Here is a 115,343-nt window from a genome sequence, read left to right as displayed (position 1 = left end):
GCCATGTGGGCTCCTGTGGACGTGGCTGAAGATGCGGATGACGGTCACCCCCGGGTGTGGGGGTGACCGTCATCGTGTGGGTGTTGTCCGGCGGTGTCCTACTCTCCCACGCGGTCTCCCGCGCAGTACCATCGGCGCTGTCGGGCTTAGCTTCCGGGTTCGGAATGGGACCGGGCGTTTCCCCGACGCTATGGCCGCCGGAACTCTATGGAGATGTCGTTCGGTGGTGGGCCGACCGTATCTCGGGAACCGCACAGTGGACGCAGAGCACTCGGTGAGTGTGTGGGCAAGTTGTCGGCTTATTAGTACCGGTCAGCTTCACGTGTTGCCACGCTTCCACGTCCGGCCTATCAACCCAGTAGTCTAGCTGGGAGCCTCTCGGGGTCGAGCCCCGTGGAGACCTCATCTTGAAGCAGGCTTCCCGCTTAGATGCTTTCAGCGGTTATCCTTTCCGAACGTAGCTAACCAGCGGTGCTCCTGGCGGAACAACTGGCACACCAGAGGTTCGTCCGTCCCGGTCCTCTCGTACTAGGGACAGCCCTTCTCAAGTCTCCTGCGCGCGCAGCGGATAGGGACCGAACTGTCTCACGACGTTCTAAACCCAGCTCGCGTACCGCTTTAATGGGCGAACAGCCCAACCCTTGGGACCTACTCCAGCCCCAGGATGCGACGAGCCGACATCGAGGTGCCAAACCATGCCGTCGATATGGACTCTTGGGCAAGATCAGCCTGTTATCCCCGGGGTACCTTTTATCCGTTGAGCGACCGCGTTTCCACGAACCACGGCCGGATCACTAGTTCCGACTTTCGTCCCTGCTCGAGATGTCTCTCTCGCAGTCAAGCTCCCTTGTGCACTTGCACTCGACACCTGATTGCCAACCAGGCTGAGGGAACCTTTGAGCGCCTCCGTTACCTTTTGGGAGGCAACCGCCCCAGTTAAACTACCCACCAGGCACTGTCCCTGATCCGGATCACGGACCGAGGTTAGATGTCCAGAACGACCAGAGTGGTATTTCAACGGTGACTCCACCGACACTGGCGTGCCGGCTTCACAGTCTCCCACCTATCCTACACAAGCCGTACCGAACACCAATACCAAGCTGTAGTAAAGGTCCCGGGGTCTTTCCGTCCTGCTGCGCGTAACGAGCATCTTTACTCGTAGTGCAATTTCGCCGAGTTCATGGTTGAGACAGCGGAGAAGTCGTTACGCCATTCGTGCAGGTCGGAACTTACCCGACAAGGAATTTCGCTACCTTAGGATGGTTATAGTTACCACCGCCGTTTACTGGCGCTTAAGTTCTGAGCTTCGCCGTGAGGCTAACCCGTCCCCTTAACGTTCCAGCACCGGGCAGGCGTCAGTCCGTATACATCGTCTTGCGACTTCGCACGGACCTGTGTTTTTAGTAAACAGTCGCTTCTCCCTGGTCTCTGCGGCCTTCCGGACTAGGCAGCACGTGCCGTCATCCGTCCGGCCCCCCTTCTCCCGAAGTTACGGGGGCATTTTGCCGAGTTCCTTAACCATGATTCTCTCGATCGCCTTGGTATTCTCTACCTGACCACCTGAGTCGGTTTGGGGTACGGGCGGCTAGAACCTCGCGCCGAGGCTTTTCTCGGCAGCATGGGATCACCCTGCTTCCCGCATTCGCGGTCACCATCAGGTCTCAGGCTGCGTGAGGTGCGGATTTGCCTACACCTCGCCCTACACCCTTGGACGTGGACTACCATCGCCACGCGGAGGCTACCCTTCTGCGTCACCCCTGTTACTGCGCTTACCTACTACCGGTTCGGGTCGCGCGCTCCCCCGCACCGGCCCCGAAGGGCCGACACGGCTTCGCACGCTCAGCATCACCGGCCTCGGTATGGGCGGTTCTTCGCCGGTACGGGAATATCAACCCGTTGTCCATCGACTACGCCTGTCGGCCTCGCCTTAGGTCCCGACTTACCCAGGGCGGATTAGCCTGGCCCTGGAACCCTTGGTCATTCGGCGGACGGGTTTCTCACCCGTCTTTCGCTACTCATGCCTGCATTCTCACTCGTGTGGCGTCCACGACTGGGTCACCCCGCCGCTTCACTCGCCACACGACGCTCCCCTACCCATCCACGCGCCTGGACCGGACCCGAAGGACCGGCCGGGCACACGCGTGAATGCCACAGCTTCGGCGGTGTGCTTGAGCCCCGCTACATTGTCGGCGCGGAATCACTTGACCAGTGAGCTATTACGCACTCTTTCAAGGGTGGCTGCTTCTAAGCCAACCTCCTGGTTGTCTGTGCAACTCCACATCCTTTCCCACTTAGCACACGCTTAGGGGCCTTAGCTGGTGGTCTGGGCTGTTTCCCTCTCGACTACGGAGCTTATCCCCCGCAGTCTCACTGCCACGCTCTCACTTACCGGCATTCGGAGTTTGGCTGACGTCAGTAACCTGGTAGGGCCCATCAGCCATCCAGTAGCTCTACCTCCGGCAAGAAACACGTGACGCTGCACCTAAATGCATTTCGGGGAGAACCAGCTATCACGAAGTTTGATTGGCCTTTCACCCCTACCCACAGGTCATCCCCCAGGTTTTCAACCCTGGTGGGTTCGGTCCTCCACGCGGTCTTACCCGCGCTTCAACCTGCCCATGGGTAGATCACTTCGCTTCGGGTCTAGGGCACGCGACTCAGTCGCCCTGTTCGGACTCGCTTTCGCTACGGCTTCCCCACACGGGTTAACCTCGCCACGTACCACTAACTCGCAGGCTCATTCTTCAAAAGGCACGCCGTCACCCCGCACGGAGGCTCCGACGGCTTGTAGGCACACGGTTTCAGGTACTATTTCATCCCGGGTACCCCCTTTCCTTTTCACCTTTCCCTCACGGTACTTGTCCGCTATCGGTCACCAGGGAGTATTTAGGCTTAGCAGGTGGTCCTGCCAGATTCGCACGGGATTTCTCGGGCCCCGTGCTACTTGGGATCCCCATCGGGAGGCCACGCCATTTCGCCTACGGGGGTTGCACCCTCTGTGCCGGGCCTTTCAATGCCCTTCGACTATGACGCGACTTTCTCACTCCCCGCCTCATCGGTAGCTGAGACAGACAGGTCCCACAACCCCGACCACGCAACGCCTACCAGCTGTCACACGTGACCGGTTTAGCCTCTTCCGCGTTCGCTCGCCACTACTGACGGAATCACTGTTGTTTTCTCTTCCTGTGGGTACTGAGATGTTTCACTTCCCCACGTTCCCTCCACACGCCCTATGTGTTCAGGCGCGGGTGACTGGACATGACTCCAGCCGGGTTTCCCCATTCGGACATCCTCGGATCACAGTTCGGTTGCCAACTCCCCGAGGCTTATCGCAGGCTCCTACGTCCTTCATCGGCTCCTGGTGCCAAGGCATCCACCGTGTGCCCTTAAAAACTTGGCCACAAAGTATTCAAAGATGCTCGCGTCCACTGTGCAGTTCTCAAGCTACGGGCGGCACCACCCCACACCCGGCGCCGGCCCCCACGAAGAAGACCAGTACACCGACAGGATGACCCGCAACCACCAGCACCCCCACCGGGAGCACCAGCAGCCCAGAAGGAACAGACACCAACGCCCGCACCCTCAGGACCCAACAGCGTGCCCAGACCGCCACCCGACACACCAGACGCGTTCCCCACCACAACCCCGAAGAGCCGTGACCGTACTAACGCCCGACGCACCCACGCGACGACCAACTAGCCGATGTTCCACCCACGAGCACCACCCCGAGAACACTCGCCCCGGGCATGGCCCTGGACGCGACCAGCACAAACCGGCCACGCCAGACGCTCCTTAGAAAGGAGGTGATCCAGCCGCACCTTCCGGTACGGCTACCTTGTTACGACTTCGTCCCAATCGCCAGTCCCACCTTCGACAGCTCCCTCCCACAAGGGGTTAGGCCACCGGCTTCGGGTGTTACCGACTTTCGTGACGTGACGGGCGGTGTGTACAAGCCCCGGGAACGTATTCACCGCAGCGTTGCTGATCTGCGATTACTAGCGACTCCGACTTCATGGGGTCGAGTTGCAGACCCCAATCCGAACTGAGACCAGCTTTTTGGGATTCGCTCCACCTCACGGTCTCGCAGCCCTTTGTACTGGCCATTGTAGCATGCGTGAAGCCCAAGACATAAGGGGCATGATGATTTGACGTCATCCCCACCTTCCTCCGAGTTGACCCCGGCAGTCTCCTATGAGTCCCCGGCACGACCCGCTGGCAACATAGGACGAGGGTTGCGCTCGTTGCGGGACTTAACCCAACATCTCACGACACGAGCTGACGACAACCATGCACCACCTGTACAGGACCCTTGCGGACCTCACATCTCTGCGAGATTTCCCTGTATGTCAAGCCTTGGTAAGGTTCTTCGCGTTGCATCGAATTAATCCGCATGCTCCGCCGCTTGTGCGGGGCCCCGTCAATTCCTTTGAGTTTTAGCCTTGCGGCCGTACTCCCCAGGCGGGGCGCTTAATGCGTTTGCTGCGGCACGGAACTCGTGGAATGAGCCCCACACCTAGCGCCCAACGTTTACGGCGTGGACTACCAGGGTATCTAATCCTGTTCGCTCCCCACGCTTTCGCTCCTCAGCGTCAGTTACGGCCCAGAGACCCGCCTTCGCCACCGGTGTTCCTCCTGATATCTGCGCATTTCACCGCTACACCAGGAATTCCAGTCTCCCCTACCGCACTCTAGTCTGCCCGTACCCACTGCAGGCCCGGAGTTAAGCCCCAGGTTTTCACAGCAGACGCGACAAACCGCCTACGAGCTCTTTACGCCCAATAAATCCGGACAACGCTTGCGCCCTACGTATTACCGCGGCTGCTGGCACGTAGTTAGCCGGCGCTTCTTCTGCAGGTACCGTCACTTGCGCTTCTTCCCTGCTGAAAGAGGTTTACAACCCGAAGGCCTTCATCCCTCACGCGGCGTCGCTGCATCAGGCTTTCGCCCATTGTGCAATATTCCCCACTGCTGCCTCCCGTAGGAGTCTGGGCCGTGTCTCAGTCCCAGTGTGGCCGGTCGCCCTCTCAGGCCGGCTACCCGTCGTCGCCTTGGTAGGCCATCACCCCACCAACAAGCTGATAGGCCGCGAGCCCATCCCCAACCGAAAAACTTTCCACACCACCAGATGCCCGGCAGTGTCATATCCGGTATTAGCACCGGTTTCCCGGAGTTATCCCAGAGTCGGGGGCAGGTTGCTCACGTGTTACTCACCCGTTCGCCACTGATCCACCAGTGCAAGCACCAGCTTCACCGTTCGACTTGCATGTGTTAAGCACGCCGCCAGCGTTCGTCCTGAGCCAGGATCAAACTCTCCATTGATGACAAACCGGCACCCACCCCACACAGGGACAGGACACCGCTCAATAGAGACCCCAACCCCCCGGCAAGGAGGTCAGGAATCAAACCTGGCAAAACAGCACCCACCCGACGAGACAGGCAGGCACCGCATCACCAAACACGCCCCATCCACCACCAGCACCACCACACAACGCAGCAGCACCACCAGCACGACGAGGCCATTCGGCATCGACTTTTAAGCACGCTGTTGAGTTCTCAAGGAACGGACGCGCACCACCCACCACAACCACACAGGCCGCAACAGACGGGGCTACCGCATGAACCTTCTTGCTCGAGCGAGCACCGAAGCACAGTCGGGCTTTTGGTAGCTCTGGCGCTCGAGCGGTGACCGAGCCTAGCACCTTGCGAGCATCGCTCCAAATCCAAGGCGCCCCTCGGTACTCACCGCGGACCGGCCTCCCTGGGGAGTCCGTGCCTCCAGCGGTGTCCCTAGAGTAGCACGGTCCAGGGTGGTCCTTGTCCGCCCGGCGCTCGGCGCGCACGGCGCCGCGTGCCGAGGCCAGGAGAGCAGGCCTGGCAGCGCCAGGAGCAGGGCCGGACAGCGCCAGGAGCACGGCCGGAGCGCGAGGGAGCCTGTGGTGAGCCCCTCCGTCCGGCCCCCTGGTGGTGATCATGCAAGCCCGCCACCCCGGACCCCGCTGCGTGTCTCGCATCGTGCCGAGCTCGTGCCGCGTCACGCCGGCACAGGGACGCTCTGGAGCACCACGCGGGCGGCCGCGACCAACGTCGCGGCCGCGTACTTCACCCCGCGCCATCACATCGGCGCCCCACTCATGCCGGCCCTCGAGCTAACCGCCCCCGGGGACGCTGTGGCCGATGAACAGTCCTCCCGGGCGTCCCAGGACCACCTGCGCGGTCCGGCCGATATGCACCGCCGTCAGCCATGCAGCCCAGAACCGACCGGGCTCACCGCAGTCCCCAGCGACAGCCGAGCCCCGAAGAGCACCACCTCCAGCACTGAGCCCTGATCCACCGACCGGGTTCGGCGGTGTGAGCGTGGCGTAGGGCGAGAATGCCCTCTTGAGCTGGGAGGATGTGGATTGCGACGTCTACGTCCAACCGCTCAAGAGGAGCACCTCGCAAGTGAAACCTTCTCACACGATCCGGCCGGTCTTCGATGACCCGAACCTGGTGTCGTCGGCGGGCCTGGTCCCTGCGTTGCGGCTGGCCGAGACCGCCGGCCTGTACGACCTCCTGGAGGAGGTGACGGTGCCTTCGCCGAACGCTGCGGTGAAGGCGGCGTGCGTGGTGGCCGGGATGCTGGCCGGCGCGGACTGCATCGATGACATGGACCTGCTGCGGCACGGCGGGATGACGAAGGTGTTCGGTGGGGTCCGCGCGCCCTCCACGCTGGGCACGTTCCTGCGGTCGTTCACCCACGGGCACGTCCAGCAGCTCGACAAGGTCAACGCCAGGCTGGTGGCGGGCCTGGCGGTGCGGGTCCCGGGCCTGCTGGCCGGCGCGGACACCGGCGGGATCGCCACGGTCGATGTCGATGACACCGTGCGGGAGGTCCACGGCTACGCCAAGCAGGGCGCCGCGTTCGGGTACACCAAGCAGCGTGGCCTGAACATCCAGCTCGCCACGGTCTCGACCCCGCTGGCCGCGCCGGTGATCGCCGGCGCGAGGCTCCGGTCGGGGAACACCGCCTCGGCCACGGGCGCGGGCCGGCTGCTGGCCCAGGGGATCACCACCGCCCGCGCCGCTGGCGTGAGGGGCCGGATCCTGGCCCGGGCGGACTCGGCCTACTACGGGTGGGCGTTCGTCGGCACCGCGATCAGGCACCAGGCGTGGTTCTCGGTCACCGCCCGGATGACCAAGACCGTCACCGCAGCGATCGCCAGCATCCCCGCCGACGCGTGGCAGCCGATCGAGTACCCGGACGCGATCTACGACGAGGCCGAGCAGCGGTGGGTCTCCCACGCCGAGGTCGCCGAGATCCCGTTCACCGCGTTCACCTCCCGCCGCAGGGGCGAGCACGTCACCTGCCGGCTCATCGTCCGCCGCGTGAAACGCCTCCAGCCGTTCGCCTGCGATGGGACCGAGCAGGGCGAGCTGTTCGCCACCTACCGCCACCACGCCTTCATCACCAACAGCACGTTCTCGACCATCGAGGCCGACGAACGTCACCGCGACCACGCGATCGTCGAGCAGGTCATCGCCGAGCTCAAAGACAACGCCCTGGCCCACCTGCCCAGCGGACGATACGCGGCGAACGCCGCCTGGGTCGCCCTGGCAGTGATCGCGTTCAACCTGGCCCGCGCCACCGCCGTCGCAGCAGACATGGCCAAGGCCAGATGGGCCAGCCTGCGCACCAAGATCATCGCCGTCCCCGCCAGGATCGCCACCACCGCCCGCAGGCTCGACCTCCACCTGCCCCGCGACTGGCCCTGGGCACCCGGATGGGAGTCGCTGTGGACGGCCGCGACCGGCCCACCCACCCTGGCAACGACCTGACCATCCAGCCCCAGCAGGGCGCGACTCGAGGAACCCGACGTGGAAGAGCCGGCACAGGCCGGCGGACCAGCCACGCCCACGACACCGACCGACCTCATCAGGCCACCGAAACCACCCAAGCCGAATCAGCGCGGTGGATCAGGGCTGAGCGCTGCATGGGCACAACTTGTCTGGCGTGTCGTGCCACACACACCAAACGTCTGGGAGCGGGCACCGGAGAGCAACCGGGGTGGCGGGATTGCATGATCACGGACAGGGGTCGGGGACTGATCACGCGTGGGTCGCGCAGGGTGGCGGGATTGCATGATCACGGACAGGGGAAAGGGTGAGGGAATGCGGATGACGGTCACCCCCGGGTGTGGGGGTGACCGTCATCGTGTGGGTGTTGTCCGGCGGTGTCCTACTCTCCCACGCGGTCTCCCGCGCAGTACCATCGGCGCTGTCGGGCTTAGCTTCCGGGTTCGGAATGGGACCGGGCGTTTCCCCGACGCTATGGCCGCCGGAACTCTATGGAGATGTCGTTCGGTGGTGGGCCGACCGTATCTCGGGAACCGCACAGTGGACGCAGAGCACTCGGTGAGTGTGTGGGCAAGTTGTCGGCTTATTAGTACCGGTCAGCTTCACGTGTTGCCACGCTTCCACGTCCGGCCTATCAACCCAGTAGTCTAGCTGGGAGCCTCTCGGGGTCGAGCCCCGTGGAGACCTCATCTTGAAGCAGGCTTCCCGCTTAGATGCTTTCAGCGGTTATCCTTTCCGAACGTAGCTAACCAGCGGTGCTCCTGGCGGAACAACTGGCACACCAGAGGTTCGTCCGTCCCGGTCCTCTCGTACTAGGGACAGCCCTTCTCAAGTCTCCTGCGCGCGCAGCGGATAGGGACCGAACTGTCTCACGACGTTCTAAACCCAGCTCGCGTACCGCTTTAATGGGCGAACAGCCCAACCCTTGGGACCTACTCCAGCCCCAGGATGCGACGAGCCGACATCGAGGTGCCAAACCATGCCGTCGATATGGACTCTTGGGCAAGATCAGCCTGTTATCCCCGGGGTACCTTTTATCCGTTGAGCGACCGCGTTTCCACGAACCACGGCCGGATCACTAGTTCCGACTTTCGTCCCTGCTCGAGATGTCTCTCTCGCAGTCAAGCTCCCTTGTGCACTTGCACTCGACACCTGATTGCCAACCAGGCTGAGGGAACCTTTGAGCGCCTCCGTTACCTTTTGGGAGGCAACCGCCCCAGTTAAACTACCCACCAGGCACTGTCCCTGATCCGGATCACGGACCGAGGTTAGATGTCCAGAACGACCAGAGTGGTATTTCAACGGTGACTCCACCGACACTGGCGTGCCGGCTTCACAGTCTCCCACCTATCCTACACAAGCCGTACCGAACACCAATACCAAGCTGTAGTAAAGGTCCCGGGGTCTTTCCGTCCTGCTGCGCGTAACGAGCATCTTTACTCGTAGTGCAATTTCGCCGAGTTCATGGTTGAGACAGCGGAGAAGTCGTTACGCCATTCGTGCAGGTCGGAACTTACCCGACAAGGAATTTCGCTACCTTAGGATGGTTATAGTTACCACCGCCGTTTACTGGCGCTTAAGTTCTGAGCTTCGCCGTGAGGCTAACCCGTCCCCTTAACGTTCCAGCACCGGGCAGGCGTCAGTCCGTATACATCGTCTTGCGACTTCGCACGGACCTGTGTTTTTAGTAAACAGTCGCTTCTCCCTGGTCTCTGCGGCCTTCCGGACTAGGCAGCACGTGCCGTCATCCGTCCGGCCCCCCTTCTCCCGAAGTTACGGGGGCATTTTGCCGAGTTCCTTAACCATGATTCTCTCGATCGCCTTGGTATTCTCTACCTGACCACCTGAGTCGGTTTGGGGTACGGGCGGCTAGAACCTCGCGCCGAGGCTTTTCTCGGCAGCATGGGATCACCCTGCTTCCCGCATTCGCGGTCACCATCAGGTCTCAGGCTGCGTGAGGTGCGGATTTGCCTACACCTCGCCCTACACCCTTGGACGTGGACTACCATCGCCACGCGGAGGCTACCCTTCTGCGTCACCCCTGTTACTGCGCTTACCTACTACCGGTTCGGGTCGCGCGCTCCCCCGCACCGGCCCCGAAGGGCCGACACGGCTTCGCACGCTCAGCATCACCGGCCTCGGTATGGGCGGTTCTTCGCCGGTACGGGAATATCAACCCGTTGTCCATCGACTACGCCTGTCGGCCTCGCCTTAGGTCCCGACTTACCCAGGGCGGATTAGCCTGGCCCTGGAACCCTTGGTCATTCGGCGGACGGGTTTCTCACCCGTCTTTCGCTACTCATGCCTGCATTCTCACTCGTGTGGCGTCCACGACTGGGTCACCCCGCCGCTTCACTCGCCACACGACGCTCCCCTACCCATCCACGCGCCTGGACCGGACCCGAAGGACCGGCCGGGCACACGCGTGAATGCCACAGCTTCGGCGGTGTGCTTGAGCCCCGCTACATTGTCGGCGCGGAATCACTTGACCAGTGAGCTATTACGCACTCTTTCAAGGGTGGCTGCTTCTAAGCCAACCTCCTGGTTGTCTGTGCAACTCCACATCCTTTCCCACTTAGCACACGCTTAGGGGCCTTAGCTGGTGGTCTGGGCTGTTTCCCTCTCGACTACGGAGCTTATCCCCCGCAGTCTCACTGCCACGCTCTCACTTACCGGCATTCGGAGTTTGGCTGACGTCAGTAACCTGGTAGGGCCCATCAGCCATCCAGTAGCTCTACCTCCGGCAAGAAACACGTGACGCTGCACCTAAATGCATTTCGGGGAGAACCAGCTATCACGAAGTTTGATTGGCCTTTCACCCCTACCCACAGGTCATCCCCCAGGTTTTCAACCCTGGTGGGTTCGGTCCTCCACGCGGTCTTACCCGCGCTTCAACCTGCCCATGGGTAGATCACTTCGCTTCGGGTCTAGGGCACGCGACTCAGTCGCCCTGTTCGGACTCGCTTTCGCTACGGCTTCCCCACACGGGTTAACCTCGCCACGTACCACTAACTCGCAGGCTCATTCTTCAAAAGGCACGCCGTCACCCCGCACGGAGGCTCCGACGGCTTGTAGGCACACGGTTTCAGGTACTATTTCACTCCCCTCCCGGGGTACTTTTCACCTTTCCCTCACGGTACTTGTCCGCTATCGGTCACCAGGGAGTATTTAGGCTTAGCAGGTGGTCCTGCCAGATTCGCACGGGATTTCTCGGGCCCCGTGCTACTTGGGATCCCCATCGGGAGGCCACGCCATTTCGCCTACGGGGGTTGCACCCTCTGTGCCGGGCCTTTCAATGCCCTTCGACTATGACGCGACTTTCTCACTCCCCGCCTCATCGGTAGCTGAGACAGACAGGTCCCACAACCCCGACCACGCAACGCCTACCAGCTGTCACACGTGACCGGTTTAGCCTCTTCCGCGTTCGCTCGCCACTACTGACGGAATCACTGTTGTTTTCTCTTCCTGTGGGTACTGAGATGTTTCACTTCCCCACGTTCCCTCCACACGCCCTATGTGTTCAGGCGCGGGTGACTGGACATGACTCCAGCCGGGTTTCCCCATTCGGACATCCTCGGATCACAGTTCGGTTGCCAACTCCCCGAGGCTTATCGCAGGCTCCTACGTCCTTCATCGGCTCCTGGTGCCAAGGCATCCACCGTGTGCCCTTAAAAACTTGGCCACAAAGTATTCAAAGATGCTCGCGTCCACTGTGCAGTTCTCAAGCTACGGGCGGCACCACCCCACACCCGGCGCCGGCCCCCACGAAGAAGACCAGTACACCGACAGGATGACCCGCAACCACCAGCACCCCCACCGGGAGCACCAGCAGCCCAGAAGGAACAGACACCAACGCCCGCACCCTCAGGACCCAACAGCGTGCCCAGACCGCCACCCGACACACCAGACGCGTTCCCCACCACAACCCCGAAGAGCCGTGACCGTACTAACGCCCGACGCACCCACGCGACGACCAACTAGCCGATGTTCCACCCACGAGCACCACCCCGAGAACACTCGCCCCGGGCATGGCCCTGGACGCGACCAGCACAAACCGGCCACGCCAGACGCTCCTTAGAAAGGAGGTGATCCAGCCGCACCTTCCGGTACGGCTACCTTGTTACGACTTCGTCCCAATCGCCAGTCCCACCTTCGACAGCTCCCTCCCACAAGGGGTTAGGCCACCGGCTTCGGGTGTTACCGACTTTCGTGACGTGACGGGCGGTGTGTACAAGCCCCGGGAACGTATTCACCGCAGCGTTGCTGATCTGCGATTACTAGCGACTCCGACTTCATGGGGTCGAGTTGCAGACCCCAATCCGAACTGAGACCAGCTTTTTGGGATTCGCTCCACCTCACGGTCTCGCAGCCCTTTGTACTGGCCATTGTAGCATGCGTGAAGCCCAAGACATAAGGGGCATGATGATTTGACGTCATCCCCACCTTCCTCCGAGTTGACCCCGGCAGTCTCCTATGAGTCCCCGGCACGACCCGCTGGCAACATAGGACGAGGGTTGCGCTCGTTGCGGGACTTAACCCAACATCTCACGACACGAGCTGACGACAACCATGCACCACCTGTACAGGACCCTTGCGGACCTCACATCTCTGCGAGATTTCCCTGTATGTCAAGCCTTGGTAAGGTTCTTCGCGTTGCATCGAATTAATCCGCATGCTCCGCCGCTTGTGCGGGGCCCCGTCAATTCCTTTGAGTTTTAGCCTTGCGGCCGTACTCCCCAGGCGGGGCGCTTAATGCGTTTGCTGCGGCACGGAACTCGTGGAATGAGCCCCACACCTAGCGCCCAACGTTTACGGCGTGGACTACCAGGGTATCTAATCCTGTTCGCTCCCCACGCTTTCGCTCCTCAGCGTCAGTTACGGCCCAGAGACCCGCCTTCGCCACCGGTGTTCCTCCTGATATCTGCGCATTTCACCGCTACACCAGGAATTCCAGTCTCCCCTACCGCACTCTAGTCTGCCCGTACCCACTGCAGGCCCGGAGTTAAGCCCCAGGTTTTCACAGCAGACGCGACAAACCGCCTACGAGCTCTTTACGCCCAATAAATCCGGACAACGCTTGCGCCCTACGTATTACCGCGGCTGCTGGCACGTAGTTAGCCGGCGCTTCTTCTGCAGGTACCGTCACTTGCGCTTCTTCCCTGCTGAAAGAGGTTTACAACCCGAAGGCCTTCATCCCTCACGCGGCGTCGCTGCATCAGGCTTTCGCCCATTGTGCAATATTCCCCACTGCTGCCTCCCGTAGGAGTCTGGGCCGTGTCTCAGTCCCAGTGTGGCCGGTCGCCCTCTCAGGCCGGCTACCCGTCGTCGCCTTGGTAGGCCATCACCCCACCAACAAGCTGATAGGCCGCGAGCCCATCCCCAACCGAAAAACTTTCCACACCACCAGATGCCCGGCAGTGTCATATCCGGTATTAGCACCGGTTTCCCGGAGTTATCCCAGAGTCGGGGGCAGGTTGCTCACGTGTTACTCACCCGTTCGCCACTGATCCACCAGTGCAAGCACCAGCTTCACCGTTCGACTTGCATGTGTTAAGCACGCCGCCAGCGTTCGTCCTGAGCCAGGATCAAACTCTCCATTGATGACAAACCGGCACCCACCCCACACAGGGACAGGACACCGCTCAATAGAGACCCCAACCCCCCGGCAAGGAGGTCAGGAATCAAACCTGGCAAAACAGCACCCACCCGACGAGACAGGCAGGCACCGCATCACCAAACACGCCCCATCCACCACCAGCACCACCACACAACGCAGCAGCACCACCAGCACGACGAGGCCATTCGGCATCGACTTTTAAGCACGCTGTTGAGTTCTCAAGGAACGGACGCGCACCACCCACCACAACCACACAGGCCGCAACAGACGGGGCGTGACCTACCTCTGTGCCGTCCGGTACCCCTCGGGAGACTTCCCGACGGTGTCCGGCGCGGCGGCCCAGCCTAGCACTCCGGCGACCCTGGTCGTGACCACGGCTCCGGCGTCCGGTTCTGGGTGGCTCACCCGGGGACCGGCCACCGTGCGGTGTCCGTGCCTCCTGCCGGGCGAACGACGGGAACAGTACGCAGCGCCCGCACCCGCCGTCAAATCACCTAGGGCGGTTGCGCCGGGGCAGTCGCGAACCGGCTCACGACGGCCGGACCTCGACCGCCCCGAGGGTGCGCCGGCCACGCCGCAGCACCAGCCAGCGACCGTGCAGCAGCTGCTCGGCTCCCACGGCCGCGTCGGGGTCGGTGACCTTGGAGTTGTTCACGTAGGCCCCGCCCTCGGCGACCACCCGTCGTCCGGCGGAGATGCTCGGCACCACACCGGCTGCGACCAGCAGCCGGGGCACGTCGACGAGGTCCTCCGCCGTCACCGCTCCTGTCGGCACCTCGGCCAGGGCCTCGGCCAGGGTGCGTTCGTCCAGGTCCCCCAGGTCTCCCCGGCCGAACAGGGCGTGGCCGGCCGCCTCGGCGCGACGGGCGGCGTCCTGCCCGTGGACGAGGGCCGTGACGTCCCGGGCCAGCACCCGCTGCGCCTCCCGGGCGGCCGGCCGCTCCCGGGTGGCGACCTCCAGGGCGGCGATCTCGTCCGCGTCGCGGAAGGTGAAGACCCGTAGGTAGTCGGCCACGGAGGCGTCCTCGGCAGCCAGCCAGAACTGGAAGAAGGCGTACGGGCTGGTGAGCGCCGGGTCGAGCCAGACGGCCTGCCCCTCGGTCTTGCCGAACTTCGTGCCGTCGGCCTTGGTGAGCAGCGGGGTCGCCAGGGCGTGGGCCCGGTGGCCCTCGACGCGCCGGATCAGGTCGACCCCGGCGGTGAGGTTGCCCCACTGGTCGCTGCCGCCGAGCTGCAGCGAGCACCCGAACCGGCGGTGCAGCTCGAGGAAGTCGTTGCTCTGCAGCAGCACGTAGCTGAACTCGGTGTAGCTGATGCCGGTCGAGGCGAGGCGGGTGGCGACGGCCTCCCGGTCGAGCATCCGGTTGACGCTGAAGTGCTTCCCGACGTCGCGCAGCAGCTCGATGGCCGACATCTCGGCTGTCCAGTCGAGGTTGTTGACCACCGTGGCCGCGTTCGGACCGTCGAAGGACAGGAACGGCTCGATCTGGCCGCGGATCCGGTCGACCCAGGAGGCGACGACCTCAGGGTCGTTCAGGGTCCGCTCTCCAGTGGCCTTCGGGTCCCCGATGAGCCCGGTGGCTCCGCCGACCAGGGCGATCGGCCGGTGCCCGTGCTGCTGCAGCCGCCGGGCGGTGAGCACCTGCACGAGGTGGCCCACGTGCAGGCTCGGCGCCGTCGGGTCGAAGCCGACGTAGTACGTCACCGGTCCGTCGTCGAGCGCCTGCCGCAACGCGGTCTCGTCGGTGCACTCGGCCACCAGGCCGCGCCACCTCAGCTCGTCGAGGACGTGGGTCACGGTCGGTCCCTCCGGGTCGTCGGCGCCGTCCGGCTGCGTCTCGCCGTCCGGCTCGGTCACCGGACCGGCCGGCGACCGGGGTCAAGCCTGCCCGATCGCCGGCTACTGGTCTGAGCCGCCCTGCGCCGCGTGGCCGGGCGGTAGGCGGACACCGTCGCCTCGCCGTCCAGCCAGTAGCGCCACGGGTGCAGGCCGCCGTCCCCGCCCGGCCCGCTGACCCCGACCCGGGGACCGGTGCGGACCGCGGCCGGGTCGACGGACCGACCGGGCAGCACCTGCAGCGCAGCGCCGGGAGCGCACGCGTCCAGCCCGGACTCGCCGCCGTGCAGCCCCAAGGCCGCAGCGAGCCGGGCCGGCCCCCGAGCGAGGTCGGCGTCCCGGCGGGCGGTTGGACGGCGGCTGCGGGCCAGGTCGAGACCGTCGACGACCTGCCCGGCGCGCAGCAGCACCGCCGACGCGCTGCCCTGCTGCCCGCAGACGAGGTTGGCGCACCAGTGCATGCCGTAGCTCAGGTAGACGTAGACGTGCCCGGCAGGGCCGAACATCACGGCGGTGCGCGGGGTCGGACCCCGGTAGGCGTGCGAACCCGGGTCGTCCTGACCGGCGTAGGCCTCGACCTCGGTCAACCGGACGGCGACCGTCCCCTGCGCGTCCCGGCGGACGACGACGCAGCCGAGCAGGTCCGGGGCCACCTCGAGGACAGGGCGGGCGAAGAACCCGCGGTCCAGCCGGTCAGCGTCCACCGGGTCGGGCCCGGACGGCGCGGCGGTGCTCACGGGGCCAGTGCCGCCAGCGCCGCACGCAGCTCGTCGAGCTGCTCGACGACCCGCACCGGGGCGGTGCCGCCACGGGCGTCCCGGGAGGCGAGGGACCCCTGCACGGTGAGGACCTCCCGCACGTCGGCAGTGAGGTGCTCGCTGATCCGGCGCAGGTCCTCCTCCCCCAGGTCGACGAGGTCGATCCCCCGCTGCTCGCACACCCGGACGCAGGTGCCGGCCACCTCGTGGGCGGTTCGGAACGGCACGCCCCGGCGGACCAGCCACTCCGCCACGTCGGTGGCCAGCGAGAAGCCCTGCGGCGCGAGCTCCTCCAGCCGCTCGGTCCGGAAGCGCAGCGTCGCCACCATGCCGGTGAAGGCGGGCAGCAGCACGGCGAGGGTGTCGACGGCGTCGAACAGCGGCTCCTTGTCCTCCTGGAGGTCACGGTTGTACGCCAGCGGCAGCGCCTTGAGCGTGGTGAGCAGGCCGGTGAGGTCACCGACGAGGCGGCCGGCCTTGCCGCGGGCGAGCTCGGCGACGTCGGGGTTCTTCTTCTGCGGCATGATGCTCGACCCCGTCGAGTAGGCGTCGTCGAGCTCGACGAACCCGAACTCGCGGGTCGCCCACAGGACGACCTCCTCGGCCAGCCGGGAGACGTCGACCGCGACCATGGCGGCCACGAAGGCGAACTCGGCCGCGACGTCCCGGGACGCGGTGGCGTCGATGGAGTTCGGCGAGCTGTCGTCGAACCCGAGGTCGGCGGCGACGAGCCGGGGGTCGAGTCCGAGCGAGGAGCCCGCCAGCGCACCGGACCCGTACGGGGACACCGCGGCCCGACGGTCCCAGTCGCGCCAGCGCTCGAGGTCACGCACCAGCGGCCAGGCGTGCGCCAGCAGGTGGTGGGACAGCAGGACCGGCTGCGCGTGCTGCAGGTGGGTGCGCCCCGGCATGGCGACCCCCAGGTGCCGCTCGGCCTGCTCGGTGAGGGCGGCGACGAGGTCGCGGACCAGGCCCGACAGGCGACGGGCGGCGTCCCGCAGGTACATGCGCAGCAGGGTGGCGATCTGGTCGTTCCGGGACCGGCCCGCCCGCAGGCGCCCGCCCAGGTCCGCGCCGACGCGCTCGATCAGCGCCCGCTCCAGGGCGGAGTGCACGTCCTCGTCGTCCGGGTGCGGGGTGAGGTCACCGGAGGTGACGTCGTCGAGGAGCTGTTGCAGGCCGGACAGCATGGCGGCGAGCTGGTTGTCGTCGAGCAGCCCGGCGCGGTGCAGCACGCGGGCGTGCGCCATCGACCCGGCCAGGTCGTACGGGGCGAGCCGCCAGTCGAAGTGCGTTGACCGGGACAGCTCGGCCAGCGCGTCGGAGGGGCCGCCGGCGAACCGGCCGCCCCACAGGCTGCCTGCTCTCGTGCCGCTCTCGTCGTCCATCAGTCCGTCCCTGCCTCCATGGCGGCGTTGTCGAGCGCCGCGTCCTGCTCGCCGCGCACCGCGGGGTTCTCCGCGATCTGCTCGGCGCCGCCGGCCTCGAGCGCCGCGAACAGCGGTCCGGCCGGGAGCTGCTCCTGCCTGGCGTACTGCTCCAGCCGCATCCGGGAGTCGGCGATGTCGAGGTTGCGCATCGTCAGCTGGCCGATCCGGTCGGTCGGCCCGAAGGCGGGCGACTCGGTGCGCTCCATCGACAGCCGGTCCGGGTGGTAGGAGAACGCCGCACCACGCGTGTCGAGGATGGTGTAGTCCTCCCCGCGGCGCAGCCGGACGGTGACCTCACCGGTGACGAGCGAGGCGACCCAGCGCTGCAGGGACTCGCGCAGCATCAACGCCTGCGGGTCGGCCCAGCGCCCCTCGTACAGCAGCCGGCCCAGGCGGCGGCCGTCGGCGTGGTAGGCGGCGATGGTGTCCTCGTTGTGGACGGCGTTGAGCAGCCGTTCGTAGCCGATCCACAGCAGCGCCATGCCCGGGGCCTCGTAGACGCCACGCGACTTCGCCTCGATGATCCGGTTCTCGATCTGGTCGGACATCCCGAGTCCGTGGCGGCCGCCGATCGCGTTGACGACGTGGACGAGCTCGACCGGGTCGTCGTACCGGGTGCCGTTCACCGCGACCGGCCGGCCCTGCTCGAAACGTACGGTGACGTCCTCCGGGGCGATCTCGACGTCCGGGTCCCAGAACCGCACCCCCATGATCGGCTGGACGGTCTCCAGCGAGACGTCGAGGTGCTCGAGGGTCTTCGCCTCGTGCGTCGCCCCCCAGATGTTGGCGTCGGTCGAGTACGCCTTCTCCTCGCTGTCCCGGTAGGGCAGGTCGTGCTCGCGCAGCCACCGGCTCATCTCGGCACGGCCGCCGAGCTCGGCCACGAACTCGGCGTCCAGCCACGGCTTGTAGATGCGCAGGGCCGGGTTGGCGAGCAGCCCGTACCGGTAGAACCGCTCGATGTCGTTGCCCTTGAACGTCGAGCCGTCGCCCCAGATGTCGACGCCGTCGGCGTGCATGGCCCGCACCAGGAGCGTCCCGGTGACGGCCCGCCCCAGCGGGGTGGTGTTGAAGTAGACCCGGCCGGCGGAGCGGATGTGGAAGGCGCCGCAGGCGATGGCGACCAGGCCCTCCTCGACGAGCTCGCGGCGGCAGTCGACGACCCGGGCCAGCTCGGCGCCGTACTGCAGGGCACGGCCGGGGACGCCGGAGACGTCCGGCTCGTCGTACTGGCCGAGGTCGGCGGTGTAGGCGCACGGCACGGCGCCCTTGTCGCGCATCCACGCGACGGCGACGGAGGTGTCGAGCCCGCCGGAGAAGGCGATGCCGACGCGCTCGCCGCGCGGGAGGGTGGTGAGGACCTTGCTCACGGTGTGTCGTCTCTCCGGTCGGTCGGGTGCGGGGTGTGGTGGTCGGGCACCGGGTCGGGCACCGGGCCGGGCGGCTCGGGGCGCCCGGCCAGCGCGAGGAAGGTGCGGGCCACGTCCGGGCCGCCGTGCGGGTCCCGGCAGATCAGCAGCACGGTGTCGTCGCCGGCGATCGAGCCGAGGACCTCCGGCAGGGCGGCGTGGTCGACGGCGGAGGCCAGGAACTGGGCCGCCCCGGGAGGGGTGCGCAGGACGACGAGGTTGGCCGAGGCCTCGGCGGTCACCAGGAGGTCCTCGCACAGCCGCGCCAGTCGGCCGGTCAGCACCTCCTGGGTCACCCCGGCGCGAGGGGTCCGGTCGCCGCCCTCGCCGGGCACGGCGTAGACGAGGCCGCCGTCCACGCCGCGGACCCGGACGGCGCCCATCTCCACCAGGTCGCGGGACAGGGTGGCCTGGGTGACGGTGAGGCCGTCGGCGGCCAGCAGCTCGGCGAGCTCGCCCTGGGAGCGGACCTCGCGGCGGGCCAGCAGGTCGGCGATCCGGGCGTGCCGAGCGGCCTTGGTCGCCGGGATCACGGTGCGCCCGCAGAGCCGTCCAGCAGCCAGGTGAGCAGCGCCTTCTGCGCGTGCAGCCGGTTCTCCGCCTCGTCCCAGACGGCGGAGGACGGCCCGTCGATGACGGACGCCGCGATCTCCTTGCCGCGGTAGGCCGGCAGGCAGTGCAGGACGACGACGTCGTCAGCGGCGCGGGCCAGCGCGCCCTCGTCCACCGCGAACGGCACGAACGGCGCCTCCCGGGCGGCGGCCTCGTCCTCCTGCCCCATCGAGACCCAGGTGTCGGTCGCCAGGACGTCGGCGCCGTCCGCGGCGGCCGCAGGGTCGGTGAGCACGGTGACGGACCCGCCGGTGCCGGCGGCGATCCGCTGGGCGGCCGCGACGACGTCCGGGTCGGGCAGGTAGCCCTGCGGGCCGGCCAGCCGCACGTGCATCCCGGCGGTGGCCCCGCCGAGGGCGTAGGAGTGGGCCATGTTGTTCCCGGCGTCGCCCAGGTAGGCCAGGGTGAGCCCGGCGAGCCGGCCGCGCCGCTCGGTGACCGTCAGCAGGTCCGCGAGCACCTGGCAGGGGTGGAAGGTGTCGGTGAGGGCGTTGACGACGGGGACCCGGGAGACCGCGGCCATCGCCTCCAGGCGGGCCTGCTCGAACGTCCGCCAGACGATGGCGACGGCCTGCCGGTCCAGGACCCGGGTGGTGTCCTCGACCGGCTCGCCGCGGCCCATCTGGCTGGTGCCGGTGTCCAGGACGAGCGGGTAGCCGCCGAGCTCGGCGATGCCGACGCTGAACGAGACCCGGGTGCGGGTGGAGGGCTTGTCGAACAGGACGGCGACGGTCAGCGGGCCCTGCAGCGGACGGCGGGAGAACCGGTCGGCCTTGAGCCGGGCCGCCAGGGCCAGCACCTCGGCCTGCTCGTCCGGGGTGAGGTCGTCGTCGCGCAGGAAGTGGCGAGGGGCGGGGGTCATCGGCTCTCCCGGTCGGGGTCGGCGGCGGTGAGGACGCCGGGCAGGGCGTCGAGCAGGCGGGTGACCTGCTCGTCGGTGAGGACGAGCGGTGGGGCGATCCGGACGGCGTCCGGGGCCACGGCGTTGAGGATGAGGCCGGCGTCCAGCCCGGCGGCCACGACGTCGGCGGCGACCGGGCGGCGCAGCACGATCGCCTGCAGCAGGCCGGCCCCGCGGGTGCCGGCCACCAGCGGGTGCTGCAGCGCGGTGACGCCGGCGGTGATCCGGCGGCCGAGCACGGCGGCCCGCTCCACCAGCCCCTCCTGCCGGACCGTGCGGATCACCGCGAGCCCCGCGGCCGCGGCGACCGGGTTGCCGCCGAACGTCGTCCCGTGCTGACCGGGGCCCAGCAGCGCCCCCGGCCCCTCGCCCAGGGCGACGGCCGCGCCCACCGGGATGCCACCGCCGAGTCCCTTGGCCAGGGTCACGACGTCCGGGAGCACGCCGTCCGGCAGGCCCAGACCCGGCAGCCGGTGGGCGAACCAGGCCCCGGTCCGGCCGATCCCGGTCTGCACCTCGTCGAGGACGAGCAGCGCCCCGGCCGCGGCGGTGATCTCGCGGGCCGCGGTCAGGTAGCCGTCCGGGGCGGGCCGCACTCCGCCCTCGCCGAGGATCGGCTCGAGGACGACGGCGGCGACCTGCTCGTCGACGGCGGCCGCCAGCGCGTCGACGTCACCGAACGGGACGTGCCGCACACCGGGCACGAGCGGGGCGAACGGGTCCCGGTAGGCGGCCCGGGAGGTGAGGCTGAGGGCGCCCATCGTGCGACCGTGGAAGCCGTCGACGGCGGCGACGACGTGCGGGCGCCCGGTGCGGCGGGCGAGCTTGAACGCCGCCTCGTTCGCCTCGGCGCCGGAGTTGCAGAAGAACACCCGCGACCCCGGCGGCGCGAGGAGCAGGGCGAGCAGCTCCTCGGCGAGCTCGATCTGCGGGCGGGTGGCGAAGAAGTTCGAGACGTGCCCGAGGGTGGCGAGCTGGTCGGTCACCGCGGCCACCAGCGCCGGGTGGGCGTGGCCGAGGACGTTCGTGGCGATCCCGCCGAGCAGGTCGAGGTAGCGGCGCCCGTCGGCGTCCTCGACCTCGGCGCCCCGGCCCCGGACCAGGACCCGCTGCGGGGTGCCGTAGGTGTTCATCACGGCCGCGCCGTACCGGCGCAGCAGGTCGTCGGTGCCGTTCACGGCGTCACCATCGTCCCGGTCCCCTCGCTGGTGAGCATCTCCAGGGCCAGCGCGTGCGGCAGCCGGCCGTCCACCACGGTCGCCCGCCGGACGCCGCCGCGCACCGCCCGCAGGCAGGCCTGCATCTTCGGTCGCATCCCCGAGTCGATCTCGGGCAGCACCCGCTCGAGCTCGTCGGCGGTGATCGCCTCGACGAGGGAGGAGCGGTCCGGCCAGTCGGCGTACAGGCCCTCGACGTCGGTGAGGATGACGAGCTTGACCGCGCCGAGGGCGACGGCGAGCGCGGCGGCCGCGGTGTCGGCGTTGACGTTGAGCACCTTGCCGTCCGGCCCCGGCGCCACCGAGGACACCACGGGGATCCGGCCGGCCTCGACGAGGTCGAGGACCGCGGCCGGCCGGACGTCGGTGACGTCCCCCACCCGGCCGAGGTCCACCTCCTCGCCGTCGACGACGGCCCGGGTGGGGCGGGCGGTGAACAGCCCGGCGTCCTCGCCGGACAGGCCGACGGCGTGCGGTCCGTGCCCGTTGACGAGTCCGACGAGCTCGCGGCCGACCTGCCCGACGAGCACCATCCGCACGACGTCGGCGGCCTCGTCGGTGGTGACCCGCAGCCCGCCGCGGAACTCGGTCGCGATGCCGAGGCGGTCGAGCATCCGGGTGACCTGGGGACCGCCGCCGTGGACGACGACGGGCCGGATACCGGCGTAGCGCAGCAGCACCATGTCCTCGGCGAAGGCGGCCTTGAGGGTGTCGTCGACCATGGCGTTGCCGCCGTACTTGACCACGACGACCTGGCCGTGGAACTCCTTGAGCCACGGCAGGGCGTCGAGCAGCACGCCGGCGCGCCGGGCGTCCGCCTCGGGGTCGAACGGGCGCATCGGCCGGCTGGTGCCCCAGCGGCGGGTGCCGGTGTCGTCGCTCATCTGGTGTCGTCGCTCATGTGGAGTACGCGCTGTTCTCGTGGACGTAGTCGTGGGTGAGGTCGTTGGTCCACACGGTCGCGGCCTGCTCACCGGCGTGCAGCTCGACGAGGACGTGCACCTCGCGGCCGGACAGGTCGACGAGGTCCCGCGGGTCCCCGATGCCACCACCGCGGCAGACCCGCACCCCGTTGAAGGAGACGTCGACACGGTCGGGGTCGAAGGTTGCGGCGGTGGTCCCGACGGCGGCCAGCACCCGGCCCCAGTTGGGGTCCTCGCCGAAGACGGCGGTCTTGACCAGGTTGCTGCGGGCCACCGCGCGGGCGACCTCGACGGCGTCGTCCTCGGTGGCGGCGCCGCGGACCTCGACCGCGACGTCGTGCCGGGCCCCCTCGGCGTCGGCGACGAGCATCCGCGCCAGCTCCGCGCACACGTCGGTGACCACGTCCTGCAGGACGCCGGCGTCGACGCGGACGCCGGAGGCGCCGGAGGCGAGCAGCAGCACCGTGTCGTTCGTCGACATGCAGCCGTCGGAGTCGACCCGCTCGAACGTCACCCGGGTGGCCGCCCGGAGTGCGGCGTCCAGGTCTGCCGCGTCCACGACGGCGTCGGTGGTCAGGACGACGAGCATCGTCGCCAGTGCCGGGGCGAGCATCCCCGCGCCCTTGGCCATCCCGCCGACGGTCCACCCGTCGGCGAGCTCGCGGACGGTCTCCTTGCGGACGGTGTCGGTGGTGAGGATCGCCTCGGCCGCGGCGGTGCCTCCGTCCGCGGACAGCGCGCCGGCGGCGGCGTCGACGCCGGGCAGCAGCCGGTCCATCGCCAGCCGCTCCCCGATCAGGCCGGTGGAGCACACGGCCACGTCGCCGGCGGACACGCCGAGCACCGCGGCGACCCGCTCGGCGGTGGCGTGGGTGTCCGCGAACCCCTCGGGGCCGGTGCACGCGTTGGCCCCGCCGGAGTTCAGCACGACGGCGTCGCACCGGCCGTCGGCGAGCGCCTGACGCGTCCACAGCACGGGGGCGGCCTGCACCCGGTTGGTGGTCAGCACCACGGCGGCGTCGTGCCGCGGCCCGTCGTTGACGACGAGAGCGAGGTCGGGCCGTCCGCTCGCCTTGAGCCCCGCGGTGACCCCCGCGGCGCGGAAGCCGCGGGCGGCGGTGACGCTCACGGCGCGAGGCCCGTCGTGGTCAGCCCGGCGGCCTCGGGCAGACCGACCGCCAGGTTGAGGCACTGGACCGCGGCCCCCGCGGTGCCCTTGGCGAGGTTGTCCACGGCAGCCACGACGACGACGCGGCCGAGCCGCTCGTCCACCGTCACCTGCAGGTGGACCGTGTTCGCCCCGAGGGTGTCGGCCGTGCGCGGCCAGCGCCCCTCGGGCAGCAGGACGACGAACGGCTCGTCGGCGTAGGCGTCCTGCCAGGCCCGGCGCACCGAGTCGGGGTCGACGCCGGGGCGCAGCCGGGCCGTGCAGGTGGCCAGGATGCCCCGGGGCATCGGGGCGAGCGTGGGGGTGAAGGAGACGCGGACCGGCTCCCCCGCGGCCCGGCCGAGGTTCTGCTCGATCTCCGGCACGTGCCGGTGCACCCCGCCGACCCCGTAGGGCGACATCGAGCCGCCGGCCTCGCTGGCCAGCAGGTGCACCTTGGCGGACCGCCCGGCGCCGGAGGTGCCGGAGGCCGCGACGACGACGACGTCGTCCGGGTCGAGCAGGCCGGCGGCCAGGCCGGGGGCCAGTGCCAGGGACGTCGCGGTCGGGTAGCAGCCGGGGACGGCGACCCGGCGGGCGCCGCGGAGAAGGTCGCGCTGGCGACCGCCGCCGGCCAGCGGGAGCTCGGGCAGCCCGTAGGGCCAGCTGCCGGCGTGGTCGCCCCCGTAGAACTGTGCCCACGCGGCGGCGTCGACCAGCCGGAAGTCGGCGCCGCAGTCGATGACCACGACGTCCTCACCCAGCTCGACGGCCAGCGGTGCGGAGGCGCCGTGCGGCAGGGCGAGGACGACGACGTCGTGCCCGGCCAGGACGTCGGAGGTCGTCGCGTCGAGCGGGCGGTCGGCGAGCGGGACGAGGTGGGGGTGGACCTCCCCGAGCAGCTGGCCGGCCTGGGTGTGCGCGGTGACCGCACCGACCCGCACCTGCGGGTGGCCCAGCAGCAGCCGCAGCACCTCGCCGCCGGCGTAGCCGCTGGCTCCGGCGACTGCGACGCTCACCATGACGCATAACTATACACGACAGAGCATGAGTACTCGGCCTGGCGGGTCACTCGGCCTCCCACGGCAGCAGACCGAGGGTCCGTCCGTGCCCGGGCACGCCGTCCCGGGAACGCCGGCGCAGGTCGTCGAGGTCGTCGGCGCCGGCCCGCAGGTAGCGTCCCGACAGCCCGTCGAGCTCCCCCCGGGCCACGGCGAGGACGAGATCCACGACGTCCTGGGGGTCGGTCCAGTCGGTGCGTCCGGCGTGCACGGCCATGCCCCGGGTCATCGGGGTGTCGACGACACCGGGAGCCAGCTCGACCGCGCGCAGGCCAAGGCCGTACCCGGCCGCGTGCAGGCCCCCGCCGATGCGGAACAGGCCGGTCTTGGCCGCGTTGTACGCCGAGTACACCGTCATGTCGCGGGTGCCGGAGCCGGAGTTCAGGTCGATGACGCGCCCGCCACCGCGCTCGACCATGCCGGGCACCACCGCGCGGACGAGGTGGAACGGGCCGATGAGGTCGGCCTCGACGACGGCGCGCCACTCGGCCGGGTCGGCCTGCCAGATCGGCACCTCGGTGGACTCGATCCGGCCCGCGTTGTTGACGAGCAGGTCGAGCGGCCCCAGCGCGGAGCCGACCTCGTCGACCATCGCCCGGACCTCGTCCCAGTCGGTGACGTCGGCGGTCACGGCGACGCACCGGACCCCGGCCGCCGCGACGTCCGCGCGGACCCGTTCCAGACGGTCGCGGTCCCGGCCGTGCACGGCGACGTCGAGGCCGGCCCGGGCCAGACCGACCGCCAGCACGGACCCGATACCACCGGTGGCGCCGGTGACCAGCGCCGTGCGGGCCGGGGGCGGGTCCCCACGGTCAGGCACCGCGCAGCACCGCCCCGGTCCGCCGGGCCGCCTCCTGCACCGCCGCCGCGCGCACCGCGGCGGCCTCCTGCGCGGTCAGCGTCCGGTCGGGGGCCCGCAGCCGCAGGGCGAACGCCAGCGACCGGTGCCCCGGCGGCACCTGCTCCCCGGTGTAGAGGTCGAACAGCCGGACGTCCTCCAGGAGGTCCCCGGCGCCGTCCCGCAGCGCGGCCAGGACGTCGGCGGCGGGCACGTCGGCCGGGACGACGAGCGCGACGTCCTCCTTGGCCAGCGGGTAGGTGCTCACCGGTCGGGCCTGGACCGGTCCGGGCGCACGCTGCAGGAGAGCGGTCAGGTCGAGCTCGAAGGCGCAGCTGCGGGCCGGCAGCTCCAGGGCCGCGGTCACCTTCGGGTGCAGCTCACCGGCGTGTCCGACGACCTCGCCGTCCGGGGTGAGCAGGGCGGCGCACCGGCCGGGGTGCCAGGGGGCGACCGCCTCGCGGCGGAGGGTCACCGGCACGCCGACGGCGTCCGCGACGGTGCGGGCGGCGTCGATGGCGTCGGTGTGGTCGGCGCGGCGGCCCGGTCCCCACCACCCCGGCAGCACCCGGTGGCCGGCCAGCACCCCGGCGACGTGCAGCGGCTGGTCCGGGACGGCCGCCTCGAGGGCGGCGAGCTCGGCGTCCGACGGGCGCCCGGCGACCCCGGGGCGCGGGGCGACGGCACCGGTCCCCGGCAGGGTGACCGAGCCGACCTCGAACAGGGCGACGTCCGTGCTCCCGCGTCCGACGTTGCGGCGCAGGGTGTCGACGAGCGTGGCGAGCAGGGTGGTGCGCAGCAGCGGCTGCTCCTCCGACAGCGGGTTCGCCAGCCGGACGGCGCGCCGCTGCGGGTCGTCCGCGGGCAGCCCGAGCTCGTCGGCCCGCTCGAGTGAGGTGAACGGGTAGCTGAGCACCTCGGTCAGGCCGGTCTCGGCCAGGGCGCGCCCGACGCTGCGGCGCAGCCGCTGCTCCAGGGTGAGGCCGCCTCCGGCCGGGGCCAGCGGCAGCACCGAGGGGATCTCGGCGTACCCGTCGAGCCGGGCGACCTCCTCGACCAGGTCGGCCGGCTGGCGCAGGTCACCGCGCCAGCTCGGCGGGGTGACGACGAGGTGGTCGCCGTCGGCCGTCACCGTGGCGCCGACCTGGCGCAACAGCTCGACGACCCGCTCGAGCGGGTAGTCCCGGCCGATGAGCCGGCTCGGCTCGTCGGCCCGCATCCGGATCGAGGGTCGGGCCGGCCGCTCGTCGACGTCGGTGACCGCGGGGTCGGCCGTGCCGCCGCCGTGCTCGACGAGGAGCCGGACGGCGAGCTCGGCCGCGACCGGCTGCAGGTCGTCGTCGACGCCGCGCTCGAAGCGGCGGCTGGCCTCGCTGGGCAGCCGGTGCCGGCGCGCCGTGCGCGCGACGGTCGCCGGGTCGAAGTGGGCGGCCTCGATCAGGACGTCGCGGGTGGCCGCGGACACCTCGGTGAGCTCGCCGCCCATCACCCCGGCCATGCCGATGACCCGGGCGCCGGCCTCGCCGTCGGTGATCAGCAGGTCCTCCGGGTGCAGGGCACGCTCGACACCGTCCAGGGTGCGAAGCCGCTCGCCGTCCCGGGCCCGGCGGACGGTGATCTGGCCGTCGAGGGTGGCCAGGTCGTAGGCGTGCAGCGGCTGGCCGAGCAGCAGCATCACGTAGTTCGTCACGTCGACGGCCAGCGAGATCGGGCGCATCCCCGCCTGCTGCAGCCGGCGGCGCATCCAGAACGGGGCGGGTGCGCCGGGGTCGATGCCCCGTACCACCCGGGCGACGAAGCGGTCGCAGCCCGGGACGCCGTGCAGCGGGTCGGCGTCGGCGAGGACGACGGGGTAGCCCCGGTCGGTGGGGTCCGGCACCGGGAGGTCGGCCGGGTCGCGGTAGGCCGTGGTGACGTCGAGCCGGCGGCCGTGGGCGTACTCGCGGGCCACCCCGCGCACCGACAGGCAGTACCCGCGGTCGGGGGTCACGTTGACCTCGACGGTCGTCTGGTCCAGACCGAGCAGGCCGATGGCGTCGTCACCCGGTGCGGCGTCCAAGCCGTACTCGCGCAGCACGATGATCCCGGTGTGGTCCTCGCCGAGGCCCAGCTCCCTGGCCGAGCAGATCATGCCGTCGGAGACGTGCCCGTAGGTGCGCCGGGCGCTGATCGGGAAGGGCCCCGGCAGCACCGCGCCCGGGAGCACGACGACGACCAGGTCGCCGACGGCGAAGTTGTGCGCGCCGCAGACGATGCCGCGTCCGCGACCGGCGGGCCCGTCGGCCGCGTCGTCCCCGACGTCGACCGAGCACCACCGGATCGTCTTGCCGTTCTTCTGCGGCTCCTCGACGTACTCGAGGACCCGGCCGACGACGAGCGGTCCGGTGACGTCACCACCGTGCACGGCCTCCTCCTCCAGGCCGACCCGGACGAGGTCCGCGGCGACGTCGTGCGCGGTCGCCTCGGCAGGGACGTCGACGTGCTCGCGCAGCCACTCCAGCGGGACCCGCATCAGACCTCCATCCCGAACTGGGCGGTGAAGCGGACGTCGCCCTCGACCATGTCCCGCATGTCGGCGACCCCGTGCCGGATCATCAGCGTCCGCTCGATCCCCATGCCGAACGCGAACCCGGAGTAGCGCTCGGGGTCCACCCCGCAGGCGCGCAGCACGTTCGGGTTGACCATCCCGCACCCTCCCCACTCGATCCAGCCGGTGCCCTTGCACGTGCGGCACGACGGCTCGGTGCCGTCGCAGGTGAAGCAGCGCACGTCCATCTCGGCACTCGGCTCGGTGAACGGGAAGAAGCTGGGTCGCAGCCGGGTGGTGATACCCGGCCCGAACACGGACTGGGCGAAGTGGTCGAGGGTGCCCTTGAGGTGGGCCATCGTCAGGCCCTCGTCGACGGCGAGACCCTCGACCTGGTGGAACACCGGGGTGTGCGTGGCGTCGAGCTCGTCGGTGCGGAAGGTGCGCCCCGGCACGGCGACGTAGAGCGGGACGCCGCGCTCCAGCAGGGACCGGGCCTGCACCGGTGAGGTGTGGGTGCGCAGGACGAGACCGGCCTCGGGCGGGTCGACGAAGAAGGTGTCCTGCATCTGGCGGGCCGGGTGGTCGACGCCGAAGTTCAGGGCGTCGAAGTTGAACCACTCCGCCTCCACCTCGGGCCCCTCGGCGATCTCCCACCCCATCGAGGTGAAGAGGTCGGCGACCCGCTCCTGCAGGGTGGTCAGCGGGTGCCGGGCACCGCGCCGGCGCCGGTCGACCGGCAGGGTGACGTCGACGGTCTCCTCGACGAGCACCCGGGCGTCGCGCTCGGCCTCGAGCTCGGCCTGGCGCTGCTGGAGCGCCTGGCGGAGCCGGGCCCGCGCCCCGCCGACCCGCTTGCCGGCCTCGGCGCGGGCCGCCGGGGGCAGCGCGCCGATCTCCCGGTTCGCCAGCGCCAACGGGCTGCGGTCGCCGTCGTGCTCGATCCGGACCGTCTTGAGCCGTTCGAGGGAGTCGGCGGAGGCCACTGCCGCGAGCGCGTCGTGGAGGGCGCGCTCGACCTCCTCGGGCTTCAACGGGGTCACCTCGACCGGGTCGAACTGCTTGTTCGGGGCGGACATGCGGGTCAGTGTCCCAGAGCGTCAGACCTGGCCGGCCGGGGTGCCCCGGGGCAGGGTGACCCGGAACCGGGCGCCCCCGCCGGGTGCCCGGGAGACGGTGACCCGGCCGTCGTGGGCCTCCACCAGCCCCCGGACGAGGTACAGCCCCAGCCCGGTGCCGCCGCGGCGCTCACCGCGCCAGAACTTCGTGAACACGAATCCCAGGTTGTCCTCGGCGATCCCCTCACCCTCGTCGTCCACGCAGACGACGACGCCGTCGCCGTCCGGGTCGGCGGCCAGGGTGAGCGTCACCTGGCCGTCGCCGTGCCGGACGGCGTTGCCGACGAGGTTGGTCAGCACCTGCTCGAGGCGGTCGGGGTCGGCCCACACCTCCGGGACGGGGCCGTCGACGACGACGGCGAACCGGTCGGCGTCCTGTCCCGCGGCGACCATCCGCTCGACCTGGCCGTGCAGTGCCCGCTCGACGTCGACCACCTGCTTGCGCACCGGCAACCGGCCGGCGTCGATCCGGGAGACGTCGAGGAGCTCGGTGATGAGCCGGCCGACGCGGTCGGCGTCCGCCTCGACGGTCTGCAGCATGAGCAGCTTCTGCTCGTCGGTGAACCGGTCCCAGCGCCGCAGCAGGGTCGAGGTGAAGCCCTTGACGCTGGTGAGCGGGGACCGCAGCTCGTGCGCGACCGTGGAGATCAGCCCGGCGTGGTCGTGCTCGGCCCGGCGACGGCCCTCGGTGTCGCGGATCATCAACACGACCCGACGCAGGGTCAGGTCGTCCCCGCGCACGTAGCGGGCGGTGACGAGCACCTCGTCGTGGCCGGGCAGGACGAGCACCCGCTCCCGGTGGCCGGTGCGGGTCCGCAGCCCGCCCCACGGGTCGGTGACCGTCCACCAGCGGCGGCCGCTGGTGTCCTGCAGCGGCAGGACCGTGCGGACGTCGGCGCCCAGGACGTCGGCGGCGCGCAGGCCCGTGATCCGCTCGGCGGCGGCGTTGAGCACGGTGACCCGGGCGTCGGCGTCGGCGACGACGAGCCCGTCGGGCAGCTCGTCGAGGTCACCGAGACCGCCGAGACCGCCGGCGCCCGGGTGTCCGTCCACGCGCCGAGGGTAGCCAGCCGTGGCCGGTGCGGGCGTCAGCGCCGGGGACGGTGGGCCCGCGCCGTGGCGTACAGGCAGACGGCGGCGGCGGTGGCCAGGTTGAGACTCTCGGCCCGGCCGTGGACCGGGACCCGCACGACGGCGTCCGCGAGCGCGCGGTCGCCCGCGGTCAGGCCCCAGGCCTCGTTGCCGAAGAGCCAGGCGACCGGGCCGGTGAGCGGGCCGGTGCCGGCCTCGGCGGCGTCGGCCAGGTCGTCGAGGTCGACGTCGCCGCCGCCGTCCGCGGCCAGCACGGCGCAGCCGGCGTCCCGCAGGGCCGCGACAGCGTCGGCCACCGGCACACCGCTGACGACGTCGAGGTGGAACAGGCTGCCGGCGGTCGCCCGGACCGCCTTGGGGTTGTGGACGTCGACGCTGGAATCGGTGAGCACCACGGCGTCGGCACCCGCGGCGTCGGCGGCGCGCAGCACGGTGCCGGCGTTGCCGGGGTCGCGGACGTGGACGAGGACGGCGACGAGGCGGGGAGGCTGCTCCACGGCGGTGGCCAGTGGCACGTCGACGAGGTCGCAGACGGCGACCAGCCCCTGGGGGGTGCGGGTGTCCGCGAGCTCGGCGAGCACCTGGTCCGTGCAGCGCCGGACCGGGACCCCGGCGGCACCGGCGGCGGCGACGATCCCCGGTTGCCGGGCCTCGCCGTCCGCGGTGACGAACAGCTCGCGGACGGCGCCGGGCCGGCCGGGGGCGTGCCCGGCCACGGCCTCGCGGACCGCCTGCGGGCCCTCGACGAGAAAGGCGCCTGCACGGGAACGTGCCGAGCGCCCGGCCAGCCGCCGGGCCGCCCGCACCCGCTCACTGCGGGGGCTGGCCAGCACCGGCGGGGCCGGGCGCTCGGTCATGCCGGGTGGGCTCAGGCGGCCGAGCCCTGCGCCGGGACGTTGGCCCGGGCGGTCTCGACCAGCGCCGCGAACGCCGCGGCGTCGTTGACGGCGAGCTCGGCGAGCATGCGGCGGTCCACCTCGATGCCGGCGGCCTTGAGGCCCTGGATGAACCGGTTGTACGTCATCCCGTTGGCCCGGGCCGCGGCGTTGATCCGCTGGATCCACAGCCGGCGGAAGTCGCCCTTGCGGGCGCGCCGGTCGCGGTAGCTGTAGACCAGCGAGTGGGTGACCTGCTCCTTGGCCTTGCGGTAGAGCCGCGAGCGCTGCCCGCGGTAGCCGCTGGCGCGCTCGAGCGTCTCCCGGCGCTTCTTCTGGGCGTTGACCGCCCGCTTCACGCGTGCCACGTGAGTACTCCTCGATTGTCGGGGGCTCGGCTCACTTGCCGAGGAGCTTCTTGACCTTCTTGACGTCGGCGGGGGACGTCACGACGTCCTGGGCCAGCCGGCGGGTGCGCGTGGAGGGCTTGCCCTCGAACAGGTGGCGGGCGTTGGCCTGCTCGCGCATGACCTTGCCGTTGCCGGTGAGGCGGAACCGCTTCTTGGCGCCGCTGTGCGTCTTCTGCTTCGGCATGGCTGCCGTCTCTCCTTTGCGTCCCTGCGGACAGGGGTGTCTGGTCCTGGCAGCCGCCAGGACGCTGGTCCTTCGAGGACTACCGCTCGGCGTCCTGCTTCTCGGCGTCCTGCTTCTCGGCGTCCTGCCGCTCGGCGTCCTCGCGCTGCTCACGACGGCGTCGCTGCTCGGCCTTGGCCTCGGCCTTCTTCTTGTGCGGGCCGATGACCATGACCATGTTGCGGCCGTCCTGCTGCGGCGCGGACTCCACCGAGCCGTCCTCGGCGACGTCCGCGGCGAAGCGCTGCAGCAGCCGGAAGCCCATCTCCGGGCGGGACTGCTCCCGGCCCCGGAACATGATCATGACCTTGACCTTGTCGCCGGCGCGCAGGAACTTCTCCGCCATCCCACGCTTGGTCTCGTAGTCGTGCGGGTCGATCTTGAGCCGGAGGCGCACCGTCTTCAGCGCGGTGTTGGCCTGGTTCTTGCGGGCCTCCCGCGCCTTCATGGCGGCCTCGTACTTGTACTTGCCGTAGTCCATGAGCTTGCAGACCGGCGGCTTGGCCTGGGGGGCCACCTCGACGAGGTCGAGGTCCGCCTCCTGCGCCAGGCGCAGGGCGTCCTCGACCCGCACGATGCCGACCTGCTCACCGTTGGGCCCGACCAGGCGCACCTCGGGGACGCGGATCCGGTCGTTGATACGCGGCTCGCTGATGTGCTGCTCCTCGTTCGACGATGTCGGGAGACCACCGCACGCGGGAAAGGCCCCCGCCTGCGAGCGCTGGCGGAGGCCTGCCGGTACCGGTCGGCACCCGGACGAGCCACGCCGCCACGGGCGGCGCCCGCTCGGGCGGGCGGGTCGCCGACGCCGTGCTGGGGCGCCGCGACCGACGGGACCCGACGACCCGGGGGTCGTGCGGGTGGGAGGTCTCTCCGCTTCACGCACCGGCACCGCTCGGCGCTCCCACCAGGAGAGGGCCGGTCGACACCGGTCGGTCGTCTGAGAGGCTACCAGCATGACGAGCGGACCCGACAACCCGGCGGACGCCGACCCCCTCCTGCCCGGCGACCCGCAGGCCGTCCGGGACATCGCCGAGGTCCCCGCGATCGAGGTGATCACGACGACAGCGCTGCACCTGATGAGCGCCGCCGCAGTCAAGTGCGGGCTGTCCGAGGACGAGGCCGACGGGAGGTGGACGGACCTCGACGAGGCGCGCAAGCTCATCACCGCCCTGGCCGGCCTGGTCACCGCGGCGGCGCCGGAGGTGGGCAGCGACCACGCCCGGCTGCTGCGCGAGGGCCTGCGCCAGCTGCAGCTCGCCTTCCGGGAGGCGTCCGTCGTCCCCGACCCGCCGGGGCAGGGGCCCGGGGAGCGGCTGACCGGGCCGGTGTCCTGACCCGGACTGCTCAGGCGGCGAGGGCGTGAGCGGCGCGCCGGCGCCGGCGGGTGCTCTGGGCGCCGAGCGCCCCGAGGGCCATCACCGCCCCCACCACGCCGACGACCGCGAACCCTCCCCACGGCCCGACCGCGTCGACCGCGGTCCCGGCGAGCGGTCCGCCGACCGCGCCGCCGATCGTCATCGCCGACCCGTGCCAGCCCATCGCCTCCCCCCGACGGTGCTCCGGCACGAGCCGCGCGACCATCTCCGCGGTCGAGGAGATCACCGGGGCGTTGAGCATGCCGGCGGGCAGGATCGCCAGCGCGAGGGTCCACGGGGAGTCGGCGAGGCCGATCGGCACCGTGAGGACGGCGAGGGCGAGCAGCAGCCACAGCGGGTGGACGGCGCGGGGCAGGGCGCCGTAGACCAGGGCGCCGAGGATGGATCCCAGGCCCCAGAAGAAGAAGACCAGGCCGCTCATCCCGATGGCGTCGGCCTCGCGAAGCACCGCGACGACACCGATGTCCGTGCCGTACAGGACGACCGTCACGCCGGCCGCGGCGCCGAGCACGGCGAGGATCGCGGGGGTGAGCATCCGCGGGCGGCGCACGCCGCGGCCGCCGCCGGCCCCGTCCGCGGGCCCCGGGACCACGGCGCCGTCCTCGAGCAGTGCGCGCTCGGCGTCCGAGGGTGACACCGGGGCGCTGCGGGAGACGACGTCCGCGGCGTCGACGTCGCGGCCCACCCGGCGTCCGGCGAGCTGCTCGCTGCGGGTCGGCGGGTTCGCCACCACCAGTGCGATCCCGGAGAGCACCATCGTCGCCCCAACGCCGAGGATGGCCGCGGTGGTGGACACCTGGGTGGCGACGAGCACGCCGAGTGCGGGCCCGGCCATGAACGACAGCTCGACGCCGATGGAGTCGACGGCGTACGCCGTGCGCCGCCGGGCCTCCGGCACGACGACGGACAGCGACTGGCGCACGACGGTGAAGATCGGCAGCCCCATGAGCCCCCCGACGAACGCCGCGACGAGCAGGCCCTGGTAGGGCAGGAACGGGATGGCGCTCCACACCACGGCCTCGACCACGATCGACGGGGCCAGGGTGCGGCGCAGGCCGAACCGGTCGAGCAGGCGGCCGCGCCACGGGGAGCCGATCGCCGCGCCGAGGGTCGTCGCGGTGCCCACCAGCCCTGCCTCCAGCCAGCTGCGCCCGAGCGTGCCCTCGACGAACAGCACGAGCACGATGCCCGCGGCGCTCATCGGGATCCGGGCCACGACGCCGAGCAGCAGGAGGTTGCGGGCCCCGCGCAGGCGCAGCAGGGCCCGGTAGGGCGACAGGGACATGGGATGAATGATGGCATCCCCGCCGGGGTGGCCCGACTACGCGGTCACCTGATCGCCACACCGGGAGGAGAACCGGGCCCGGTGACGGGCCGCTTGGGGCCGCGTGGCCGGGTCACTCCTCCCCCCGTGGCGATCACGAAGGTGGCGACTAGGAGGGGGCGATCACGAAGGTGGCGACCAGGAGGTGGCGATCACGAAGGTGGCGACCAGGAGGTGGCGGCCACGAGGGAGCGCTCAGGCGGGGCGCAGCGACAGCTCCACGGAGTCGACCCGCTCGGCCACGACGGGCTCGGCGGCCAGGCGCTGGGAGACCCGGCCGGTGAGCGCGTCGAGCCCGGCCCGGTCCAGGCCGGGCCGCACGGCGAGGACGACGCGGAGCTCGGCCCGCCCGCCGGGCTCGCAGCGCACCGTGGTGACCTCCGGCAGACCGGCCAGCGCCCGGCGGACCGCCTCGGCCACGCCGGGGTCCGCCGGCGACGGGACCCACGGGCGCCCCTGGGCCAGCGCCCAGACGGCCGGCCGCGGGAGCACGACGATGACCGGCCCGGCGACGTCCAGGACGACGACGTCGGCACCCTCCTCGACCGCCGACATCGCCGCCCGGCGCGCCGCCACCGGTACCGGGCGTGCGGCGGCGTCCCACGCGGCCAGGGTCCGCACGCCGGTGAACAGCGGCAACCCCACCCGCCCGTCCCGGCCCCGCACGGTGACCGTCGCCATCTCGGCGGACGTCTCGCCGGGCCGTGCCACCACCGGGACGACGAGCCGCGTGCCGGTGAGGGCCCGGACGACGTCCGCCAGGTCCGCGGTCCCGGCGGCGTACCCGGTGAGCACCCGCTCGAGGGCGGGGTCGGCGGCGCCGTCGTCGCCGGCGAAGGGGGGCGGGGAGAGGGTCCGCCCCTGCCAGGGGACCCCGGCGGAGTCCGCCTGCGGGTCGCCGGTCACGGGCGGCCGGCGACGTCGAGCGCCTCGGGCAGCGTGAACGCGCCGGCGTACAGGGCCTTGCCGACGACGGCGCCCTCGACCCCGAGGGGCACCAGGTCACGCAACGCCCGCAGGTCCTCGAGGGAGGAGATCCCGCCGCTGGCGACGACGGCGGCGTCGGTACGGGCGCACACCGCGCGGAGCAGGTCGGTGTTGGGGCCGCGCAGGGTGCCGTCCTTCGTCACGTCGGTGACGACGTACCGGGCGCAGCCGTCGGCGTCGAGGCGCGCCAGCACCTCCCACAGGTCGCCGCCCTCGCGGGTCCAGCCGCGGGCGGCCAGCGTGGTTCCGCGGACGTCGAGCCCGACGGCGACCGTGTCGCCGTGCTCGGCGATGACCCGGGAGGTCCACGCCGGGTCCTCCAGGGCAGCGGTGCCGAGGTTGACCCGCCGGGCGCCGGTGGCCAGGGCGCGCTGCAGCGACTCGTCGTCCCGGATGCCGCCGGACAGCTCGACGGCGACGTCGAGGCGGCGCACCACGTCGGCGAGCAGGTCGGCGTTGGAGCCCCGCCCGAAGGCCGCGTCGAGGTCGACGAGGTGGATCCACTCGGCGCCGGCGGCCTGCCAGGCCAGGGCCGCCTCCAGGGGGTCGCCGTAGGACGTCTCGCTGCCGGCCTCCCCCTGCACCAGCCGCACGGCCCGGCCGCCGGCGACGTCGACGGCGGGCAGCAGCTGCAGGCGCGGGGCGGGCAGGTCGTCGATCACCGTCACGAGGGTAGTGAGAACCAGACCCGCCACCGCAGGCGGAGGCTCACCCGCAGTCCGCGCGCAGGCGCGCCGGCCCCGAGCGACCGTCTCAGTCGCACCAGATCGGTATGTCGCGCGCCCGGCTCACCGGGTGGACCTCCAGCCCCTCACGCATCAGCACCTCGAGCACGGAACGCTCTGCGGTGAGGATCAGCGAGTCCGCGTACCGAGGCGCTTCGATCACTACCTCTTCCTCCGGTGCCCAGGCTCGTCCGCTGAAGCCCGCCGAGCCCCACCGGTGCACCAGCTCGTCCAGCCGCGCCGTCACGCGAGCGTCGCCCGGACCTACCGTCGCGCACAGGCGGTCCTGGTTCCACGGCGCTGTGGAACACCACGTCCAGGCCGCGTCCTTGAAGTGTCCTAGACCTCGCACGAGGGCTCGACCTGTCGCCGCGTCGACCCAGCCGGCGGCAGCCGAGGGGATCATCCGGGTGTCGTACCCGGGCCTGAGCTCGACGAGCTCCGCCCACGGTGTGCAGCCGTCGACGGCGGAGCAGGAGACGCCCCAGGCTCACCGCAGCGACCGGACCCAGTTCTCCAGCAGGGCGGCCCCGGCGTCCCCGGACTTCTCCGGGTGGAACTGGGTCGCCGACAGGGGGCCGTTCTCCACCGCGGCGACGAACCGTCCGCCGTGCTCCGACCAGCTGACGAGCGGGGCACGCAGTCGGTCGTGACCGGACGGCAGCTCCCAGCGCAGCACGCCGTAGGAGTGCACGAAGTAGAACCGCTCGTCCTCGACCCCGGCGAACAGCGTCGACCCGGCGGGGACCTCGACGGTGTTCCACCCCATGTGCGGGACGACGTCCGCGGGCAGCCGCTCGACCGTGCCCGGCCACTGCCCCAGCCCGGCGGTGCGGTGGCCGTGCTCGACCCCGAGGTCGAACATCACCTGCATCCCCACGCAGATGCCGAGCACCGGGCGCCCGCCCGCCAGCCGGCGGTCGACGACCTCCCCGCCGCGGACGGCGTCCAGACCGGCCATCACGGTGGCGAAGGCCCCGACCCCGGGGACGACGAGGCCGTCGGCCTCCGCCGCCGCGGCCCGGTCGGCGGTCAGCTCGACGTCGGCGCCGACCCGCTCGAGCGCCCGGACGGCGGAGCGGACGTTGCCGGAGCCGTGGTCGAGGACGACGACGCGCGGGCTGGGCATGACGTCAGGGTACGGAAGGGTCAGCCGGCGCCGGGACCGTACCGGCGCCACTGCCGCAGCGCCAGCAGCCCGAGCAGGGCGACCCCGACACCGAGCAGGAGCGCCGAGCCGTCACCAGAGGTGGCGCGCACGGCCTGCACCGTGACGACGACGGCGAGCAGGACGAGCACGACGGTGCCGGCGACCCGGTCCCAGCGGCGAGCGGCGTCCACCCAGCGGGCCTCGGCGCGCGAGCCCGCCACCGCGGCCCGGGCGGCCGCCACCCGGGACATCCCCGCGGTGCTGACCGCCCCGGGGAACGTGGCGGGGTCGGCGCCCAGGACGAGCCGGCTGGCGACGTCCGGCAGACAGGCCAGGGCCCGGCCGCCGGGGGTGGCGCCGGTACGCTGCCCGGCCCGCCACGTGACGGCGTCCACCTGGTCCCCGCGTCGCTCGAACAGGCTCAGCTCCACGTCCCCGAGCACCCGGGAGACCCGGTGAGCGGACTCCTCGGTACCCCCCTGGTGCTCGAGGACCAGGCCGGTCCCGGCGCCGTCCAGCGGGACGGCCGTGGCGGCCACGCGGACCAGGGCGGCGGCCGCGGCCGTCCGCGCGGCGTCCGCGACCGGGACCACGAGCACGCTGCGGACCGGGGTCGCCTCGTCGCCGACGGGGCGGCCGGCCGGCTCGGGCGCGGTCACAGGGCGCCCTTGGTGCTGGGCACGCCGGTCACCCGCGGGTCGACGGCCACCGCGGCGCGCAGCGCGCGGGCCACCGCCTTGAACTGGGCCTCGACGACGTGGTGCGGGTCGCGGCCGGCCAGCACCCGCACGTGCAGGGCGATCGCGGCGTGGTGGGCGAGGGTCTCGAACACGTGCCGGGTCAGCGACCCGGCGTAGGGCACCCCGCCGGCGCCGCCACCGATCAGGGCGTACGGCTGCCCGTCGGGCTCCCCGGTGTGCACGCAGTACGGCCGGCCGGACACGTCGACGACCGCCTGGACGAGGCACTCGTCGAGCGGGACGGTGGCGTCCCCGAAGCGGGCGATGCCCGTCTTGTCGCCGAGCGCCTGGCGCAGGGCCTGGCCGAGCACGATCGCGACGTCCTCGACGGTGTGGTGGGCGTCGACGCCGGTGTCCCCCTCGGCCTCGACGACGAGGTCGATCAGCGAGTGCCGCGACAGCGCGGCCAGCATGTGGTCGTAGAACGGGACGCCGGTGCTCACCCGGCAGGCCCCGGTGCCGTCGAGGTCGAGCTCGACGGCCACCCTCGACTCGCTCGTGGCACGCTCGAGGCGGGCGGTGCGGCTCATCGGGGCTCTCCTCGCTGGTCGGTCAGGGCCGCGGCCAGGGCGTCGAGGAACGCGGTGGTCTCCTCGGGGGTGCCGGCCGTCACCCGCAGATGGTGCCGGATGCCGACGTCCCGGACGAGGACGCCCCGGTCCAGCAGCGCCTGCCAGGTGGCCCGCTCGTCGTCCAGGCCACCGAACAGGACGAAGTTCGCGTCGCTCGGCACCGGGTGCAGGCCGAGGTCGGCGACCGCGCCGACGATCCGGTCCCGCTGGGTCTTCGTCGCCTCGACACTGGCCAGCAGCGTGTCGGCGCGGGCGAGCGCGGCCCGGGCGGCGGCCTGGGTCAGCGAGGAGAGGTGGTAGGGCAGCCGGACCAGCCGCAGCGCGTCGGTGACGGCGGGGTCGGCGGCGAGGTAGCCGACGCGGGCGCCGGCCAGCGCGAACGCCTTGCTCATCGTCCGGGTGACGACGAGCCGGGGGCGGCCGGGCAGCAGCGTGAGTGCGGACGGCGTCCCGGGCCGGGCGTACTCGGCGTAGGCCTCGTCGACGACGAGGACCCCGGACGTCGCGGCGTAGGCGGCCTCGACGACGTCCAGGTGCAGGGCGGTGCCGGTCGGGTTGTTCGGGGAGCACAGGAACACGACGTCCGGGTCGACGGCCCGGACCTGGGCGGCGACGTGCTCGGCGTCCAGGTCGAAGTCCCCCTCGCGCTGCCCGTCGACCCACGCCGTCCCGGTGCCCCGGCTGATGATCGGGTGCATCGAGTACGAGGGCGTGAAGCCCAGCGCGGTGCGCCCCGGGCCGCCGAAGGCCTGCAGCAGGTGCTGGAGCACCTCGTTGGACCCGTTGCCTGCCCACATCTGGTCGGCCGTCAGGCCGTGGCCTAGGTAGGCGGCGAGGTCGCCGCGCAGCGCCGTGAACTCACGGTCGGGGTAGCGGTTGAGGGTGCGCACCTGCCCGGCGAGGGCCTCGACGACGGCCAGCGCGACGTCCTCGGGCAGCTCGTAGGAGCTCTCGTTGGTGTTGAGCCGTACCGGGACGTCGAGCTGTGGGGCGCCGTAGGGCGTGCGGCCGCGCAGGTCCTCACGCAGCGGCAGGTCGTCCAGGGGGCTCACCGGGCAGAGTCTAGGAGGCAGGTGTCTAGGAGGCAGGTGTCTAGGAGGCAGGAGCCCAGGCAGCTCGGCCCGGTCACCACCGGAGATGCTGGGTCCGTGACCGACGTCGAGACGCGGCGGATGTTCGTCGCGGTGGTGCCGCCCGAGCACGTGCTGGCGCACCTGCAGGCCGCCCTCACCCCCCACCGCGACCTGGCCGGCGGCGCCCGCTGGACGCTCGTCGAGCAGTGGCACGTCACGCTCGCGTTCCTGCCGTCGGTCCCGGACCGGGCGGTGCCGCCCCTGGTCGAGCGGCTCCGCCGGGCGGCGACCCGGGGCGGACCCCTGGCGGCCAGGGTCGCCGGCGCCGGCGCGTTCCCGCGACCGGCGCGGGCCACCGTGCTGTGGGCCGGGGTGGCCGGCGACGACGAGACGCTGCGCCGGCTGGCCGCCGGGACGCGGGCGGCGGGACGCCGGGCGGGCGTCGAGGTCGCGGGCGGACCGTTCCGCCCGCACCTCACCGTGGCCCGGCTGCCGCGCCCCGGGGACGCGCGCCGCTGGGCCGACGCGCTGGGCGACTACACCGGACCGGCGTGGACCGCGACCGAGATCACGCTGGTCGCCTCGCGGCTCGGCGCGGGCCCGGGCGGCCGGGCCGTCCACGAGACGCTGCACCGCCTGCCGCTGGGCGGGCGGTAACGGCGGCGGCTCAGCCGTCGAACGGCGGCTCAGCCGTCGAACCGCACCCGGACCGCCGCGCCGTGCGCAGGCAGGTCCTCCGCGTCGGCGAGCGCCACGACGTCGTCGGCGACGTCCTGCAAGGCCTGCGCGGAGTACTCCACGACGTGGATGCCGCGCAGGAACGTCTGGACGCCGAGCCCGCTGGCGTGCCGCGCCGTCCCCCCGGTGGGCAGCACGTGGTTGGAGCCCGCGCAGTAGTCACCGAGGGACACCGGGGCGTGCGGGCCGACGAAGACCGCGCCGGCGTTGCGGACCCGGGCCGCACGGGCGGCGGCGTCGACGGTCTGGATCTCCAGGTGCTCGGCGGCGTAGGCGTCGACGACCTCCATGCCGGCGTCCAGGTCGTCGACGAGCACGACCGCCGACTGGGGTCCGGACAGGGCGGTGCGGATCCGGTCGGTGTGCTTCGTGGCGGCGACCTGCCGCTCGAGCTCGGCGTCGACCGCGTCGGCGAGGCGCTCGGAGTCGGTGACGAGGACGGCGGCCGCCAGGATGTCGTGCTCGGCCTGGCTGACGAGGTCGGCGGCGACGTGGACCGGGTCGGCGGAGTCGTCGGCGAGCACGAGGATCTCGGTCGGGCCGGCCTCGGAGTCGATGCCGACCACCCCCTTGACGACCCGCTTGGCGGCGGCCACCCAGACGTTGCCGGGGCCGGTGACGACGTCGACGGGCTCGCAGCCGGTGCCGTCGTCCTCCGGGGCGCCGTAGGCGAGCATCGCCACGGCCTGCGCGCCGCCGACCGCGTAGACCTCCTGGACGCCGAGCAGGGCGCACGCGGCGAGGATCGTCGGGTGCGGCAGCCCGCCGTGCTCCTTCTGCGGCGGGGAGGCGACGACGAGCTGCTGGACGCCGGCCTCCTGGGCGGGGACCACGTTCATCACCACGCTGCTCGGGTACACCGCCTGGCCGCCGGGGACGTACAGCCCCACCCGCTCGACCGGCACCCACCGCTCGGTGACGGTGCCGCCGGGCACGACCGAGGTCCGCACGTCGGCGCGGCGCTGGTCGCGGTGCACGAGCCGGACCCGGCGAACCGCCTCCTCCAGCGCCGACCGCACCGCGGGGTCGAGGTCCCTGAGCGCGGCGGCGAGGGCGTCGTCGGGCACCCGGAGCCGGTCGAGCCGGACGCCGTCGAAGCGTTCGGTCAGCTCGCGCACCGCGACGGCGCCGCGCTCGCGCACGTCCTCGCAGATCGGCCGGACGGCGGCGACCGCGGCGTCGACGTCGAGGTCGGCCCGGGGGACGACGCCGCGCAGCCGCCGGGACTGCAGCGGCCGGCCTCGCAGGTCCATCCGTCGGATCACCGCACCAGGGTACGGCGGCGCCGCGCCCGCGTACGCTCGGCGGGTGCTGCTGCCGCTGTTCCCCCTCAGCACGGTGCTCGTGCCCGGGCTCGTGCTGCCGCTGCACGTGTTCGAGCCGCGCTACCGGGCGCTGGTCGCGGACCTCACCTCGGAGGGCGACCCGGACGCCGAGCTCGGGGTCGTCGCGATCCGGCAGGGCGTCGAGGTGGGCGGGGACGCGCCGCCGAGCACGTACGAGGTGGGCTGCACCGCCCGGCTGCGGCAGGTGACCGAGCACCCCGACGGCCGGTACGACCTCGTCACCACCGGCACCCGCCGCTTCCGCCTGCTGGGGCTGGCGGACACCGGCACCCCGTACCTGACCGGCCGGGTCGAGCTGCTCGAGGAGCCGGACGGCGATGACGTCGACCTGCCCGACCTGGCCCGGCAGGTCGGGCTGGAGCTGGCCGCCTACCGCCAGGCCGTGGGGCTGGCGCAGAGCGGACTGCCGAGCAGCCCGCGGGTGCTGTCCTACCTCGTCGCAGCGGTCGTGGTGCTCGACCTGGCGGACCGCCAGGGGCTGCTCGAGCAGCCGGACACGGCTCGCCGGCTGCTCGCCGAGCGGAGCCTGCTGCGCCGGGAGCGCCGGCTCGTCGAGGCCCTCGGCGCAGTGCCGGCGCCGCGGCTCACCCAGTCCCCCGCCAGCCCGAGCTGAGGCCGCCGGTGAGCCGCAAGCGGGTGACCCCCGCCGCCACCCCTGCCACCGCCGTCCTGGCCCGGGCCGGCGTCCAGCACACGGTGCGGGCCTACGACCACGACCCGGACGCCGTCGCGGCGGGGCTCTCCTACGGCGAGGAGGCGGCGCGGGCGCTCGGCGTGGAGCCGGCCCGGGTGCTCAAGACCCTGCTGGCCGGCGTCGACGGCCGGCTCGTCGTCGCGGTGCTGCCGGTCGACGCCCGCCTGGACCTCAAGGCGCTGGCCGCGGCCGTCGGCGGCCGGCGCGCGCAGATGGCCGACCCGGTCTCGGCGGAGCGGGCCACCGGGTACGTCGTCGGCGGGATCAGCCCGCTGGGCCAGCGGCGACGCCTGCCCACGGTCCTCGAGCAGGACGCGACCCGCTGGCCGACCGTGCTGGTCAGCGCCGGCCGGCGCGGCCTGGACGTCGAGCTCTCCCCGGTCGATCTCGTCCGGCTCACGGCGGCGGTGACCGCCGCGATCACCACCCGCCGCTGAGACCCGGCCCGTTCAGGCGGGCTCAGCCGGCTCTGGCGGGCTCAGACCAGGCAGCTGGGGCCGAGCAGCGCCTTGAGGTCCCCGAACAGGGCCGGGGAGGGGGTGACCCGCAGCCCGTCGTCGAGCCGCATCAGCGTCGCCCGGCCGGACTGCTCGAGCCGCAGGTGCACCTCGGTGACCCCGGGGTGGGTGGCGAGCACCTCCTTGAGCTGACCGACGACCGGAGGCGTGCAGCGGGTTGCCGGCAGGGCGATGACGACCGGGCCCGCTGAGCCCTGGCTGACGTCGGGCAGGGTCAGCTCGGACGCGTAGACGGTCGGCACGTCGTCCCGCCGGTTGAGCCGCCCCCGGACGACGCACACGGTGTCGGGCTCCAGCACGGTCGACACGGTCGCGTACGTCTGGGGGAAGAACAGCACCTCGATCGCGCCCTCGAGGTCCTCGACGGTGGCGATCGCCCACTGGTTGCCGTTCTTGGTCAGCTTGCGGGTCACCCCGGTGATGAGACCCGCGATGGTGACGGTCGCGCCGTCCGGGCGGGCGTCGTCGGCGAGCAGCGCAGCGATGCTGCAGTCGGCGGACCGGGCCAGGACGTGCTCGACGCCGAGCAGCGGGTGGTCGGAGACGTACAGGCCGAGCATCTCCCGCTCGTAGGCGAGCCGCTCGCGCTTGTCCCAGTCCGGCACGTCCGGCAGGACGATCTGCAGCCCGCCGGGGGCCGCACCGGAGTCGCCGCCCCCGAACAGGTCGTACTGGCCGACCGCCTCGTTGCGCTTGAGGTCGATGACCGCGTCGACGGCGTCCTCGTGGCGCAGGGCCAGCTGGCGCCGGCCGTGCCCGAGGGAGTCGAAGGCCCCGGCCTTGATCAGGGACTCGATCGTCCGCTTGTTGCAGACCACCGCGGGCACCTTCTCCAGGAAGTCCTGGAAGGAGGTGAAGGCGCCCTTCTCCTGGCGTGCGGCGACGATGGCCTCGACGACGTTGAGGCCGACGTTGCGGATGGCGGCCAGGCCGAACCGGATGTCCTCGCCGACGGCCGCGTAGGTGGCCACCGACTCGTTGACGTCCGGCGGCAGCACGGTGATCCCCATCCGCCGGCACTCGTTGAGGTAGAGGGCGGACTTGTCCTTGTCGTCGCGGACGCTGGTCAGCAGCGCGGCCATGTACTCGGCGGGGTAGTTGGCCTTGAGGTAGGCGGTCCAGTACGAGACGAGCCCGTACGCCGCCGAGTGCGCCTTGTTGAAGGCGTAGTCCGAGAAGGGGACGAGGATGTCCCACAGGGTCCGGATCGCGTCGTCGGAGTAGCCGTTGGCGCGCATGCCGTCGCGGAAGCCGACGAACTCGGCGTCGAGCACCTCACGCTTCTTCTTGCCCATCGCCCGGCGCAGCAGGTCCGCCTTGCCCAGGGTGTACCCGGCGAGGCGCTGGGCGATGGCCATCACCTGCTCCTGGTACACGATGAGGCCGTACGTCGTCCCCAGGATGGGCTCCAGGGCCTCGGCCAGCTCGGGGTGCGGGTAGGACACCGGCTGCTGGCCGTTCTTGCGCAACGCGTAGTTGGTGTGCGACCCGGCACCCATCGGTCCCGGCCGGTAGAGCGCGCCGACGGCCGAGATGTCCTCGAAGTTGTCCGGCTTCATCAGCCGCAGCAGCGAACGCATCGGGCCGCCGTCGAACTGGAACACCCCGAGGGTGTCCCCGCGGCCGAGCAGCGCGTACGTCGCGGGGTCGGTCGGGTCCTTGCTCAGCGCGTCGAGGTCGACGTCGACGCCGCGGTTGGCGCGGACGTTCTGCAGGGCGTCGTCGAGGATGGTGAGGTTGCGCAGGCCCAGGAAGTCCATCTTGACCAGGCCCAGCGCCTCGCAGGTCGGGTAGTCGAACTGGGTGATGACCTGGCCGTCCTGCTCCCGGCGCATGATCGGGATGAGGTCGATCAGCGGCTCGCTCGACATGATCACACCAGCGGCGTGCACGCCCCACTGCCGCTTGAGGCCCTCGAGCCCGCGTGCGGTCGCGACCACCTTCTGGACGTCCGGGTCCTGCTCGTGCAGGGCCCGGAACTCCCCCGCCTCGGCGTACCGCTTGTGCTCCGGGTCGAAGATGCCCGACAGCGGGACGTCCTTGCCCATGACGGTGGGCGGCATCGCCTTGGTGAGCCGCTCCCCCATCGAGAACGGGTACCCGAGGACCCGGCTGGCGTCCTTGAGCGCCTGCTTGGCCTTGATCGTCCCGTAGGTGACGATCATGGCGACGCGGTCGTCGCCGTACTTCTCGGTGACGTACCGGATCACCTCTCCCCGGCGGCGCTCGTCGAAGTCGACGTCGAAGTCCGGCATCGACATCCGCTCAGGGTTGAGGAACCGCTCGAAGATCAGCCCGTGCTGCAGCGGGTCGAGGTCCGTGATCCGCATCGCGTAGGCGCACATCGAGCCGGCGCCGGAGCCACGACCGGGCCCGACCCGGATGCCGTGCTCCTTGGCCCAGGTGATGAAGTCGGCGACGACGAGGAAGTACCCGGCGTAGCCCTTGCCGACGATGACCTCGGTCTCGTAGCGCGCCTGCTGGCGCACCCGGTCCGGCACGCCGTCGGGGTAGCGCTCGAGCAGGCCTCTCTCGACCTCCTTGACGAACCAGGACTCCTCGTTCTCCCCCGGCGGGCAGGGGAACCGCGGCATGTAGCGGCCCTCCCCCTCGGTGAAGGAGACCTCGCAGCGCTCCGCGATGAGCAAGGTGTTGTCGCTGGCCTCGGGGATCTCCCGCCACAGGTGGCGCATCTCGGCCGGGGACTTGAGGTAGAAGTCGTCGGCGTCGAACTTGAACCGGTTCGGGTCGGCGAGGGTGGACCCGGACTGCACGCACAGCAGCGCGGCGTGCGCGGTGGCGTCCTCGGCGCGGGTGTAGTGCAGGTCGTTGGTGGCCACGACGGGCAGCGCGAGGTCCTCGGCCAGCCGCAGCAGGTCCTTCTGCACCCGGCGCTCGATGTCGAGCCCGTGGTCCATGAGCTCGACGTAGTAGTTCTCCGCCCCGAAGATGTCGCGGAACTCCGCGGCCGCCGCCACGGCCCGGTCGTACTGGCCGAGGCGGAGCCGGGTCTGCACCTCCCCCGACGGGCAACCGGTCGTGGCGATGAGGCCGTCCGCGTACTGGCTGAGCAGCTCACGGTCCATCCGGGGCTTGTAGAAGTGCCCCTCGAGACTGGCCCTGGAGGCGAGCCGGAACAGGTTGTGCATCCCCGGGGTGGTGCGGGCCAGCAGCGTCATGTGGGTGAACGCCCCGCCGCCGGAGACGTCGTCCCGCCCGCCCTCTGCCCACTTCACCCTGGTCCGGTCGGTCCGGTGGGTGCCCGGCGTCACGTACGCCTCCAGGCCGATGATCGGCTTGACCCCGTACCGCCGGCCGGTCTTCCAGAAGTCGTAGGCGCCGAACACGAAGCCGTGGTCGGTGGTGGCCAGTGCGGGCATCCCCATCCGGGCGGCCTCGGCGAACAGGTCGTCGACCCGGGCCGCACCGTCGAGCATCGAGTACTCGGTGTGCACGTGCAGGTGGACGAACTGGTCACTGGTGCTGCCCGACGGCATGGTGCGTGCGCCTCCTGGTGGGGTCAGGACGTCGACGACCCGGGGAAGGCGGCCGGCCTGCGCTCTCGGGCGCTGACCGGCCTGGTCGTGCGACAGCGAGTCTAGGTTCCGCCAGCGACATCCGGTGACGCCCCTGCGGCAGCCCAGGCCGCTCGGCGTGTCGCCGGAGCCGGACCCGGCCGGCGGAGCGAGTCAGCCGCCGGCGAGCCGGTCCAGCGCGGTCGCCAGGTCCGCGGGGTAGTCGCTGGTGAGCTCGAGCCACTGCCCGGTGCCGGGGTGCTCGAACCCCAGGCGGACGGCGTGCAGCCACTGCCGCTGCAGCCCGAGCCGGGCCGCCAGCACCGGGTCGGCACCGTAGGTGAGGTCACCGACGCACGGGTGCCGCAGCGCGGAGAAGTGCACCCGGATCTGGTGGGTGCGGCCGGTCTCCAGGTGCACCTCGACGAGGGACGCCGCACGAAAGGCCTCGAGGACCTCGTAGTGGGTGACGCTCGGCTTCCCGGCTGCGGTGACGGCCCACTTCCCGTCGTGCTGGGGGTGGCGGCCGATGGGCGCGTCGATGGTGCCGGTCAGCGGGTCCGGGTGGCCCTGGACGAGAGCGTGGTAGACCTTGTCCACGGTGCGGTCCTTGAACGCCCGCTTGAGCCGCGAGTAGGCGTACTCGCTCTTGGCGACGACCATGAGGCCGGAGGTGCCGACGTCGAGCCGGTGGACGACGCCCTGCCGCTCGGCCGCCCCCGAGGTGGCGATGGTGTAGCCGGCGGCGGCGAGTCCGCCGACGACGGTCGGGCCGGTCCAGCCCGGGCTCGGGTGCGCCGCCACCCCGACCGGCTTGTCGACGACGACGAGGTCGTCGTCGTCGTGGACGACGCGCATCCCGGGCACCGGCTCGGCCGGCACCGGGACGGTCGCCGCGTCGGGCATCTCGACCTCCACCAGGGCGCCCGCGCGCAGCCGGTCGGACTTGCCGACGACGGCACCGTCGACCCGCACTCCGCCGCCCGCGGCGAGGTCGGCGGCACGGGACCGGGACAGGCCGAGCAGGCGCGCGAGCCCGGCGTCGACCCGTTCGCCCTCCAGCCCCTCGGGGACGGGCAGCACCCGGCGCTCAGGCACCGGTCGTCTCCTGCGTGGACTCCGGCCGTCGGCGCACGCCGTCGAGGTCGATGCCGAGCAGCCCGAGCAGCACGACCAGCCCGGCAGCCACGACGATCGCGATGTCGGCGACGTTGCCGACGAACCAGTCCCCGTAGGCGATGAAGTCGACGACGTGGCCGCGACCGAACGCGGGCGGTCGGACCAGCCGGTCCACGAGGTTGCCGAGGGCGCCGCCGAGCAGGAGCCCGAGGCTGACGGCCCAGATGCGGCTGCCGAGCCGGCGGGCGGCCCGCACGATGACGACCACGACCCCCACCGCGACCAGCGTCAGCACCCACGTCATCCCGGTGGCCAGCGAGAACGCCGCACCCGGGTTGAACAGCAGCCGCAGCGACAGCAGGTTGCCCACGAGCGGGACCGAGCTGCTCTCGTCGAGGTGCTCCACGGCGAGCGCCTTGGTCAGCTGGTCGACGAGGAGGACGACGCCGGCCACGGCGGCGAGCAGGGCGAGCAGGTGGCGGCGCGGGCCGGGCGAGGCGGGGCTGCTGCCCGCGGCGGTGTCGTCCATGGCGTCGGCAAGCCTGCCATGTCGGCGGGGCCGGCATCCCGGCGCAGGGTCAGTGTCGCTCCTGCCGCTGCTTGCACGGCACGCACAGCGTCGCCCGCGGGAAGGCCTGGAGCCGCCGCTTGCCGATCGGGGCACCGCAGCTCTCGCAGGTGCCGTAGGTGCCGGCGTCGATCCGCTCGAGCGCGTGCAGGTTCTGCGCCAGCGCCTCGCGGGCGTTGTTGGCGAGCGTGATCTCGTGCTCGCGCTCGAAGGCCTTGGTCCCGCTGTCGACCTGGTCCTCGCCGCCCCCGTCGCCGGAGTCGGCGATGAGCGTGGCCAGCTGGTCCTCGGCAGCGGTGATCTCCGCCCGCAGGCGGTCCACCTCGGCCAGCAGGTCGGAGCGCACCGCCTCGAGCTCGGCAGCGGTCCACGGTGTCTCGTCCTCGCGGACCGGCAACGCGCTCGGGGGAACCTTGCTCCCCGCCTTCTTCGCCGGCACAGTCTTCTTCGCGGGCACAGTCTTCTTCGCCGTCGCCGTCTTCTTCGCGGGCACAGTCTTCTTCGCGGGCACAGTCTTCTTCGCGGGCACAGTCTTTCTCGCCGTCGCCGTCTTCTTCGCCGGCACAGTCTTCTTCGCCGGTCGCGCCTGGCCCGCGGCGGACTCCGCCATCCTCGTCGCCTCCTCCGCCCGACCCCCCGCGGGCCGACACGTGCGGCGAACAGTAGGCCCCGGCTGCGACAGGCTCAAGGCTCCACGCCGAGATCCGTCCTGCTCCCTCTACCCCCGGGACGACGACGGGCCGGGACCCGAGGGTCCCGACCCGTGGCCGCTGGTCGGACGAGTCAGCCGGAGATCGCGCCACCGGCAAAGCCGAAGCCGCCGCCCGGCTGCGGCTGCTGGGCTCCGTGACCGGACGGGACGACGGTGCCACTGCTCTCCAGCTCGCGCAGCTGGCTCTCCAGGTAGCTCTTCAGCCGGCTGCGGTACTCCCGCTCGAAGGCCCGGAGCTGGTCGATCTTCCGCTCGAGCACCGAGCGTTCCTGCTCCAGCGCGCCGAGGGTCTGACGCTGCTTCTCCTCCGCCTCGCGGACGAGGCGGGCGGCGTGCTCCTTGGCCTCTGCGACGAGCTTGTCGCGCTGCTCCTCGCCGGCCTTGACGTGGTCGTCGTGCAGCTTCTGCGCCAGGGCGAGCATGCCGGCAGCCGCCTCGGGACCACTGGAGGCCGCCGCGGGAGCGGGGGTCGCCGGCTCCGGCTCGCGGACCGCCGAGGCGGCCACGGGCGCGGGGACGGGCGGCGGGGAGGCCGGCTCGGGAGCCTCGGGCCGCTGCGGCTCCGGGGCCGTCTCGGCCCTGGCCCCGGCGCGGGTCAGCTCGCCGACGCGGCGCTCGCAGGCCGCGAGCTTCTGACGCAGCTCGTCGTTCTCCGCGTTCAGCCGACGCAGCTCGTTGACGACCTCGTCGAGGAAGTCGTCGACCTCGTCCTGGTCGTAGCCCTCGCGGAACTTCGTCGGCTGGAACCGCTTGTTGACTACTTCCTCCGGCGTCAACGCCATGTGGTCACCTCGTGACGTGAGTTCAGTGCAAAAGTGACCCTCTGATCGAGATCACCAGCGGTCACGGTAGCGGACGACGGGCGCGTGCGCCGCCTCAACCCAGCGAGACGGCAGCCGAGGCGAGGACGGACTGCAGGATCCCCGCGAGCACGAACAGGATGATAAACGCAAGGTCGAGCTGGACCTGGCCCAGTCGCACCGGCCTGACGACGCGGCGGATGGCGCGCAGCGGAGGGTCGGTGAGGCTGTAGACCGTCTCCGCGACGACCAGCAGGGCTCCGCGCGGACGCCAGTCGCGGGAGAAGACCTGGATCCAGTCGAAGACCAGGCGTCCGAACAGGACGAGGATGTACAGCCAGACGAGGAAGGAGAGGACTCCGAAGATCGCACCCACGCGGGTCAGTGTCCCAGGTGCCCGGCGGGCCGGCGTCCTGCGGGCGTCAGGACTGGTTGAACAGCCCGGACGGCTGGGTCCCGGTCCGGTCGGCGCCGTCGACCTCGATGTTCTCCGGGGAGAGCAGGAACACCTTGCTCGTCACCCGCTCGATGCTGCCGCGCAGGCCGAACACCAGGCCGGCCGAGAAGTCCACCAGACGCTTGGCGTCGGAGTCCTGCATGTCGGTGAGGTTCATGATCACCGGGACGCCGTCGCGGAAGCTCTCGCCGATGCTCCTGGCGTCGTTGTAGGTCCGCGGGTGGATCGTGGTGATCCGGCGCAGGTCGCTGACCGGCTCGGCCACCACCCGGGTCACCCGGTCGCGGGTGATCGGGGTGACCTGGGCACGGCGGGGCTCCGGACGCTCGGCACGGTCCTGGTGCGTGTCGCTCACCGGCTGCTCCTCGTCGTGGCCGTCGTAGGACTCGTAGCGCTCGTCCTCCTCGGCGAGCCCGAGGTAGACCATCGTCTTGCGCAGCGCGCCTGCCATCGTCTGCTCCTCGTCCTGCGACTGTTCCTGCCGCTGTCCTGCGGCCGTCCTGTGACCGTGCCGTCCTGGGGTGCCTCGGGTACGGGCGGACCCGACGCGGCGACGCTACTGCAGCGGTGGCCGGGATCCGAGGACCGCGCTGCCGACACGCAGGTGTGTCGCGCCGGCCGCCACGGCGTCCTCGAGGTCGCCGCTCATCCCGGCGGAGACCGCCGAGGCGCCCGGGTACACCTGCCGCAGCTGCGCCCCGATCCGGACCAGCCGCTCGAACGCCGGGCGGGCCGGTCCCCGCCGCGGGGCGACTCCCATCACCCCGCGCAGTCGCAGCCGCGGCTCGGAGGCGACGGCCTCGGCCAGTGCGGCGACACCGGCCGGCGCGACCCCGCCGCGGCGGGCGGCCTCGGCCGGGTCGGTGTCCAGGCCCACCTGCACCAGCACCTCGAGGGTCCGCCCCGCGCGCTCGGCGCCCCGGGCCAGGGCGGGGACCAGCCGCACCCGGTCCACCGAGTGCACCCAGGCCGCGTAGGAGGCGACCGAGGCGGCCTTGTTCGTCTGCAGCCGGCCGACGAAGTGCCACCGCAGGTCGAGGTCGGCGAGCTCGGCGGCCTTGGCCGCTGCCTCCTGGTCGCGGCTCTCCCCCACGTCCCGGACGCCGAGACCGGCCAGCGCGCGGACGTCGGCGGCCGGGAAGGTCTTCGTCACCACGACGAGGTGGACGTCCCGAGGGTCGCGGCCGGCGGCGGCGCACGCAGCGTCGATGCGGGCGTGCACCGTCTCCAGCCCGGCGCGCAGCGCGGCGACCCGCTCCTCGTCCACCTGCTTCTCGTCCACCCGCTCCTCGCTCAGCGCAGGCTGCCGTCGTCCAGCCAGGCCAGGCCGGCGAACCGCCCGGTCACCCCGTCCCGCCGGTAGCTGTACAGGTCCGGGTCCTCGAACGTGCACCCCGGCACCTGCTCCACCTCGGCGCCGGCGTCGAGCAGCTGCGCGTGCACGCCGGCGGCGACGTCGAGCCCGGGGGTGCCCCACCGCGTGGTCGTGGCCGTCACCGGGTGGTCGGCGGCGACCTCGTCGCGCAGCTCGGCCGGCACCTCGTAGCAGGCCCCGCAGACCGAGGGCCCGATCGTGGCCAGCACACGCCCGGCGCCCAGGGAGCGCATCCGTTCGAGCGTGGCCGGGACCACTGCGGCGACGAGCCCCCGCCGTCCGGCGTGGGCGACCGCGACCAGCCCCTCGTCGGGGGCCACCATCATGACCGGCACGCAGTCGGCGACGAGCACCGCCAGCACCGTGCCGGGCTCGCCGGTGACGAGCGCGTCGGCCTCGGGAGGACCGGCCGGCCACGGGCCGTGGACCGTCTCGACGCCGGCGCCGTGCACCTGCCGGGCGACGACGAGCCGCTCGACGGGCACCCCGATCACCGCCGCGAGCCGGCGGCGGTTCTCGGCCACGTCGTCCGGGTCGTCGCCGACGTGCTCGGCCAGGTCGAGGCCGGCCCACGGGCCGCGGCTGACGCCGCCGGCCCGTGAGGTGAGCGCCCTCACGACCCGTCCCCGCGGGCCGGGGTCGGCGGTGGACCAGCGGAGCACCGGCGGTCCCGGTGGCTCAGGGCCGCAGGAAGTCGGGGACGTCGAGGTCGTCGTCCTCAGCGCGCGCGGACCGGGGCTCGGGCTCGACCACCCGGGGCACCTGGACGGGCTCACGGTCCGCGCGGTCCGGGGACGCCGCCGACCCGGTGGCCGCCGTGTCCTCCCCGGCGCCGACCGCTGCCCCGGGACGACCCGGCCCGGACGGGGTGAACTGCACCCCGCCGTCGGTCGGGGCGCCGTGCTGGGTCGCCCCCTGGGAGGCGGTGTGCGGGCGGGCCCCGGCCGGGGCGGCCCCGTTTCCGTTCACCGACCGGCCGGAGACCTGCCCCAGGGCCCGGTCGTCACGGCGCCGGTTCGGCGTCCCGCCGTCGAAGCCGGCGGCGATGACGGTGACCCTGACCTCGTCGCCGAGGGCGTCGTCGATGACCGCGCCGAAGATGATGTTCGCCTCCGGGTGGGCCGCCTCCTGCACCAGCCGGGCCGCCTCGTTGATCTCGAACAGCCCGAGGTCCGAGCCGCCCTGGATGGACAGCAGCACGCCGTGGGCGCCGTCGATGCTCGCCTCGAGCAGCGGGGAGGAGATCGCCAGCTCCGCGGCCTGGACGGCCCGGTCCTCCCCACGCGCCGAGCCGATGCCCATGAGGGCGCTGCCGGCGTTCGACATCACCGACTTGACGTCGGCGAAGTCCAGGTTGATGAGGCCCGGCGTGGTGATCAGGTCGGTGATGCCCTGGACGCCGGAGAGCAGGACCTGGTCGGCGGACCGGAAGGCGTCCAGGACGCTGACGTTGCGGTCGCTGATGGACAGCAGCCGGTCGTTGGGGATGACGATGAGGGTGTCGACCTCCTCGCGGAGCTCGGCGATACCGGTCTCGGCGCTGTTCGCGCGTCGCCGGCCCTCGAAGGTGAACGGCCGGGTGACCACGCCGATGGTCAGGGCGCCGAGCTGGCGGGCGATCCGGGCGACGACCGGGGCGCCGCCGGTCCCGGTGCCGCCGCCCTCACCGGCGGTGACGAACACCATGTCGGCGCCCTTGAGGACCTCCTCGATCTCCTCGGCGTGGTCCTCGGCGGCCCTCTTGCCGACGTCCGGGTCGGCCCCGGCGCCCAGGCCGCGGGTGAGCTCACGACCCACGTCGAGCTTGACGTCGGCGTCGCTCATGAGCAGGGCCTGGGCGTCGGTGTTGATGGCGATGAACTCGACACCCTTCAGACCGACCTCGATCATCCGGTTGACCGCGTTCACGCCACCGCCGCCGATGCCGACGACCTTGATGACCGCGAGGTAGTTCTGCGGTGCTGCCACGGGGTCTTCTCGCCTTCGTCCGAGAGTTGGTCGGGCCGGTCGGCCCGCTGGGTAGGGGGTTCTTCCACGCCGCGGTGCGGGCCCGGTCGCCGGACCCTCACCTTCAGGTAGAGGGTTATAGTTATGTCAACTACGTCGTGTCCCGGACGCTAGGAGGCAACGGCGCCGAGGGACAACCCGCCACGCCGGGACACACGGATTCGGTTGCGGTTTTCTCGCCGGCGCCGGGTGCCGGCTCAGTCCGCGGCGCGGGTGACCGGCACGAGCGGTGCGCTGACGTCGTACACCTCGGCCGGCTGGCCGCGCAGCGCCTGGAGCACCTGGGCCTTGAGCGCGTTGTCGTCCGCGCTCCCCCACACGACGGCGGCGCCGTCCCGCATCGTCAGCCGGACGTCGTCCCGGCTGACGGCGCCCACGGAGGCGACGTCCGCGGCGAGCTCGGCCGGCAGCGCGGTGACGACCTCGATGGCGGCGGCCAGCGCGCGCCCGGAGGCGTCCGGGTCGCCGGAGACGTCGACGTCCAGCACCGGCAGGTCCGGCGGGGCGTCGTCCTGGTGGGCCACGACGACGGCCTCCAGGTCGACCAGCGCGAACCCGTCGTCGGCCGGGACGGCCGCGACCGGGACGCGCTCGACCAGGCGCACCTCGAGGGTCCGCGGCCAGGCCCGCACGACGTCCACCTCCTTGACCAGGGGCAGCCCGGCGACGTCCTCCTCCAGGGCGCCGGTGTCGACCCGGGCCAGCGGGGTGCCGACCGCGGGCTCCACCAGGGCGACGACCTCGGCCCGGGGGACCCGGTCGTTCCCGACCACCCCGACCTCCCGGACGGCGAGCAGCGGGGAGGCCAGGACGGCCCACCCGGCCACGGCGACCAGGGCCGCGGCGGCCAGCGCGAGGAGCACGGGCCGCCAGGACAGCCGCCGGGCCGCCCGGGCGCGGGCGGCGAACCGGGCCGCGGAGCCGGGCACCAGCGGGCCGTGACCGGACGACCGGCCACCGGCCGTCGGGGTGGCCGCCCGCGAGGTGGTGCGGTCCGGTGGCGCGCTGCGGGCAGGCCGGGCAGGCCGGGCAGCGGGGGCAGGCCGCGGGCGACCGGTGCGCACCGGTGCGGCCGGGGAGGCGCTGCGGACGTCGGCGTCCTGGCGGGACGACGTCCCCCCCGCGCCGGCGGGACGCCGGCGGACGGGCGGCGTCGGTCGCCGGCTCACGCCGTGTGCTCCCGCTCGCGGTCCTGGTCGAGCAGCGCCAGCACCTCCGGACCGATCATCGTCACGTCTCCGGCCCCGACGGTGAGCACGACGTCCCCGGGCTGGACGAGCCTGGCGACCTCCCCGGCCACCGCCGACCAGGACGGCACGTACCGGACGTGGCCGGGCGGCAGGTCGACGGCCCGGGCCACCAGCTCGCCGGTGACGCCGGCGACCGGGTCCTCCCGGGCGGCGTAGACGTCCATGACGACGACCTCGTCGGCGCCCGACAGGGCCGCCCCGAACTCGTCGGCGAAGTCGAGGGTCCGGCTGTACAGGTGCGGCTGGAACACGACGACGAGCCGGCCGCCGTCGGCGACGGTCCGTCCGGTGGCGACCGCCGCGGCCACCTTGGCCGGGTTGTGCGCGTAGTCGTCGTAGACGCGTACCCCACCGGCGCCGCCGCGCGGCTCGAACCGCCGCCTGGTGCCGGCGTAGGCCTCCAGGCCCTCGAGGGCGACGGCGGGCGCCACGCCGAGGGTGACCGCCGCGGCGTAGGCGGCGCCGGCGTTGAGGGCGTTGTGGTGACCGGGCACCCGCAGCAGCGCGTCGCCGACCCGCCGCCCCCGGTCGACGACGGTGAGGGCGACCCGTCCACCCCGCGGCGTGACGTCGGTGAGCCGGACGTCGGCGTCCGGGTGCTCGCCGTAGCTCAGGACGCGGCGGCCCTCGCTGCGAGCCAGGTCGGCGAGCCGGGCGGCGCCGGGGTCGTCGAGGCAGGTGACGAGCACGCCGTCACCGACGATCCGCCGGCTGAACTCGGCGAACGCCGCCTCGACGGCGGCCGCGGTGCCGTAGTGGTCGAGGTGGTCGGGCTGGACGTTCGTCACCACCGACAGCTCGGGCCGGTAGACGAGGAACGACGCGTCGCTCTCGTCCGCCTCGGCGACGAAGACCTCGCCGGTGCCGTCGTGGGCGTTCGTGCCCGCGGTGGCGAGGTCGCCGCCGATGGCGAAGGACGGGTCCCAGCCGGCGTGCTGCAGGACGACGGTGAGCATCGAGGAGGTGGTGGTCTTGCCGTTCGTCCCCGCCACGGCGACGCCGCGGCGGCCCTGCATGACCGCGTGCAGGGCCTGGGAGCGGTGCAGCACGGTGAGCCCGCGCCGGCGGGCCTCCACCAGCTCGACGTTGTCGTCCCGGATCGCCGAGGACGCGACGACCGTGCGGGCCCGGGCGACCCGCGCCGGGTCGAAGCCGGTGGCGACGTCGCCGCCGAGGGCACGCAGTGCCGCGAGCACCGGCAGGTCCTTGGCGTCGCTGCCACTGACCGGGACGCCCCTGGCCAGCAGGATGCGGGCGATCCCCGACATCCCCACGCCGCCGACCCCGACGAAGTGCACCGGCCCGAGGTCGCGGGCGGGGGGCACCGGGGCGGACAGGTCGAACCGCGGGCTCACCGCGCGCCCCCCCGGGCAGCGGCGACCCGGCGGACGACGGCGGCGAGCCGCTCGTCGCCGTCCCGGACCCCCAGCGCCGCCGACCGCCGCGCGGTCTCGGCGAGCGCGGCGCGGTCGGCGAGCAGCGGCAGCAGCCGGGCCCGGGCCCACTGCGGGGTGAACTCGGCGTCCTCGACGAGCAGCCCGCCACCGGCCCGGACGACGGGCTCGGCGTTGAGCCGCTGCTCCCCGTTGCCGATCGGCAGCGGGACGTAGACGGCGGGCAGGCCGACGGCGGTGACCTCGCAGACCGTCCCGGCGCCGGCCCGGCCGACGACGAGGTCGGCGGCCGCGTAGGCGAGGTCCATCCGTTCGAGGTACTCCCGGACGACGTACGGCACGTCGGCGGGCCGGTCGGCGGGCAGGTCGACCGACTTGCCGGCGCCGCACCCGTGCAGCACCTGGACGCCGGCCGCGGCGAGGTCCGGGGCGACGGCGGCGACGGTGCTGTTGAGGCGCTGGGCCCCCAGGCTCCCCCCGTACACGAGCAGCGTCGTGAGGTCCGGGCGCAGACCGAAGTGCTCGCGGGCAGCGGTCCGGGCCGCCTCGCGGTCGAGCCCGCGGATCTCCGGTCGCATCGGCAGACCGGTCAGCTCGGCGCGCGGCAGCGGGGTGTCCGCGAAGGTGACCGCGACGGCGTCGGCGAACCGGGCGCCGAGCCGGTTGGCCAGACCTGGCCGCCGGTTCTGCTCGTGGACGACGAGGGGGACCCGGCGCCGGCGGGCGGCGAGGTAGGCCGGGGCTGCCACGTACCCGCCGAAGCCGACGACGACGTCGGCACCGACCCGGTCGACGGCGTCCTGCGCGGCGCGCACGGCGCCACGCAGCCGTCCGGGCAGCCGGAGGAGGTCCGCGCCGGGCCGCCGTGGCATCGGCACCCGGGGCACGACGGCGAGCTCGTAGCCGCGCTCGGGGACCAGGCGGGCCTCCAGACCCTGCGTGGTGCCCAGCACGAGCACCCGCGTCCTGGGGTCGTCGGCCCGCAACCGGTCGGCGGTGGCGAGCAGCGGGGCGACGTGGCCGGCGGTGCCCCCGCCGGCGAGCAGGACCGCGAGGCCCTCGCTCACCGCGGGCCTCCACGGCGTGGGCGCGGGGCCGGCCGGGAGCCGGGCCCGGCCCCGGCCGGGGTGCGCAGCGGGACGACGGCCAGCGAGCGCCGGACGACGCCCGGCCGGGCCTGCAGGGCCTCCCGAGCGCCCGGCTCGGCGCGGGCGAAGGACAGCACCATGCCGAGCGCCACGAGCGTGGACACCAGCGCCGACCCGCCGGCCGACACCAGCGGCAACGGGACCCCGATGACGGGCAGGAGGCCGAGCACCACGCCGATGTTGATCATCGCCTGGCCCACCACCCAGGCGAGCACCCCGGCTGTGGTGATCTTGACGAACAGGTCGTCGGTGCGGCGCACGACCCGGGCGAAGGCGACTCCCATCGCCGCGAACAGCAGGATGACGACGGTGGTGCCGGGCAGTCCCAGCTCCTCACCGATGATGGCGAAGATGAAGTCGTTGTGCGCCTCGGGCAGCCACGACCACTTCTCCCGGCTCGCACCCAGTCCGACCCCCCACCAGCCGCCGGACGCCAGCGCCCACTTGCCGTGGGTGGTCTGCCAGCACGCACCCCAGTAGTCCGTGCACTCGGCGGACAGCCAGGAGTCGATCCGCTGCATCCGGTTGGGGCTGGTGACGACGAGCGCCGCGGCCGCGGCACCGGCCAGCCCGAGCGCGACGGCGAACATCCGCGCCGGGACCCCGGCGACGAACAGGGCGCCGCCGACGATGGCCAGCAGGACGAGCGCCGTGCCGAGGTCGTTGCCCATGAGGACGAGCCCGACGACGAGACCGGCGAACGGGCCGACCGGCACGAGCACGTGCGCCCAGCTGCTCAGCAGGTGCCGCTTGCGGGCCAGCACCGCACCGAGCCAGACGGCGAGGGCGAGCTTGGCCGCCTCCGACGGCTGGGCCCGCACCCCGGCGACCTCGATCCAGTTCGTGTTGCCCTTGACCCCCACGCCGAGCGGGGTGAGGACGAGGAGCTGACCGATCAGGGCGAGGCCGAGCAGCGGCCAGGCCCACCGCTTCCAGGCGCGCACCGGGACCCGGGATGCCGCCCACATGAGCAGCACGCCGACCGCGGCGAACACCGCCTGGCGGGAGAACACCGCGAACGAGGAGCCGCTGGCCGCGTAGGACTCGACGCTCGAGCTCGACAGCACCATGACCAGGCCGATGCCGACGAGCAGCAGGGTCGAGCCGAGCAGCAGGTAGTAGCTGGTGACCGGGGTCTCCCAGCGGGTGAGCCGGTCGACGAGCGCGGTCGACCACGACCGGCCGCGCTGCTCCGGGGTGCGGGGCGGGGCGGTGAGCACGGCCATGGCTCAGCCCTCGGCGCCGGGGTGGGTGGCGCGGACCCGGGCCCGGACGGCGTGGGCGAAGGCGTCCCCGCGGGAGGCGTAGTCCCGGAACTGGTCCATGGAGGCGCACGCGGGCGCCAGCAGGACCGTGTCGCCGGGTTGCGCCATCGCCGCCGCGGCGCGGACCGCGTCGTCCATCACGGCGCGCCCGGCGGCGCTCGAGGGAACCGGCACCCGCCCAGTCTCGCCGGGGTCGACCTCGACGACGGGGACATCCGGTGCGTGTCGCCTCAGCGCTGCGCGCAGCGGCTCACGGTCCACGCCGATGAGAACGACCCCTCGCAGCCGGTCGCGGTGGTGGCGGACCAGGTCGTCGAAGGCGGCGCCCTTGGCCAGGCCACCGGCCACCCAGACGACCGGGCCGAACGCGGCCAGGGACGCGTCGGCGGCGTGCGGGTTCGTGGCCTTGGAGTCGTCGACCCAGTCCACCCCGGCCACGGAGGCGACCCGGGTGATGCGGTGCGGGTCGGGACGGAACCCCCGCAGCCCGTCGCGGACGGCGGCGGCCGGCACGCCGTGGGCGCGGGCGAGCGCCGCGGCGGCCAGCGCGTTGGCGACGGTGTGCGGGGGCACCGGGGCGCCGTCCGGGGAGAGGTCGGCCAGGGTCGCCAGCTCGGCCGCGGACGTGCGCCGCTCGGGGACGAACGCCCGGTCCGCCAGCACGTCGTCGACGACGCCCAGCATCGACACGTCCGGCACGTCGAGGGTGAAACCGACGGCCCGGCACCCGTCGACGACGTCGGCCTCCCGGACCAGCCGCTCGGTCGTCGGGTCCTGGAGGTTGTACACGCAGGCCACCTGGGTGCGCTCGTACACCCGCCCCTTGGCCGCGACGTAGGCCTCCATCGAGCCGTGCCAGTCGACGTGGTCGGGCGCGACGTTGAGGCAGGCGCTGGCCCGCGGCGCCGGGGACGACGCCCAGTGCAGCTGGAAGCTCGAGAGCTCGACGGCGATCACGTCGTAGGGGTCGGGGTGCAGCACCGCCTCCAGCAGCGGGGTGCCGACGTTGCCGGCCGCGGTGGTCCGCAGACCGGCGGCCTGCAGGACGGCGGTGAGCATCCGCACCGTGGTCGTCTTGCCGTTCGTCCCGGTCAGGGTCAGCCACGGCGCGCCCCCGGTGGGCGGGCGCATCCGCCAGGCGAGCTCGACCTCTCCCCAGACCGGGACGCCGGCCGCGGCGGCGGCGGCCAGTGCCGGCGCGGTGGGCCGCCAGCCCGGGGAGGTGACGACGACCTCGGGGGCCGCGCCGTCGACGTCCGGGAGACCGGCGGTGGCCTGCGGGCCGAGCCGGACGTCGGCCCCCAGCACGCGCAGCAGGTCCGCCCGGTCCCGCTGCTCGGGTCCGTCCCGCTCGTCGAGCACGCTCACCCGGGCGCCGCGCTCGGCGAGCGCGGCGGCGGCGGCGAGCCCGCTGACCCCCAGGCCGGTGACGACCACCCGCAGACCGGACCAGTCGGCGTCCGCGGAGGTCAGCGTGTCCGTGCGGCTCACAACCGCACCAGCCACTCGGCGTAGAAGATCCCCAGCCCGAGGGCCACGAACAGCCCGGCGATGATCCAGAACCGGATCACGATGGTCACCTCGGCCCAGCCCACGAGCTCGAAGTGGTGCTGCAGCGGGGCCATCCGGAAGACCCGTCTGCCGGTGAGCTTGAACGAGGCGACCTGGATGAGGACCGACAGCGTGATGATGACGAACAGCCCGCCGAGCAGGATGAGCAGCAGCTCGGTGCGGGTGGTGATGGCCAGCCCGGCCAGCGCCCCGCCCAGGGCCAGGGAGCCGGTGTCACCCATGAAGATCTTCGCCGGGGACGCGTTCCACCACAGGAAGCCGAACGTGGCGCCGGTGAGGGCGGCGGCGACCACGGCCAGGTCCCGGGGGTCGCGGACCTCGTAGCAGTTCGGGCCGGCCTGGGCGACGAGCTGGCAGGACTGGTTGGACTGCCACAGCCCGATGAGCACGTAGGCGCCGGCGACGAACGCGGTGGCGCCGGTGGCCAGGCCGTCGAGACCGTCGGTGAGGTTCACCCCGTTGCTCGTCGCGGCGACCATGAGCTGGGCCCACAGCACGAACAGCAGCATCCCCACGAAGGTGCCGGCGAAGGCCAGGTCGAGGTTGGTGTCCCGGATGAAGGAGATCTTCGTCGAGGCCGGGGTGCGCCACGCCTCGTTGGGGAACTGGAGCGCCAGCACCGCGAACACGACGGCGACGAGGGACTGGCCGACGAGCTTGGGCACCGTCCGCAGGCCGAGGCTGCGCTGCTTGGTGATCTTGATGAAGTCGTCGAGGAACCCGACGAAGCCCAGGCCCACCATGAGGCCCAGGACGAGCAGTGCGCTGGCGGTCACCCCGGTGCCGGTGAGGGCGTGGGCGAGCAGGTAGCCGACGACGGTGGCACCGATCATCACGGCACCGCCCATCGTCGGGGTGCCGCGCTTCGTGTGGTGCGTCGTGGGCCCGTCGTCGCGGATGAACTGCCCGTAGCCCCGCTTGACGAGGAAGCGGATGTACAGCGGCGTGCCGAACAGGGACAGCAGCAGCGAGATGCCCGCGGCACCGAGGACGGTCCTCACCGGACCACCTCGCCGGCGTCGTCCGGGCGGTGCCCGCCGGCGGCCAGGCGCTCACCGAGGGCGTGCAGGCCCACCGCGTTCGACGCCTTGACCAGGACGACGTCGCCCGGGCGCAGCTCCTCGGCGAGCAGCGCCTCGGCCGCGGCGACGTCCGGGACGGCGAGCGACTCCTCGCCCCAGGAGCCCTCGTGCGCGGCCCCGGTGTGCACGGCGCGGGCGCCGGCACCGACGGCGACGAGCCGAGACACGTCGAGCCGCACGGCGAGCCGGCCGACGGCGTCGTGCTCGGCCGCCGAGGACTCCCCGAGCTCGAGCATCTCCCCGAGGACCGCCCAGGTCCGCCGGCCGCGGCCGATGGCGACGAGCGCCTTGAGCGCGGCCCGCACCGACTCCGGGTTGGCGTTGTAGGCGTCGTTGATGACGGTGACGCCGTCGGGGCGCTCGGTGACCTCCATCCGGTAGCGGCTGGCCGGCTCCGCGGCGCTCAGCGCCTCGGCGACGGCGGGCAGCTCCAGGCCGAGGGCGAGCGCGACGGTGGCGGCGGCCAGCGCGTTGGGCACCTGGTGCTCGCCGTACAGCCGCAGGCGGACCGGCGCGCTGCCGGCGGGGGTGACGAGGGTGAGGACCGGGCGGCCGGCGTCGAGGTCGACGTCCTGCGCGCGGATCGTGGCGCGGGCGGACTCGCCGAACCAGTGGACCGCGGCGGTGGTCCGCGTCGCCATCCGGGCGACGAGGTCGTCGTCGGCGTTGAGGACGGCGACGCCGCCCCGCCGGGCGGGCGGCAGCGCCTCGACGAGCTCGCCCTTGGCCCGGGCGGTGCCCTCCCGGGAGCCGAACTCGCTCAGGTGCGCGCTGCCGACGTTGAGGACGACCCCGACCCGGGGCGGGACGACCTGGCACAGGTGGGCGATGTGCCCGACCCCGCGGGCGCCCATCTCGACGACGAGGAAGCGGGTCTGCTCGTCGGCCCGCAGCACGGTCAGCGGGACGCCGACCTCGTTGTTGAACGACCCGGACGGCGCGACCGTGGGGCCGGCGGCCCCGAGCACCGCGGCCAGCAGGTCCTTGGTGGAGGTCTTGCCGGAGGAACCGGTCAGGGCGACGACGTCGAGCCCCGGCGCACTGCCGGGACGGGGGGCGGTGAGCCGGTCGACCACGGCCCGGGCCAGGGCGCCCAGGGCACCGGTCCCCGAGCCGACGACGACGCACGGCACGTCGAGCTCGCGCTCGGCGAGCACGGCGACGGCGCCCTGGCCGACCGCCGCGGCGGCGAAGTCGTGCCCGTCGGCGCGCTGGCCGGGCAGCGCCACGAACAGCGCCCCCGGTGCGGCCTGCCGGGAGTCGACGACGACCGGGCCGGTGACGACGCTGTCGGGGGCGGCGCCGCCGGCGAGCCGGCCGCCGACGGCGTCGGCGACCTCGGCGAGGGTCAGCGGGATCACCGGCCCGCCTCCGGCGCCACGGCGGCCCGGGCCGCGAGGGCCGCCCGCAGCACGACCCGGTCGTCGAACGGGTGCACCGTCCCGTCCACCTCCTGACCGCTCTCGTGGCCCTTGCCGGCGAGGAGCACCGTGTCCTGCGGGCCGGTGGTCGCGGCGAGCGCGACGGCGACCGCCTCGGCGCGGTCGGGGACCTCGAGGACGTCGGCCCCACCGGCGGCGCGCGCCCCCTGCAGCACGGCCGCCCGGATGGTCGCCGGGTCCTCCGAGCGCGGGTTGTCGTCGGTGACGACGACGAGGTCGGCCCCGCGGGCCGCGGCCTCACCCATCGCCGGGCGCTTGCCGGGGTCCCGGTCCCCGCCCGCGCCGAGGACGACGACGAGCCGGCCGGGTGTGGCGGGGCGCAGCGCCCGCAGCGCGGCGGCCAGGGCGTCGGGGGTGTGGGCGTAGTCGACGAGCGCCAGCGGCTCCCCGGGGGCACCGGTGCGCACCGGTTCCATCCGGCCCGGCACGCCGGGGGCGCCGGCGAGCCCGGCCGCCGCCGCCTCGGGGTCCAGGCCCGCCTCGAGCAGGACGACGAACGCCAGGGCGGTGTTGGCCACGTTGAAGTCGCCGGGCAGGGGGCTGACGAGCCGGTGCCGGCGTCCGTCGCGGTGCCGGAGGGTGAACGCGGTGGTGGTCCCGGAGGGGTCCGGCTGCCCCGGTCCGGCCGTCCAGTCCGCGTCGGCGTCCGGCCGGGTCGTCACCGTCACGACCGGGACGGCCGCCTGGCGGGCCAGCCGGCGTCCCCACTCGTCGTCGACGCACACGACGCCGCGCCGGGACCGCGCCGGGGTGAACAGCGTGGCCTTGGCGGCGTAGTAGTCGGCCATGTCCCGGTGGAAGTCCAGGTGGTCCTGGGACAGGTTGGTGAAGGCGGCGACGTCGTACACGACGCCGTCCACGCGGTGCAGGGCCAGGGCGTGGCTGGACACCTCCATCGAGCAGGCGGTGACGCCGCGCTCGCGCATGACGGCGAGCAGGGCGTGCACGTCCGGCGACTCCGGGGTGGTCCGCGAGCTGGGCACCCGCTCGTCGCCGACCCGGACCTCGACGGTGCCGACCAGACCGGTGCGGCGGCCGGCGGCGCGCAGGGCGGCGTCGAGCAGGTGGACGGTGGTGGTCTTCCCGTTCGTCCCGGTGACGCCGAGCAGCAGCAGGTCCGCCGCCGGGCGCCCGTAGACGTCGGCGGCGAGGGCGCCGAGCACGGCCCGCGGGTCGGCCACGACGAGGGCGGGCAGCCCGGCGCCGCCCACCCGCTGCACCCCGGCGAGATCGGTGACCGCGGCCACGGCACCGGCGGCCGCGGCCTGCGCGGCGAAGTCGGCGCCGTGCGCCCGGGCGCCGGGCAGGGCCGCGTACAGGTCCCCGGGGCGGACCTGCCGGGAGTCCAGGGTGACCCCGTGCACGACGGTGTCACCGGCCGTGCCCGGCCGGAGCACGGCGCCCACGGAGTCGGCGAGGTCGGCGAGGGTGCGCCCCGGGACGCGGGCCGGCCGGGGCAGGCCGGGGCTCCCGTGGTCGGACCTCCGGGCGGGGGTCGGCACGGCGGCGAGGCTAGCGCTCACTGCCACTCCATCGGCGGCAGGTCGGGCTCCTCGACGCTGGGCGGGACCCGCAGCTCCTGCAGCGCGTAGGTCATGACGTCGGAGAACACGGGTGCGGCCACGGTACCGCCGTAGTGGGCGTTCTTCGGCCGCTGGAGGGTGACGGCGACGACCACCTGGGGATCCTCGGCCGGGGCCATCCCGATGAAGGAGCTGGTGTAGCCGCTGTACCCGCGGCCGTTCTCCTTGGGCGCCTGCGCGGTCCCGGTCTTGCCAGCCACCCGGTAACCGGGCACGGCGGCGTTGGCGCCGGTGCCGTCCTCGCCGACGGCGCCCTCGAGCATCTCCCGGACGGCGCGGGCGGTCTGCGGGCTCACCACGCGCACCGACTCCGGCTCGGGGGCCGGGTGGTAGGTGCCGTCCGGGTCGGTGGTGCCGGCCACCAGGCGGGGGGCGACCCGGACGCCGTCGTTGGCGATGGTGGCGAACACCTGGGCCGCCTGGAGCATGTTGAGCGAGAAGCCCTGCCCGAACAGGACGGCGTACTTCGTCCGGCCGTCCCAGTCCTCGGCGTCGTGCAGGATGCCGCTCGTCTCACCGGGGAAGTTCAGCCCGGTCGGCTGGCCGATGCCGAACGCGCGCAGGTAGTCGTACCGCTGCTGCACCGACAGCCGCTCCCCGACCATGACCGTGCCGGTGTTCGAGGACTTGCCGAGCACCCCGGCGAAGGTGAGCTGCTGGACGCCGTGGGGGGAGGAGTCGCGGAACGTCTGCCCGTTCGACGTGGTGTACCGGTAGGGGACGGACAGCTTCTCCGTCGGTGTCGTGACGCCCTCCTCGAGGGCCGCCGCCGCGGTGATCACCTTCGCGGTCGAGCCGGGCTCGATGACGTCGCTCAGCGCCCGGGTGCCGCGGTCCTCGGCGGGCGTCGACGCGGGGTCGTTGGGGTCGACGTTCGGTGCCTCGGCGAAGGCCAGCAGCTCCCCGCTGTCCACGTCGATGGCGACCACCGACCCCCACTCGGCGTCCATCTCCTCGACCTGCTCGGTGAGCACCTGCTCGGCGTACCACTGCAGGTCCCGCCGCAGCGTGAGCCGGACGTCGCCGCCGGGGACCGGCGGCACCTCGGCGGCCTCGTCGGTCCAGATCCGCTCACCGGTGCGGCCCTGCTCGTACCGGCGCATCCCGTCGGTGCCGGCGAGCACCTCGTCGTGGGTCATCTCCAGGCCGGCCAGCGGGGTGCCGTCGCTGCCGAGGAAGCCGAGCAGGTTGCCCGCCACGTTCCCGGCCGGGTAGACGCGGTCGAAGGCCGGCTCGCTGAGGATGCCGGGGATCTGCAGGGCGGCGACCTCCCGCCACACCTGGGGGGTGACCCCCTTGGCGACGTAGGCGAACGGGCGGTCGCCGGTGATCCGCTCGGCGACCTCCTCGACCTCCAGCCCGAGCAGCGGGGCGAGGTCCTCGGCGGCGCCCTGCACCCCGACGGTCTGCACGCTGTCGCCGACCCGCTTGCGGTACTCACCGACCACCCGCTGGTCGACGGTGACGTTCCGGCGCTCGACGGTGCCGGCCAGCACGACGCCGTCCGCGTCGGTGATGTCACCGCGGACGGCGGGGACCGTGTGCTCCTGCAGCCGGTTGCCGAGGGCCTCGGCCGCCAGCGCGGAGGCGTCGAGCCCCTGGATCTGCACGAGCCGGCCGACGAACAGGCTGAGCACGAACAGGACGGCGAGCAGCGTGATCCGCAGCCGGCGGTCGGGGGACCCGAGCCGGGGGGCGGACCGCAGGGCCGGGTGGGGAGGCTGGGTCACGCGCGCTCCGTCCTGCGGTCGTCTGGGGCTGGTCACGTCGGGGGCCGTCAGGGCGCGACCGCAGGCGGTGCCGCGGGCGCCGGCGTCCCGAGGACCGCGCCGTCCTCGAGCCGCAGGCCGGCCGGGTTCTCGTTCGGGACCATCCCCAGCCCGGCGGCCCGCTCTGCCAGCCGAGCGGGTGAGGCCTCGACGGCGAGGCGCTCGGCGAGTGCCTGCTGCTCCTCGGCCAGCAGGTCGCTGCGCCGCTCGAGCTCGTGCACGGTGAAGGCCCCGCGGGACAGCGCGATGTTGAGCATGAGCAGCGCGACCAGCGTCGACGCCAGCAGGGCGGCGACCACCGCGACGAACGGGACCGTGCGCCGCCGGCCGGCCGGCGCCCTCACCACCTGCAGCCGCGGCGGGGCGCCGCGCCGTCCCGGGGACGTCGACGGCGTGGTCCGCTGGCGCGGGACCGGGGTGGCAGCCGACGCGACGGCGGCCGCCGGGGCGCTGGTCGGTGGGGACGCGGGCGCGGTGGCGGTGCTCATGCGGCTCTCCCTCGCGGGGGTCGGACTCGTTCGGCGGCGCGCAGCCGGACGGAGGCGGCACGGGGGTTGGCGGCGGTCTCGGCCTCGTCGGCGGTCTCGGCGCCGCGGGTCAGCAGGCGGAGCTCGGGGGCGTGCTCGGGCAGCTCCACCGGCAGGTCGACGGGGGTGGTGCTGCGGGCGCCCTCGGCGAGCACCCGCTTGACGATCCGGTCCTCCAGGGACTGGTAGGACTCCACGACGATCCGGCCGCCGACGGCGAGCGCGCCGACGGCGGCCGGCAGGGCCCGCTCGAGCACCTCGAGCTCGCCGTTCACCTCGATCCGCAGCGCCTGGAAGGTGCGCTTGGCGGGGTTGCCGCCGGTGCGCCGGGCGGGCGCCGGCACGGCGGCGCGGATCAGGTCGACGAGACGACCGCTGCGCGCGAACGGCTCGCGCTCGCGCTCGCGGACGACGGCGACGGCGATCCGCCGGGCGAAGCGCTCCTCGCCGTACTCGCGCAGCACCCGGACCAGCTCCTCGAGCGGGTAGGTGTTGAGCACCTCGGCGGCGGTGGGTCCCTCGGTGGGGTCCATCCGCATGTCGAGCGGCGCGTCGTGGGCGTAGGCGAAACCGCGGCTCTCCTCGTCCAGCTGCAGGGAGCTGACGCCGAGGTCGAGGAGCACCCCCTGGACGTGCTCGAGACCGAGCCCGGCCAGGACCTGCGGCAGGCGGTCGGCGACGGCGTGGACGAGGGTGACCCGGTCGCCGAACGGGGCCAGGCGCCGTCCGGCGAGCTCGAGCGCCTCGGGGTCGCGGTCGATGCCGACCAGGCGGGCCCGCGGGCAGCGCTCGAGCAGCGCCTCGCTGTGGCCGCCCATCCCGAGCGTGCCGTCGACGAGGACGCTGCCCGGCTCGGCGAGGGCCGGCGCCAGCAGGGCGACGACGCGCTCGAGCAGCACGGGCACGTGGCGTGCCGCGGCGGCGTCGTCCTGCGTCATCTCGACCCTTCGTGGTGCTGCTGGTGCGGTGCTGCCGGTGGTGCGGTGGTGCGGTGGCCGGTGGGGCCGGTCCGCCCGACCAGGTCTCCATCCGCTCCCGGGAAGGAGTCCGCCTCGCGGCCTGGCGCCGGGGAAGTGCGTCAGGACGCGGGAAGCGGCTGGAGACCTCGTCGTGCGGCGCGACGGCTCCTCAGGGGCTGCCGACCACCCCCTCGGACGTCTCGGAGAAGACCTCCTCCTGGGCGGCGAGGTAGTCCTCCCAGGTGCGGGCGTCCCAGACCTCGAGGTGGTCCCCGGCGCCGATGACCGCGAGGTCGCGGTCGAGCCCGGCGTAGGCGCGCAGCGGCGGCGGCAGGGTGATCCGCCCCTGCTTGTCCGGCACCTCGTCGGAGGCGCCGGCGAGCAGGACGCGCAGGTAGTCCCGGGCGGCCTTGCTCGAGCCGGCACCGGCGCTGAGCTCGGCCACCTTGGCCTCGAACGCCGCCATCGGGAACACCGAGAGGCTGCGCTCCTGGCCGCGCGTGACGACGAGGCCGCCGGCGAGCTTGTCGCGGAACTTCGCCGGCAGGATCAGCCGCCCCTTGTCGTCCAGGCGTGGGGAGTGCGTCCCGAGGAACACCGGCCCCACCACCTTTCCGCGTCCGCGAAGCCCCGCTGACCTCCGCGATGCCCCACGGTACTCCACTGTCCTCCACTTTCACACCACCATCGGCCGCGGCGTCCGGGAACGTGACCGGAAACCGCAGGTCAGGTGCGGGGAGGGAAGTGGAGGGCGTACGGCGTCCGGTGATCGCCACGGGAGGAGGACCGGCCCACCGGACGACGCGTCACCCGGCCCGGCCGGCCCGCTTCTCCTCCTGCGGTGGCGATCACGCCTCGCCGGGCACGGTCACACCGCGCGGTGGAGGGTGGTGGAGGGCTCCCGCCGGCGGCCCGACCTGACGTACCGTCGCAGCACCGTCGCCAGAAGGAGACCGCGTTGACCGCAGCGAGCGTGGAGCCGCAGGCCCTCGAGCAGCTCACCCGGACCGCCGAGGCCGTGCGCCGGGCGGTCGAGTCGGTGATCGAGGGCAAGCCGGACGTCGTGCGCACCGCGCTGACCGTGCTGCTCGCCGAGGGGCACCTGCTCGTCGAGGACGTGCCCGGCGTCGGCAAGACGATGCTGGCCAAGGCGTTGGGCCGGGCGATCGACTGCTCGGTGCGCCGGATCCAGTTCACCCCGGACCTGCTGCCCAGCGACGTGACCGGGGTGAACGTCTACAACGCCGAGGTCCGCGACTTCGAGTTCAAGCCGGGCGCCGTGTTCGCCAACGTCGTCGTCGGCGACGAGATCAACCGGGCCTCCCCGAAGACCCAGTCCGCGCTGCTGGAGTGCATGGCCGAGCGGCAGGTCACCGTCGACGGGGTCACCTACCCGCTGGAGCGGCCGTTCATCGTCGTCGCGACCCAGAACCCGGTCGAGATGGAGGGGACCTACCCGTTGCCGGAGGCGCAGCGGGACCGGTTCATGGCCCGGGTGTCCATGGGATACCCGTCGACGACCGCCGAGCTCGACATGCTGGAGAACCACTCCACCGCGGACCCGCTGGCGGCGCTGCAGCCGGTGGCGGACGCCGCGGACGTGCGGGCGATGATCGACGCCGTGCACGGGGTGTGGGCCGCGCCTGCCGTCAAGGAGTACGTCGTCGCGGTCGCCGCGGCCACCCGGGAGCACCCGGACCTGCGCCTGGGCGCCTCCCCGCGGGCCAGCCTGCACCTGCTGCGGGCGGCGCGGGCGGCCGCCGCGCTGGCGGGCCGAGACCACGTCCTGCCGGACGACGTCCAGCAGCTCGCCGTTGCCGTGCTGGCCCACCGGGTCCTGCTGAGCGCCGACGCCCAGCTGGCCCGCCGCGGGGTCGCCGAGGTCGTGCACGACGTGCTGTCCCGGGTGCCGGTGCCGGGCGGGCGGGGGCGCTGAGCACGGTGGCGTCCCCCGCCGCGGCGACCGCGCTGTCCGGCCTCACCACCCGGGGCCGGTCCTTCCTCGCGGCCGGCGCCGCGGTCGCCGCCGTCGCCGTCGTCCTCGGCCAGCGGGACCTGCTGCGGGTCGCAGTGCTGCTCGTCGCCCTGCCGCTGGCCAGCGTGCTGCTCGTGGCTCGTGCCCGGCACCAGGTCGGGCACGAGCGGACGGTGACCCCGCCACGGGTCGCGGCGGGCCAGCCTGCCTCGGTCCGCCTGGAGCTGACGAACCTGGCCCGGTTGCCCACCGGCGTCCTGCTGGCCCAGGACGACGTCCCGTACGTGCTCGGCTCCCGGCCCCGGTTCGTCGTGGCCCGGCTGGCTCCCGGCGGCTCGGTGGCGGTCACCTACCCGGTGCGCAGCGACGTGCGGGGACGCTGGCAGGTCGGGCCGCTGTCGCTGCGGGTCACCGACCCGTTCGGGATGTGCGAGGTGACCCGGTCGTTCACGGCGACCGACCCGCTCGTCGTCGTCCCCCGGGTGCACCCGCTGCTGCCGCTGCGGGCCTCCGGCGCCTGGACCGGCGCCGGGGAGTCGGTCGCCACGACGGCGGCGGCCGCCGGGGAGCACGACGTCGCCACCCGGGAGTACCGCCACGGGGACGACCTGCGCCGGGTGCACTGGCGCTCCACCGCCCGCCGCGGTGAGCTCATGGTCCGCCGGGACGAGCAGCCGCACCTGCTGCGGGCGACCGTCGTCCTGGACACCCGCGCCGTCGGTCACCGTGGTGAGGGCCCGGCGTCCTCGTTCGAGTGGGCGGTCAGTGCCGCCGCCTCGATCGCCGCCCTGCTGGCAGAGTCCGGGTACGGGGTCCGCGTGCTCACCGACGACGTCGAGACGCCGTGGACCGGCCGGGACAGCCGCCAGGGGGTCGGGGAGCTGCTCGACCGGTTGGCCGTCGTGACCCCCGGCAGCCCGCTGGAGCTGCAGGAGGCGCACCGGGCGCTGACCCGCAGCGGCGGGGACGGGCTCGTCGTCAGCCTCCTCGGGGAGGTGGACGCCGCGGACGTCGAGCCGGTCGCCGCGCTGCCCCGGCGGGGGGCCGCGGGGCTGGCGCTGCTGCTGGCGACCCCCACCTGGACGACGCTGCCGGGCCGTCGCCGCGACCAGGTCGACGCCGCCCGCGGCCGGGCCGCTCTCGTCCTGGACCGTGCCGGGTGGAGCGTGGTGGAGCCGGAGGCGACCACGCCGGTGCCGCAGGCCTGGCGGCGGCTCGTGGAGCGGCACGCCACGCGGGACGGCGGGCCGGCAGGCTTCTCGCCGGGTGGAGGGGGCCCGGCCCGGGCGCCGGGGGCGGCGCGATGAGGTCGCACCTGCCGCTCGCCGCGGTCGTGGCCACCCTGCTGACCGCGGCCACGCTGTCCACCCTGGTCGAGGGCGTCCGGTGGTTCGTCGAGGTCCTCGTCACCGTCGGCGCGGTGGCCGCCGCGACGGCTGCCGCGCGCCGGCTGTCCCGGCACCCGGGGGTGGCGCTGGCGGCCGGCCTCGTCGCCTGGCTGCTCGTCCTGACCTGGCTGTACGCGCGGGCCGAGGCGTGGTGGGGGGTGCTGCCCACGGTGGCGACGACCGGGGAGCTGATCGCCGTCGCGGCCGTCGGGGCGGACCTCGTGGCCACGGTGGCCCCGCCGGCGCCCGCGGAGGCCGGGATCCGGCTGCTCGTGTCGGCCGGCGTCGGGGCGGTGGTCCTCGTCGTCGACACGGTCGCGGTGGGCCTGCGACAGCCCGCGGTCGCCGGGCTGCCGCTGCTCGCCGTCTACCTCGTGCCGGCGGCCCTCGCTCCGGGAGGGCTCGACTGGTACTGGTTCGTCCTGGCCGGCGCCGGCTACCTGGTGCTCGTCGCGGCCGACGCCGGCGAGCGGGTCGGCCGCTGGGGCCGGGTGCTGGACGGCGACGGCGGGGGGCCTGCGCCGCTGGCGGCGACCGGCCGCCGGGTCGGGGCGCTGGCCCTGGCCGGCGCGGTCGTCGTGCCGACCGTCGTCCCCGGCCTCGGGGAGGCCCTGCACCTCGGCAGCGGGACGGGTGACGGACCGGGCCAGGGCGGGCGGATCTCGGTGGTCAACCCGATCCTCGACCTGCGGGAGAACCTCACCGCGCCGCGGGACGACACCGTCCTCACCTACACGACGACGGGGACGCCCCAGCCGCTGCGGCTCGTCACCAACGACCTCTACGACGGCGAGCAGTGGCGGCCCCGGCTGGAGCCGCTGCCGCGCAGCGACACCGCGGCCGGCGGGCTGCCGGCCCCGCCCGGGCTCTCGGACGAGGTCACGGCGCAGGGCCAGCGGTTCCGGATCACCGTCCAGGGGCTGGAGAGCGTCTGGCTGCCGGTGCCCTACCCGACCACCCGGGTCGACGTCATGGGCCCCTGGCTGTACGACGACACCCTCAACGTGCTGGGTGACGGGGTGTCGACGAGCCCGGGCATGAGCTACGACGCCTTCTACCTCGAGGTCACCCCGACACCCGAGCAGCTGCTGGACGCCCCGCCGCCCCCGTCGGACGTCGTCGCCCGCTGGGGGACCCCACCAGCGGACCTGCCGGCGAGCGTGGCCGCCACCGCCGCGGAGGTGGCCGGCGAGGGCACGCCGTACGAGCAGGCCGTCCGGCTGCAGCAGTGGTTCCGCAACGAGGGCGGCTTCCGGTACTCGCTGACCGCGCCGGCCGCCGACAGCGCGTCGGCGCTGGCCGACTTCCTCGCCCAGCGGGCCGGGTACTGCGTGCACTTCGCCTCCTCGATGGCGGTGATGGCCCGCACCCTCGGCATCCCGTCCCGGGTGGCTGTCGGGTTCCTGCCCGGGCAGCGGCAGCCCGACGGCAGCTACACGGTCTCGGTGCGGGACGCGCACGCCTGGCCGGAGCTGTACTTCGCCGGGGTCGGCTGGGTGCGGTTCGAGCCCACCCCCTCGACCCGGACCGGCTCGCTGCCGTCCTGGGCCGCTCCCCCGCCGTCCGTGGTGGCCGACCGGGACCCGACGGACCTGCCGACGTCCGCGCCGCCGCCGGAGCAGGGGGGCGCGAGCACCACGGCCGCGGACGACGCGGCGGCCGCCGCCGGGACGTCACTGACGCAGGTGCTGGCCGCCGTCCCGTGGCGGGCCGTCTCCGGCGTGCTGCTCGTCCTGGCGCTGGCCGGCGCCCCGCTCGTCACCTCCCGGCTGGTCCGCCGGTCTCGGTGGCGGTCGGCGGCCCGCTCGCCGGATCCTGGCGCGGGTCCGGAGGCGGCGTGGACGACGCTGCGGGAGTCGGCGGCGGACCTGGGGCTGGACGCCGACGGGCCGCTCACCCCGCGCCAGCTCGGCCGCCGGCTCGGCGAGCACCTCGACGACGCGGGCCGACAGGCGCTGGACGCCGTCGTCGCCGTCGTCGAGCGGGCCCGCTACGCGCGGGACGGCGGGACCGCCGGCGTCGCCAGCCTGCGCCGGGACGTGCGCGCCGTCGAGCGGGCGCTGCACGCCGGCGTCGGGCGGGGGGTCCGGTGGCGGGCCCGGTTGCTACCCGGCTCGGGGGTGGCCCACCTGCGCACCGGGCTGGTTCGGGCGGGGACGGCCGCGGACGCCGCCGAGCGGCGGCTGGCCGGACGGCTGCGCGCGCTCAGAACCCGCGGTCCCCGCGGCGACGGTCCCAGCGCTCCTCGAGCCGCTGCATGAAGGACCCGGAGCCCTGCGAGGCGGGTCCCTGGCCCGGTCTGCGGGGCCGCGGCCGGCCGGACCCGTCGACGACGCCGACCGGGCCGCGCGGCGCGGAGAACGCGTAGATCGCGCCGCCGAGCATGAGCAGAAAGGCGAGGACGCCGAGCAGGATGACGTTCTGGGAGACGGCGACGACGAGCAGGACCAGACCGGCCAGCACGCCGAGGACCCCGACGGCGAGGTGCCGTCGGGCGACCGAGCGGCGACCCCGCATCGCCGAGGCGAACTTCGGGTCCTCGGACAGGAGCTGCTGCTCCATCTGTGCGAGCAGTCGCTGCTCGTGCTCGGAGAGAGGCACTGTCGACCTCCTGCGGTCGAGCCCTGGGTGGTGGAGAACTCAGGATAGGTCGCCGTCGCCCGGCGCGAAAGCCGGGGATGCGGTGGACCTCTCAGGGCCGGCTGCGGTCGTCCTCGGCGGTCGCGATGAGGGCTGCTGGGCGGACCGCTCCGGCCCCGAACCGGGCCGCCGCCCGGTCCACCGCGTGCTCGGCCCGGCGCCAGTCCTCCGGCCACTCGTCGAGGGTGAGCTGGTGGTGCTGCTGCCCGGCGTCGACGAGCTGCTCGACCCGGACGCCGACGAGGCGGATGCGGGCCCGGTCGAGCCGCAGCGCGGTGTAGAGCTCCCGGGCGGTGGCGTACACCTGCCGGCCGAGGTCCGTGGGCTCGGCCAGGGTGCGGGACCTGCTCACGGTGGTGAAGTCGGCGAACCGGACCGTGAGCGACACCGTCCGCCCGGCTGACCCGGTGGCCCGCAGCCGGGCGGCGACCCGTTCGGCGAGCCGGAGCAGCTCGCGGCGCACGACGTCGGGGTCGTCGACGTCCCGGGAGAAGGTCTCCGCCGCGCTGACGCTGCGGGCCGGGGCGCCGTCGACGACCGGGCGGGTGTCCCGGCCCCAGGACAGGTCGTGCAGGTGCTGCCCGAGGGCGTCACCGAGGGCGCGGCGCAGCGTCGGTGCCGGGGTGTGGGCGAGGTCGCCGACGGTGTGCAGGCCGAGCCGGCGCAGCTGCTCGGCGGTGCGCTCCCCCACGCCCCACAGCGCACCGACCGGCAGCGGGTGGAGGAACTCGACGGTCCGCTCCCGGGGGACGTGCAGCAGGCCGTCCGGCTTGCTGCGGGTGGAGGCGAGCTTGGCGACGAGCTTGCCGGCCGCGATCCCGACCGAGCAGGTGATGCCCTGCTCGTCGGCGACCCGGTCGCGCAGCAGCCGGGCGATCCGCACCGGGTCGCCGAGCAGCCGCCGGGCCCCGGCCACGTCGAGGAAGGCCTCGTCGGGGCTGACCTGCTCCACCACCGGGGTGACCGAGCGGAAGACCTCCATCACCCCGCGGGAGACCTCGGCGTAGCGGGTGTGGTCCGGGGGGACGACGACCGCCTCGGGGCACAGCCGGCGCGCCCGGCCCATCGGCATCGCCGAGCGCACCCCGTACCGGCGGGCCTCGTAGCTGGCCGAGAGCACGACGCCGCGGGCGCCGCCGCCGACCACGACCGGGAGCCCGCGCAGCTCGGGCCGGTCCAGCAGGGACACCGAGACGTAGAAGGCGTCCATGTCGACGTGCAGGACGGTCTCCGCCGGTCCGCCCGCGACCGGGGGGCGGGGGGTCACGACGGCCCCCGGCGGGCAGGGAGGGGGTCAGTCCGGCGCGGTCCCGGCGCCGAGGGACCCGGCGGCACGAGGGTGGGCCAGCAGGTGGACCGCACCAGCCAGGTCGGTGAACCGGTCCTGGCCGGAGGCCAGCCGCTCCAGGGCGAGCAGCGCCCGGGTGGCCTCGACGTCCCCGTCGACGGCTGCGGCCGGGACGAGGTCGGCGAGCACGCGGACGCCGTGCCGGGTCCGCACGTCCAGACCGGCCGCGTGCAGCAGCGCGGTGGCGGTGGCGGCGTCCAGCCGCCGGGGCAGGTCGTCGGTGTCGTCGAGCGCCGGGGCTGGGGCACGCAGCAGCTCCAGGGCCTCGGCCACCCGGCCGGCGACGGCCCGGTGCAGCACCGCGGCCGTCGGCTGGGCGACGAGCACGCTGACGACGCCGTGCGGGCGGACCACCTCGGCGAGGGCGGCGGCCACCCGGGCGGGTACGTCGACGTGCTCGAGGACGTCGTGGCACAGGACGAGGTCGGCCGACCGGGCTCCGACCGCGGCGACCAGGTCGGCGGCGTCCGCCTGGACGGCGTCCACCCGGTCGAGGACACCGGCCTCCCCGGCCCGGCGGCGCAGGCCGGCCAGGGCGTCCGGGCTGGCGTCGACGACGGTGACCCGGTGACCGGCCACGGCGAGCGGGACGGCGAACCCGCCGGTCCCGCCGCCGACGTCGACGACCTCGAGGGTGCGGACGCCGGTGCGCCGGGAGATCTCCTCGACGACGGCGTCCAGGGCGTCCCACACGACGGCGGTGCGCACGCTGGCGCGCGGGTCCGAGCCTCGGGTCTCCGGCACGACCGGCAGCGTAGTCGGCGCCCGGTCACCGTCCCGGGCTCCCGGGGCTGGCGTGCCACAGCCGCCGCGGCGGGTCCTGGTCGCGCTCCCGGCGCGACGACGTGCTGCGGGTGTCCCGGACGTCGCCGCCGGCCGGCCGGACGTCGGCGTAGGGGGACTGGCGGAACCCGCTGGCGTGCACGAGCACCCGCCGGCCGGCGCGCTCCCCAGCCGGGCCAGCCGGCCCAGCCGGGCCGGTCGGGCCGGCCGGGCCAGTGGCGTCGCGGTACGCGGCGGCCGCGGCACCCCGGTGCGCGGCGGCCGCCCCCCGCTCGGCGGGTCCGCTGCGGCCGGCGTCCCGACCGGGCAGCCCCCCGTCGTCGCGCTCGTACCCGGGCAGCGGCGCCGTCACCGGGCGGGTGGAACGGCTGCGCGCGGCCCCGGCCACGGCTCGCTCGTCGTACCCGGCCGACCCGGCGAGCAGCTCGCGCACCCCGGTGAGGCCCGCCGAGCGGTGGACGTCCCACAGCACCGGCAGCTCCCACGCCCCGGTGGCCCGCAGCGAGACCCCGCGCGGACCGGTCCGGCGCAGCTCGCCGCGGACGAGCAGCAGCCAGGCGCCGAAGACGGTGGCGGCGTAGGGCCCCTGGACGTCCTCGAAGAACGTCGCGTCGACCGGGCCGCGGGCGTCGTCGAGGGTGAGGAACACGACCCGGCGGCCGGAGCGGACCGGCGGGGTCTGGGTGGCCACCTTGACGCCCGCGACGAGCACCTCGCTGCGGCTGCGGCACCGGGTCAGGTCGGTGCTGCGGGTGACGCCGAGCTCGTCCAGCAGCGGGGTGTAGAAGTCGAGCACGTGCCGGCTGGCGTCCAGGCCGAGCACCTCGAGCTCGGCACGGACCCGCTCGGCCCCGGTCAGCTCCGGCAACCCGCTGGGCACGGTGTGCTCCGGGGCGTCCCCGAGGTCGAGCGCGAGCTGGACGCCCTGCCGGTCGGGCGGCTGCACCCGGGCGGGGGCCCGGGACTGCCGGGCGGCGAGCACCTCGACCGGGGCGGCCGGGGTCGCGGCGGTCCGGGAGCGGCCGCGGGAGGGCGCGGCCCGGCGGGCGGCCCGCTCGGCACCCCGGGTCCAGCGGTCCAGGTCGGCGGCCTGGAGCAGCAGGTCGCGCCGGGTGACCGCTCCCCGGCGGCGGACCGGGGAGCGGGAGCCGATCCCGTACAGGGCGTCGAAGGCGCCGGTGAGGACGAGCCGCTCCACCACCGGGCGGGACACCCTCGCGCGGTGCCAGAAGTCCGCCAGCGAGTGGTAGGGCCGGCCGGCGACGACCCGGGACACCTCGGCCTCGGAGATGCCCTTGACGTCCGCCAGCGACAGCCGGATGCCGTAGCCCCGGGCGTCCGGCACCGCGGCGTCGAGCCGCAGCCCCTCCCCCGGGTCGCCGGAGGCGACCGGCGGCGGCTCGTCCCGGGGGCCACCGCCGGCGGGCGGGCACGGAGCCACCCGCTCCACCCGGTAGCAGCCGTCGGAGCGGTTGACGTCGAGCGGCAGGACGGCGATGCCGAGGTTGCGCGCGTCGTCGAGGATCAGCCGCTTGGGGTACATCCCCGGGTCGTGGGTGAGCACCCCGGCGAGGAAGGCCGCCGGGTGGTGGGTCTTGAGCCACGCGGACTGGTAGGTGGGCAGCGCGAACGCGGCCGCGTGCGCCTTGCAGAACCCGAAGGAGGCGAAGGAGCGCAGCACCGTCCAGATCCGGTCGACGTCCTGCGGGGAGTAGCCGTTCGCCGCGGCCCGGGGCCGCCACCACGCCTCCACCTCGGCCTGCCCGTCCCGGGAGCCGAGGGCCCGGCGGACCTCGTCGGCCTCGGCCAGGCTCACCCCGGCGGTCCGCGCGACGATGTGCAGCACCTGCTCGTGGAAGACGACGACCCCGTAGGTCTCGGCGAGCGGCTCACGCAGCGTCTCGTGCAGGTACTCCGGCGCCCGCCAGCCCTGCCGCGCCGACAGGAACGGGGTCACCATGTCGGACTTCACCGGGCCCGGGCGGAACAGCGAGATGTCGATGACGAGGTCGGCGAAGTCCTGGGGGGCGAACTTGCCGACGAGCTCGCGCTGCCCGGGTGACTCGATCTGGAAGCACCCGAGCGTGCGGGTGGAGCGGATCAGCCGGAACGTCGGCTCGTCGTCCAGCGGCACCGCGTCGAGGTCGACGCGCTCCCCGTCCACCCGCTCGACCTCCTCGAGCGCGTACGCCATCGCCGACTGCATCCGGACCCCGAGCACGTCGAGCTTGAGCAGGCCGAGCACCTCGACGTCGTCCTTGTCGTACTGGCTCATCGGGAAGCCCTGCCAGCTCGCCTCGACCGGGGTGCGGTCCAGCAGGGTGGCGTCCGACAGCAGCACCCCGCACGGGTGCAGCGCGACGTGCCGGGGCAGCCCGTCGAGCCGCTCGACGGTGTCGAGGAGCAGGTCGAGCCGGGAGGAGCCGATCCCGGAGGCGCGCAGCTCGGGCAGCTCGGCCAGCGCGGCCCGCGCATCCCGGGCGCGGATGTGCGGGAACGCCGTGGCGATCGCGTCGATCTCGCCCGGCGGCATCCCGAGCGCCGCGCCGGCGTCCCGGACGGCGTGCCGGACCCGGTAGGTGTCCATCATCGACACCGCGGCCACCCGCTGCCCGCCGAACCGCTCGATCACCCGCTCGTAGACCTCGGTCCGGCGGGCGGACTCGACGTCGATGTCGATGTCGGGCAGCTCGGTGCGCAGCGGCGTGCAGAACCGCTCCATCAGCAGGCCGTGCGCCATCGGGTCCACCCCCGAGACGCCGAGCAGGTGGTTGACCAGGCTGCCGGCCCCCGAGCCGCGGGCGGCGACCCGCACCCCCATCGAGCGGACGAGGTCGCAGACGTCGGCCACGGTGAGGAAGTACGTCGGGTAGCCCAGCGCGGCGACGGTGGCCAGCTCGTCGTCGAGGCGGGCCCGGACCGCGGCGAGCTGGCGCTGCCCGGCCCCCGGGTAGCGGCGGCCGATCCCGGCCTCGCACCGGGCCCGCAGGACGGCGTCGGGGTCGTCGTCCGGGCCGAGGCCGAGGACGGCCGGCTCGGGGAGGTGCACCGAGCCGAGGCCGAGGTCCCGGACCGGGTCGAGCCGGCACCGGGCGGCGACCCGCTCGGTGCCGGTGAGCAGGTCGGCGGGTCCGCCCCCGCCCGCCGCCCGGGCGACCTCGGCCGCCAGGGCGGCCATCTCCTCGGCACCCTTGAGGTAGCCCTGGGCGGTGGTCCGGTCCAGGTGGCGGGCGTCCATCGGGACGAGCCGCCGGGCGGCGTCGAGGACGTCGACGGTCGCCGCGTCCTCACCGGTGGCGTACCGGACGGCGTTGGTCAGCACGGCCGGGATCCCGGCCTCCCGGGCCAGGGCGAGCATCCGGGCCGCGTGCCCGAGGCTGCCGGGGGTGCCGTCGGGTCCCCGGTGGCAGACCACCTCGACGGCGAGCGACCCGGGCGGCAGGACGGAGTACCAGGAGGCGAGCACGGCCCGGGCCAGGTCGGTCCGGCGGGCCAGGACGGCGCGGCCCAGCTCGGAGCCCGGACCCAGCAGCACGGTGAGGGCGGGGGTCCCGTCGGCGGCCTCGGCGTGCTCGCCGACGAGGGCGGCGGTCGCCACGGGGCTGCCCCGCTCGCCCCGCAGGTGGGTCGCCGAGACCAGCCGGGACAGGCGGGCGTAGCCGGCTCCGGGCGCCAGCCCGGCGCTCACCTCGTCGGGGGCGACGCTGCCGTGGGCGAGCACGGTGACCCGGGGCAGCCGGGGGTCGACGGCCGACCCGCCCCGGACCGGGGTGCCGCCGCGGACGCCGCGGGCCGCGGCGCCGGGGTCGGCCCAGGCCGGCAGGCCGGCGGCCAGCCCGCTCGGCTCGACCGCCAGGTCGACCCCGAGCAGCGGGGTGAGGCCGGCGTCCCGGCAGGCGGTGACGAACTTGACCGCCCCGTAGAGCCCGTCCCGGTCGGTGAGGGCCAGCGCGTCGAGCCCCAGCCCGGCCGCCCGCTCGACGAGCGCGGCCGGGGTGCTCGCGCCGTACCGCATCGAGTAGCCGGAGGCCACGTGCAGGTGGGTGAAAGAGGGCAGGTGGGTGACGGAGGACAGGTGGGTGAAGGAGGGCAGGTGGGTGCCGGGCATCAGACCGCCAGGGCAGGGGGCACCGGGACGCCGAGGGACCCGGCGACGAGGACGGCGAAGGCGCCGGCGTCCCGGAGCAGGTCGTCGGCCTCCCGGGCCGTGACGGTCTCCCCCCGGCCGGCCTCGACCGCGGCCCGGCGGGACGCCGTCGAGGCGAAGAACGCCGCCCACTCACCGAGCTCGGGGGCCACCCGCGGCAGCACCTCCCAGACGCTGCGCGGGCCGCGGCGGCTCGGCCGGCCGCGGACCGCGAGGACCGCGGCGGCGCAGCGCAGCGCCGCCAGGTGGGCGGCGACGTACCGCTCCCCCGACGTGCCGGCCAGCTCCGCCCGGGCCAGGCCGCGGGCGGCCCGGTCGAGCAGCTCGACGGCGGCCACCGGGACGGGGGCCGGCCGAGGACCCGCCGTCGTCCCCGCCGTCCTCGCCGTCCCCGTCGTCCCCGCCGTCCTCGTTCTCGTCGCTGTCCTCGTTCTCGTCGCTGTCGTCGCTGTCGTCGTTGTCGTCGTCGCTGTCGTCGTCATCGTCGGCACCTCCTCAGTCCACGACCCGGACCAGCCGCCACCCGGTCTGCGCCGGCCGGCCGACGGGACGGGACAGCACGAGGTCGAAGACCCCGCAGCCGGCGGCCCGCCCGGCGCTCGCCTCGACCCGCCACACCTCCCGCTCGACGTCCGGCCCGGACGACGCGGCCGCGGGGTCCACGGCGCCGGCCGGCGGCGGGGAGACGACCGGGTCGGCGCCCCCGCGCACGGCCTGGGCGGCCGCGCCGTCCCACCAGGCGGTGCGCTCGTACCAGTGCGAGAGCACCTCCCGGACGACGTACAGCCGCCCCCGCCAGAGGAACTGGTGGGGCGCGTCCTGGCCGCGCACGTCCACCGGGTCGTCGTAGGTCCGCACCGTGCTGCCCTCCCCTGCGGCCTCGGCCGCGACTCAGCCGACCGGCGGTCCGGAGCGGGGCGGGGCCGAGGCACCACCGCTCCGGACCGCCCGACACGGGTGCGACTCCCGCGTCGTGCGACCGTCCGACAGGTGCCACGGGGCCGGGACGGGGACCCGGACCCTTTGTCGACCATCTGTCGACCATCTATCGAACACCTGTTCGAACGATGGCGACAGTACACCCCGGCGACGACGGTCCCGTCAACAGCGAGTTCTGGACCTGGGGACAACTAGCCTTCCCCCCATGACGGCTCCCCCCACCCGACCGGGCCCGGACGACCCCGTCCTGGCCCACCCCAGCGTCCAGCGGGTCCGCGCCGCCCTCGACGAGCTCGGCGCCACCGGCCGGATCGTGGCCCTGGACGAGCACGTCCGGACCGCCGCCCTGGCGGCCGCCGCGCTCGGCGTCGAGGTCGGTCAGATCGCCAACTCCCTGATCTTCGCCGTGGACGACCCGGACGACCCCGACGGACGCCGTCCCGTGCTCGTGCTCACCTCCGGCGCCCACCGGGTCGACCCGGCCCGGGTCGCCGGCGTGCTCGGCGTCCCCGCCCTGCACCGGGCGGACCCGGACCTCGTCCGCCGCCGCACCGGTTTCGCCATCGGCGGCGTCGCCCCGGTCGGGCACACCGAACCGCTGCAGACCCTCGTCGACGTCGCCCTCGCCCAGCACGACGTCGTCTGGGCCGCCGGCGGGCACCCGCGCACCGTGTTCCCCACCCGCTACGACGAGCTGCTGCGGATCACCGCCGGCCAGCCGGTCGAGGTCGGCTGACCGGTGGTCCCGCTCGTCACCCTGTCGGTCTGGGGGGTGCCGGCCCGCGCCGTTCCCGCCGCGCTCGGCCGGATGGCCCTGGACCCCCTGCTGCTGCGCCGCGGTCCGGCCCGGTTCAGCCGGCTGCTCGGCACCGGCCGGGGACGCACGTTCACCGTCCGGGACGCCGACCCGCGGCACTGGGCACTGCTCACCACCTGGGACGACGAGGCGGCCGCAGCCGCGTTCGAGGACTCGGCGACGGTGCGGGGCTGGGACCGGATCGCCGAGGAGCGCCTGCACGTCGTCCTGCGCCCGCTCGCCTCCCGCGGACGGTGGGCGGGACGCGAACCGTTCGGCGAGCCGGTCCCGCGCCGGGTCACCGGCCCGGTCGCCAGCATCACCAGGGCCCGGGTCCGCACCCGGTCGCTGCTGACCTTCCACCGCGCCGTCCCGCCGGTGGCCGTGGACCTGCACCGGGTGGGCGGGCTCCGGCTCGCCATCGGGATCGGCGAGGCCCCGGTCGGCCTGCAGGGCACGTTCTCGCTGTGGGGCGACGACGCCGCGCTGCAGGAGTTCGCCCACCGGCGGGCCGCGCACGCCGAGGTGGTCCGACGCACCGGCGCCGAGGGCTGGTACGGCGAGGAGCTCTTCGCCCGGTTCGAGGTGCTGGGCGCGCACGGCACACTGGGGTCCTACCGGGCCTGAGACCGGTGCCGGCCGGCCGTGACGGCGAAGGAGCGACGGAAGGAGGGGTGCGTGGAGCTGCTGCCGTGGGTGTTCACCACGGGCTGGGCGAGCGGCGTCAACGCCTACCTCGTCGTCCTGATCCTGGGCCTGGTCGAGCGGTTCGCCGGTGTCGCGGCGGTCCCCGACGTGCTGGCCCGCACCGACGTGCTCGTCGCGGCCGGGGTGCTGTTCGCCGTCGACGCGGTGGCCGACAAGGTCCCCTACCTGGACTCCACCTGGGACGCCGTCCACACCGCGATCCGTCCGACCGTGGGCGCCGTCCTCGGTGCCCTGCTCGCCGGGGAGGCCTCGAGCGTGGAGCAGGCGCTGGCCGCCACCGCCGGCGGGGTGACGGCCCTGGCCAGCCACGCCGTCAAGGCCGGTCTGCGGGCGGCGGTCAACACCTCCCCGGAGCCGGCCAGCAACGTCGCCGTGAGCGTCGCCGAGGACCTCGGGGTCGCCTCGGTGGTCTCCCTGGTGCTGGTGGCCCCGTGGCTGGCGGCCGGCGTCGCGGCCGTCCTCCTCGTCACCGGGACCGTGCTCGTGCTGCTGCTGCTCTCCCGGGTCCGCGCCTGGCGCCGCCAGCGCCGCCAGCGCACCCAGCCGGGCACGCTGCGGTGACGGCACGCCGGGCCGCGCTGCTGCTGGCCGCAGCGGCCGTGCTCACCCAGATCAGCTACCCGCTGCTCGACGGCGCGGAGCTGCGCACCGCGACCGTCGTCTCCGTGCTGCTGTTCTGCGGCGCGACCCTGACGCACGCGGCGGCGACCGTCGGGGCCGGTGGCGCGCTGCGGGTGCTCGGGGTCGCCGGCGGGATCGGCCTGGCGGCCGAGGTGGTCGGGGTGAGCACCGGCGTCCCGTTCGGCCGGTACGCCTACACCGGCACTCTCGGGCCGGAGGTGGCCGGCGTCCCCGTCGTCGTCCCGCTGGCCTGGACGATGATGGCCTGGCCCGCGCTCGTCGCGGCCCGCCGACTGGCCGGCCCCTCGTGGCGGGCCGTGCCCGTCGCCGCCTGGCTGCTCGCCTCCTGGGACCTGTTCCTCGACCCGCAGATGGTGGCCGCCGGCCACTGGACGTGGACGTTCCCGGAGCCGGCGCTGCCCGGCGTCGCGGGTGTCCCGCTGACGAACTACGCCGGGTGGCTACTCGTCGCCGGCGTCCTGCAGAGCGCCCTGCACCTCGCCGTCCCGGCCCGGCGCGGGCACCGCCCGCTGCCGACCGACCACCTCGTGCCGGCGGTGCTGCTCGGCTGGACGTGGCTGGGGTCCACGGTGGCGAACCTCGCGTTCTTCGACCGCCCGGCCGTGGCCGCGTGGGGGTTCGTCGGGATGGGGCTGGTGACGGCGCCCTACCTGGTCGCCCTGGGCCCGCGCCGCACCGGGACCCGTCCGGTCGTGGCCCGACCCAAGTCAGAGGAGACACGGCAGTGAGCGGGGCGCTGACCCGGGCCGGCAGCGCCCTGGCGGTCCTGCTGACCGCGCACACCGTCGTCAACCTCCGGCTGCTGCGTACCCCGGACGCCGACCCGCCGCCGGTGCGGGAGCGGGTCAGCGTGCTGGTCCCGGCCCGCGACGAGGCGCACGGCGTCGGCGACTGCCTACGGGCCGTGCTCGCCGGCACCGGAGTGGCGGACCTGGAGGTGCTCGTCCTGGACGACGGCTCCGTGGACGGGACGGCGGACGCCGCCCGGGCCGCCGCCGATGGGGACCGCAGGGTCCGGGTGCTCACCGGCACCCCGCCGCCGGCGGGCTGGCTGGGCAAGCCGTGGGCGTGCCGGCAGCTGGCGGCGGCCGCGACCGGTGACGTCCTCGTCTTCGTGGACGCCGACGTCCGGCTGGCACCGCACGCGCTGGCCGCCACCGTCGGCCTGCTGCGCCGGCACCGGCTCGACCTCGTCTCGCCGTACCCACGGCAGCTCACCGGGACGGCCGCGGAGCGACTGGTCCAGCCGCTGCTGCAGTGGTCCTGGCTCACGACGCTGCCGCTGCGGGTCGCCGAGCGCTCCCCGCGGCCCTCGCTGAGCGCCGCCAACGGCCAGCTGCTCGCCGTCGATGCCGCCGCCTACCGGCGCGCCGGCGGCCACGACACCGTTCGCGCCGAGGTGCTCGACGACATCGCGCTGCTGCGGGCGGTCAAGGCGGCCGGGGGACGCGGCGTGGTGGCCGACGGCACCACGCTGGCGACCTGCCGGATGTACACCTCCTGGGCGCAGGTCCGCGACGGCTACGCCAAGTCGCTGTGGTCGGCGTTCGGCTCCCCCGCCGGCGCCGCCGCGGTGACCGGGCTGCTCACCCTCGCCTACGTCGTCCCCGCCGCGGCCGCGCTGCGCGGCTCCCGGGCCGGGGCCCTGGGCTACGCCGCGGGCGTGCTGGGCCGCGTGCTCGTGGCCCACCGCACCGGCGGCCGGCCGCTGGACGCCGCCGCGCACCCGCTGTCCGTGCTGACCCTCGCCGGGCTGACCGCCCGCTCGTGGTGGCTGCACCAGCGGGGCGCGCTGACCTGGAAGGGCCGCACCCTGCCGGGGGCGCGGGACGGACGGCGCCGACGCCGTGGCTGACGTCGTCGTCGTCGGCGCGGGCCTCGGCGGGCTGGCCGCCGCCGCCCGGCTCGCCGCCGCCGGGCACCGGGTGACCGTCTGCGAGCAGTCCGGCACCGTCGGTGGCAAGCTGGGCTGGTTCAGCCGGGACGGGTTCGGCTTCGACACCGGGCCGAGCCTGCTCACCCTGCCCGCCGTGTACCGGGACCTGTTCGCCGCCACCGGCCGCACCGCGCTGGAGGACCACGTCGACCTCGAGCCGGTCGACCCGGCGTTCGACTACCGGTTCGCCGACGGCACCCGTCTCGAGCTGCCGAACCTGTCCCGCTCGGGCACCCGGGCGGCGATGGACGCCGCGCTCGGCGCCGGTGCCGGGGACCAGTGGCTGGCCCTGATGCGCCGGGCCGCACGGATCTGGGACGTCACCCGCGAGCCGTTCCTCACCTCCCCGCTGCAGGGCCCGCGCACACTGGCCCGCCTCTCCCGCCGGACCGACGACCTGCGCACGGTCGCGCCGTGGCTGTCGCTGCGCTCGCTCGGCCGCCGGTACCTCGACCACCCGCACCTGCGCACCCTGCTCGACCGGTACGCCACGTACACCGGCAGCGACCCGCGCCGCGCCCCGGCCGCGCTGGCGACCGTCCCGTACATGGAGCAGCGGTTCGGCTCCTGGTACGTGCGCGGCGGACTGCGCCGGCTCGCCGAGGCGGTCCACGACCGGGCCGTGGCGTCCGGGGCCCTCGTGCGCACGCACGCGGACGTCGTGGGGCTGGTCGTCGAGGACGGCCGGGCGGCCGGCGTCCGGCTCGCCGACGGCGCCGTCCTGCCCGCGGACGTCGTCGTGTCCGACACCGACGCCACGGCCCTGTACCGGGACCTGGTCCCGGACGCCGTACCCGGCCGCAGGAGGGCGCTGGCCGGCCTGCGGCGGGTCACGCCGTCGCTGTCCGGGTTCGTCCTGCTGCTGGCCCTGCGGGGGCGCACGCCCGGGCTGCGCCACCACACCGTGCTGTTCGGCGCGGACTACGACGCCGAGTTCGACGCGGTGTTCGGCGTCGGCCGGCACCGGGGGGCGCCCCGCCCGGTGGCGGACCCGACGGTCTACGTCGCCGTCCCCGACGACCCGGCCACCCGCCCGGACGACGACTCCGAGGCGTGGTTCGTGCTCGTCAACGCGCCGCGCCACGTGCCGGGCGACCCGCGTGCCGGGATCGACTGGGACGCCCCGGGCCTCGCCGACGGGTACGCCGACCAGGTGCTGCAGGTGATGGCGTCCCGCGGTCTGGACGTGCGCGACCGCGTGCTGTGGCGCGAGGTGCGCACCCCCGCCGACCTGGAGCGGGAGACCCGCAGCGTGGGCGGGTCGATCTACGGCACGTCGAGCAACGGCCCGCGGGCGGCGTTCCTGCGGCCGGCGAACGCCTCGCCGCTGCCGGGTCTCTACCTCGTCGGCGGCTCGGCACACCCCGGCGGCGGCATCCCGCTCGTCGGGCTGTCGGCTCAGATCGTCGCCGACCTCCTCGGGCGCGCCGGCTCCCCGAGCACCGCCCGCAGGTAGGGGACGCGCAGCAGCACCCAGCTGATGAGCGCCGAGGCGGCGGTGTGCACGGCGGTGAGCCCGAACGCCGCCACCAGCACCCCGGCGAGGTCGGTGGGCACGCCGGTGACGTGCCGCAGCCCGTACACCAGCGCGCCGTGCACGAGGAAGATCCCGAACGACAGCGGGGCGAGCCGCTCCAGCGGACGGCAGCCGGCGCGCAGCACGTGGTGGAGCAGCAGGTAGGCGGTCACCGACATGACGACGACCGGCGGGGACAGGAAGTCGTAGGCGTACCGACCGACGTCCCCGAAGCCGCCGGTGAAGGCGAGCACGGCGACGACGACGACGCTGCCGGCGTAGCCGGCCCAGGCCCAGACGAGCTGGCGGCCGTGCAGGAGCACGTCGCGCAGCACCCAGCCGAGCACGTAGTACCCGGCGAACGGCACGAACCGGGTGACGGCGTTCGGCTCGCCCACCCCGGCCGCGTACTCGACGACCTGGTCGACGGCGCCGAGCGCCAGGAGCACGACGGCGAGGCCGAGCTGCATCCGCCACGTGGCGTGCCGGGTGACCACCTTGAGGAAGGGTGTGACGAGCACCAGCCCGGCCAGCACGTAGAGGAAGTACAGCTGGAGGAAGGGCGCGCCGGCGGCGACGTCGGTGGCAGCTCGCTGCGGGGTGAGCCCGGCGCCGAGGACGACCTGCCGGAAGGCGAGGTAGAAGACCGTCCAGAACACCAGCGGGACGCCGACCCGCTGCCAGCGGCGGCGGTAGAAGTCCCGTGGCCGGGCGACCTTGGCCGGGTCGAGGGCCAGCGCGCCGGAGATCATGAGGAAGACCGGCACGCACCACCGGTTCGCGGCGTTGAGCGCGTTGGCCACCCACCAGCCGGCGCTGCCGACCTCGACGCCGCGACCCTCCACCGTGGGGGCGACGACGTGGATGAGGACGACGACGACGATCGCCACCACCCGGGCCGCGTCCATCCACACCGTCCGGGTCGGTGGCGGCGGCTGCTCGGGGACGGCGTCGAGGAGGCTCACCGCAGCTCCCGCCGGACGGCGGGGACGAGCTGGGCGAGCCCGGCGACACCGACACCGACGAGCGCGGCGGCCCCGGCCGTGGCCCACCCGCCGGCCGCGGCGGGGTACAGGCCGGCCCCCAGCGCGAACAGGGCGACGACGACCGCCCGGGTCGGACGCTCCCCGACCGTGACCCGCGCGACGCCGGTCATCCCAGCGGCGCCGGCCCGGGCGCGCAGGTACTCGTGCAGCCAGCCCACCGCGGCGGCGGCGGCGACGAGCCAGCCGGGTGCCCCCAGCAGCCACAGGGTCGCCGTCCAGGCCAGGTCGGCGACCCGGTCGGCGACGCCGTCGAGGACGGCCCCCCACCGGGTCGGGCCGGCGGTGAGCACCGCGATCGCGCCGTCCAGGCCGTCCAGGACCGCCGACACGACGACGACCAGCGGGACGAGCAGCGCCCAGCGCTCCCCGCTCGCGGCGGGCCACAGCGCTACCGCCGCGAGGACCGGCCCAGTGGCGGTGACGGCGTCCGGCCGGACGCCGGCCGCGGCCAGCGGCCGGGCCAGTGCCTGCACGACGGTGAGGTAGCCGGCGACGAACCGGGCCGTCGGGTCCGCCCCGCCGTGCGCGGCCGACCAGCGCCGGGCGAACTCGGCCCGGTCCGGCGGGCCGGACGACGAGGGGGTGGTCACCCGGGCATCTTGCCCGGCCCGGCCCGGCGGCGCCGGGACAGGCCGAGCGCCTCGTAGATCTCCGTCGTCGCGGTCGAGGAGTTCAGCGTGTAGAAGTGCAGTCCCGGCGCGCCCTCGGCGAGCAGCCGCTCCCCGAGCGCGGTCGCCGCCTCCACCCCGACGGCTCGCACCGCCACCGGGTCGTCGGCCACCCGTTCCAGCCGGTCGACGAGCGGTGCCGGCAGCGGCGTGCCGGACAGCTCGGCGAACCGCCGGACCTGGCGCACGTCGGTGACCGGCATCACCCCCGGCACGATCGGCAGGTCGCAGCCGCGTGCCGCGGCACGGTCCCGCAGCCGCAGGTAGGCCGCCGGGTCGAAGAAGAACTGGGTGACGGCGAAGGTCGCCCCGGCCCGCTGCTTGGCCAGCAGCACCTGCGCGTCCTGGTCGGGCCCGGAGGACTCCGGGTGCCCGTCGGGGAAGGCGGCGACCCCGACGCTGAAGTCGCCGAGGCCGCGGACCAGCCGGACCAGGTCCTCGGCGTGGTCGAGCCCCTCCGGGTGCGCCGTCCACGGGGCACCCGGACCGCCGGGCGGGTCGCCGCGCAGAGCGAGCACGGACCGGACCCCGGCGTCGGCGTAGGCGCCGACCACGCGCCGCAGCTCAGCGCGCGGGCTGGCGACGCAGGTGAGGTGCGCGACCGGGGTCAGCGTCGTCTCCTCGGCGATCCGCCGGGTGATCCGCACGGTGCGGTCCCGCGTGCTGCCGCCGGCGCCGTAGGTGACCGACACGAACGTGGGCTGCAGGGACTCCAGCCGGCGCACCGCCGTCCACAGCCGGTCGGCGGCCGCGTCGTCCCGCGGCGGGAAGAACTCGAAGGACACCGCGGGGGTGCCCGCCGCGACGGCCGCGGCGATCGCCTCGTGCACCGGCGGGACGCCGTCGCGCACGGAGGGGACACCCAGAGCCACCCGACCAGGCTACGCACGGTGCATCCGGACCGGGCCCGTCGTCCGAAGGACGGTCATGATGGTCCGAAGGACGATCAGAACGGTCCGAAGGACGGTCAGGACCACGCCCGCACTAGGCTGACGAGGAGAGCCGATGACCGTGACGGTCCGGAACGCGACAGGAGTAGCGGTGAGCCAGGCCCACGGCGTGCCCTCGCTGGCGGCGTCCCCGCTGGACGCCGCGGACCTGCGCCGGCGCCTCCAGCAGGAGCTCGACGCCTTCCTCGACCAGCAGAGCGCGGTGCTGGGCGAGCTGGGCACCGACTGCGAGCCGCTGGTCGGGTCGGTCCGGGGTCTCCTAGCCGGCGGCAAGCGGCTGCGGCCGGCGTTCTGCTACTGGGGCTACCGCGGGGCCGGCGGCCAGGACGGGCCCGGCGTCGTCCGGGCGGCGGCGTCCCTGGAGCTGTTCCAGGCCGCGGCGCTCATCCACGACGACGTCATGGACTCCTCGGACACCCGGCGCGGGATGCCGGCGGTGCACCGGCAGTTCGCCGACCTGCACGACGACGGCGGGTGGGGCGGTGACCGCGAGCGGTTCGGCCAGGCGGGGGCGATCCTCGCCGGGGACCTGTGCCTGTCGTGGTGCGACGAGCTGCTGTGCGGCAGCGGGCTGCCGACCACCGCGGTGGAGCGGGGCAAGGCGGTGTTCGACCGGATGCGCACCCAGCTGATGGGCGGGCAGTACCTCGACGTGCTCGCCCAGGCCGTCGCCGGCCGGCACCGGGAGGACCCGGTGGAGGCGGCGCTGCGGGTGGTGCGGTTCAAGAGCGCCAAGTACACGGTCGAGCACCCGCTGCTGCTCGGTGCCGCCCTGGCCGGTGCCGGGGAGGAGGTGCGGGCCGCGTACTCGGCGTTCGGGCTGCCGCTCGGGGAGGCCTTCCAGCTCCGGGACGACGTGCTGGGCGTGTTCGGCGACCCCGGGACGACCGGCAAGCCCGCGGGCGACGACCTGCGGGAGGGCAAGCGGACGGTCCTCGTCGCCCTCACCCTGCGCCGGGCTGACACGGCCGGCCGAGCCGTCGTGGAGCGGCTGCTCGGCGACCCCGGCCTGGACGCCGCCGGGGTGGCGGCCCTGCGGGAGGTCATCGTCGGCACCGGGGCCCTGGAGACCGTGGAGTCGATGATCACCGAGCGCGTCCGGGCCGCTCGCGAGGCCCTGGACGCCGCCCCCGTCACCCCCCAGGCCGCCGCGGTGCTGCACTCCCTGGTCGACGCGGCGACGACGAGGACCGCGTGAGCGCTGCGTCCGCCGCCGCGGGCCGGGCCCGGCGGCTGGCGGCGTCGCTGGCACCCGGACGGGTCCGGCGGGTGGTCGGTCCCACGGACCACGTCGTCGTCGTCGGGGCCGGGCTCGCCGGCCTGAGCGCCGCGATGCGGCTCGCCGGGGCCGGCCGACGGGTCACCGTGCTCGAGCGCGAGGAGGTCCCCGGTGGCCGGGCGGGACTGGTCCGGACGACGACGGCCGACGGGGAGTACCGGTTCGACACCGGGCCGACGGTCCTGACGATGCCGGACCTCATCGCGGACTGCTTCGACGCCCTCGGGGAGGACGTCGCCGACTGGCTGGACCTGCGCCCGGTGTCACCGCTGTACCGGGCCCGCTTCGCCGACGGGTCGAGCCTGGACGTGCACGCCGACACCGAGGCGATGGCCGCGCAGATCGAGGCCGTGATCGGTCCGGACGAGGCCGCCGGCTACCGGCGGTACGTCGACTTCGTCACCCGGCTGTACCGGTACGAGATCCGGGACTTCATCGACCGCAACATCGACACCCCGCTCGACCTGCTCACCCCCAACCTGGCCCGGCTCGTCGCCGCCGGCGGGTTCCGCCGCCTGGCCCCCAAGGTGGAGCAGTACCTGCGGGACGAGCGCACGCAGCGGGTCTTCTCGTTCCAGTCCCTGTACGCCGGGGTGGCTCCCCAGGACGCGATGGCCCTGTACGCGGTCATCGCCTACATGGACTCGGTGGCCGGGGTGTTCTTCCCGGTCGGGGGGATGCACGCGGTGCCGCGCGCGATGGCGGCCGCCGCGCAGCGGCACGGGGTGGAGATCCGCTACGGCACCACCGTCGAGCGGGTCGAGCACTCAGGGGGCCGTGCGACCGCGGTGGTCACCGCGGACGGGGAGCGGGTGCCCGCGGACGTCGTCGTGCTCAACCCTGACCTGCCGGTGGCCTACCGCGACCTGCTCGGCACCGTCCCGCGGCGGGTCCGCCACCTGGACTACTCGCCGTCCGCGTACCTGCTGCTGGCCGGCTCCACCGCCCGGTACCCCGGCACCACCCACCACCAGATCCTCTTCGGGCAGGCCTGGCGCAGCGTGTTCGCCGAGCTCACCTCCGGGCGGCTGATGAGCGACCCCAGCGTCCTGCTGTCGACGCCGACGGTGTCCGACCCCGGGCTGGCCCCGCCGGACCGGCACATCTACTACGTGCTGTTCCCGACCCCGCACAACGACGCCGGCGTCGACTGGGGCCGGATCGGCCCCCGGTACCGCGAGCACGTGCTGCGGACCCTCGAGGAGCGCGGGCTGACCGGGTTCGAGGCCGGGATCGAGGTCGAGCACGTGACGACCCCGGCGGACTGGGAGGCGCGGGGCATGGCGGCGGGGGCCCCGTTCGCCGCCGCGCACACCTTCCGGCAGACCGGGCCCTTCCGGCCGGGGAACATCTGGGGGGACAACGTCGTGCTGACCGGCTCCGGCACCCAGCCGGGTGTCGGCGTCCCGATGGTCCTCATCTCCGGGCGGCTGGCGGCCGAGCGGGTGCTCGGACCGGACCCGTCCTACCGGTCCCGGGCGTGGCGGTGAACAGCCACCGGCGAGCGGCGTGGCGTCGCCCGGCCGGGGCCACGTCCCTGGACGCCGCGGGGATCACCGACCCGCGGCTGCGGCAGGACTTCCTCACCTGCCGGGCCCTGCACGCCGAGCACGGCCGCACCTACTTCCTCGCCACCGGGCTGCTGCCGCCGGCCAAGCGGCCGTACGTCTGGGCGCTCTACGGGTTCGCCCGGTACGCCGACGAGCTCGTCGACTCCCTCGAGGCCCCCGACCCGGAGGCGCTGCTCACCTGGGGGGAGTCGTTCCTCGACGCGCTGCGCACCGGGACGGTGCACGACCCGGTGGGCAGGGCGATGCTGGCCACCGTCCGGCGCTGGGACATCCCGACCGAGCACGTCGAGGCGTTCCTGCGGTCGATGCGGATGGACATCACCCGCACCGGGTACGCCACGTACGCCGACCTCGAGGACTACATGTACGGCTCGGCCGCGGTCATCGGGCTGCAGATGCTGCCGGTGCTCGAGCCGGTGTCTGCGGAGGCGGCGTGCCACGCCCGGCTGCTCGGGGAGGCGTTCCAGATGTCGAACTTCGTCCGGGACGTCGGCGAGGACCTCGACCGGGGCCGGGTCTACCTGCCGCAGGAGGACCTCGACGCGTTCGGGGTGACGGTGGCGGACCTGCGGGCCGGGCGGGCCGCAGGCAGCACCCCGGCGGCGGTGCGGCGGCTGCTGGCCTTCGAGGTGGAACGGACCCGGGAGCTCTACCGGCGCGCCGAGCCGGGCATCGCCATGCTGCACCCGACCAGCCGGGACGCCATCCGCTGCGCGTACGTGCTCTACGGCGACATCCTCGGCGCGGTCGAGCGCAGCGGGTACCGGGTGCTGGAGCGCCGGGTCGCCGTGCCGCTGCCACGGCGTGCCCAGGTGGCCCTGCCGGCACTGGCCCGGGCCCGGTGGGCACGGGGCCAGGCCGTCCGCTGGCAGCAGGTCTGAGCGTCCGCGAGAAAACAGGTCAGAAGGCGAGCGCCTGCGCCCGCCGGCGCACCTCCCGCCGGCGCCCCGCCCGCAGCGCGGCCAGGGGTGTGCCCGGCAGGGAGTCGTCCGGGGTGAACAGCCAGCGCAGCATCTCCTCGGTGCCGAACCCGGCGTCGGCGAGGACCGTGACCGTGCCCGGCAGGTCGGCCAGCGGCTCGGGCTCGACGAGCGCCTCCGGCACACTGAGCACTCGCGGCTGCCCGCGCCGGACGGCGATCAGCAGCCCGTCGTCGATCATCCGCCGGACCCGGGAGACGTCCGTGCCGAGGCGCTCGGCGACGTCCGGCAGCGGCAGCCAGCTCCCTACGAGAGCGTCGAGGTCGTCGTCCACGGGGCCAGCCTGCCACGGGCCCCGTCCAGCGGCGGAGCGAATTCCGCCGGTGTAACTCGTGACCCGACCACCACCGCTCGTGTAGCGTCCCGCACGCCACGTGAGTCACACCAGTCTCACAGCATGACAGCCGCACCAGCCGGCCCGGGCCCCCCGGGTCGCGGGCACCGGCCGACCGGAGGACAGGACACCGCATGCAGTCCAGCGCCGCTCGCACCGCCGACCCGGCCCCCAGCGCACCGGCCGGTCACGGCCGCCGCCGCGCCGCGGCAGCCCTGGCCACTCTCGGGACGACCGCGCTCGGCGCCACGCTCGCCGCGCCGGCCGCCGCAGCGGGCACCGTCGTCGTCCGGGCCGGGGACACCGTCAGCCACATCGCCGTGCGCACCGGCACGTCGGTCTCGGCCATCGTCAGCGCCAACGGGCTGGACTCCCGGGCCACCATCCGGGTCGGCCAGCGGCTCACCGTGCCCGGCCCGTCAGCCACCCGAGGTCCTGCCCCGGCGGCCCCCACCGCGCTGCGGTACACCGTCCGGGCCGGGGACACCGTCAGCCACATCGCGGCGCGCACCGGCACGTCGGTCTCGGCGATCGTCAGCGCCAACGGGCTGGACTCCAGGGCCCTCATCCGGGTGGGCCAGACCCTGACGATCCCGTCCGCCACCTCGGCATCGCCGTCCTCGTCGTCCTCACCGGCGCCGGCCGGCGGCGCGTCCGGGCAGACCACGGACTCCGGGCAGACCACGTACACGGTGCGGGCCGGGGACACCGTCAGCCACATCGCCGCGCGGACCGGGCTGCCGATGACCGAGATCCTGCGGCTCAACGGGCTCAGCGCCACCAGCATCATCCGCACCGGGCAGACCCTGCGGCTGCCGGGCGCCGCCGCGCCGACCCCGCCGGTCGCCCCCGTGGTCCGCTCCACCCGCCCGTACACGGTCCGCGCCGGGGACACGCTGAGCCACATCGCCGTCCGGGAGGGCACGACGGTCGCCGCGCTGCGCGAGGCGAACCCCGGCCTGGACGGCCCGGGCACGATCCGCGTCGGCGAGCAGCTGCGGCTGCCGGCCGGCCCGACCCCGGTCCCGAACACCTTCGCCGGGCGCACCTACCCCGGCCCGGTCGCCGAGGCCGCCGCGGCCAACCGCGAGGTCCTCGCCACCCGCGACGTCCCCTCCCGGGACCAGATGCGCACGATCGTCGCCGACACGGCCCGGCAGTGGGGCGTTGACCCGGCGCTGGCCCTGGCGGTCGCGTACCAGGAGTCGGGCTTCAACATGCGCGCCGTCTCCCCCGCCAACGCGGTCGGGGTGATGCAGGTGATCCCGTCCTCGGGGCGGTGGGCCTCCGACCTGGCCGGGCGCCCGCTGGACCTGCTCGACCCGCACGACAACGCCACCGCCGGCGTCGTCATCCTGCGCTCCCTGCTGCGCTCGGAGCCCGACGACCTGGGCACCGCCATCGCCGGCTACTACCAGGGCCTGGCCGGGGTGCGCCGCAACGGGATGTACCCGGACACCCGGCGCTACGTCGCCAACGTGCAGACCCTGATGGCGCGTTTCCGGTAACGGCGCCGACGGCCCGCCTGCGCCGTTCGGCCGGGTGGCGACCGTAGACTCCCGCGGGTGGACACAGCGGTGAGCGACCCGCTCGTCGGCCGGTCGGTCGACGGCCGCTACGTCGTCCGCTCCCGGGTCGCCCGCGGCGGGATGGCCACCGTCTACCTGGCCACCGACACCCGCCTGGAGCGGGACGTCGCGCTCAAGGTCATGCACCCGCACCTCGCCGACGACGAGCAGTTCGTCGCCCGGTTCCACCGGGAGGCCCGCTCCGCGGCCCGGCTGTCCCACCCCAACGTCGTCGCGGTGTACGACCAGGGCGCGGACGGCGACTGCGTCTACCTGGCGATGGAGTACGTGCCGGGGCAGACCCTGCGGGACCTGCTGGCCACCTCGGCGCCGCTGTCCCCGCGGGAGGCGCTCGGCGTGCTCGAGCCCGTCCTCGACGCCCTCGGCGCGGCCCACCGCGCGGGCATCGTGCACCGTGACGTCAAGCCCGAGAACGTGCTGCTCGCCGACGACGGCCGGGTCAAGGTGGCCGACTTCGGCCTCGCCCGGGCCGCCAGCAGCGCCGCCAGCGGGACGACCCAGGGCATGCTCATCGGCACCGTCGCGTACCTGTCCCCCGAGCTCGTGCTGCGGGGGGTCGCCGACGCGCGCAGCGACGTCTACGCCGCCGGCGTCGTGCTGTTCGAGATGCTCACCGGCAGCCAGCCGTTCACCGGCGAGGTCCCGATCCAGGTGGCCTACCAGCACGTCAACACCGACGTCCCGGCCCCGTCCGAGCACGCCCCGGGGCTGCCGGCGGAGATCGACGAGCTCGTCCAGTGGGCCACCTCGCGCGACCCCGACCGCCGTCCCGCCGACGCCCGGGTGCTGCTCGCCGAGGTCCGCGACGTCCGGGCCGCCCTCAGCGAGGAGGACCTCGACCGGACCGCGGCCGGCGCAGCCGCCGGCGCGGGCGAGCCCGGGGACGGCCGGACCCTCGCCCTGCCCCGCACCGGGGCCGCGCTCGCCCTGCCCCTCGACGACACCGCCGAGCACGCCCGGCTCGCGCCGTCCGGGACCGACCAGGAGGACGGCACGTCGCGGCCGGCCGGTGACGGCGGACCCGACGTCCCGCCTGCCCGCCGCGACCGGCGACGCGGGCTGCTGCTCACGCTGGCGGTGCTGCTCGTCGGGGCGCTGGCGACCGGCGTCGGCCTGTGGTGGACCAGCGCCGGTCCCGGCGCCTGGACGACGACGCCCGCCGTCGTCGGGCAGCCGGTCGCCGACGCGCGCAGCGTGCTGACCGAGGCCGGCCTGCAGCCAGAGGTCACCGAGCGGTACGACGACGAGGTGCCCGAAGGGCAGGTCGCGGCCACCGAGCCGGGACCGGGCGAGCAGGTGCGCCGCGGAGGTGCCGTCACGCTGGTCGTGTCCGCCGGGCCGGAGTTCGTCGCCGTCCCGCCGCTGGCCGGTCTCCCCCTGGAGGAGGCACGCACCACGCTCGAGGACGCCCGGCTCGCGCTCGGCGACGTGACCGAGGAGTACAGCGAGGACGTCGCGAAGGGTCTGGTCGTGTCGCAGTCCGTCGCCGAGGGCGAGCGGTTGCGCCGAGGGGAACCGGTCGCCGTCGTGGTGTCCCTGGGACGGCAGCCGATCGAGGTGCCCACGGTCGTGGGGTCCTCTCGCGAGCAGGCGGAGCAGACCCTGACCGGCGCCGAGCTCGCCGTCGGCGAGGTCACCACCCAGCCGAGCGAGGAGGTCGCCGAGGGCGACGTCATCGCCCAGGACCCCGCCGACGGCACCCTGTTCCGGGGGGACCCCGTCGCGCTGGTCGTGTCGAGCGGGCCGCCGCTGGTCACCGTCCCGCAGGTGCAGGGCAGCCAGCTCAGAGAGGCCCGAGCGGTGCTCGAGGAGGCCGGTCTCGAGGTCGAGGTGGAGCGGCTGCTCGGCGGCATCTTCGGCACCGTCCACTCCACGGACCCTCCCGCCGGCAGCGAGGTCCGCAAGGGCAGCACCGTCGTGGTCCGGGTCGTCTGACCCGATGGGCAGGCCTCGGACCGAGGTCGCAGCCACCCTCGGCCTCACCGCGGTGACCGCCGTCTGGGGCTCGACCTTCTTCCTGATCAAGGACGTCGTGACCGTCCTGCCGGTGGCGGACTTCCTCGCCGTCCGGTTCTGGGTGGCGGCCGTGGTGATGGTGGCGGCGTCCTGGCCGCAGCTGCGCCGCCTCGACGCGGCGGCCTGGCGGCACGGCCTCCTGCTCGGCGCCGTCTACGGCGTCGCGCAGCTGCTGCAGACCTGGGGGCTGGAGCACACCTCCGCGTCGGTGTCCGGCTTCGTCACCGGCATGTACGTCGTGCTCACCCCTGTCCTGGCCGGGGTGCTGCTGCGCACCCGGACACCGGGCACGACCTGGCTGGCCGTGCTGCTGGCCACCGCCGGGCTCGCCGTGCTGTCGCTGCGTGGCCTGGCCGTCGGGTTCGGCGAGGCGGTCACGTTCGCGAGCGCAGCGGTCTACGCGCTGCACATCGTGGGTCTGGGCGCCTGGTCCGACCGCCGGCAGGCCGTCGGCCTGTCCACGGTGCAGATGCTGGCCATCGCGACGACGTGCACGGTCGCCGCCGTCCCGGACGGGATCACCGTCCCACCGGACGGCGGGGTGTGGGCCGCGGTGCTGTACATGGCGCTGGTCGCCGGGGCCGGTGCGCTCGTCGTCCAGACGTGGGCGCAGGCGCACCTGCCGGCCACCCGGGCGGCGATCGTCATGACCACCGAGCCGGTCTTCGCCGCCGTGTTCGCGGTCCTGCTCGGCGGGGAGTCGCTGGGCCCGCGGGTGCTGGCCGGCGGCGCGCTCGTGCTGGCGGCGATGTACCTCGCCGAGCTCGGTCCGCGGCGCTCCCGGCGGGAGCTGCCCGCCGCGCTCGACCCGCCGGCCGAGGCGCTGCACCACGAGCCCTGACCGGGACCGGGCCGATCAGGTCCCGACCCGCACCTCGTCGCCGGCCGCCACCCGTCCGGGCTGGACGACGGTGGCCCACACCCCGAGGCTGCCGCCGGCCGTCGCGTGCACGGCACGCAGGACGCGACGGTCGGCGGGCAGGTCCCGGGTCGCCATCGTCACCATGACGCAGCGGGGCATCAGGCCCTCGACCCTCAGCACCACCTCAGGCCCGAGGCGAAGGGTGCGCCACGCCTCCTCCGGGGGGAGGTCCTCCCGGCCGGGGAGCAGGTCGTCGAGGAGCACGTTGGCGCGGAACCGCCGGCCGTCCACCTCCTCGCCGACGGCGTCGGCGAGCCGGCGCAGGGCGGAGGCGGTCAGCAGGTGCACCGGGCCCGCGTCGAACGTGCTGGTGTCGTCCTCGGCGGCGAACCGCACCGGCTGGCCGGTGTGCGCCGCCAGGGCGGCGTCGGCGTCCGGTGTGCCCACGGGGTGGACGGCCCCGTCCGGGAAGGTGACCACGGGACCGGCCGGGCCGGTGGTCGCAGCGAGGTCGAGCAGGCCCCCGACCCGACCGAACCGGCGGGACGACTTGGCACTGCCGATCCGGCCGTCCTCGGTTTGCACGTACCAGGACCGGTCGCCGGCCAGGCCGCGGAGCACCACGTCCACCGCTTCGAGGCTCTCGCCGCCGAGGGACTTGACCGGGTACCGAGTCAGGGACGTGATCCTCATCGAGCTCAGTAGGACAGCTGGGGCATCCACTCGCGAGAGTCGCCGATCACGGGCTTGAGCTCAGGGAACACAGAGACGACCTCGGCGATCATCGACTCCGTGATCTGGTGCACAGCAACGGCGAAGTCGACTCCGACGGGATCGCCGTGCTCGTCGACGTCCACTGCGACGAGGTCGCCCACCTCAACCGTCCGGGCGCACGGGGTCTCCGAGAGCACCACGTAAGTGGCGCCCACGTCCGGGTCGTACTGCACGAGCACCGGCTCAGGCTACTCCTCTCCGCTGCGATCGGCGACGGTGACCACCACATCAGGATCGTGCGTCACGATCACCACCTTCAGCCTCCGACCCCCGGATGTCTCCCCGAGAACGACCGTCCGTTCCCCCGGATACTCGCGCGAGGCGTAGGAGGTTCGCGGGCTGAGCAGAACCTCCTCGATCTCCGAGAGGGCGATCCCTCGCTGCCTCATCCGTTGCCTGGCGTGGGCGGATGGTCGAAGCGGCACGTTGCGCACCGTAGTCGAGATGCGGCAGACCGGGGTGAGCGCCTGCACCATCGCCTTCGGACTGGGCGTCTTACGTCGCGCCGGCGCTCACTCCTGGTAGGAGTAGCGCTCCTCGCGCCACGGGTCGCCCACCGCGTGGTAGCCGCGCTCCTCCCAGAACCCGCGCACCGGTCGGGTCAGGTACTCGATGCCCCGCAGCCACTTGGGTCCCTTCCACGCGTACAGGTGCGGGACGACGAGCCGGACGGGGTGCCCGTGCTCGGGGGTGAGCTCGGCGCCGTCGAGGTGGGTGGCGAGCAGGGCTCGGGGGCTGGCGAGATCGTCGACGCGCAGGGTCGCCGAGTAGCCGAACTCGGCCCAGGCCAGCACGTGGGTGGCGTCGTCCGCGGGCGGGAAGGCCTCCAGCAGGGTCCGGGTGGCCGGGCCCTCCCACTCCAGGTCGGGCACCGTCCACCGGGCGACGCAGTGCAGGTCGGCCCGGACCCGGATCCGCGGCAGCGCGCGCAGCCCGTCGAGGTCCAGCTCGTGCTGCCGGCCGTCGGCGGTGGCCCCGCTGACGACCAGGCGCCAGCGGTCCGCCCGCAGGCGGGGCACCGGTCCGTAGTGCAGGACCTTGAGCCGGCTGGCCCGCCGCTGACCGGGTGGCAGCACCCGGGGGGCGGCGTCCGGCTCCGGCCCGCCGGCCGGCGGGCCACTCATCCCCGGTCGTCGCCGCGCAGCAGCCCGGCCAGCACGGTGGCGGCGTACCCGACGGCCTCGTCGTCGACGTCCAGGTGGGTCACCAGCCGAACGGTCCGGCGGCCCAGGACCGACACCGCGACGCCCTGGGCGAGCGCCGCCTGCGCGAACGGGGCGGCGTCGACGTCGAGGACGACGATGTTGGTCTGCACGGCGTCCGGGTCGACGCTGCCGGGCCGGGCCTGCGCGCAGGCCTCGGCGAGCCGGCGGGCGCGGGCGTGGTCCTCGGCGAGGCGCTCGACGTGGTGGTCGAGGGCGTGGAGCCCGGCCGCGGCGAGCACCCCTGCCTGACGCATCCCCGCCCCGTAGCGCTTGCGCCACACCCGCGCCTCGGCGATCCGCTCCGCCGACGACACGAGCACCGAGCCGACCGGGGCGCCGAGCCCCTTGGACAGGCACACCGAGACGGTGTCGGCGAGCGCCCCGTACTCGTGCAGGGGGACACCGGTGGCCACCGAGGCGTTCCACAGCCGGGCCCCGTCGACGTGGACGGCGACACCGGCCGCGGCCGTGCCCGCGCGCAGCTCCCGCAGGGCGTCCAGCGGCTGGACCGTGCCTCCGCCGAAGTTGTGGGTGTTCTCCACCGCGACCGCGGCGGTCGACACCTGGTACGGCCCGGCGTCCGGCAGCATCATCCCCAGCGGCGCCGCGGGGTCGAGCAGCCCGTGCGGTGCCGCCCAGGTTCGGGTCGTCACCCCGCCGAGCACGGCGTGGCCGCCGAGCTCGGCCCGGACGACGTGGGCGAGGGAGTCGCACAGCAGCTCCCGGCCCGCCGGCACGAGCAGGCGGACGCCGAGCATGTTCGCCAGCGACCCGGTCGGGGTGAACAGGCCGGCCTCGTGCCCGAGCAGCGCCGCCACCCGCTCCTCCAGGGCGGTGACCGTCGGGTCCTCGCCGTAGACGTCGTCGCCGACCTCGGCGTCGGCCATCGCCGCCCGCATCGCCGCCGTGGGCCGGGTCAGGGTGTCCGAGCGCAGGTCGGCCCGGACGCGAACCGTCGTGCTCACCGGGACCCGCGGAGCATGTCGGCGGCGAGGAAGGCGAGCTCGAGGGACTGCTGGTGGTTGAGCCGGGGGTCGCACAGCGTCTCGTAGCAGCGGCCGAGAGCCTCCTCGTCGATCTGCTCGTACCCGCCGAGGACCTCGGTGACGTCGTCGCCGGTGAGCTCGATGTGCAGGCCGCCGGGGACGGTGCCGAGGGCCCGGTGCACCTCGAAGAAGCCTCGCACCTCGTCGATGACGTCGTCGAAACGCCGGGTCTTGTAGCCGCTGCCGGAGGTGATGGTGTTCCCGTGCATGGGGTCGCTCACCCAGACCACCCGGGCACCGGAGGCGGTGACCTTCTCCACCAGCGGCGGCAGCGCCTCGCGGACCCGCTCGGCCCCCATCCGGGTGATGAAGGTGAGCCGTCCGGGCTCCCGGTCCGGGTCGAGCCGGTCGATCAGGGCCAGCGCGTCGTCCGGTGTCGCGCTCGGCCCGAGCTTGACCCCGATCGGGTTGCGCACCCGGGAGAGCAGCTCGACGTGGGCGCCGTCGAGGTCGCGGGTGCGCTCACCGATCCACAGGAAGTGCGCCGAGACGTCGTAGGGCAGCCCCGTCCGCGAGTCGATCCGGGTCAGCGCCCGCTCGTACTCCAGCAGCAGGGCCTCGTGGCTGGAGTAGAAGTCCACGCTGCGCAGCGCGTCGAAGTCGACGCCGCAGGCCGCCATGAAGGCCATCGCCCGGTCGATCTCGCGGGCGAGCTCGTCGTAGCGGGCGTTGGCGGCGCTGCCGAGGAAGCCGCGGTTCCACTCGTGCACGCGGCGCAGGTCGGCGAACCCGCCCTGGGTGAACGCGCGGATGAGGTTCAACGTCGCCGCGGCGGTGTGGTACGCGCGGACCATCCGCCGCGGGTCCGGGGTGCGGCCCTCCGGGGAGAACTCGAAGTCGTTGACGGCGTCGCCGCGGTAGGCCGGCAGCGTCAGCCCGTCCCGGGTCTCGGTGTCGCTGCTGCGCGGCTTGGCGAACTGGCCGGCCATCCGGCCCATCTTCACCACCGGCACGCTGGCCCCGTAGGTGAGCACCACGGCCATCTGCAGGACGGTCTTGACCCGGTCCCGGATCTTGTCGGCGGTGGCTCCGGCGAACGTCTCGGCGCAGTCCCCGCCCTGGAGCAGGAAGGCCCGCCCCTCGGCCACCTCCGCCAAGCGGCTGCGCAGCACGTCCGCCTCACCGGCGAACACGAGCGGCGGCAGGGCCGCCAGCTCCTCGGCGACGTCACGGACGGCGGCCGGGTCCGGCCACGACGGCTGCTGCGCGGCCGGCAGGTCGCGCCAGGCGTCGAGCTCCTCGGTGCTGGTCACCCGACCCAGGTTAGGCCCCGTTCCCGCGGTGCCCCGCGCCAGTCCGGCACCCGGACGGCCCCCCGGCGACGAGGAGCCCCCTACGATGAGGGGACATGAGCACCCGACGCGTCGCACTGCTCACCGCCGGGGGCTTCGCCCCCTGCCTGTCCTCCGCGGTAGGAGGGCTGGTCTCCCGGTACACCGAGATCGCCCCGGACGTCGAGATCCTCGCCTACCGGCACGGGTACCACGGTCTGCTCACCGGTAACTCGTTCCTCGTCGACGACGACGCCCGGGCGCACGCCGACGTGCTGCACGCCTTCGGCGGCAGCCCGATCGGCAACAGCCGGGTGAAGCTGACGAACAACGCCGACCTCGTCCGGCGGGGGCTGATCGCCGAGGGGCAGGACGCCCTCCAGGTCGCGGCCGAGCGGCTGCAGGCCGACGGCGTCGACGTCCTGCACACCATCGGCGGGGACGACACGAGCACCACCGCCGCGGACCTCGCCGCCTACCTCGACCAGCACGGCTACGGGCTCACCGTGGTCGGGCTGCCCAAGACGATCGACAACGACGTCGTCCCGGTCCAGCAGAGCCTCGGCGCGTGGACCGCGGCCGAGCAGGCCTCCCTGTTCGCCCGCAACGTGCTCGCCGAGCACGGCTCGAACCCACGGATGCTCATCGTGCACGAGGTGATGGGCCGCAACTGCGGCTGGCTGACCGCGGCCGCGGCACGGGACTACATGGACTGGCACTCCCGGCAGACCTGGGTGCCGAGCATCGGGCTGTCCCCCGAGCGCTGGGCGGTGCACGCCGTCTACGTGCCCGAGCAGCGCATCGACCTGGACGCCGAGGCGGCCCGCCTGCGAAAGGTGATGGACACCGTCGGCTGCGTCAACATCTTCCTGTCCGAGGGGGCCGGTGTCGCCGACATCGTCGCCGAGCTCGAGGCCGCCGGCGAGGAGGTGCAGCGCGACCCGTTCGGCCACGTCAAGCTCGACACCATCAACCCGGGCCGCTGGTTCGGCGAGCAGTTCGCCGAGCGCCTGGCGGCCGAGAAGGTCATGGTCCAGAAGTCGGGGTACTTCTCCCGCTCGGCGCCGGCCAACGCCAAGGACCTCCGGCTCATCCAGTCGATGGTCGACCTGGCCGTGGAGTGCGCACTGCGCGGGGAGTCCGGCGTCGTCGGGCACGACGAGGACCACGGCGGGCGCCTGCGGGCCATCGAGTTCGACCGGATCGCCGGCGGAAAGCAGTTCGACACCTCGGCGCCCTGGTTCACGGACCTGCTCGAGGGCATCGGCCAGGCGGCCGGCTGAGGGGCCGCCGTGACCCGCCGCGCCGTACTCGCCGTCGACGAGGGGACGACGGGCGTCACCGCGCTCGTCATCGCCGAGGACGCCACCGTCCTGGGCCGCGGCTACGCCGAGTTCGCCCAGCACTTCCCCCGGCCCGGCTGGGTCGAGCACGAGCCCGAGGAGATCTGGCAGGCCACGCTCACCGCCTGCCGCGACGCGCTGCGGGCCGCGGGGGCCCGCCACGGCGGCCGCGGCGGTGACACCGAGATCCACGCGGTGGGGATCACCGACCAGCGCGAGACCGCGGTGCTGTGGGACCGCCGCACCCTGGCCGCCCCCCGCCGCGCCGTCGTCTGGCAGGACCGGCGCAGCGCCGCCCTGTGCGAGCGGCTGCGCGAGGAGGGCCACGAGCCGCGGGTCGCCGAGCTCACCGGACTTCGGCTCGACCCGTACTTCACCGCGACGAAGCTGGCGTGGCTGCGCGACCACGACCCGGACACGTGGGCCGGGGTCCAGGGCGGCTCCGTCGCCGTCGGCACCGTCGACTCCTACCTCGTCGCCCGGATGTCCGGTGGCACCCGGCACGTCACCGACGCCTCGAACGCGTCGAGGACCCTGCTGCTCGACCTGCGCAGCGGCACCTGGTCCCCGGAGATGTGCGAGCTGTTCGGCGTCCCGGCGGAGGCGCTGCCCGAGGTGGTGCCGAGCTGGGGCGAGGTGGCCCGGACCGATCCCGGCTCGTTCCTGGGCCTCGACGTCCCGGTCGCCGGTATCGCCGGCGACCAGCAGGCGGCCCTGTTCGGGCAGACGTGCTTCGAGGTCGGGGACACCAAGTGCACGTACGGCACCGGGTCCTTCGTACTCGTGAACACCGGCGCGACCGCGGCGGCGGGGACCGTCGACGGCGAGCTCGGTGGGCTGCTGTCGACGGTCGCGTGGATGGCCCCCGACGGCACCCTCACCTACGCCCAGGAGGGCTCCATCTTCGTCACCGGGGCCGCCGTCCAGTGGCTGCGGGACGGGCTGCAGGTGATCGGCTCGGCGGCGGAGACCGAGGCCCTGGCCCGGACCGTGCCGGACACCGGCGGGGTGGTGTTCGTCCCGGCGCTGACCGGCCTCGGCGCCCCGGAGTGGGACCCCGACGCCCGCGGCACCATCCTCGGGATCACCCGGGGCACCACCCGCGCCCACCTCGTCCGCGCGACGCTGGAGGCGATCGCCTTCCAGGTCCGCGACGTCGTCGCGACGATGGAGACCACCGTCCCGGTGCTGCGCGCCGACGGCGGCGCGTCGGCGAACAACCTGCTCATGCAGCTGCAGGCCGACCAGCTCGGGGTCCCGGTCGAGCGACCGGCGATGCCGGAGACCACCGGCCTCGGCGCGGCCTTCCTCGCCGGGCTCGGGACCGGGGTGTGGTCGTCGCTGGAGGAGCTGCGCGACACCTGGCGGCTGGACCGCCGGTTCGAGCCCGGCGAACGGGACGAGGCCGGCTACCGGCGCTGGCGGGCCGGGGTCGCCCGGTCCCACGGCTGGGCCCCACTGACCGACTGAGCCCTCCCCCCGCCTCAGCCGAGACTCAGCCGCGCTGAGCAGGCTCAGGGCGCGACGCGGCCGTTCTGCTCGAAGGCGGCGTGGGTCAACGGCATGAGCCGGGCCCAGTGACTCTCCATCTGCTCCGCCGCCATCTCGATCTCCCGCTGCGGGAAGGACGGGAACCGGGCGTCCTCGCGCTTGGTCCGCAACGACAGGAAGTTCATCAGCGAGCGGGCGTTCATCGTCACGTACATCGAGGAGTAGGTGGTCACCGGCAGCACGATCCGGGCGACCTCGCGGGCGATCCCGGCGTCGAGCATCCGGCGGTAGGCGGCGTAGGCCTGCTCGCAGGCGGCCCGGATCTGCTCGTCGACGAGCGCGTGCTGGTCCGGCGTGCCGGGGACGAAGACGTACTGCCCCGGCTTGCCCTCCTGGACCAGGTGCCGCTGCGGCCCGGGGACGTAGAACACCGGTCGCAGCTCTCGGTACCGACCGCTCTCCTCGTTGTAGGAGGCGATCCGGTGGCGCATCCACTCCCGGAACACGAAGATCGGCGCCTGCACGTAGAAGGTCATCGAGTTGTGCTCGAACGGGCTGCCGTGCCGGTCCCGCATGAGGTAGTTGATGAGCCCGGCGGACCGCTGGGCGTCGGCGTCGACGTCCTGGAGGCTCTGCTCACCCTTCGTCGACACCCTCGCGGCGAACACGACGTCCGCGTCCTGAGCGCTGGCGCGCACCAGCTCGACGGTGACGTCGCTGCGGAAGGTGATCTCGAAGTCGTCGGTCACGGGCCGACCCTACCGACCGCCGTCCCGGGTGCGAGGATGCCGCGGGTGGAGACGCCCGACGTGCTGACCGGACCCGGCGCCGACGCCTCCGTGCGCGCGGCCACCGCCGGCGACGTCCCCGCCATCGGCGCCGTGCACTCCCGCGCCTGGCGGACGGCCTACTCCGGGCTGCTGCCCGCCGAGGTGCTCGAGGCGCTGGCACCGGAGGCCCTGGCCGAGGCGTGGCGACCCGCGGTGAGCGCTCCGCCCTCCCCCGGTCACCGGGTGCTCGTCGCCGCGGCCGGTCCGACCGTCGTGGGGTTCGCCGCGGCCGAGCCGGACGGCGAGGTGGTCGCGCTGCTCGTCGACCCCGCCCACCAGCGGCGCGGGCACGGGTCCCGGTTGCTCAACGCGGTCGCCGACCTGCTCCGTGAGGCCGGGGGTGAGCGGATCGGCACCTGGACGCCGGAGCAGGACGCGCCGCGACTGGCGTTCCTGCGCACCAGCGGGCTGGAGCCGGACGGCCGGCGGCGCACCCTCGAGCTGCCGGGTGGCGCCACTCTGGAGGAGGTCCACCTGCACGCGGGGCTGGCGTCGTGACGTCCGCGGACGCCGACCGGGTGCTGCGGGCCGCGACCTGGCGGCAGGCCCTGTCGGTCGGGGCGGCCACCGGTGCCTACGGGGTGTCGTTCGGCGCCCTGTCGGTGGCCGCCGGGCTCTCCGTCGCCCAGACCGCGGCGCTCAGCCTGCTCATGTTCACCGGCGGGTCGCAGTTCGCGTTCATCGGCGTGCTCGGCGCCGGCGGGGCGGGTGGTGCGGCGGTCGCCACGGCCGGCCTGCTCGGTGCGCGCAACGGCCTCTACGGGCTGCAGGTCGCCCCCATGCTCGGTGCTCGGGGGCCGCTGCGCGCACTGGCCGCCCACCTGACCATCGACGAGTCGACGGCCGTGGCCACGGCACAGCCGACCGCCGCGACCCGGCGGCTGGGGTTCTGGGCGACCGGCGCGGCCGTGTACGTGCTGTGGAACGCGATGACGCTGCTCGGCGCCGTCGTCGGGGACGCCCTGGGGGACCCGCGCCGGTGGGGCCTCGACGCGGCCGCGGCGGCCGCGTTCCTCGGGCTGCTGTGGCCCCGGCTGCGCCACCGGGACGCCCGCGCCGTGGCCGCCGGCGCGGCGGTCGTCGCGGTGGCGACGACCCCCGGCCTGCCGGCCGGGGTGCCGGTGCTGCTCGCCGCCGGCGTCGCCGTCGTCGTCGGCCTCCTGCCGCGGCCGGTCGGGGGGACCCGGTGACCGGCTGGGTGGCGGTGCTGGCCGCCTCCGCCGCCTGCTACCTGCTCAAGCTCGGCGGCTACCTCGTCCCTGCCCGGCTGCTGACCGGGGAGCGCGCCCGGCGGCTGGCCGCCCTCGTCACCGTCGCGCTGCTCGCCGCCCTGGTGGGAGTGCAGACATTCGGCGGGGACGCCGGGCTCGTCCTCGACGCCCGGGTCGCGGCGGTGGCCGTCGCGGCGCTCGCACTGTGGCTGAGGGCGCCGTTCATCCTGGTGGTCGTGCTCGCCGCGGCGGTGGCGGCCGGGCTGCGCGCCGCCGGGGTCGGATGAGCGGCCTCGCGGCCGGAGCCACCGGGCAGCGGGCCGCCCCGGTCGGGCGGCGGCTGGCCGGGGTGGACGTCGCCCGCGGACTGGCGCTGCTGGGGATGATGTCGGTGCACGTGCTGCCGCGCACGGACGCCGACGGCTCCCTCTCCCTCGCCTACGCGGTGTCCTCCGGGCGGGCGTCGGCGCTGTTCGCCGTCCTGGCCGGCGTCGGGCTCGCCCTGGCCGGCGCCGGTGCCCGCGCCGTCCTGGCCCGGGCCGCCGTGGTGGCCGCGATCGGGCTCACCCTCGGGCTGCTGCCCACCCCGGTCGCGATCATCCTCGTGAACTACGGGCTGCTGTTCGTCCTCGCCGTGCCGTTCCTGCGGCTGCGGGCGCGAACGCTCGCGGTGCTCGCCGGGGCGTGGCTGGTGGTCAGCCCCGTGGTGGGGCACGTCCTGCGGCCGGCGGTACCTCCGCCGTCCGGAGCCAACCCGTCGTGGCTGTCGCTCGGTGACCCGGTGGGCCTGCTCACCGAGCTGCTGCTGACCGGGTACTACCCGGCGCTGCAGTGGACCGGCTACCTGCTCGTCGGCCTGGCGGTGGGGCGCAGCCGGCTGAACCGGACGCGGACGGCGGTCGGGCTGGGCCTCGGTGGCCTGCTGCTCGCGGCCGCGGCGTCAGTGCTGTCCGCCGTGCTGCTGGACGCCGGCGGGGCGGCCGCCGTCGACGCCGACCGGTGGTTCTACGGGGTGACCCCGACCGAGTCCTGGTGGTGGCTGGCCGTCGACTCCCCGCATGCCGGGACCCCGCCCGACCTGCTGCACACGACCGGGACGGCGCTCGCCGTCCTCGGCGGGTGCCTGCTGCTGGCACCCTGGGCCGGGCGGCTGCTGCTCCCCCTGGCCGCAGCCGGGTCGATGACCCTGACGCTGTACTCGGTGCACGTCGTCGCGCTCGGCCTCGGCCTGCGGGAGCTGACCTGGCACGTCGTCGGGGCCCTGGTGATCGGGACGCTGTGGCGGTCGACCGGTCAGCGGGGGCCGCTCGAGGCGCTGGCCGCGGCGGCCGCGCGGAGCGCGGCCCGGCCGGTCAGCCGTGCAGGCTGACGGCGTGCCGCATCGCGGCGCGGGCCCGGCGGCGGTCCCCGGCGGCGTCGTAGGCCTGTGCGAGCCGGTACCAGGCCCGCCAGTCCTGCGGCGCCGCCTCCACGGCCGCGCGGTACCCGGAGAAGGCGGCGTCGGCCGCGGCCCGGTCCACCCGGCCACTGGGTCGGCGCGGCAGGTCGGCGACGTCGGCGACGTCACGGACGCCGGCTGCGGCGTCCAGGTCGCGGGCGAGCCGCTGCGTGGCCAGACCGAAGCGCAGCTCGCGCCACACCGCCCAGCCGACGAGCAGCGGCAGCGCCAGCACACCCACGCCGAGCAGCACACCGGCCGTCGACCCGCTGGTGAGCAGCATCCAGGCACGCTGACCGAGCAGGACGAGGTAGAACACCACGCCGGCGACGAGGACGGCGACGAGCGCCTTCGTCCTCACCCCAGGTCCAGGTAGTGCTCGAGGCCGACGGTCAGACCCGGCCGGGACGCCACCGTGCGCACCCCGTGCAGCACCCCCGGCATGAACGAGACCCGGTCGAAGGAGTCGTGCCGGAGGGTCAGCTGCTCCCCCGCCCCGCCGAGCAGCACCTCCTGGTGGGCGACCAGGCCGCGCAGCCGCACGCTGTGCACCCGGACGCCGTCGACGTCCGCGCCCCGGGCCCCCGCCAGGGCCGAGACGGTGGCGTCCGGGCTGGGACCGGTACCGGCGGCCCGGCGGGCCGCGGCCACCTGCTCGGCGGTGCGGCGGGCCGTCCCGCTGGGGGCGTCCACCTTCTCCGGGTGGTGGAGCTCGACCACCTCGACCGACTCGAAGTACGGGGCGGCCATCTCGGCGAACCGCATGGCCAGGACGGCGCCGAGGGCGAAGTTCGGGGCGACGAGCACGCCGACGTCCGGGTGCCGTTCCAGCCGGGCGCGCAGGTCGGCGAGTGCGGGCTCGTCCCAGCCGGTCGTCCCGACCACCGCGTGCACGCCGTGGTCGACGCAGAAGGCCACGTTGCCCGGGGCGGCGTCCGGGACGGACAGCTCGACGGCGACGTCGGCCCGCGCCTCGACGATGCGCTCCAACGGGTCGTCGCGACCGATCCGGGCGACGAGCTCGAGGTCGTCAGCGCCCTCCACGGCCTGGCAGGCCTGGCCGCCCATCCGCCCGCTCGCGCCGATCACGGCCACCCGCACCATGCCGACGACCCTAGCCTGCGCCTCAGGCGCCCTCGGCCCGCAGGGCCAGCACGGTGCTGAGGGCGGCGTGGACGGCCTCGTAGCCCTTGTCCTCGCGGGACCCGTCGAGCCCCGCCCGGTCGAGCGCCTGCTGCTCGGTGTCCACGGTGAGCACGCCGAACCCGACGGGCACGCCGGTGGACACCGCGACCTGGGTGAGCCCGGTCGTCGCGGCCTGGCAGACGTAGTCGAAGTGCGGCGTCTCGCCGCGGACGACGACACCGAGGGCGACGACGGCGTCGGCGCCGGCCACCGCCAGCCGCGCCGCCGCGACCGGCAGCTCGAAGGAGCCGGGGACGCGGACCTCGGTGACCTCCCGGACGCCGGCGTCGGCGAGGGCCCGGCGGGCGCCGTCCAGGAGCCCGGCCATCACCGTCTCGTGCCACTGGGCGGCGACCACCGCGACCCGAAGCCCCTGCGCGCCGTCCGGCATCGTCGGGGTCGGGGCCCCGGTCCCGCTCACGTGCGCTCCCAGGTCATCGCCGTCCCTGCCTCACGCCCGCACCCCGAGGTCGTCGGGCAGGTCGTGGCCCATCCGGTCGCGCTTGGTGCGCAGGTAGTCGATGTTCTCCGGCCGGACGCCGACGGTGAGACCGACGCGCTCGGTGACCTCGACGCCGTACCGGCGCAGTCCCGCGACCTTGTCGGGGTTGTTGGTCAGCAGCCGGACGCTGCGCACCCCGAGGTCGGCGAGGACCTGCGCGGCCGCCGCGTACTCCCGCGCGTCGGCGGGCAGTCCCAGCTCGAGGTTGGCGTCGACCGTGTCGAGACCGGCGTCCTGCAGCGCGTAGGCCCGCAGCTTGGCGAGCAGCCCGATCCCGCGGCCCTCGTGCCCGCGCAGGTAGACGACGACGCCGCGTCCGGTGCGGGCGACCTCCGCGAGCGCGGCGTCCAGCTGGGGGCCGCAGTCACAGCGCTGGGAGCCGAGCACGTCCCCGGTGAGGCACTCGGAGTGCACCCGGACGAGGACGTCGCGGCCGTCGACGAGCCGCCCCTCCACGAGGTCCCCGGCGACGAGGGCCAGGTGCTCGCTGCCGTCGACCCGGTCGGCGTACCCGACGGCGGTGAACTCACCGTGCCGGGTCGGCAGCCTCGTGGTGGCAGCCCGGTCGACGAGCCGGTCGTGCCGGCGGCGGTGGGCGACGAGGTCCTCGATGGACACCATCGCCAGCCCGTGCTCGTCGGCGAACCGGCGGCACGACGGTGCCCGGCGCATCCCACCGTCGTCCTCGACGAGCTCGGCGATGACGCCGGCGGGCTGCCGGCCGGCGAGGCGGGCCAGGTCGACCGCGGCCTCGGTGTGCCCGCGGCGCACGAGCACGCCGCCGTCGCGTGCCCGCAGCGGCAGCACGTGGCCGGGTTGGGCGAGGTCCTCCGGCGTGCTGGCCGGGTCGGCGAGAACCCGGACGGTGCGGGTGCGGTCGGCGGCCGAGATCCCGGTCGTGACGCCGACCCGCGCGTCGACCGTCACCGTGTACGCGGTGCGCATCCGCTCCTCGTTGTGCGGGGTCATCAACGGCACCCGCAGGCGGTCGAGGGCGTCACCGGTCATCGGCACGCAGACCACCCCGGAGGTGTGCCGGACGAAGAAGGCCATCCACTCGGCGGTCACGGCGTCCGCGGCCATCACGAGGTCGCCCTCGTTCTCCCGCTCGACGTCGTCCACGACGACGACCGGCCGGCCGGCGGCGATCTCGGCAACGGCGCGCTCGACCGGGTCCAGCCGGACCGCGGGGGCGCTCACGACGCCGCACCGGCCGTCAGCAGCCGCTCCACGTACTTGGCGATGACGTCGACCTCCAGGTTGACGCGGGCGCCCGGGGCTGCGCGGCCGAGCGTGGTGGCGGCGAGCGTGGTCGGGATGAGACCCACGGAGAACGACGGGGCGGGGTCGTCGTGGACGGCCGCGACGGTCAGCGAGGTGCCGTCGACGGCCACCGACCCCTTCTCGGCGACGTAGCGGGCCAGGGCGGCGGGCACCTCGATGCGTACCGTCTCCCACCGGTCCCCCCGGGTGCGCGCCACGACCCGTCCGACCCCGTCGACGTGCCCCTGGACGACGTGGCCGCCGAGGCGGGCACCGGCGGGCACCGCGCGCTCGAGGTTCACCGGGTCGCCGAGCCGCAGGCCGCCGAGCGTCGTCCGCTCGAGGGTCTCGAGCATGACGTCGGCCGTGAAGGCGTCGGGAGCGGGCTGGTCGGTGACGGTCAGGCAGACCCCGTTGACGGCGATCGAGTCGCCGTGCCGGGCGTCCGCCGTGACCACGGGGCCGCGCACGGTGAGCCGGGCGCTGCTCGGCCCGCTCTCCGTGCCGAGGACCTCGCCGAGCTCCTCGACGATGCCGGTGAACATCCCGTGCTCCGTCCTGGTCGGGCACGGGCTCCGGGGAACGGGACGGACGACCGGCGACGCCGATGACGGCGGACCGGACGCCTGCGTGCTGCCTCCCATCCGGACTCTCACCGTCGGTCCCGGAGTTCCACCGGGTCAACCGGCCGATGGCTTCGGCCGGGTCGCGGACTGTTACCGCCGGTCGGGACTTTCACCCAACCCCGGAGCACGCGCAGTCGTGTGTCTCGCCCCCCAGTATGTCACTCCCCCTCGGTGATCATGCAATCCCGCCACCCCCGCCCGGTCTCTCCCCGCCCCCCGCGCCCCCACCTCCCCTTGGTGATCATGCAATCCCGCCACCCCCGCCGCCTCACTGCCCTCCTCCCCCCACCCCGCGCAAAGTGCTGGGTTGGTGGCGCAACACGCCGGCAAAGCTGTGACGAATCCAGCATTCTGCAGCCCGAGACCACGCTCTCGACGCAAGCTTCGGGGCGGCATGTGGCCATGGCCGTGGTCCCGCGCAGGGTGGCGGGACTGCATGATCACGGGGGGGTGGGGGGGCAGGGTGGCGGGATTGCATGATCACGGGGGGGTGGGCGGGGGGTGGGTGGGACGGCGGCTAGGGGACGACGGGGACGGGGTCGTCGTCGAACGGACCGACGACGACGAGCGAGTGCGGGGCCTGCCACAGCTCGGCGGCGAGGTCCCGGACGTCCTCGGTGGTGACCGCCCGGAACCGGTCCAGGGTCTCGTCGACCCCCATGAACTCCCCGTGCACGAGCTCGGCCTTGCCCAGCCGGCTCATCCGGGACCCGGTGTCTTCCATGGCCAGCACCGTGCTGCCACTGACCTGGCCGACGCCACGGACCAGCTCCTCCTCGGTGATGCCACCGGTGGCGACGGCGTGCCACTGCTCGGCCAGCAGCTCGACCACCTCGGGCACGCGGGCCGGCGCGCAGCCGGCGTACAGGCCGAAGTAGCCGGCGTCGGCGTACCCGGCGGAGAAGGAGTACACCGAGTACGCCAGGCCGCGGTTCTCCCGGACCTCCTGGAAGAGCCGACTGCTCATCCCGCCGCCGAGCACGGCGTTGAGGACGGCGAGGGTGAACCGCCGCTCGTCGGTCGCCACCAGCCCGGGTCCGCCGAGGATCACGTTGGCCTGCTCGGTGCTGCGACGGACGGTCAGCCGGCCACCGGCGGGAAGGCGGACGCCGTCCGGGTCAGGGGTCCGTCGGGGACGGGGACCGGCCGCGTCCTCCATCGGCCAGCCGGCACCGGCCAGGGAGTCCTCGACGAGCCGGCACAGCGCCTCGTGGTCGACGCCGCCGGCAGCGGTGACGACGAGTGTGCCCGGTTCGTAGTGCCGCTCGTAGTGGGCCCGGATGGCCTCGGCCGGGACGGCGCGGATGGTCTGCGGGGTGCCGCCGATCGGCCGGCCGAGCGGGTGGCCGCCGAGCACCACCTCGGCGAACCGCTCGTGGACGACGTCCGCGGGGTCGTCGTCGTTCATCGCCAGCTCCTCGAGGATCACCCCGCGCTCGCTGTCGACGTCCTCCGGCGCGATCCGTGCAGAGGTGACCATGTCGCAGATGACGTCGACCGCCATCGGCAGGTCGGCGTCGAGCACCCGCGCGTAGTAGCAGGTGTGCTCCTTGCCGGTGGCGGCGTTGGCCTCTCCGCCGACCTCGTCGAAGGCCGCCGCGATGTCCATCGCCGAGCGCCGGGCGGTGCCCTTGAACAGCAGGTGCTCGAGGAAGTGGGTCGAGCCGTGGTGGCCCTCGGCCTCGTCCCGGGAGCCGACGCCCACCCACGCCCCGACGGTCGCCGAGCGCATCGAGGGCATCGACTCGGTGAGCACCCGGACCCCGCCGGGGAGGACGGAGCGGCGCACCTCGGCGCCGCCCGCCTCCCCGGCGAGCCGAGACGTCCGGCCGTCGGGGTGGCCGGTGGTCAGCGGGAGCGGGACGCCCACCTCAGGCGTCGTCCCCAGCGGCGTCCGCGTCGTCACCAGCGGTGTCGCCGTCCTGACCGCCCTCGGTCACCGGGACGAGCGAGAGCTTGCCGCGGGCGTCGATCTCGGCGATCTCCACCTGGACCTTCTGCCCGACGGACAGCACGTCCTCGACGTTCTCCACCCGCTTGCCGCCGTTGAGCTGGCGCATCTTGGAGATGTGCAGCAGGCCGTCCTTGCCGGGGGTCAGCGAGATGAACGCGCCGAACGTCGTCGTCTTGACGACCGTGCCGACGTAGCGCTCCCCCACCTCCGGCATCTGCGGGTTGGCGATCGCGTTGATCTGCGAGCGCGCGGCCTCGGCGGACGGCCCGTCGGTGGCGCCGATGTAGACGGTGCCGTCGTCCTCGATGGAGATCTGGGCCCCGGTCTCCTCCTGGATCTGGTTGATCATCTTGCCCTTCGGGCCGATGACCTCACCGATCTTGTCGACCGGGACCTTGACGGAGATGACCCGCGGGGCGTTCGGGGACATCTCGTCCGGCTCGCTGATCGCCTCGGCCATGACGTCGAGGATGTGCAGCCGGGCGTTGCGGGCCTGGGTCAGCGCAGAGGCGAGCACGGACGCCGGGATCCCGTCGAGCTTGGTGTCGAGCTGGATCGCGGTGACGAAGTCCTTCGTGCCGGCGACCTTGAAGTCCATGTCACCGAACGCGTCCTCGGCGCCGAGGATGTCGGTCAGGGCCGCGTACGCGGTCTCGGTCTCGCCGGCGGCGTTCTCGACGGTGTCGGACACCAGTCCCATCGCGATGCCCGCGACCGGGGCGCGCAGCGGCACGCCGGCGTTGAGCAGCGACATCGTCGAGGCGCAGACCGACCCCATGGACGTCGACCCGTTGGACCCCAGCGCCTCGGAGACCTGCCGGATCGCGTAGGGGAACTCCTCGCGGGTGGGCAGCACCGGCACGAGCGCCCGCTCGGCGAGCGCGCCGTGGCCGATCTCTCGCCGCTTGGGGCTGCCGACCCGGCCGGTCTCGCCGGTCGAGTACGGCGGGAAGTTGTAGTTGTGCATGTACCGCTTGCGCGTCTCCGGGGAGAGCGTGTCGAGCTGCATCTCCATCCGGAGCATGTTCAGCGTGGTGACGCCGAGGATCTGGGTCTCGCCGCGCTCGAACAGGGCCGACCCGTGCACCCGCGGGACGACGTCCACCTCGGCGGACAGCTGCCGGATGTCCTCCAGGCCTCGGCCGTCGATGCGCACCTTGTCCCGCAGGATCCGCTGACGGACCAGCTTCTTGGTCAGCGCGCGGAACGCGGCGCCGACCTCCTTGTCGCGGCCCTCGAAGCGGTCGGCGAGCCGCTCGCGGACCGACGCCTTCAGCTCGTCGAGCCGGCTCTCGCGCTCCTGCTTGCCGGCGATGGTCAGCGCCTGCGCCAGGTCGTCGGCGGCCAGCTCGGTGACGGCCTCCAGCACGTCGTCGGTGTAGTCCAGGAACCGCGGGAACTCCACGGTCTCCTTGCGAGCGGCGTCCGCGAGCTGCTGCTGAGCCCGGCATAGCTCGGCGATGAACGGCTTGG

The 115,343-nt window shown here is 74.0% G+C and carries 97 protein-coding genes, 6 rRNA genes, 1 pseudogene and 1 riboswitch (1 of these 105 running past the window's edge); of the genes and pseudogenes, 25 read left to right on the top strand and 79 right to left on the bottom strand.

The genetic code is table 11. The annotated features are described in order from the left end of the window. Positions 1–85: 85 nt before the first annotated feature. From rrf (HJG43_05190) to HJG43_05180, 3 genes are all read right to left on the bottom strand, one after another. Positions 86–202, bottom strand: a 5S ribosomal RNA gene (gene rrf / locus HJG43_05190). A 79-nt stretch (positions 203–281) separates the two neighbouring features. Continuing rightward, positions 282–3,432 (bottom strand): 23S ribosomal RNA (locus HJG43_05185). A 356-nt stretch (positions 3,433–3,788) separates the two neighbouring features. Further along, positions 3,789–5,319: ribosomal RNA gene (locus tag HJG43_05180) — 16S ribosomal RNA — on the bottom strand. The 16S, 23S and 5S rRNA genes sit together here, the layout of an rRNA operon. A gap of 1,122 nt (positions 5,320–6,441) precedes the next feature. Between HJG43_05180 and HJG43_05175 the strand changes: the two genes are divergently transcribed. After that, the gene (locus tag HJG43_05175; GenBank protein ID UER55730.1) at positions 6,442–7,815 is read left to right on the top strand and encodes an IS1380 family transposase; all 1,374 of its coding nucleotides are present in this window, start codon (positions 6,442–6,444) and stop codon (positions 7,813–7,815) included. Positions 7,816–8,202: 387 nt separating this feature from the next. Here HJG43_05175 and rrf (HJG43_05170) read toward each other — a convergent pair. The 21 genes from rrf (HJG43_05170) to HJG43_05070 form a co-directional block, all read right to left on the bottom strand. Beyond that, positions 8,203–8,319: ribosomal RNA gene (gene rrf / locus HJG43_05170) — 5S ribosomal RNA — on the bottom strand. A 79-nt stretch (positions 8,320–8,398) separates the two neighbouring features. After that, positions 8,399–11,547 (bottom strand): 23S ribosomal RNA (locus tag HJG43_05165). A 356-nt stretch (positions 11,548–11,903) separates the two neighbouring features. Then, a 16S ribosomal RNA gene (locus HJG43_05160) occupies positions 11,904–13,434 on the bottom strand. Between the two features lie 545 nt (positions 13,435–13,979). Continuing rightward, positions 13,980–15,248: a tyrosine--tRNA ligase gene (locus HJG43_05155; protein ID UER55729.1), complete on the bottom strand. Its 1,269-nt coding sequence runs from the start codon at positions 15,246–15,248 to the stop codon at positions 13,980–13,982. 56 nt (positions 15,249–15,304) lie between these two features. Further along, positions 15,305–15,991, bottom strand: a complete 687-nt coding sequence (locus HJG43_05150) for a DNA-3-methyladenine glycosylase (GenBank protein ID UER55728.1) — start codon at positions 15,989–15,991, stop codon at positions 15,305–15,307. A 29-nt stretch (positions 15,992–16,020) separates the two neighbouring features. Further along, complete coding sequence (gene argH, locus HJG43_05145; GenBank protein ID UER54040.1) at positions 16,021–17,433, bottom strand: argininosuccinate lyase; 1,413 nt, start codon at positions 17,431–17,433, stop codon at positions 16,021–16,023. After that, on the bottom strand, positions 17,433–18,845 hold the full coding sequence (gene argG, locus HJG43_05140) for an argininosuccinate synthase (GenBank protein UER54039.1): 1,413 nt from the start codon (positions 18,843–18,845) through the stop codon (positions 17,433–17,435). The genes argH and argG overlap by 1 nt, the downstream gene beginning before the upstream one ends. Then, positions 18,842–19,417 carry an arginine repressor gene (locus HJG43_05135; protein ID UER54038.1) on the bottom strand — a complete coding sequence of 192 codons (576 nt, stop codon included), beginning with the start codon at positions 19,415–19,417 and terminating at the stop codon, positions 18,842–18,844. Before HJG43_05135 ends, argG begins: the two co-directional genes overlap by 4 nt. Then, on the bottom strand, positions 19,414–20,358 hold the full coding sequence (gene argF, locus HJG43_05130; protein UER54037.1) for an ornithine carbamoyltransferase: 945 nt from the start codon (positions 20,356–20,358) through the stop codon (positions 19,414–19,416). The genes HJG43_05135 and argF overlap by 4 nt, the downstream gene beginning before the upstream one ends. Then, positions 20,355–21,530, bottom strand: coding sequence for an acetylornithine transaminase (locus tag HJG43_05125; protein UER55727.1), 1,176 nt, complete (start codon positions 21,528–21,530; stop codon positions 20,355–20,357). Before HJG43_05125 ends, argF begins: the two co-directional genes overlap by 4 nt. Positions 21,531–21,571: 41 nt before the next feature. Beyond that, complete coding sequence (gene argB, locus HJG43_05120) at positions 21,572–22,453, bottom strand: acetylglutamate kinase (GenBank protein ID UER55726.1); 882 nt, start codon at positions 22,451–22,453, stop codon at positions 21,572–21,574. 58 nt (positions 22,454–22,511) lie between these two features. Further along, positions 22,512–23,666, bottom strand: a complete 1,155-nt coding sequence (gene argJ / locus HJG43_05115) for a bifunctional glutamate N-acetyltransferase/amino-acid acetyltransferase ArgJ (GenBank protein ID UER54036.1) — start codon at positions 23,664–23,666, stop codon at positions 22,512–22,514. Beyond that, positions 23,663–24,706, bottom strand: coding sequence for an N-acetyl-gamma-glutamyl-phosphate reductase (locus HJG43_05110; GenBank protein UER54035.1), 1,044 nt, complete (start codon positions 24,704–24,706; stop codon positions 23,663–23,665). Before HJG43_05110 ends, argJ begins: the two co-directional genes overlap by 4 nt. 46 nt (positions 24,707–24,752) lie before the next feature. Continuing rightward, a complete protein-coding gene (locus HJG43_05105) occupies positions 24,753–25,565 on the bottom strand; it encodes an SDR family oxidoreductase (GenBank protein ID UER54034.1) in 813 nt (270 codons plus the stop codon). After that, positions 25,558–28,098, bottom strand: coding sequence for a phenylalanine--tRNA ligase subunit beta (locus HJG43_05100; GenBank protein UER55725.1), 2,541 nt, complete (start codon positions 28,096–28,098; stop codon positions 25,558–25,560). Before HJG43_05100 ends, HJG43_05105 begins: the two co-directional genes overlap by 8 nt. Continuing rightward, the gene (gene pheS / locus HJG43_05095) at positions 28,095–29,189 is read right to left on the bottom strand and encodes a phenylalanine--tRNA ligase subunit alpha (GenBank protein UER54033.1); all 1,095 of its coding nucleotides are present in this window, start codon (positions 29,187–29,189) and stop codon (positions 28,095–28,097) included. The genes HJG43_05100 and pheS overlap by 4 nt, the downstream gene beginning before the upstream one ends. Positions 29,190–29,210: 21 nt before the next feature. After that, positions 29,211–30,320, bottom strand: a complete 1,110-nt coding sequence (locus HJG43_05090; GenBank protein UER55724.1) for a PAS domain-containing sensor histidine kinase — start codon at positions 30,318–30,320, stop codon at positions 29,211–29,213. After that, a complete protein-coding gene (locus HJG43_05085; protein UER54032.1) occupies positions 30,317–31,177 on the bottom strand; it encodes an RNA methyltransferase in 861 nt (286 codons plus the stop codon). The genes HJG43_05090 and HJG43_05085 overlap by 4 nt, the downstream gene beginning before the upstream one ends. An 11-nt stretch (positions 31,178–31,188) precedes the next feature. Continuing rightward, a complete protein-coding gene (gene rplT / locus HJG43_05080; GenBank protein ID UER54031.1) occupies positions 31,189–31,563 on the bottom strand; it encodes a 50S ribosomal protein L20 in 375 nt (124 codons plus the stop codon). A 31-nt stretch (positions 31,564–31,594) separates the two neighbouring features. Continuing rightward, the gene (gene rpmI / locus HJG43_05075; GenBank protein ID UER54030.1) at positions 31,595–31,789 is read right to left on the bottom strand and encodes a 50S ribosomal protein L35; all 195 of its coding nucleotides are present in this window, start codon (positions 31,787–31,789) and stop codon (positions 31,595–31,597) included. A gap of 79 nt (positions 31,790–31,868) precedes the next feature. Continuing rightward, positions 31,869–32,483, bottom strand: a complete 615-nt coding sequence (locus HJG43_05070; protein ID UER55723.1) for a translation initiation factor IF-3 — start codon at positions 32,481–32,483, stop codon at positions 31,869–31,871. Positions 32,484–32,784: 301 nt separating this feature from the next. Here HJG43_05070 and HJG43_05065 point away from each other — a divergent pair, with 301 nt between their 5' ends. Beyond that, positions 32,785–33,165 (top strand): DUF1844 domain-containing protein, encoded by a 381-nt coding sequence (locus tag HJG43_05065; GenBank protein ID UER54029.1) that lies wholly within the window; start codon positions 32,785–32,787, stop codon positions 33,163–33,165. Positions 33,166–33,175: 10 nt separating this feature from the next. On the opposite strand, the gene HJG43_05060 is transcribed toward HJG43_05065, so the two are convergent. From HJG43_05060 to HJG43_05025, 8 genes are all read right to left on the bottom strand, one after another. Beyond that, positions 33,176–34,492 (bottom strand): MFS transporter, encoded by a 1,317-nt coding sequence (locus tag HJG43_05060; protein ID UER54028.1) that lies wholly within the window; start codon positions 34,490–34,492, stop codon positions 33,176–33,178. A 234-nt stretch (positions 34,493–34,726) separates the two neighbouring features. Beyond that, on the bottom strand, positions 34,727–35,437 hold the full coding sequence (locus HJG43_05055) for an SseB family protein (GenBank protein ID UER54027.1): 711 nt from the start codon (positions 35,435–35,437) through the stop codon (positions 34,727–34,729). After that, the gene (gene priA, locus HJG43_05050; protein ID UER55722.1) at positions 35,434–36,168 is read right to left on the bottom strand and encodes a bifunctional 1-(5-phosphoribosyl)-5-((5-phosphoribosylamino)methylideneamino)imidazole-4-carboxamide isomerase/phosphoribosylanthranilate isomerase PriA; all 735 of its coding nucleotides are present in this window, start codon (positions 36,166–36,168) and stop codon (positions 35,434–35,436) included. The genes HJG43_05055 and priA overlap by 4 nt, the downstream gene beginning before the upstream one ends. Positions 36,169–36,271: 103 nt before the next feature. Then, on the bottom strand, positions 36,272–36,490 hold the full coding sequence (locus HJG43_05045; protein UER54026.1) for a hypothetical protein: 219 nt from the start codon (positions 36,488–36,490) through the stop codon (positions 36,272–36,274). 243 nt (positions 36,491–36,733) lie between these two features. After that, positions 36,734–37,372, bottom strand: a complete 639-nt coding sequence (gene hisH / locus HJG43_05040) for an imidazole glycerol phosphate synthase subunit HisH (protein UER54025.1) — start codon at positions 37,370–37,372, stop codon at positions 36,734–36,736. A 20-nt stretch (positions 37,373–37,392) separates the two neighbouring features. Further along, positions 37,393–38,052 carry a hypothetical protein gene (locus tag HJG43_05035; protein ID UER54024.1) on the bottom strand — a complete coding sequence of 220 codons (660 nt, stop codon included), beginning with the start codon at positions 38,050–38,052 and terminating at the stop codon, positions 37,393–37,395. Next, complete coding sequence (gene hisB / locus HJG43_05030; protein UER54023.1) at positions 38,049–38,663, bottom strand: imidazoleglycerol-phosphate dehydratase HisB; 615 nt, start codon at positions 38,661–38,663, stop codon at positions 38,049–38,051. Before hisB ends, HJG43_05035 begins: the two co-directional genes overlap by 4 nt. Continuing rightward, complete coding sequence (locus tag HJG43_05025; protein UER54022.1) at positions 38,660–39,757, bottom strand: histidinol-phosphate transaminase; 1,098 nt, start codon at positions 39,755–39,757, stop codon at positions 38,660–38,662. Before HJG43_05025 ends, hisB begins: the two co-directional genes overlap by 4 nt. A 120-nt stretch (positions 39,758–39,877) precedes the next feature. On the opposite strand from HJG43_05025, the gene thpR reads away from it, so the two are divergent. After that, the gene (gene thpR, locus HJG43_05020; protein ID UER55721.1) at positions 39,878–40,435 is read left to right on the top strand and encodes an RNA 2',3'-cyclic phosphodiesterase; all 558 of its coding nucleotides are present in this window, start codon (positions 39,878–39,880) and stop codon (positions 40,433–40,435) included. A gap of 29 nt (positions 40,436–40,464) precedes the next feature. On the opposite strand, the gene hisD is transcribed toward thpR, so the two are convergent. Continuing rightward, complete coding sequence (gene hisD / locus HJG43_05015) at positions 40,465–41,781, bottom strand: histidinol dehydrogenase (GenBank protein UER54021.1); 1,317 nt, start codon at positions 41,779–41,781, stop codon at positions 40,465–40,467. A gap of 49 nt (positions 41,782–41,830) precedes the next feature. On the opposite strand from hisD, the gene HJG43_05010 reads away from it, so the two are divergent. Both HJG43_05010 and ybaK read left to right on the top strand, forming a co-directional pair. Then, positions 41,831–42,475, top strand: a complete 645-nt coding sequence (locus tag HJG43_05010; protein UER55720.1) for an LON peptidase substrate-binding domain-containing protein — start codon at positions 41,831–41,833, stop codon at positions 42,473–42,475. An 8-nt stretch (positions 42,476–42,483) separates the two neighbouring features. After that, on the top strand, positions 42,484–42,993 hold the full coding sequence (gene ybaK, locus HJG43_05005) for a Cys-tRNA(Pro) deacylase (protein ID UER54020.1): 510 nt from the start codon (positions 42,484–42,486) through the stop codon (positions 42,991–42,993). 41 nt (positions 42,994–43,034) lie between these two features. Here ybaK and dnaE read toward each other — a convergent pair whose 3' ends face one another. From dnaE to mraZ, 22 genes are all read right to left on the bottom strand, one after another. Next, positions 43,035–46,571 (bottom strand): DNA polymerase III subunit alpha, encoded by a 3,537-nt coding sequence (dnaE, locus tag HJG43_05000; GenBank protein ID UER54019.1) that lies wholly within the window; start codon positions 46,569–46,571, stop codon positions 43,035–43,037. Between the two features lie 192 nt (positions 46,572–46,763). Next, positions 46,764–47,687 carry an RluA family pseudouridine synthase gene (locus tag HJG43_04995; GenBank protein UER54018.1) on the bottom strand — a complete coding sequence of 308 codons (924 nt, stop codon included), beginning with the start codon at positions 47,685–47,687 and terminating at the stop codon, positions 46,764–46,766. Continuing rightward, positions 47,680–48,237 carry a signal peptidase II gene (gene lspA / locus HJG43_04990; protein ID UER54017.1) on the bottom strand — a complete coding sequence of 186 codons (558 nt, stop codon included), beginning with the start codon at positions 48,235–48,237 and terminating at the stop codon, positions 47,680–47,682. The genes HJG43_04995 and lspA overlap by 8 nt, the downstream gene beginning before the upstream one ends. A 49-nt stretch (positions 48,238–48,286) precedes the next feature. Further along, positions 48,287–48,886: a TraR/DksA family transcriptional regulator gene (locus HJG43_04985; GenBank protein UER54016.1), complete on the bottom strand. Its 600-nt coding sequence runs from the start codon at positions 48,884–48,886 to the stop codon at positions 48,287–48,289. A gap of 173 nt (positions 48,887–49,059) precedes the next feature. Continuing rightward, positions 49,060–49,770 carry a DivIVA domain-containing protein gene (locus tag HJG43_04980; GenBank protein UER54015.1) on the bottom strand — a complete coding sequence of 237 codons (711 nt, stop codon included), beginning with the start codon at positions 49,768–49,770 and terminating at the stop codon, positions 49,060–49,062. Between the two features lie 94 nt (positions 49,771–49,864). Continuing rightward, positions 49,865–50,164: a YggT family protein gene (locus HJG43_04975; GenBank protein UER54014.1), complete on the bottom strand. Its 300-nt coding sequence runs from the start codon at positions 50,162–50,164 to the stop codon at positions 49,865–49,867. A gap of 46 nt (positions 50,165–50,210) precedes the next feature. After that, complete coding sequence (sepF, locus tag HJG43_04970) at positions 50,211–50,696, bottom strand: cell division protein SepF (GenBank protein ID UER54013.1); 486 nt, start codon at positions 50,694–50,696, stop codon at positions 50,211–50,213. A 105-nt stretch (positions 50,697–50,801) separates the two neighbouring features. Further along, a complete protein-coding gene (locus HJG43_04965) occupies positions 50,802–51,638 on the bottom strand; it encodes a YggS family pyridoxal phosphate-dependent enzyme (GenBank protein ID UER54012.1) in 837 nt (278 codons plus the stop codon). Then, positions 51,539–52,282 (bottom strand): peptidoglycan editing factor PgeF, encoded by a 744-nt coding sequence (gene pgeF, locus HJG43_04960; GenBank protein UER54011.1) that lies wholly within the window; start codon positions 52,280–52,282, stop codon positions 51,539–51,541. The genes HJG43_04965 and pgeF overlap by 100 nt, the downstream gene beginning before the upstream one ends. A 16-nt stretch (positions 52,283–52,298) precedes the next feature. Next, positions 52,299–53,588, bottom strand: a complete 1,290-nt coding sequence (gene ftsZ / locus HJG43_04955; protein UER54010.1) for a cell division protein FtsZ — start codon at positions 53,586–53,588, stop codon at positions 52,299–52,301. A 236-nt stretch (positions 53,589–53,824) separates the two neighbouring features. Beyond that, positions 53,825–54,796 carry an FtsQ-type POTRA domain-containing protein gene (locus tag HJG43_04950; protein ID UER54009.1) on the bottom strand — a complete coding sequence of 324 codons (972 nt, stop codon included), beginning with the start codon at positions 54,794–54,796 and terminating at the stop codon, positions 53,825–53,827. Beyond that, positions 54,793–56,214, bottom strand: coding sequence for a UDP-N-acetylmuramate--L-alanine ligase (locus HJG43_04945; protein ID UER55719.1), 1,422 nt, complete (start codon positions 56,212–56,214; stop codon positions 54,793–54,795). Before HJG43_04945 ends, HJG43_04950 begins: the two co-directional genes overlap by 4 nt. Positions 56,215–56,228: 14 nt before the next feature. Next, on the bottom strand, positions 56,229–57,338 hold the full coding sequence (gene murG / locus HJG43_04940) for an undecaprenyldiphospho-muramoylpentapeptide beta-N-acetylglucosaminyltransferase (GenBank protein ID UER54008.1): 1,110 nt from the start codon (positions 57,336–57,338) through the stop codon (positions 56,229–56,231). Beyond that, entirely contained in the window at positions 57,335–58,645 is a 1,311-nt protein-coding gene (gene ftsW, locus HJG43_04935) for a putative lipid II flippase FtsW (protein UER54007.1), read from the bottom strand. The genes murG and ftsW overlap by 4 nt, the downstream gene beginning before the upstream one ends. Before the next feature lie 3 nt (positions 58,646–58,648). Next, positions 58,649–60,190 carry a UDP-N-acetylmuramoyl-L-alanine--D-glutamate ligase gene (locus HJG43_04930; GenBank protein UER54006.1) on the bottom strand — a complete coding sequence of 514 codons (1,542 nt, stop codon included), beginning with the start codon at positions 60,188–60,190 and terminating at the stop codon, positions 58,649–58,651. Next, complete coding sequence (locus tag HJG43_04925; protein UER54005.1) at positions 60,172–61,257, bottom strand: phospho-N-acetylmuramoyl-pentapeptide-transferase; 1,086 nt, start codon at positions 61,255–61,257, stop codon at positions 60,172–60,174. The genes HJG43_04930 and HJG43_04925 overlap by 19 nt, the downstream gene beginning before the upstream one ends. Then, entirely contained in the window at positions 61,254–62,699 is a 1,446-nt protein-coding gene (locus HJG43_04920; protein ID UER54004.1) for a UDP-N-acetylmuramoyl-tripeptide--D-alanyl-D-alanine ligase, read from the bottom strand. The genes HJG43_04925 and HJG43_04920 overlap by 4 nt, the downstream gene beginning before the upstream one ends. Continuing rightward, complete coding sequence (locus tag HJG43_04915; GenBank protein UER55718.1) at positions 62,696–64,282, bottom strand: UDP-N-acetylmuramoyl-L-alanyl-D-glutamate--2,6-diaminopimelate ligase; 1,587 nt, start codon at positions 64,280–64,282, stop codon at positions 62,696–62,698. Before HJG43_04915 ends, HJG43_04920 begins: the two co-directional genes overlap by 4 nt. Before the next feature lie 17 nt (positions 64,283–64,299). After that, positions 64,300–66,069 (bottom strand): penicillin-binding protein 2, encoded by a 1,770-nt coding sequence (locus HJG43_04910; protein UER55717.1) that lies wholly within the window; start codon positions 66,067–66,069, stop codon positions 64,300–64,302. A 71-nt stretch (positions 66,070–66,140) separates the two neighbouring features. Beyond that, complete coding sequence (locus HJG43_04905; GenBank protein UER54003.1) at positions 66,141–66,620, bottom strand: hypothetical protein; 480 nt, start codon at positions 66,618–66,620, stop codon at positions 66,141–66,143. Next, positions 66,617–67,597, bottom strand: coding sequence for a 16S rRNA (cytosine(1402)-N(4))-methyltransferase RsmH (rsmH, locus tag HJG43_04900; GenBank protein UER54002.1), 981 nt, complete (start codon positions 67,595–67,597; stop codon positions 66,617–66,619). Before rsmH ends, HJG43_04905 begins: the two co-directional genes overlap by 4 nt. Before the next feature lie 190 nt (positions 67,598–67,787). Beyond that, positions 67,788–68,216, bottom strand: a complete 429-nt coding sequence (gene mraZ / locus HJG43_04895; protein ID UER54001.1) for a division/cell wall cluster transcriptional repressor MraZ — start codon at positions 68,214–68,216, stop codon at positions 67,788–67,790. Between the two features lie 375 nt (positions 68,217–68,591). Between mraZ and HJG43_04890 the strand changes: the two genes are divergently transcribed. Genes HJG43_04890 through HJG43_04880 form a run of 3 tightly spaced genes read left to right on the top strand, consistent with a single transcriptional unit; the run spans position 68,592 to position 73,242 of the window. Further along, positions 68,592–69,554: an AAA family ATPase gene (locus tag HJG43_04890; GenBank protein ID UER55716.1), complete on the top strand. Its 963-nt coding sequence runs from the start codon at positions 68,592–68,594 to the stop codon at positions 69,552–69,554. A 5-nt stretch (positions 69,555–69,559) separates the two neighbouring features. Beyond that, entirely contained in the window at positions 69,560–70,900 is a 1,341-nt protein-coding gene (locus HJG43_04885) for a DUF58 domain-containing protein (GenBank protein UER54000.1), read from the top strand. Then, positions 70,897–73,242, top strand: a complete 2,346-nt coding sequence (locus HJG43_04880; GenBank protein ID UER53999.1) for a transglutaminase domain-containing protein — start codon at positions 70,897–70,899, stop codon at positions 73,240–73,242. Before HJG43_04885 ends, HJG43_04880 begins: the two co-directional genes overlap by 4 nt. Here the strand turns inward: HJG43_04880 and HJG43_04875 are convergent. The 6 genes and pseudogenes from HJG43_04875 to HJG43_04850 all read right to left on the bottom strand — a co-directional run bounded on the left by HJG43_04875 (position 73,187) and on the right by HJG43_04850 (position 80,757). After that, positions 73,187–73,582, bottom strand: coding sequence for a DUF3040 domain-containing protein (locus tag HJG43_04875; GenBank protein UER53998.1), 396 nt, complete (start codon positions 73,580–73,582; stop codon positions 73,187–73,189). The two genes, HJG43_04880 and HJG43_04875, sit on opposite strands and share 56 nt — an antisense overlap. Before the next feature lie 91 nt (positions 73,583–73,673). Further along, positions 73,674–74,831: a DNA polymerase IV gene (gene dinB / locus HJG43_04870; protein UER55715.1), complete on the bottom strand. Its 1,158-nt coding sequence runs from the start codon at positions 74,829–74,831 to the stop codon at positions 73,674–73,676. Between the two features lie 84 nt (positions 74,832–74,915). Continuing rightward, positions 74,916–75,713 (bottom strand): methyltransferase domain-containing protein, encoded by a 798-nt coding sequence (locus HJG43_04865; protein UER53997.1) that lies wholly within the window; start codon positions 75,711–75,713, stop codon positions 74,916–74,918. Between the two features lie 25 nt (positions 75,714–75,738). After that, the gene (locus HJG43_04860) at positions 75,739–79,860 is read right to left on the bottom strand and encodes a DNA polymerase III subunit alpha (protein UER53996.1); all 4,122 of its coding nucleotides are present in this window, start codon (positions 79,858–79,860) and stop codon (positions 75,739–75,741) included. Beyond that, entirely contained in the window at positions 79,860–80,381 is a 522-nt protein-coding gene (locus HJG43_04855; protein UER53995.1) for a hypothetical protein, read from the bottom strand. Before HJG43_04855 ends, HJG43_04860 begins: the two co-directional genes overlap by 1 nt. Positions 80,382–80,460: 79 nt before the next feature. After that, a pseudogene (locus tag HJG43_04850) lies at positions 80,461–80,757 on the bottom strand (hypothetical protein). A gap of 286 nt (positions 80,758–81,043) precedes the next feature. Here HJG43_04850 and HJG43_04845 point away from each other — a divergent pair. From HJG43_04845 to crtI (HJG43_04820), 6 genes are read left to right on the top strand one after another with little or no spacing between them, the layout of a single operon-like run. Beyond that, positions 81,044–81,574, top strand: a complete 531-nt coding sequence (locus HJG43_04845; GenBank protein UER53994.1) for a YbaK/EbsC family protein — start codon at positions 81,044–81,046, stop codon at positions 81,572–81,574. A gap of 3 nt (positions 81,575–81,577) precedes the next feature. Next, on the top strand, positions 81,578–82,261 hold the full coding sequence (locus HJG43_04840) for a monooxygenase (GenBank protein ID UER53993.1): 684 nt from the start codon (positions 81,578–81,580) through the stop codon (positions 82,259–82,261). 51 nt (positions 82,262–82,312) lie between these two features. Next, on the top strand, positions 82,313–82,903 hold the full coding sequence (locus tag HJG43_04835; GenBank protein ID UER53992.1) for a DUF4126 domain-containing protein: 591 nt from the start codon (positions 82,313–82,315) through the stop codon (positions 82,901–82,903). Continuing rightward, positions 82,900–83,712 carry a carotenoid biosynthesis protein gene (locus HJG43_04830; protein UER53991.1) on the top strand — a complete coding sequence of 271 codons (813 nt, stop codon included), beginning with the start codon at positions 82,900–82,902 and terminating at the stop codon, positions 83,710–83,712. The genes HJG43_04835 and HJG43_04830 overlap by 4 nt, the downstream gene beginning before the upstream one ends. Continuing rightward, entirely contained in the window at positions 83,709–84,839 is a 1,131-nt protein-coding gene (locus tag HJG43_04825) for a glycosyltransferase (GenBank protein ID UER53990.1), read from the top strand. The genes HJG43_04830 and HJG43_04825 overlap by 4 nt, the downstream gene beginning before the upstream one ends. Beyond that, complete coding sequence (gene crtI, locus HJG43_04820) at positions 84,832–86,376, top strand: phytoene desaturase (GenBank protein UER53989.1); 1,545 nt, start codon at positions 84,832–84,834, stop codon at positions 86,374–86,376. Before HJG43_04825 ends, crtI (HJG43_04820) begins: the two co-directional genes overlap by 8 nt. Here the strand turns inward: crtI (HJG43_04820) and HJG43_04815 are convergent. From HJG43_04815 to metF, 3 genes are read right to left on the bottom strand one after another with little or no spacing between them, the layout of a single operon-like run. Beyond that, complete coding sequence (locus HJG43_04815) at positions 86,319–87,401, bottom strand: acyltransferase family protein (GenBank protein ID UER53988.1); 1,083 nt, start codon at positions 87,399–87,401, stop codon at positions 86,319–86,321. The genes crtI (HJG43_04820) and HJG43_04815 overlap by 58 nt on opposite strands. Continuing rightward, positions 87,398–88,072, bottom strand: a complete 675-nt coding sequence (locus HJG43_04810; GenBank protein ID UER53987.1) for a CDP-alcohol phosphatidyltransferase family protein — start codon at positions 88,070–88,072, stop codon at positions 87,398–87,400. Before HJG43_04810 ends, HJG43_04815 begins: the two co-directional genes overlap by 4 nt. Further along, a complete protein-coding gene (gene metF, locus HJG43_04805; GenBank protein ID UER55714.1) occupies positions 88,069–88,968 on the bottom strand; it encodes a methylenetetrahydrofolate reductase [NAD(P)H] in 900 nt (299 codons plus the stop codon). Before metF ends, HJG43_04810 begins: the two co-directional genes overlap by 4 nt. 187 nt (positions 88,969–89,155) lie before the next feature. On the opposite strand from metF, the gene HJG43_04800 reads away from it, so the two are divergent. From HJG43_04800 to HJG43_04790, 3 genes are all read left to right on the top strand, one after another. Beyond that, positions 89,156–90,298, top strand: a complete 1,143-nt coding sequence (locus tag HJG43_04800) for a polyprenyl synthetase family protein (GenBank protein UER53986.1) — start codon at positions 89,156–89,158, stop codon at positions 90,296–90,298. Between the two features lie 134 nt (positions 90,299–90,432). Next, the gene (gene crtI, locus HJG43_04795; GenBank protein ID UER55713.1) at positions 90,433–91,869 is read left to right on the top strand and encodes a phytoene desaturase; all 1,437 of its coding nucleotides are present in this window, start codon (positions 90,433–90,435) and stop codon (positions 91,867–91,869) included. Next, on the top strand, positions 91,866–92,831 hold the full coding sequence (locus tag HJG43_04790) for a phytoene/squalene synthase family protein (protein ID UER55712.1): 966 nt from the start codon (positions 91,866–91,868) through the stop codon (positions 92,829–92,831). The genes crtI (HJG43_04795) and HJG43_04790 overlap by 4 nt, the downstream gene beginning before the upstream one ends. Before the next feature lie 19 nt (positions 92,832–92,850). Here the strand turns inward: HJG43_04790 and HJG43_04785 are convergent, their stop codons facing one another. After that, positions 92,851–93,204: a DNA-binding protein gene (locus HJG43_04785; protein UER53985.1), complete on the bottom strand. Its 354-nt coding sequence runs from the start codon at positions 93,202–93,204 to the stop codon at positions 92,851–92,853. 407 nt (positions 93,205–93,611) lie between these two features. Between HJG43_04785 and HJG43_04780 the strand changes: the two genes are divergently transcribed. Genes HJG43_04780 through HJG43_04770 form a run of 3 tightly spaced genes read left to right on the top strand, consistent with a single transcriptional unit; the run spans position 93,612 to position 97,710 of the window. After that, positions 93,612–94,772: a LysM peptidoglycan-binding domain-containing protein gene (locus tag HJG43_04780; GenBank protein ID UER55711.1), complete on the top strand. Its 1,161-nt coding sequence runs from the start codon at positions 93,612–93,614 to the stop codon at positions 94,770–94,772. Positions 94,773–94,829: 57 nt separating this feature from the next. After that, positions 94,830–96,788, top strand: a complete 1,959-nt coding sequence (gene pknB, locus HJG43_04775) for a Stk1 family PASTA domain-containing Ser/Thr kinase (protein ID UER53984.1) — start codon at positions 94,830–94,832, stop codon at positions 96,786–96,788. 4 nt (positions 96,789–96,792) lie between these two features. Continuing rightward, on the top strand, positions 96,793–97,710 hold the full coding sequence (locus HJG43_04770; protein ID UER53983.1) for a DMT family transporter: 918 nt from the start codon (positions 96,793–96,795) through the stop codon (positions 97,708–97,710). Positions 97,711–97,725: 15 nt separating this feature from the next. On the opposite strand, the gene HJG43_04765 is transcribed toward HJG43_04770, so the two are convergent. From HJG43_04765 to HJG43_04740, 6 genes are all read right to left on the bottom strand, one after another. Beyond that, complete coding sequence (locus HJG43_04765; protein UER53982.1) at positions 97,726–98,424, bottom strand: MOSC domain-containing protein; 699 nt, start codon at positions 98,422–98,424, stop codon at positions 97,726–97,728. Between the two features lie 5 nt (positions 98,425–98,429). Further along, the gene (locus HJG43_04760; protein ID UER53981.1) at positions 98,430–98,684 is read right to left on the bottom strand and encodes a DUF2283 domain-containing protein; all 255 of its coding nucleotides are present in this window, start codon (positions 98,682–98,684) and stop codon (positions 98,430–98,432) included. Between the two features lie 9 nt (positions 98,685–98,693). Continuing rightward, positions 98,694–98,930: a DUF4258 domain-containing protein gene (locus HJG43_04755; GenBank protein ID UER53980.1), complete on the bottom strand. Its 237-nt coding sequence runs from the start codon at positions 98,928–98,930 to the stop codon at positions 98,694–98,696. Between the two features lie 87 nt (positions 98,931–99,017). Next, a complete protein-coding gene (locus HJG43_04750) occupies positions 99,018–99,629 on the bottom strand; it encodes a molybdopterin-dependent oxidoreductase (protein ID UER53979.1) in 612 nt (203 codons plus the stop codon). Beyond that, entirely contained in the window at positions 99,626–100,609 is a 984-nt protein-coding gene (locus tag HJG43_04745) for a threonine aldolase family protein (protein UER55710.1), read from the bottom strand. Before HJG43_04745 ends, HJG43_04750 begins: the two co-directional genes overlap by 4 nt. Positions 100,610–100,671: 62 nt before the next feature. Next, complete coding sequence (locus HJG43_04740) at positions 100,672–102,018, bottom strand: 3-deoxy-7-phosphoheptulonate synthase class II (protein ID UER55709.1); 1,347 nt, start codon at positions 102,016–102,018, stop codon at positions 100,672–100,674. 86 nt (positions 102,019–102,104) lie between these two features. Between HJG43_04740 and HJG43_04735 the strand changes: the two genes are divergently transcribed. Together HJG43_04735 and HJG43_04730 are read left to right on the top strand one after the other, a co-directional pair. Then, a complete protein-coding gene (locus HJG43_04735) occupies positions 102,105–103,310 on the top strand; it encodes a pyrophosphate--fructose-6-phosphate 1-phosphotransferase (protein ID UER53978.1) in 1,206 nt (401 codons plus the stop codon). Between the two features lie 9 nt (positions 103,311–103,319). Continuing rightward, positions 103,320–104,840 carry a glycerol kinase gene (locus tag HJG43_04730; GenBank protein ID UER53977.1) on the top strand — a complete coding sequence of 507 codons (1,521 nt, stop codon included), beginning with the start codon at positions 103,320–103,322 and terminating at the stop codon, positions 104,838–104,840. Positions 104,841–104,884: 44 nt separating this feature from the next. Here HJG43_04730 and HJG43_04725 read toward each other — a convergent pair whose 3' ends face one another. After that, a complete protein-coding gene (locus HJG43_04725; protein ID UER53976.1) occupies positions 104,885–105,610 on the bottom strand; it encodes an FAD-dependent thymidylate synthase in 726 nt (241 codons plus the stop codon). A gap of 36 nt (positions 105,611–105,646) precedes the next feature. Here HJG43_04725 and HJG43_04720 point away from each other — a divergent pair, with 36 nt between their 5' ends. From HJG43_04720 to HJG43_04710, 3 genes are all read left to right on the top strand, one after another. Next, positions 105,647–106,189: a GNAT family N-acetyltransferase gene (locus tag HJG43_04720; protein UER53975.1), complete on the top strand. Its 543-nt coding sequence runs from the start codon at positions 105,647–105,649 to the stop codon at positions 106,187–106,189. Positions 106,190–106,715: 526 nt separating this feature from the next. Then, positions 106,716–107,189 (top strand): AzlD domain-containing protein, encoded by a 474-nt coding sequence (locus tag HJG43_04715; protein UER53974.1) that lies wholly within the window; start codon positions 106,716–106,718, stop codon positions 107,187–107,189. Then, positions 107,186–108,271, top strand: a complete 1,086-nt coding sequence (locus tag HJG43_04710; GenBank protein UER53973.1) for a DUF1624 domain-containing protein — start codon at positions 107,186–107,188, stop codon at positions 108,269–108,271. Before HJG43_04715 ends, HJG43_04710 begins: the two co-directional genes overlap by 4 nt. Here the strand turns inward: HJG43_04710 and HJG43_04705 are convergent. The 7 genes from HJG43_04705 to HJG43_04675 all read right to left on the bottom strand — a co-directional run. Further along, positions 108,255–108,701: a hypothetical protein gene (locus HJG43_04705; GenBank protein ID UER53972.1), complete on the bottom strand. Its 447-nt coding sequence runs from the start codon at positions 108,699–108,701 to the stop codon at positions 108,255–108,257. The two genes, HJG43_04710 and HJG43_04705, sit on opposite strands and share 17 nt — an antisense overlap. After that, complete coding sequence (locus tag HJG43_04700; GenBank protein UER53971.1) at positions 108,698–109,444, bottom strand: 4-hydroxy-tetrahydrodipicolinate reductase; 747 nt, start codon at positions 109,442–109,444, stop codon at positions 108,698–108,700. Before HJG43_04700 ends, HJG43_04705 begins: the two co-directional genes overlap by 4 nt. Positions 109,445–109,466: 22 nt before the next feature. Continuing rightward, entirely contained in the window at positions 109,467–109,946 is a 480-nt protein-coding gene (locus HJG43_04695; protein UER53970.1) for a 6,7-dimethyl-8-ribityllumazine synthase, read from the bottom strand. 30 nt (positions 109,947–109,976) lie between these two features. Continuing rightward, positions 109,977–111,227 (bottom strand): bifunctional 3,4-dihydroxy-2-butanone-4-phosphate synthase/GTP cyclohydrolase II, encoded by a 1,251-nt coding sequence (locus HJG43_04690; protein UER53969.1) that lies wholly within the window; start codon positions 111,225–111,227, stop codon positions 109,977–109,979. Continuing rightward, positions 111,224–111,835 (bottom strand): riboflavin synthase, encoded by a 612-nt coding sequence (locus HJG43_04685; GenBank protein ID UER53968.1) that lies wholly within the window; start codon positions 111,833–111,835, stop codon positions 111,224–111,226. The genes HJG43_04690 and HJG43_04685 overlap by 4 nt, the downstream gene beginning before the upstream one ends. An 82-nt stretch (positions 111,836–111,917) precedes the next feature. Next, positions 111,918–112,047: riboswitch (FMN riboswitch) on the bottom strand. Between the two features lie 386 nt (positions 112,048–112,433). Next, complete coding sequence (locus tag HJG43_04680) at positions 112,434–113,786, bottom strand: insulinase family protein (protein UER53967.1); 1,353 nt, start codon at positions 113,784–113,786, stop codon at positions 112,434–112,436. A gap of 1 nt (position 113,787) precedes the next feature. Beyond that, positions 113,788–115,343, bottom strand: partial view of a polyribonucleotide nucleotidyltransferase gene (locus tag HJG43_04675; protein ID UER53966.1) — the 3' portion only. Its footprint extends 718 nt past the window's final position; 1,556 of the gene's 2,274 nt are visible here — the last part of the coding sequence; its start codon lies beyond the right edge, outside the window; its stop codon occupies positions 113,788–113,790.

The organism is Kineosporiaceae bacterium SCSIO 59966 (assembly GCA_020881835.1).
Classification (GTDB): domain Bacteria; phylum Actinomycetota; class Actinomycetes; order Actinomycetales; family SCSIO-59966; genus SCSIO-59966.
The sequence above is the reverse complement of the archived record's forward strand: the minus strand, read 5'-3'. Positions and strand labels throughout refer to the sequence as shown.

Bases quoted from the DNA above. Each gene is read 5' to 3' on its own strand.
- argH (UER54040.1), bottom strand. From the start codon at position 17,433: ATGGACGACGAGAGCGGCACGAGAGCAGGCAGCCTGTGGGGCGGCCGG.
- argF (UER54037.1), bottom strand. From the start codon at position 20,358: ATGACCCCCGCCCCTCGCCACTTCCTGCGCGACGACGACCTCACCCCG.
- HJG43_05125 (UER55727.1), bottom strand. From the start codon at position 21,530: ATGAACACCTACGGCACCCCGCAGCGGGTCCTGGTCCGGGGCCGGGGC.
- argB (UER55726.1), bottom strand. From the start codon at position 22,453: ATGCGCCCGTTCGACCCCGAGGCGGACGCCCGGCGCGCCGGCGTGCTG.
- HJG43_05110 (UER54035.1), bottom strand. From the start codon at position 24,706: ATGGTGAGCGTCGCAGTCGCCGGAGCCAGCGGCTACGCCGGCGGCGAG.
- pheS (UER54033.1), bottom strand. From the start codon at position 29,189: ATGTCCGCCCCGAACAAGCAGTTCGACCCGGTCGAGGTGACCCCGTTG.
- HJG43_05085 (UER54032.1), bottom strand. From the start codon at position 31,177: ATGACCGAGCGCCCGGCCCCGCCGGTGCTGGCCAGCCCCCGCAGTGAG.
- rpmI (UER54030.1), bottom strand. From the start codon at position 31,789: ATGCCGAAGCAGAAGACGCACAGCGGCGCCAAGAAGCGGTTCCGCCTC.
- HJG43_05065 (UER54029.1), top strand. From the start codon at position 32,785: ATGACGAGCGGACCCGACAACCCGGCGGACGCCGACCCCCTCCTGCCC.
- HJG43_05060 (UER54028.1), bottom strand. From the start codon at position 34,492: ATGTCCCTGTCGCCCTACCGGGCCCTGCTGCGCCTGCGCGGGGCCCGC.
- hisH (UER54025.1), bottom strand. From the start codon at position 37,372: ATGCCCAGCCCGCGCGTCGTCGTCCTCGACCACGGCTCCGGCAACGTC.
- hisB (UER54023.1), bottom strand. From the start codon at position 38,663: ATGAGCCGCACCGCCCGCCTCGAGCGTGCCACGAGCGAGTCGAGGGTG.
- thpR (UER55721.1), top strand. From the start codon at position 39,878: ATGTTCGTCGCGGTGGTGCCGCCCGAGCACGTGCTGGCGCACCTGCAG.
- dnaE (UER54019.1), bottom strand. From the start codon at position 46,571: ATGCCGTCGGGCAGCACCAGTGACCAGTTCGTCCACCTGCACGTGCAC.
- lspA (UER54017.1), bottom strand. From the start codon at position 48,237: ATGGACGACACCGCCGCGGGCAGCAGCCCCGCCTCGCCCGGCCCGCGC.
- HJG43_04985 (UER54016.1), bottom strand. From the start codon at position 48,886: ATGGCGGAGTCCGCCGCGGGCCAGGCGCGACCGGCGAAGAAGACTGTG.
- HJG43_04980 (UER54015.1), bottom strand. From the start codon at position 49,770: ATGGCGTTGACGCCGGAGGAAGTAGTCAACAAGCGGTTCCAGCCGACG.
- sepF (UER54013.1), bottom strand. From the start codon at position 50,696: ATGGCAGGCGCGCTGCGCAAGACGATGGTCTACCTCGGGCTCGCCGAG.
- ftsW (UER54007.1), bottom strand. From the start codon at position 58,645: ATGGCCGTGCTCACCGCCCCGCCCCGCACCCCGGAGCAGCGCGGCCGG.
- HJG43_04905 (UER54003.1), bottom strand. From the start codon at position 66,620: ATGAGCACCGCCACCGCGCCCGCGTCCCCACCGACCAGCGCCCCGGCG.
- rsmH (UER54002.1), bottom strand. From the start codon at position 67,597: ATGACGCAGGACGACGCCGCCGCGGCACGCCACGTGCCCGTGCTGCTC.
- HJG43_04880 (UER53999.1), top strand. From the start codon at position 70,897: ATGAGGTCGCACCTGCCGCTCGCCGCGGTCGTGGCCACCCTGCTGACC.
- dinB (UER55715.1), bottom strand. From the start codon at position 74,831: ATGGACGCCTTCTACGTCTCGGTGTCCCTGCTGGACCGGCCCGAGCTG.
- HJG43_04860 (UER53996.1), bottom strand. From the start codon at position 79,860: ATGCCCGGCACCCACCTGCCCTCCTTCACCCACCTGTCCTCCGTCACC.
- HJG43_04855 (UER53995.1), bottom strand. From the start codon at position 80,381: ATGACGACGACAGCGACGACGACAACGACGACAGCGACGACAGCGACG.
- HJG43_04845 (UER53994.1), top strand. From the start codon at position 81,044: ATGACGGCTCCCCCCACCCGACCGGGCCCGGACGACCCCGTCCTGGCC.
- HJG43_04800 (UER53986.1), top strand. From the start codon at position 89,156: ATGACCGTGACGGTCCGGAACGCGACAGGAGTAGCGGTGAGCCAGGCC.
- crtI (UER55713.1), top strand. From the start codon at position 90,433: ATGCGGCTCGCCGGGGCCGGCCGACGGGTCACCGTGCTCGAGCGCGAG.
- HJG43_04770 (UER53983.1), top strand. From the start codon at position 96,793: ATGGGCAGGCCTCGGACCGAGGTCGCAGCCACCCTCGGCCTCACCGCG.
- HJG43_04765 (UER53982.1), bottom strand. From the start codon at position 98,424: ATGAGGATCACGTCCCTGACTCGGTACCCGGTCAAGTCCCTCGGCGGC.
- HJG43_04750 (UER53979.1), bottom strand. From the start codon at position 99,629: ATGAGTGGCCCGCCGGCCGGCGGGCCGGAGCCGGACGCCGCCCCCCGG.
- HJG43_04745 (UER55710.1), bottom strand. From the start codon at position 100,609: ATGCGGGCGGCGATGGCCGACGCCGAGGTCGGCGACGACGTCTACGGC.
- HJG43_04735 (UER53978.1), top strand. From the start codon at position 102,105: ATGAGCACCCGACGCGTCGCACTGCTCACCGCCGGGGGCTTCGCCCCC.
- HJG43_04720 (UER53975.1), top strand. From the start codon at position 105,647: ATGCCGCGGGTGGAGACGCCCGACGTGCTGACCGGACCCGGCGCCGAC.
- HJG43_04710 (UER53973.1), top strand. From the start codon at position 107,186: ATGAGCGGCCTCGCGGCCGGAGCCACCGGGCAGCGGGCCGCCCCGGTC.
- HJG43_04700 (UER53971.1), bottom strand. From the start codon at position 109,444: ATGGTGCGGGTGGCCGTGATCGGCGCGAGCGGGCGGATGGGCGGCCAG.
- HJG43_04685 (UER53968.1), bottom strand. From the start codon at position 111,835: ATGTTCACCGGCATCGTCGAGGAGCTCGGCGAGGTCCTCGGCACGGAG.